Raw genomic sequence first — 115,343 nt, 5'->3', positions numbered from 1 at the left:
AATAGCCTGTCGATAGTCAGCTGCCAGTGAAAGAGAATATAGTTCTCCTTCCGCTCCACTGCCATAAGAAAACATTGCGATTCTATCGTTATTTTTGAGAATGTTATTTTTGAGTAAAGATATTAAGCTCAAATAAAGCGACCCAGTGTATAAATTACCAACTTTTCGATTATAGATCTGCCCGGCCAAACGATTTTTTTCCAATTGGTCTTTTTTGGATTCGTCAATTTGATCATTAATTTGATCAAGCGCTTTTTTCCCCATTTTCGTAAAGGGTAAATGAAAAACAAAAGCCGCAAAGTCGGAAACTTTCTTTAAATTTTTCTGAGAATAAGTCTGCCATATTTCATAAAAAAATTTTTCGTATATTTCCTGACTCATTTTCCCAAAAACCAACGCTTCGCTTTGATCAAGCGGACGCCAAAAGTCCATCAGATCTTCGGACTGAAAAACAGAATCCCAGTTATAACTCGCCAGTCTTGGTTGAGTGCTAACAAGCATTGCAACTGCTCCAGCCCCTTGTGTCACTTCGCCTGCACTTTTCAAACCATACCTTGCTATATCCGAAGCCACAACCAGAATACGTTTATTGGGGTGAAGCTTGACATAATCGAATGCAGTCATCAAGGCAAACGTGCCCCCATAACAGGCCTGTTTGATCTCAATAGCTCGCATATTTTTCTTTAAATTAAGTAGCTTTTGCAAATAAACCGCTCCTGATTTGGAATTATCTATTCCCGATTCACTCGCAAATAAAATCTCATCAATCGAATTCAAAAACTCAGTCGACTTTTGCTCAAGCAGAATCGAAGCCGCATTGGCGGCCATTGAAACCGAATCCTGAGTGGGTGGAACAATACTTTGCTTTTCTTGGCCAATACCTACCAAATACTTATTTGGATCCACGCCACGTTTTTCAGCAAGTTCGGTTAAGTCTAAATAAAGATTTGGTGTAAAAAAAGATATTTGATCAATTCCGATTTCCATGGTTTTAATTATAATCTAAATTCAGTGATGTATTTTTGATCGTGAAGAATATTTGGAAAATTATACCTAATTACCATTTTTTTCATTAGTTTGATTTAATAAAAACATTTTGTCGAATTTATGTAGGAAAAAAACCTAATTTTTGCTAGAATTGTTCTGTAGCTCGGAGACATGGCAGAGTGGTAATGCAGCGGACTCGAAATCCGCCGAACCGATGTAGAATCGGCGCCGGGGTTCGAATCCCCGTGTCTCCTTCATGAAAGATCGTAGGGAAATATTATTTGAATCGTTATTAATTCTTTTATCGACGATTTTTTCATTAGTTTGCGGTTCGATCCTCGCAATGTTGATTCTCTTATCTGTGTATATCGGTCCAAATTTTCTTTTAGGCCTTTCGGCAACTAAATATCAATCATTAATAGAAAATCATTCGTTTCTGAGTTGGCTCACAATTCTCGGAGAAGGATTAGCTTTACTATTTATATGGTTATTCAACCATTTTCTTTTCAAAGTGAAGGTATTTTTTTTAAACAAAAAATTCTTTCGGGCTCTTGCGATTGGGTCGCCGGTCATCATTTTTATAGGAATAAACCTCTATGTCTATTTATCAAAAAAAAGCGCAATCTCTTTCTTTGATTTTTTTACGGCAGCGAGTGTTTCGCTTTTAGTAGGAATTTTCGAAGAATATGCGGCGCGCGGAATGATCATCGGAAAATTAGAAGAAAGTACTGCTAAAAACTTTAGTTTTTTTGTAACTGTAATTATTTCCGCAATTTTTTTCTCTGCATTGCATTTAATCAACCTCTTCTCGGCAAGTTTGGAAATTACAAGCGTCCAAATTATTTATACAAGTGCCTTGGGAATTCTTTTCGGACTGGTGTACCTGGTAACTAAAAATCTTACTGTAACGATTATTTCTCACACATTAATTGATTTTATTGCCTTTATGGCCGATCCAAAAGCAATTTTTGGCCTAGGTCATCCTACTGTTAATTTAATCGACTTCGTTTTCAATCTGACGATATTAATTATTTTCTTTGCATATGCAAAATTGTTTCTCAAAAAAATCAATTTAAAGAAACTGCAAAAAAATTGGAATTAAGTATTTTTAGATAAAAATATTTCAAAAAGCATTTTTGGATCAAGTCTTGTTGATTTAAGTTTTAATTCAATATCAGATAAATTTAAAAAACTGTTGCTTAACTCGCCGAAAGTTTTCAGACTTGCCAACTGATTGGCTAATTTGGCTCGATAAGGATGAATATGGAGAAGACGAGACAAATTTTGGTCATTTAACTTCAAAGATTTAGCTTGGATAAGTAAACGATATTGTGATAGCAATAAAGCATTGATCCTAATTGGAGCTTCACCCCGGTCAATTAGTTCTTCATAAATTTTGAGAACTTTTCCCGGTTTTTTTTGATTGATTGCCTCAATTAAATCAAAAGCCGATTCAGTTGATTCCGGAGCGATTAGAAAATCGATCACATGATTATCAATTATGTGATTTTGGCCATATAACAGAAGTTTGTCAAGATTATTAATAATTAGACGTAAATTGAAGGCTAATCTTCGAAAATAATAATTCAATACTGCATCTTCGATCGAAATATCGGCAACCAAAAAACGTTTCTTGACAATTTGCAATATTTGTCGTTCATCAAGCGGTTTAAAATCAACATTTTCAGCTGTTTTGATTAAGCTTTTAACCGTTTTTTTTCTTTTATCTAGACTGAAATTAACAGCATTGATAATTAAGCTATTCTCGCCCTCCGGATTGTTTAAATATTTCAGTAATAAATTCTCTTCACTTTTTTCCAAACTATTTTTAGCTGTCAAAAATAATGGATTTTCGACTATCACAATCCGCCTACTGGCATTAAATGAAAGTGTTGAAACATCAGCCAGTACTTCTTTGATACCGGTATCATTGACGTCTGCTCTAACAAAATCCCAAGCTCGAAAATTTTCATCAATTGAATTCTCAAGTAAATTAGAAAATTGTTCCGTCAAAAAATCCTCAGTTCCTGTAAAAAAAATCAAAGCTGGTAATCGTTTATTCTTAATTTGTTTTTTAAAATCAGTCGGAGTCATTGAAATCCTTAGTAAAGGTCTGAAAATAACTTTTATCGTTATTATAAACGAAACGAATCATTCCATTTGTTTGAGTGTTAAAAGCACGGATTTTGAGTCTTGATATTGTTTCAAGAGTTTCTTTTTTTGGATGCCCATAACGATTATGCCTACCAGCTGAAATAATTCCATATTTAACCTGCCAATGATTCAAAACGTTGATGTTGCTGGAAGTTTTTGACCCATGATGACCAAATTTAAGTAAATCAATTTTAAGATCTGGATATCGAGATGCAATTTCTCTTTCTCCCTCTTGAGGTAAATCACCAGCGGTCAAGACATTTAGGTTGCCCACTTTTGCAAATAATGCAATTGAATCTTCGTTAACGGCAGATCCACTTTTGAAAGGATGGAGAATTCGGAATGGAAAATTTCGAATTTGGACTTGATTCGTAACTTCGATAACGTCTGTCTTTCCTAAATAAGGTTTAATTTCTCTTCGGAAAGAATTTGTTTTTGTCATTCCTAATGGAACTATAAGATGTTTAATCTTAATTGAAGAGAACAGATATTTAGCATTTCCGACATGATCCATATCGCCATGAGTCAAGAGTAAAAAATCCAAGAGGTTGATTCCTTTGGATTGAAGATAATTTATAATGATCGATTTTGCCTGATTCGAGCTTGTTTTGGAAATTTGCCATTCTTCCTGTGGCAAAGCCACTTTCCCACCAGTATCGATCAATATTGTTTTTTGATTCAAAGGAGTTCTTAATAACAGGGAATCTCCTTGACCGATATCAAATGCCGAAAACTCTCCATTCATTGGAAAATGAATAAAACAGAAACTAGCTGTAAAGGCAGTGGCAATAGCCATCAAAGAGAAATTGCGAATTTTTTTTCGTTGATCAAAAGACAATAAAATAAGGCAAACCAAAGGAATGACTAAATAATCTTCCATTTTTCCAAAAACAATTTTACCGGGTATTTTTGAAATCATTTCTATTAAATCCGCAAATAAAGCAACCAAATAATTAATAAAACAAACTGCTTGAGTCCAAAAGGGATGCAGAACAACTGCCAGGCCAATTAACGGCATGATAACTATTCCGAAAATAGGAATCGAAAAAAATTAGCCGGCATACTTAAAAAATGCCAGGTAAATTTGCTATTTAAAATAATCGGAATCGTCACAGAACTCATCAAAAGGCCTTGCTTAAAGGGCTTTAAATGCGCAATAAACATCAAAGAAAAACTCAGTAGATAAGATAACTGTCCTCCAAGATTAAGCAAAAGCATTGGTGAAAGCAAAAGTCCAGTTGCTAAAGAAAAGGACCAAATCTTTTCTTTTTCTACTCTTAAATTGAAATAACTCGCAAAAAGCGATAATTCAGCAGCTATGATTGGCCTTATCAGTGATTGCACGCTATCGGAAAAAACAAAAAAAGAGGTATTGCAAGAGCAATCAATGTGAGAGAAAGTTCCTTGGGAAAATACATTTTTTTGAAACTTTTCCTTAAAAAAAACAAAGAAATAAGTTACTTGAAAACCCGAAATACTAAAAAGATGAATTAATCCTAAATCGCTAATACCGGGATATTGATCGTAGAAACAGCTCTCCACATCACCAATTATTAAAGCTTTAGCATATTCAGCCAATGGGCTCGGCATCGAATCGAAATAGTCGATTGCAGATTTTCTAAAAAAATGAATTCGATCAGAAATTTTTTCAAAAAAAATCTGTGGCTCCCATTTACCGATTTTTTCGAAGCTACTCAAATTCAACTGATTCGTTATTGATTGTGTCAAAAAATATTTTCTAACATTGAATTGATTAAAATTGGTTGGTCTTTGTGGCTTTCCGAGATCCCCATTTACGACGCAGAGAAGATTGTCTCGATTATTTTCCCAGAATTTTTTCTCCTGTAAATTCTTGATTTTGGAATAGATGATAATCTTTTGTCGATCTGTTTCATCATATGCTTTGGCCTTTAGCCGATCTCCATCAACGGTGATTTTTCATCAGCGTAAATATGCACTTTTAATCGATGATTTTCCCGATTTGGAAGTGTTTGGTCCGATAAATTTTCTTGAAAACACCAAAATCTAATCAAAAAAAATGGGCTGGACACAAGAACTATAAAAAAGCTATTTTTAATTTGCTGAAATAAATTCTTATCAACAACAAAAAGACGAAAACAGTTGTTAAAAGAGAATTACGAAAATAAAATCCACTCAAGGAAGCAAGAAAAATGCTTATCAACAGACAATCGTTTCGATCAAGTTTATTTAATAAAGACATAATCGTTCAATTTTTCAACCGTTTTATCTCCAAAACCGGAGATATTTTTTAAATCATCAATTGATTTAAATTTTCCATGTTCTTCGCGATATTTTACTATCTCTTCAGCTTTTTTCTCCCCAATGCCATTAATTGTCTGTAGAGCAGACAAATCGGCCGTATTGATATCAATTTGAGCCTGAGAAGCGTTTGTATTCGTTGAAGAGCTGTTGCTGACGGAATTACAAAATTGTTCTGGAATTTTCTCACCTTTTTTTGGCACATATATAACCTGTCCGGAAATTATTTCCGCCGCCAAATTTATTTGGCTCAAATCGGCATTGGATTTTGCTCACCAGATTTATTAATTGCTGAGATAATTATTTCGCCGCTTTTAACCTTAACGACCTTCTCTTGAGCGACCGCACCTTTTACATCAACATAAAAGTCAACTTTTTCATCCTTAGATGACAAATTGTCGCTACTGGAAACACTTAAATTGGAATCATTTTTTAAACTTGTTGCCGATGAGAATAAAATATTTTCTTCTTTGTCGGTTCTTTTGATCGAACTCATAATAAAAAATGAGATCGCCAAAAAAGAAATACCACCAAAGATAAATATAATTTTTAAATTCATTTTTATTAATAAAAAAACTTTTGCTGTTAAATCCCGCATACTAATTATTACGCGAAATTAGCAAAAGTTTTAAAAAATATCTTCAATTTTTAATTGGCAAATCTTCCTTTTGAATAAGGCAAATCATCCGGTACATTTGTTGGGGCTTCCGGATCGAAGCTTCTCAAATAATTAACGAAACTGTCAAAACGATCAGGATAGGCGTTAACGCCATAAATCAGCTGTTCGCCCTTAAGATTCGGAGAATGGAAACGAATTCCCCATTCAACATTCTGATCAGAATTTGGATCGACAGGAGCGCGATAATCATCCGCCCAATCTTCGATAAATCCTAAGGCAACGTCGGAATAATGATCCCATATTCTCGTCAGGTCGGTAAATTTTTCGTCATATTTCCAATTAAAAGGCGTATGCAAGTCTTCAGAAAAATGCGGGTTATAAAAATCGAAATTCTCATCTGCCACATCAGTGATTTCCGATTGAGGCAATCGCCTTAAATAAAAAGCGTGACCATTGATCCGTTTAGTGTAAACATAGTCGAACCCGTAACTTAAATTTCCAATATAAAATACTAAATAGTCTAATCTAATCGCCATATTTATTTCTCAATCTTAATTAAATCTCTTGTAATACCATCTGTGAGATTCTCAAAACCATTTTTTGTAACCAGAACATCATCCTCAATTCGAACACCGCCAAGTCCGGAAATGTAAATACCGGGTTCGATTGTCAATATCTGGCTAGTAACAGCCTCATCGTCAGACCCCGGAGAAACAGCTGGACCTTCATGAATATCCAAGCCTACGCCATGGCCGCCGCCATGATTATATTCTTTTCCAAAACCTTTTGTTTCTATGTAAGAACGCGAAGCGCCATCGACTTCCTTTAAATCGACATCGGGTCTAACGGATTCAATCGATAATTCTTGAGCCTTTCTCACAATTTGATAAATATTGATCAAGCGCGGATCAATTTCTCCAATCGCAATAGTTCTCGTGATATCGGAAGTATAGTGGTTAAAGTAATAACCAAAATCAATTGTAACCAAATCACCACTCTCAATTTTACGATCAGAAGCTGTTCCATGAGGTTTGGAAGAATTCTCGCCCGAGGCAACAATTGTATCAAAACTAGCTTTTTCCAGCCCTTGGTGACGAGCAAAATAATCCAATTGATCAGCAATTTCTTTCTCTGTTAGACCTATTTTTATCCAATCGATTAATTGGTTAAAAGCCGTTACGGAACGTTTTGTGGCCTGACGCAGATTTTCTACTTCATCATCATCTTTAATCTCTCGTAAGGCTTCAATTGGAGCTGGCGTTGGTACAAATTCGGCTTCTAATTCACCATCCAGAAAATCAAAAACATAAAATGGCAGGTTTTCTTCAAAACCGACTTTCTTTACTTTCCACGAATTTAAAGTTTTAGCAGTTTCTCCATAATAATCACGACTAATTTTCAGGTCGACTCCATTTGGAAGATTATTTTGATACGCTTCCTGGTATCTACTGTCAGTCACTAATAAGGCATGATTGCGGCTCAAGACAAACATCCCTTCACCACTTCCACCGGAAAAACCGGTTAAATACTCGTTGTTATATCCCTGGTAGACAATCATTGAATCTATTTCTAAAACATCAAAAAGTTTTCTTAATTTAGAAATTCTTTTTTCAAAATTATACTTCATAATAGCCGCCTAAAAAAAATAGCGGTAAACCGCTATTTTGATTTTAAATTTTTAATGAACCGGTGTTTCCAGTTTAGCGTTATATTCCTCACGAGAATAAATTGATGCTTGGCGTTGAGTCTTTCCTTTACGCTCGAAACGGACAACTCCATCAACTAATGCATACAAAGTATCGTCATCGCCGCGACCAACATTATTGCCTGGATAAATGTGTGTACCCCGTTGACGATAAATAATCGTTCCGGCAAGAACATCTTGTCCATCGGCACGCTTTGCACCCAAACGACGACCGGCAGAGTCACGTCCGTTAGATGAAGATCCGCCTCCTTTATGGTGGGCCAACTTAATTAGGTTTTGTAATTTTTCTAACATTATGTGCCTCCTTAAACGCTCTCGATTAATACTTTTGTATATGGCTGACGATGGCCTTTTTTAACATGGCCATGCTTTTTAGCCTTATATTTGAAAGTAACGACTTTCTTTTCTTTGCCTTGCTTAGCGATTGTTCCAACAACAGATGCGCCGGAAACATATGGATCGCCAAACTTGCCATCAGCAAGTAAAACTTTATCAAAAGTTATTTTATCGCCTTCATTTGCTTCAAGTTTTTCAACGAAGATGGCATCTCCTGCCTCAACGCGATACTGCTTACCGCCGGTTTCAATAACTGCGTACTTATTAGCCATTTAGGCCTCCTCTTAGACTCACCGTGGCGGTGTGATAAATCACTTAAAAACCGCTTTAGAGTGGTTGAAGCATTGCAACAACTGAATTATTGTAACAAAAAAGCCCGAAATGGGCAATCACTAACTTCTGAGACCTAACTTATAAAGTCTTGAATCAATACTCAAATCCTTTTGAATTTGAGTAGCAATTTTTTCAGCTTGTGAATCCGAATCAACAGCGGACCTTGCCGATTCTTTGACAATCACGGAAAACTTGGAATGCAGAGTCGAAGCAATATCGCCGTCAATCAAATATTTTCCTTTTTGAGCTGCTTCGATCGTCGCTAACACTCCCCCGTTTTTGTCTCCTACAGCCTGTTCTAATTTATTGAATTCCTGTGTTGAAAGATTTTTGCCGTTTTGAGTTATTAACCGATCAACATCTTTTTTCATTTTAGTAACTGTCTTTGCATCGGTGGGTTTATAGGCATCCAAATCATTAATAACATTGTTAATATTCCGTTTTGATCGTTCAACCTGCCTATACTGTTTCTCAGACATTCTTACGCCACCAAAAGAAGCTCGCGGATACAGGAAAAAAGCTGCAACAAGCAAAGCGATAACGACTGATAATAAAATCCAAAAACTTTTCTTCATAATTAATTTTAAATGCGGAAGGTGGGACTCGAACCCACAACCTGCGGATTAGAACTCCGATGCTCTATCCAGTTGAGCCACTTCCGCGTACTTTCAGTATAGCTAAAAAATACTTTATTTTGTTATTAACCGGGAAAAAGATCATCCCGATAAGCAATTTTTAAATAATTAAGGTTATCAAGATACCACTTTAAAAACCAATTATATTTCGTTAAAACATCCAAAAAAGTCCATTGGTCATATGTATCGAAGACCTTAAAAAACCATTGGGAATGTCCAAGCGAATCAATTGCCTGAATTAAATATAAACTCATTTCCTCATTGAAGTCAATTTGAAAACCGTTATCCAGTGCAAAAATATCTTTTTGACGACTTTGAGCCAACACAAACAACTGGTCTGTCACAATGGCCGGAAGGTCGATTTTACTAAGCGGCAACATTTGATTATTGCCGGATTGCAACAAATTTAGGTCAACAGAAAAATCATCTTCGCCTAATATCTTCGCAAGAGTCTTGAAGATACCCGTTAAAGTTTTAACATCTACAGCGGTCAAATTTTTGCCAATACGGGAATTTATCAAATTAGCGAAACCGTCGGCATTTATGAACATATCTTTATTAAATATATCCAGATAAAGCAAATCTATTTGCAAATTTTTTTCCCGTAAATAAAAACCATCCTTTGTCAATTGGGAATTCGTCGAAAAATAAAATTCAAGGCTGGGGAAGCCAGATATTCGAAGACAATTGGCAATTTCTTGATTAGAATCCAAATTCGAAAAATAGTCAAGCTTTCTGAGTCGAAAAAGTTTGACAAAAAGTTGAGTTATCCAAAAAGAATTGTCATAGTGAAAAAGCGGGTTGAATTGTTCATAATGGCTTTGATTATTTTTAATTAATCGACCAACTGCATCGACCGTTTCGGATACCGTTTTTGATTTTAGAAAAATACTGTAAAAATTATCAAAATCCAGCAATTGTTTCGCATCGTGGTGAATTTCTTTTTGAAAATCATTTAAGTTCGATAATGTTTGTTTGCCTACAATTGTCATTTATTTTCTTTCTGGATTTCCGATAGATAATCGACATAAAGATTTCCTGCTTGATCGACAAAATGCTGAAAACTTCCCGAATACTTCTCGATTTGCTCCCGTTCCAACTGTAAAACGGCTCTGTCTTTCTCCAATTTAAGAATCGCGAGATTGTTTCTTTCGATGTCTGCCTCGAATCCGGATCGTTTTTTTGCAGCATAAAGTTGATTTGCTCGATGAAGCTCATTTAATTGTGCGTTTTGTTCTTCAACAGATTTCGGATTGTCCATGTAATTTTTTAATTCGTTGACAGCTACTTCGTCAAAAATGAATTCAATCCGAATAATATCAAGGATGCCAAAAGTCCTTGCAGACGGCCAACGTCCAAAGATTATTTCGTAAACGCCGGTTTTAATTTCCCTAAAATACAGGAATGGAAAGTGAACACGAATGAAGGACAATAATTTAGAGGCGAGAAATTCAGATAATTCCGGTTGAATCGTTTCCGTCATGTTGCTGAGAAAATAATTCGGATCAGCATGCGGCCACTGGCGTATTTTTTCGTTATAGCGTGCTGAATCAAGCAACTCATAAATCAGTAAATAATTATGTTCGTCAATTGCTTCTTTGATTGAATTTAAATAGTCAATTTTGCTATTGATTAAATTATTGAGAATAGGGATTTTATTGTCCCCTACGATATGCAAATTCATCTGATTTTCCATACTTCAATTTTTGCAAAGAAAAACGTCTATTGCTAGACGTTTATTAAATGTTATTTACTTTAATTAATTTAAAAGGTTTGAAGATATTGTTTAATTTCCCATTTAGAGACAGAAGCACGATAAGATTGATATTCAAGTTTTTTGGCTTCGACGAAGGTATCGGCAATTCGCTTGGAGATCGCGCTAATAACCACCTCGTCCTTTGACAGATTATCAACAGCTGTCAATAGAGTATCCGGAAGATCTTTAATACCGGCTTTTTTACGTTCATTAGCATCCATTAAGAAAATATTACGATCAACAGAATGCTCAGGAGTCGTTTCTTTTTCAACACCGTCCAATCCAGAATTCAAAACGACGGCGAAAGCCAGGTAAGGATTTGCTGTCGGATCAACCATTCTTAATTCCAAACGTGTCGAAGCACCGCGAGAAGCCGGGACACGAACCATTGGAGAACGGTTCGAAGCCGACCAGGCGATATAAACCGGCGCCTCAAAACCAGGAGTCAAGCGCTTGAATGAATTGACCGTTGGATTGGTAATAGCGACAAAATTCTGTGCGTGATCCAAAAGACCACCAAGGAAATGATAGGCCACTTTTGAGAGACCAAGTTTGTCGGTCGGATCATCAAAGGCGTTCTTGCCATCCTTTGAAAGACTCATATTTGTGTGCATGCCGTTTCCATTAATCCCGGCAATCGGTTTTGGCATAAAGGTGGCATAGTAGCCATATTTACGGGCAACGGTTTTAACAATAAGCTTAAATAGTTGAATATGGTCAGCTGCGGTCACGGCATCGGCATAACGAAAATCTACTTCATGTTGTCCAGGTGCAACTTCGTGATGAGCTGCTTCGACTTCAAAACCCATCTTTTCCAGAGTCAGAACGATTTCACGACGGACATGTTCTCCCAAATCCAATGGGGCCAAATCAAAATAGCCGCCATTATCATTAAGTTTCATAGTCGGTTTGCCATCTTCTCCAAGTTTAAACAAGAAGAATTCAGGTTCCGTCCCAACGTTGAAATCAGAAAAACCATCTTTTCTCATTTCTGCAAGAACGCGAATCAAATTGTTTCTCGGATCCCCTTCGAATGGCAAACGATCGCTTGTATAAACATTAGCCACGATCATCGCTACCTTGCCGTCATGTTCACCGGTCATTGAATCGGGTAAAATCCTGAAAGTGTCAAGATCAGGATACAGATACATATCGGATTCTTCAATTCTTACAAAACCATCGATTGATGATCCGTCAAACAGTAAATTATCGTCAAGAACTGTGTCAAGTTCGCTAACAGGTATTTCAACATTTTTTATCATGCCGAATACGTCGGTGAACATTACACGCAAAAAATCAACGCCTTCATCTTTAACTGACTTCTTAATTGCTTCTTTGGTTAATTTTGTCATTAATGTTTTTCCAGCCTTCCGATTTTCAAAAATTCATTTTCAAGTGAATGAACAAATTCCGTTTTCTCATTCCGCCGATTGCTAACGCGGTGAGTTTCATAAAGATTGTGAATATCTTTTAAGCTATCGCCAGATTCCATCATCATCCTTATCTCAATCAGCCGTTCAACATCGTTCAAAGAAAAGCGTCTTTGACCACCCTTACCCCGTTTCGTAGTAAGCAAATCTTGACTTTCATAATAGCGAATCTGCCTATCAGATAAGTTCGTTAAAGCCCGAACTGTACTAATCGGTAAAATAGCTAAATCTTTTTTTAATCGCTCATCAATCATTTCTTACTAAATCCATCTAACTAAAATTATAAAGACTTCCAAAAAAAAATGTTAGGAAAGCTAACATTGGTCTAGAATTGGTTAAATTTTTTTACTAAATCAATAATTAATTTGGGATTTTCGGTAATCTGTTTTGTATCGAACCACCGCATATCGGGAAATTGATTTTTAAAATAAGTCAATTGTCTTTTTGCATATCTTCGAGAATCGCGCTTAATTAAAGTTTCAACCTCCGACAAGTCATACTGATTAGCGAAGTATCCAGCAAATTCACGATATCCAATTGCTTTTTTTGATTGAAAATTACCTTGTTGACGAAAAAGATTTTCGGCTTCTTTCACAATTCCCTTTTCAAACATCCTTTCAACCCGTTGATTAATCCGATCATAAAGCTGTGAACGTTCTGTGTTCAAACCAATCAACAAAGCATTATAAAGACGATTCTCTATTCCGGCTTTTTTAGGAACAATTGGGTTATCCTTATCAGAAATTCTCCGATCGCCCAAAAGTGTCTGCAAAAAAAAGCCAGATCCACCGACAATCAAAGGAATCTTCTTTTTAGACGATATTTGATTGATAACTATTCGTGCGTCTCTTGCAAATTCATAGGCACTGTAGGATTCGTCGACTTCTTTGATATCGATAAAATGATGTTTAACCTTTGCTAAATCATCTTTACTCGGCTTTGCCGTTCCAATATCCAAACCACGATAAATTTGAAAGGCATCTTCGGAAATAATTTCACTGTCAATCATCTGGGCAATTTTAATTGCCAGATCACTTTTTCCACTAGCGGTCGGTCCAGCAATTACAACAACTTTTTCTTTCAAATGTGGATCACTCATTTATTAATTCCTTGAATTTGTTCTCTTAAAAACGTTGCCGAGTCAAGTTGATCAGTAATAATCGCCTTTAAATGAAATTTAAAAGCCTTCTTAAGATATGATTGTCGATTAACAACCCAAGGGGTCAATCGAGCTTTTTTAAAAGAATAGAAAATCAGGCGGTTCAAAAGAAAACGCGAGCTCAAATTAATTTGTTGGATTCTACCAAAAAAATACCCAAAAAGGCAACGCGGTCCAATCACAAAACTCAAGCGTGCAAGAGGGATTTCTGGATCCAAATTTCTCAAATTATGAATTGTTTTAGGATTAAAAGACTGTAGAACGATCTGCCATTTGGCAGCGGAAAATTTTTTAATTATCTGCAGAACCTTTTTTTCGATTCCAGGGTAATCAAAATGGTCGGTTTTTAGTTCAATCAAAAGCATCCGGTCATAATCGATTGAGTAAAGCCAATCCAAATATTCCTCAAAAGTCAGAATACGAACATTTTTAAATTTTTTCGAAAACCAGCTGCCAAAATCAAGTTTTTTTAATTCGGATAATGTTTTGTCTTTAACAAATCCACTTCCATTGGAAGTGCGATCGATTTTTTCATCATGAATAATTACCAGTTCTCCATCAGCAGTCATTTGCAAATCCATTTCCAGACCATTAACAGGATAATTTAAAGCAGCTTGAAAACTCGGTAAGGTATTTTCCGGTGCGACTAATTTGTAACCGCGATGAGCAAAAACATTCGTATACATAATAAATAGAATACTATCGAAAATAAACAATATCGAAAAAAAATACGCTGCTGGTTATTTTCGGATCTCCCCATGACCAAAAATTTCGTATTTGTAGCTCGTCAAAGCTGTTAGTCCCATTGGACCCCGGGCATGAAGTTTTTGTGTACTTATTCCGATTTCAGCTCCAAAACCAAATTCAAAACCATCAGTAAAACGAGTCGATGCATTCTCAGTCACGACAGCTGCGTCAATTCTTTGCATAAACTCGGAGGCATTTTCAGCAGAATTCGTTAGAATCGCTTCCGTATGATGTGTTGTGTGTTTTCCTATCCAATCAATGGCTTCTTTTAGATTGTTCACCAAATGAACAGCGATAATCAGATCGTTATACTCGGTGTCCCAATCAAAATCTTTTGCCAATTCAACTCGGTTGTCAATTAATTGAACTTCCTTGTCACCTCTTATTTCGACCCCCTCGTTAGACAATCGATCAAATAATTTTGGTAGAAATTCCTTTGCGATATCAGCATGAACCAAAAGTTTTTCAGCTGAATTGCAAACAGAAGGATTTTGAATCTTGGAATTAACAATCACTTTAATTGCCTCCTCCTGATCGGCCGACTTATCGACAAAAATATGGTCATTTCCGGCACCGGTTTCAATCACAGGAACAGTCGAATTATCAACGACATAATTAATAAACGAGCCTGATCCTCGGGGAATCAAAACATCAATGAATTTTCTTAAATGAAGTAATTCTTTGACAGAATCATGACTTGTATCTTCAATTAATTGAACAATATTTTCAGAATAGCCAAGTTTCTTCAAGCTTTGTTGCAGGATCGAAACCAACACTTGATTCGTTTTAATGGATTCTTTGCCGCCGCGTAAGATAACTGCGTTAGCTGATTTAATTGTCAAAGCTGCAGCATCAATTGTCACGTTCGGCCGTGCCTCGTAAATCATCGCAACAACCCCTAATGGAACCGTTTTTTTAACTACTTTGAAGCCCGCTTTTGCTTGCCAACTTGTATTTCCTTCTGACAAGGGATCAGCAAGTTTAACCAAAGCTTTTAAAGAGGAAGCAATAGTGGAAATTTTCTCTTTACTTAACTGGAGCCGTTTTTGCATTGGCAAGCTTAAATCATCTCGATGTTCTTTAAGTTCTTGAACATTAATTTCGACGATTTTGTCGGAGTTTTTCTCAATTTCCGAAACGAAGGACAAAAGAATTTTATTTCTTTCGTCAATCGAAAGCCCAGAAACTATTTGTGAAGCTGCTTGAGCCCTCTCACCGATTAAATTTATTTGCTTATGTAATTTATTTGTATTCATTGGCGAATAAAGTTCCAATCTCTTGACCCGAAAGAGCCTTCAAAATACCATCAGGTTCGGATCCAGGAAGTAATAGCATTTGCTTATCATTTTTTAAAAGATACTTAGCTGCTTTTAATTTTGTTAACATTCCACCTTTTCCGAGATTGCTTTTGCCGGAGGCCAAATTAATAACCTGCTTGGTGATCGAACCAACCCGCTTGATAGCTTTAGCATTGGCAAACTCATGAGGATTTCTATCATAAAGTGCATCAACATCTGATAAAATAATCAAACCATCGGCATCGATAATTTTTGTTACCATCGCCGCTAAGCAGTCGTTATCACCAAACGAATGTTGATGATCCATTTCGTCAACGGCAATTACGTCGTTCTCATTAATAATCGGAATTGCCTTCATTTTCAGCAATTCCCGCAAGGCATTTAACATATTTTCGAGCATTTTTGGATTATCGAATACATCATAAGTCAAAAGAATTTGACCGGTAATCTGGTGATAAAAAGAAAAGTTTTGATTGTAAATAGCCATTAAATCAGCTTGGCCAATCGCTGCTAAAGCCTGTTGTCGAGGAATTTCGTTTGGACGTTCTTTAAATCCAAGCTGATTTATCGCAACGCCAACCGCCCCGGAAGTTACAAAAACTACTTCCCGGTTTTGATTTCGCAAAGCACAAAGCGTCTGAACCAATTGACCGATTATCGGTAAATTAATCTGGCCATTTTCTTGAACAATCGTTGAAGTACCAACTTTAACAACGATTTTTTTCCAATTATCGAAACTTTTTTCTGCCATGGTTGATAGTTGCTAGAATAGCATTATTAACAGTTTCAATAAAGTGGTTCTCCTCAAGCGATTCGACTCCATCGGCAGTTGATCCACCTGGTGAAGCAACTTTTTTGACTAATTGATCAGCAGTTTTTCCGCTTTGAAGAATATTCTCGGTTGATCCTTTAATCGTATGTAAAGCAATCTGCAAAGATTCCTTGCTATCGATTCCCTGCTTTATTCCTGCTTCCTGCAAAGCTTTGATAAACAATGCGACAAAGGCGGGACCCGATCCGGCAATCGCCGAAAAAGCCGGAAAATCCCTTTCGGCCAGTTCAATAATCGTACCAAAAGCCTGCAAAAAGTTTTTTGTTAATTTAAGATCCTCATTGGACAAGTTCTGCCCGAAAGCAACCGAGGTCAATGAATTATTAAATTCTGCATTAACGTTTGGAAGAACGCGAACTATTTTTGCTGTTGGCAAAAATTCCGTTAGTTCTTTAAGGCTTGTTGATCCTAGAACCGAAACAATTAATTTGTTTGCAAACTTTTCCGAACCAACCTGCTGGACAATGCTATCTAACTGTTCAGGCAAAAAAGCCAAAACAATTAAATCGCAATCAGCAAGCAGCCGATCTTCGTCAACATTATTGATAGCCAGTCTTTTTGACAGAAGAGCGGCGCTATGTGGAGAACTGACAAAAATGTCTTCCGATCTAAAACCAGCTTTTAGTAAACCCATGATAATTGCCGATGATAAATTACCGGCACCTAGAAAACCATATTTCATTTTAACCTCTAATTCTTAAAAGAATGAATCGGAGCAGGTATATGACCGCCACGATTAATAAACGCTGTTGAAGATTTTTCGATAACCGGCATAATCGGCGCCCGTCCAAGCAAACCGCCAAAGTCAATCGAATCTCCAACACTTTTCCCTGGAACCGGAATCACGCGCACGGCTGTAGTTTTATTGTTTTGAACACCAATCGCCGCTTCGTCCGCTATCATCGCCGAAATTGTCGACGCCGGCGTATTCCCAGGAATGGCAATCATGTCCAGTCCAACCGAACAAACAGAGGTCATGGCTTCCAGCTTACTGATACTTAAGGTGCCGGCAACTGTTGCATCAATCATTCCAGCATCCTCGGAAACCGGAATGAACGCACCCGACAAGCCCCCAACGCGCTGACTAGCCATTACGCCGCCTTTTTTAATTGCATCGTTTAGAAGCATTAAGGCAGCCGTCGTTCCGTGCGTCCCAACCTGTTCCAGGCCGATTTCTTCCAAAACCTCGGCAACCGAATCTCCACGAGCAGGTGTTGGAGCCAAACTTAAATCAACAATTCCAAAAGGAAGACCAAGTTTTTTAGCTGTCAGTCCACCAATCAGTTGACCAATTCGGGTTATTTTAAAGGCTGTCGTCTTAATTTTTTCGGCAACGACATCAATTGACCGATCCCTAACTGTCTCCAATGCCCTTTTTACAACACCCGGTCCGGAAACACCAACATTGATAACCGCATCGTCTTCAGACACACCGTGAAAAGCCCCGGCCATAAAGGGATTGTCTTCAACGGCATTTGCAAAAACCACCAATTTTGCATTTCCTAAAGGATCGACTTCGGAAATCCGTTTGATCGTTCTACCCGTTTTTCCAACTGCATTTAAATTAATACCTGCTTTAGTCGAAGCAATGTTAATACTCGACATCAAAAGTTTAGTTGTACTCAGGACTTCCGGAAGACTATCAATCAACATTTTTTCAGTCGGCGTACTGCCCTTTTGAATCAAAGCCGAATAGCCACCTAAAAAATCAACACCAACATCGGCAGCTGCTTGATCAAGAGCGCGAGCTATTTTAATCAAGCCATCATAATCAGTGTTTCCGGCTAATAAAGAGACCGGTGTTACAGAAATTCGTTTATTAACAATTGGTACCCCGAAATCCCGTTCGAGTTGTTGGGCAGTTTCTACCAGTTTTCCGGCTTTATCAACAATTTTTCTGTGAACCTTTTCTGCTGTCCGCTGGCCATCCCCGCCAATACAGTCCAAAAGTGAAATTCCCATCGTCACAGTTCGAATATCGAAATGTTCTTCAGAAATCATCTGGATTGTTTCATTTATTTTATTAATATCCATAGCGGCTCCAATTAGATTTTAGACATTGAATTAAAAATTTCTTCTCTTTGTATTTGAATAGAGACGCCAAGTTTTTGTCCAACTTTGGTCAGTTCGACCTGCAAATTAGAAAATTTAGCATCAATTTCAGTAATGTCGATCAACATACTCATAGTAAAAATCTTATCCATTAAAGTCTGGGCTACATCAAGGATATTCGCCTGATTATCAGCTAATGTTTTTGAAACGCCCGCAATAATACCTGGACGGTCATTACCAATTACTGTCACAACTGCTCTTTTCATTATTTTTGCTCTCCTTGTTGAAATACTGCTAAATCGAATGTATGTTTAATCAACGTCGCAATCGTCATTGGTCCAACTCCTCCCGGGACCGGAGAAATTTGTGAAACATGTGGATAAACTTTTTCAAAATCAACATCGCCAGTTGCATGCCCATTAAGCTTGTTTGCACCTACATCGATAACAACGACATCTTTTTTTAAATCAGTAAATTGAAACCAATTAGCCTTGCCGATCGCAACGACAATCAAATCAGCCCTTTTCGCAAACTGCCGCAATTGATCGACCGGTGTCTTTGAATGGGCTAGCGTGACGGTCATGTCGCGATTCGTTAATAAAACACTCATTGGGCGGCCAAAAAGAACTGAACGGCCAACCACCAACGCGTTTTTAGCGGCAAATTGATAATGATATGCCTCCAGAAGAGATATTACTCCAGCCGGTGTAGCTGGAACAATATAATTCTCTTTAGCATTTTCAAATAATAATCCTTGATTAAAGGCAGAAAGACCATCAGCATCTTTTAATGGATCGATTGCATTGAAAATCTTTGATTCATCGATTCCATCTCCTAGTGGCGACTGAACCAAAATTCCACAAATACTCGAATCCATGTTTAATTTTGAAAGCAGCCTGAGAATATCATCTGTTTTCCAAGAATTATCAACTTTGTATTCCACCGAGATAAGCCCGGCAAAAGTTGCCCGGCGGATTTTCATACCGACGTACATTTTGCTTCCTTCGTTTTCCTCATTATAAATAGTCGCTAATTTAACCGGAAAACCGGCTTTCGCAACTTTATCTTTAACCTCTTGAAGAATTTTTTTCGAAACGCTTCTTCCATCTAGTATCTGAACCATGGATAAATTATCGCATATTGTAAAAAAACGATCGATAAAAAGTCAGCTTTTGTGTCAAAGGATTAAAAGCTTCTAAATTATGATTGTCGAATTTGATCTAAATAGTTTTATAAACTATAGTTTATAGTGTTTAAGACTACATAAAAAATAATGTATGCCATAGGAGATTAAAATGACCGAAAAAATTGCCATCTTAATTGATTCATGTTCTGATGCACCACAATATTTACAGGACAAAGATTATGTTAAAACCGTTTCGATGCAAATTCATTGGGATGGAAAAGTTCTTAGAGATAGAGTAGACATTAGTCCTGATCAGTTTTATCGGAAAATTAAACACGGCGCAAGTATTCCAACTACTTCAAGCCCGCAAAGCGGAGATATTCTTGAAAAATTCCAGGAACTGGAAAAAGAAGGTTATAGCGATGTTATTGCGATCTGTATTTCAAGTGGATTGTCAACAACTTATAATCAAATAAGTTTGTTGGCCAGTCAACAGAGCAACTTGAATATCAAAGTGATTGATACAAAAAATATCGGTATCAGCAGCGGACTATTTGCAGTTTATGCCGACGACTTAATAAAAAAAGAGCTTCCCTTTTCAAAAATTGTGCAATTAGTTGAAGAATCAGTCGACAGCGGTAAAATCTTCTTTTATATTCCAACGCTGAAATATTTGGCGGCCGGCGGCCGGATTGGTAAAGTCGCAAGTATTCTCGGATCGGCTCTGGATATTAAGCCAATTATTTCCTGCAACGACGAGGGTGTTTATTACACAGTAACCAAAGCACGCGGCGAAAAAAAGCAATCGAAAAAATGCTGGCATTAGTTGAAAAAACTGCTAATTTAGAAAAAAGAGTTAGAATTGCTGTTGCCGAAGGTGATAATATGACTCTTTTGAAATATGTCTGCCAGAAATTGGAAAAAATTTATCCAAATCAGCAAATCTATACAGGAAATATTTCACCTGCTCTAGGAGTCCACACCGGGCCAGGATTAATCGGTATCGCAGTTCACATCGAAAAATAGGACGGTAAAGGTAGATTATAAGAAATGAATTTGGAAAAAAAGTTGCCTCTTTGGAATGAACTACCAACTTTTGATATATATCTTGATCAATTGCTGGATATCACAAATGACTATGTTTCTCCGGTCACCGGGGAACTTTTAACGAAAACAATGATGCACAATTACACAAAAGCTCAAGTAATCGTGCGCCCGAAAAATAAACGTTATAGTCGAATACACTTGGCTGGAGCGATAATTGTTTCGTTATTAAAAAGTGTTTTTTCATTAGATGCAATTAAAAAAGGATTCCAAATCGAACTTAATCACGGTCCTTCCGAAGATGTTTACAATCGTTTTATCGAAATGTTCAATCAAGTATCCTCGCAAAATGATTTGTCAGAAGCACTAAACAAACTGCCGGAAATCGATTCAAAAGCGGCAATTATTCAGTATGAAGCGATCATGGCAGTTGTTTTCCGGCTAAAAGCCCTATCAACGATGGAAAAGATCGTGAAAAAATAAGGAGTAGCTCTCCAAAAAATTAAGAACTTTTTTCAATAAGCATTGCAATTCAGAAAAAAGCTTGTATAGTGAATATCAAGTTATAATGAAAAATGAAATTCAGACAACTTCATTTGTTTCCAGTATTGCTCGACGATAAACAGTTTTTTACATTTGTTCTGTAAAATAACTGTTTTTTTATACTCATTTTTAGGAGAAATACATAATGAAACTTTGGGGTGGACGTTTTACTAAAGGCGAAGATGCCGACATGACAAGCTTTGATAACTCTTTGCCAACCAGCAAATTGCTTTACAAAGAAGATATTCAGGGATCGATTGCCCATGCAAAAATGCTTGGTAAACAAAATATTATCAGTCAAAAAGAGTCGGCAGCAATTGTCGATGGACTAAAAGAAATCCTTACGGATGTTGAACAAGGAAGCCTCATAATTCCGGATTCTGGATACGAAGATATACATAGTTTTATCGAAACGACTCTGACTAAAAAAATTGGCGAAGACGGAAAAAAACTTCACACGGCCCGATCACGTAATGATCAAATTGCCGTTGATACAAAAATGTATTTTAAAAATCGTCTCCAAGGAATTTTAGAAGAAATAGATGATTTAGTCGATACTTTTATCGCAAAAGGGCAAGAAAATCCTTATCTTATGCCCGGTTATACTCATCTTCAAAAAGCCCAAACGATTACTTTTAAATATTATTTGGATGCTTATGCGCAAATGCTTTTGCGTGACAAGAAACGTTTATTAAACGCCATCAATATAATGGACGAAAATCCATTGGGTTCTGGGGCTTTAGCAGGTACAACCCATAATATCGATCGTCAATTAACAACGGAACTGTTGAATTTTAAAAAACCGGTCAAAAATTTTATCGACGGAGTTTCCGACCGAGATTACGTAATCGAAACCCTGTCTGATTTTTCAATCATTGGAGTACATCTATCGAGGTTGTCCGAAGAATTGATAATTTATGCCAGCCAAGAATTTCAATACGTCACTTTTGATGATTCCCTTTCAACTGGTTCTTCAATGATGCCACAAAAAAAGAATGCCGACTCAGCCGAACTTATTCGTGGAAATTCGGCTTTGTTGATCGGTGAATTGAATCAAATATTAGTTATTATGAAGGGCCTGCCATTAGCCTATGACAAGGATATGCAACTTGATAAAGAAACCTTTTTGCCGGCTTTTGATCATATAGAAAAAATGTTGCTGATTGCAAAAAAGATTGTTTCAACATTAAAAATTAATCGCGTCAAGCTACAAAAAGCAGTTAAAAATGGTTTTTTAAACGCAACTGATTTAGCAGATTACCTAGTTAAAAAAGGACGACCTTTCAGAGACGCCCACACGGTCGTCGGACGAGCTGTCCTATTTGCAGAAAAAACACCAAAAAGCACTTGAAGATTTGACAATCGAGGAATTAAAACAATTTGATCAAATTATCGACGAGGATGTTTATCATTATTTGAACATTCAAGAGTCTATTCACAAAGGGATCAAAAAGGAAATGCTATGAAGAAAGGAAAATTTATTAATTATCTAACCCGCCGACGACGATTTTTCAACTAGTTTTCAAGCAAAAATAAAAAATTGTTTAAGAAGGAGAAAAAATGGCAGATAAAATTGTTTTAGCTTATTCAGGTGGTCTGGACACGTCCGTAGCGATCCCTTGGTTAAAAGATAAAGGATATGAAGTAATTGCGGTCTCATTGGATGTTGGCCAGCATGGAAAGCAAATCGAGAATATTCAAAAAAAGGCTTTAAAGATCGGTGCAATTCAATCATTCATAATTGATGGTAAAGACGAATTCGCTGAGAACTATGTCAGCAAAGTAATTAAATCAAACGCTCTCTATGAAGGAGAATACCCACTCGTTTCAGCTCTCTCTCGACCGCTGATTATCGAAAAACTGGTTCAAACAACTCATGATAATAATGCCGTCGCCATAGCCCATGGATCAACTGGTAAAGGAAATGACCAGGTTCGCTTCGAAGCAGCAATTCACGCCCTTGATCCGGAAATGAAAATTGAAGCTCCAATCCGTGATTTCCAATGGTCTCGTGAAGAAGAAATCGAATATGCTCATCAACATAATGTTCCGGTACCGATTAATTTTGATTCTCCCTATTCAATTGACGAAAATTTATGGGGACGTTCCAACGAGGCCGGAATTCTGGAAAATCCCTGGAATCAGGCTCCGGCGGATGCCTATGCCTTGACATCGCCGGTTGAAGATACACCTGATGAAGCCGATTTTGTTGATATTGAATTTAAAAATGGTTTACCAATTTCAGTAAATGATCAAGAAATGAAAATGGCCGATCTAATTGTATATTTGAATAAATTGGCCGGAATTCACGGTATTGGCCGAATCGATCACGTAGAAAATCGTCTAATCGGTATTAAATCACGCGAAATTTATGAAACACCGGCAGCAGCCGTCATCATGACCGCCCATAAAGATCTAGAGGATATCACTTTAGAACACGATGTTGCCCACTTTAAACCGATTATCGAGCAAAAAATCACCAACTTAATTTACAACGCAATGTGGATTTCTCCCCTTTTCGATGCTCTGAATAAATTTATCGACGAAACGCAAAAAGTTGTCAACGGTACCGTTAAAATGAAACTTTATAAAGGCACAGCGACAGCCGTTGCCAGAAAATCAGAAAATAATTCACTCTACTCTGAAAAACTGGCAACTTATACTTCGGCAAATTCTTTCGATGAACAAGCAGCAGTTGGATTTATGAAACTTTATACTCTGCCAGCAACCGTATATGAGCAGGTAAACCATATCCATTCAAAGGAAAAAGAAGAAATCTAACAGTAGGAACACCTATTAAACACTTTTTTGTTAAAGTGTTTTTTTATTTTGTAGTAAAAAATCGTAATTTAAAAAGTCAATTTTTTAAAAATCGAGAATTCAGGTCATGCTAGACTGATCGTTAACAAAATAAAAATTGGAGAAAAAATGATAAATAATTTAAAAAAGAAAAAAATTTTAATCATTGGCGGTAGTTCTGGTTTTGGAAAAGAAATTGCAAAAGAAGCATCTCAGTCTGGTGCTCAAGTATCAATTGTTGGACATAGTTTGAAAAATTTGGAAAAGGCAAAAAAAGATTTCGAAAAAGAAAAAATAACTATTTCCAGCGAAAATATCGATGCAAGTGATAATAATCAACTAACCGATTACTTCAAAAAATCCGGTAACTTCGATCATATAATTTCAATGCTTGGAGGCGCAATGGCCGGAGGATTTTTGAATTCTTCAATTGCAATGATTAGAAAAACGATTGAAGACAAATTTTTCGCAGATATGGAACTTGCCAAAATTTCAACAAAATATCTTAATAAAAAAGGTTCTCTTATCTTAACCGCAGGATCGGGTGGCCATCCAAATGATTCATCCGGAGCTATTATCGGCAATCAAGCAATCAAAACAATGATTCAGGGTCTTGCACTTGAATTAGCGCCGGATTTTCGTGCGAACGCCATCGCTCCGACTTGGACTCCGACTGGTTTATGGAAAGAACTTTCAAAGAAACAACTTGAAGAGACAAGCAATCAAATGTCAAAGGCAATTCCTTTGCAACGAGTTGCAAACCTTGCAGAAGTCGCTTCTGCCTATCTCTTTTTAATGAGCAATAATTTAATAACCGGACAGACAATCAATATAGATGGCGGCTATTCATTGGTTTGATATGCTTTGATTATTTTTTTTAATAAGATGTTGACAGAAAATTGTCAAAGACAAACTCAAAATTGCCAGTATGAAAAGAATCGCAAAGTCAAGACGTCCACCAATTAGCGTAGCTTTGGATGACGATATATTGGAAAAGATAATGCTTTGAAAAGCAATCATTGCAGACATTACTGCTGTCCCGATCGAACCCGCATATTGTTGGGCCATATTAAAGAGAGAACTTTGATCGGCTCTTTTTTTGTTATCAACATATTTACTGGCATCAGACATAGTATTACCAAAACCAAGGTTGAAACCAAGACGTAATATCAAGTAGAAAAACATAATCAACCAAATTGTTAGATGGTCAGTAAAAATCCATAAAAGAAACGCTCCGAAAACGATCAGAGAATTACTTAAAATCAACGGAAATTTAGCACCGACCTTATCGTACCAACTCCCGGCGATTGGGGCAGTTGCTGCACCAAGCAGAGATCCGGGAAGCAATATCAAACCAGCTAAAAGAGAATTTGTTTTCAAAAAATTCTCTGCAAAAATCGGGATCAAAAATGATAAACCGATATTAATGGCCTGCAAAGAAAAATAATTGAAAAGGCGTAAGTTTACGATTGGTTTTAAAATTGAAAAATCAAACAAATGACGCGAACTAAAATGATCATAAACAAGATAAACAAATAAAATAACAAGCGTAGAGAATAACGAAAATTGAAAACGATAGTTCAAACCATATTTACTGAATTGTGTCAAAGTGAACTCTAGACCGATTAAAATCAAAGCCAACAAAAATAATCCAATAAAATCAAAGGATAAATCCTCTTTTTTTGTTTCTAATGAAATATTGCGTGAACCAATCCAAAGAACAATAAACAGTATTGGGATGATTATCCAAAAAATAATCCGCCAAGAAAAATAATTGTTTAAAATTCCTCCATAAGTTGGTCCCAGAGCGGGTGCTAAGGAGATCAGCATAGCAGCAAAACCATTATATTGACCCAACTTTTGCATTGGTATTGTTCTGAAAATAATATAAAAAAGTGTCGGCGTTGCTAAACCAATTGAAGCCGATTGAAAAAGACGTCCAATCAGCAGTATGAGAAAGTCGGGCGCCATAGCGCACAAGAAACTTCCAGCGATATTAATCGCAACAGCAAATAAAAATACTTTTTTAACATTAATTCGTTCCAGCAGATAAGCTGTTGTTGCCATAAAGATCGTGACCAATAACAAGTAGCCGGTTGTCAGCCACTGGACTGTATTTAAACTGACATTCATTTGCTGCATCAAAGTTGGGAAAGTCACATTCATCGATGTCTCGATTAAAATCCCCAAAAATGATAATAATCCAATTGCTAAAATAGATAATTTTGTTCTTATATTAATCTCTTCTGTGCTTTTCAATGAAAAATGTTTGCTCCTTTTTATAAATTATTTTGGACCCTAAATAAATTTTGATAACTATAGAAGGCAATAAAAAAGCGATCGAATAATACTCATTCGGTCACTCCCGGTGATCAATCGATAAATATCTTAGAACCGTCTAATACTGGATCGGGACAAATCACAGTAAATCAAGAAAGACAAAGTTCCAACAATTATAGACGAAGAAATACAAAATGCAATTCAAGAGTCTCCCCTATTTTACACTTTGATAATAGATTTCTTCAAGCATCGACAAATTAATTATTTTTTGAAAATTAATTTAAGTGAAGTTCTCTATTTACAAAAATCTGTAACTAAATAAAAAGAACCATAATTTAAATACGATTCTTTTCACAAAAATTTTATTTTTGATTACAAATTATCACCTTGAGCTCGAAGTAATGCGCCCAATGATGGTTGTTTCTCTAAATCGAAATGATATTTCTCTGCATATTGATCAACAGCATCCTGTCCATACAGTTTTGGATCAAGTGGCATATAATCCGTTGGGAATGGATCGTCTTTTTTGATCACCGCGTTAACAACAATCGGTTTTTTATTACCACTTTCCTGCAATTTCTTAATTTTGGTGAAAACCTGATCGATATCAGCAATCGTTTTAACCGTAAAACTAATCGCGCCAAGCCCTTCACTAACTTTAGCCCAATCAGCTCCAGTTAAATCAACGCCATAAAAATGTTGTTTTGTCTGAACTTGTTCATGATATATAAAACCAAAGCGATCATTTGAAAAAACAATGTTAATAACAGGGAGGCCATAACGAACTTCTGTAATAAGGTCTTGAACAACCATCGAAAATCCGCCATCACCGGAAAGCGACCAAGCTTGGCCATCTGGAACACTTAAAGCACCGGCAAGGCCGCCTGGCAAACCAAAACCCATTGTGGCGAATAAGCCCGAAATGGCAAAACGCTGATTATGATTCATTGGTAATCCACGTGCTCCCCATTCAGAGACGTTGCCGGTGTCAACCGCATAAGTATCGTTTGGGCCAACCATGGAAGCGATTTTCGCAGTAACCGATTCTGGATTTAATCCGTCGCTTTCATCTTTAGCTAATTCAGCAAGCCAATTATCCCAATTACGTTTGTTCTCTTGGTTTGCTTTTAGCCAATTACCAGCTGGCAGTGTTTGCCCAGTGTTGATTAAAGCCTGAAGATAACTTTTAGCATCGGAAATAACCGCATAATCAACATCGACAGTTTTTCCAATATCGAACGGATTGTTATTAACTTCGATAACTTTAATATTCTTTGGCCAAAAACCTGCAAATGGAAATTCAGAAGCAAGAAACAGAATTAAATCAGTATGTTGAAGTGCCTCAAACCCAGACTTACTGCCAAGACGACCAAAAGTTCCAATAAAATTAGGATCGTCCGTACTAATCACTCCAGTTGCCGGGACCGTATTCATAACAGGAATATTAAACTGCTCGGAAAACTTGGTTAAAACATCTCGAGCTCCCAATAATCCACGGCCGGCATATATCAAAGGATGTTTAGCGGCTTTCAGCATTGCCAAAGTATCGGAAACGGCCTTTGAATCGACCTTCTGGGAAAAATTATTTGCAACGACCTTTGGTGTTTTTGTCTCTTTATAATCAATTTCTTTCGCGGCCAAATTTTCCGGTAAAACAACCGTGGCAACCCCCTTCTGCCGATAAGCTTCACGAATTGCTTGATTGATGACATAAGGAATTTGTTCAGCGGTTGTAACAGTGCGATTATAGACAGATACATCGCTAAAAAGCGGTACTTCGTCCATTTCTTGGAAGTAATTGGTATTCATCGTTTCCTGAGGTACCTGGCCGATTATTGCCAGCAATGGAACATGATCCATTTTAGCATCGTATAAACCGTTAAATAAATGGGTCGCACCGGGACCAGCCGATCCAAAAGCGACACCGATTTTACCAGTAAATTTTGCATCCGCCGAAGCGGCTAAAGCACCAACTTCTTCATGACGAACTTGAATATATTTAACTTTGTCCTGCTCTAAATAAAGACCTTCAACCGTATGATTGATCGAACCGCCGGGGATTCCATATACATGGTCAACGCCCCAATCCTCTAAAGCCTTGACTAAAGCCCGTCCAGCTATCATTTTTGTCATTTTGCGAGACCTCCTCAATGTCTGTCTGTACTGATCAAGTAAAGTATCGGTTAGAAGGAAGATACTTCACTATAAAACCAACAATAGTCCTAAAAAACTCGAAAACATATTTAACGGATAAACTGAAAATTAAAATTTTTAATTAAGCCGGTCGAGTTTTCCAGAAAATTGAAAAACGTGTTCTAAATACTTGCAAAAGTTCGTAAACAATTTGTTTCTTTGATTGATAATTCCGTAAATTGAATCGTAGTTAAAAATTTCAATATCAGGTCAGGCTTAGGCTTCCTCAATAATTGCTCATACAAATAATTCAATCTACTTGATCTAATCTTGGTTGTAACAATCAAACAAAATTACTTTTATTTAGTACTTACATTTATTTCACAAAGACAAATTATAATCTAACTGTAAGCGATGTCAATAGTTGTCCAATTAAAGGCTCGCAAAAACTACAGGTTTGTGAATAAAATATTATTTTTTATGTCCCCATTTAAGTACCGGTTTGTAAACATTAGTCAACATTCTTTAATCAAACAGGTGGTGCAGTTGATGGCAACAAAAATTAACAAGGTTTAAAATTAGTAATTATTAAAGAAATTTAAAAATTGAAGTTTAGATAATTAAACTTGGATGATAAAGGGTAAAAAAATAATGATTTTTTTTAGAAATAAACATATTTTAGTCGTCGTTACCGGCGGCATAGCCGCCTATAAGTCGGCAATTTTAGTTCGTTCCTTAATTAAAAAGGGAGGCAATGTCCGAGTTGCAATGACTAAATCGGCTGAGAATTTTGTTACCCCACTTACTTTTTCGACCTTAACCAAGCACACTGTACTGACTGATATCTTTAAAGCAAACGACGGTAGCGTTGATCATGTTGCCTGGGCCCGTTGGGCTGATTTTATTTTCGTAGTTCCAGCAACCGCAAATTTTGTTGCTAAAATGGCTCATGGGATCGCAGATGACACTGCATCGACACTTTTATTGGCCAGTCCAGCAGAAAAAGTCATTGCTCCGTCAATGAATGATCAAATGTGGAATAATCCGGCGACGGTCCGCAACATAAAGCAGTTAGATACAGACGGAATTTTAATAATCGAACCAACTACCGGTTTTTTGGCTGAAGGTTATGACGGCAAAGGTCGTCTTCCGGAAAGCAATGATATTTTAGAACAAGCCCAAATTCGACTACTGGCCAAAAACGGAAAACTTAAAAATAAAAATGTCTTAATAACTGCCGGAGGAACAAAAGAAGCACTTGATCCTTTACGTTATATAACTAATCGTTCGTCAGGCAAAATGGGTTACGCGCTGGCCCAGGCGGCTGTCGAAGCTGGAGCTGTCGTAACCTTGATTTCGACAGTAGAACGTCGATTGCCCTTTGGCAGTAAATTAATAAAAGTGACCGATGCTCGGGAAATGCTGGACACCGTGTTGGAACATTTTGATAAGACAGATATCTTCATTTCAGCAGCAGCAGTTTCTGATTTTCGTCCAGCCAAACAATCAAATCAAAAAATAAAAAAAACCGGTAACCAAGGATTAAAAGTAGAGCTTGTTCAAAATCCAGATATTCTAGCAACTGTCGGAGCAAAAAAAACCGGACAATTCGTTGTTGGTTTTGCCGCTGAAACAGAAAATATAGTCGAGTATGCCAAAAACAAATTGGTTAAAAAGCATGCCGATATGATCGTTGCAAACGAGGTTGGACACCCTGATAGTGGATTTAATGTCGACAATAATCGTGTGATTATTTTCCGTCCAAAACAAGCGCAGAAGGAATTCCCTTTACAAAGTAAAATCGATACTGCCCGTTCAATCATAGAAGAAATTATCAAAAGCGTATTTGAATAAATTTGTATTTTTCAAAGTCTTTGGTCACTGCCAAAGACTTTTATTCTTCCTATAACTGTTTCTTCGATTGCTTCCACACCAGAAGCAAGAAACTTTCTTGGATCGTAATTTTTTCCTTCCAAATCTTTATTGGCAACTACGAAATCTCTGACAGACTGATGAAAAGCCAATTGAGCTTCGGTATTGATATTAATCTTTGAAATTCCATACTTAATCGCCATTTTAACCTGATCATCGGGAATGCCGGAGGCTCCATGCAAAACCAAAGGAAAATCCTTGCCAGTCACTCGGTTAACTGCTTGGGCGAGTTTTTTTAAATGTTCTAATTTAAGTCCTTGCCAGTTATCTGGATAACGCCCATGAATGTTTCCAATCCCGGCCGCCAGATAATCGATTCCCGTTCTCGCCATTGCAACTGCCTGATCAATCGAAGCGATTTCGCCATTTCCAATTATTCCATCTTCTTCGCCGCCAATAGAACCAACTTCAGCTTCAAGTGGAATCATTCGGTCGTGGGCGAAATTAACCAATTCTTTTGTTTTTGATAAATTGTCCTCAAAAGCGAGCTCCGAACCATCGAACATGGCGGAAGTGAAACCGGATTCTATCGCGTCTTTAACCGCTTGATAGTTTCCATGATCAAGATGGATAGCGACAGGAACAGAAATATTAAGAGATTTATCCAAATCAGTTATCATATCCTTGGCCATTTTGTAACCACCGATATACTTTGCAGCGCCCATTGAAACGGCGATTAAAATTGGGGAATGTTCTTTTTGGGCGGCTCGTAGAATTGCTTGCGTCCATTCCAGGTTGTTCGTATTAAAAGCGCCGATTGCATAGCCTTGCGTACGAGCGTTTTCAATGATTCTTTTACCGTTTACTATTGTCATAAAGACTCCTTATTTACTTATTTTTCTCCCAATCCCGTAAATTATTATCTTTGAAAGATCCATGCAGACGGTATTTGCCATCAAAGCCATCGTTAGCCAATAAGAGAGCTTCCCTTTCGTTTACCTGGGCCTCCAAAAAAATTTGACTGGCTTGAATCATAAGACCAATTAATTCTTTTTCCCAAGTGAGTCGTGGATCGAAAGCATATTGAAGCCAAAAAGATCCAAAATTAGAATCATCCCAAGCACTTGCTCCGTGATAAGGACGATCGTCGATTAAAATTCTGCCAGAACAGCGCACAAAAGACTTGTCATGAGTCAAAATAACTTTTTTATAAAAAATATCGTCAAAGCCTTTCCCAAAGTAATCAAAAATCCACAATAATTTGTCCTGCCATGCACTTGAATTTTCCCAAGGCGCTGTCGACAAAATATAAGTATCGTAATGTTCAGATAACTTTTTCACGGCCCCTATAGCGCCGGTAATTGGTGAAAGTCGCCGATATATACCAGGTATTTGATCCGGTTTTTTAACTTGATAAGAAATTGGATTCAAACGATCAAATACTGTCAAAGTATCTACAAGGACGTTGTCCATATCAAAGAATAGTTTAGGTTGCATGAGGTCTCCTAAGATTTTTAAAAGAAAAAAAATAAAGGACAATCATATGCCCCTTGATAATCTAAACCTTCAAAATAGTAAGCTTAATAAAAAAATGAACAATGGGCAAGTGGAATAGACCAGTGACGAACAAGCGAGTAAATCTATTTGAATGAATTGATAGAATTAAGTTTAAAAACAAAAATTCAGTTAAACAAAACGAAAAATTAATATAGGTTTTAAAAACAATTGCTAAGGTTAGCAAGTTGATAATTTCAACGATCTCATTTCTCTTAAGGAGGAAAAAGCAATGGATAACAACAAAGAAAAAACCGCTTCAGCCAAAATACTTGAGAAAGTAAAAAACAGATTATGCAAAGAAGCAAAAAACAACAAAAATAAAAAACACAAAAAAATTGACTAAAATTATTTAAACCAAACTAGTTTTAAATCAAAAAAAATTTAACTAAATAATCTATCACTATCTTCGTTTGTGAAAATCAACATAGATACCAATTCTACGACCGAAGTAATCAGAACAAATGGCGGAAAATAGAATATTAAAATAGCGATAACAAATCCCGAAAAATAAAAAATTGGATTTTTTGTAAATTGATAAATCGACATATGTTCGATTTTAGTCTTGATTTCCTTGTTTTCCCGAGCTGATTTTATTTCGTAGCTAAGCCATTGATAGGCAAATGTCCAAAATAGGAAAACAAAATAATAAAAGAAAGCCGGCGGAAGACGATCGATATATTTTCCCAACCAAGCTGTGCTGACAGGATAAAAACTCATAACAAACAACCAGATATTGTTAGCCCAAAATATCTTTTTAGATATAACCCTAGCCAAAGAAAACATGTAATGATGGTTGTACCAGGCAACCAAAATAAAGAAAAAACTGATCGTATAAGCGATGAATGCAGATAAATTATCTAACAAATCAGACCATTGATAGCCACCGGGTGCTTTAATTTCTAAAACCATAATCGTTAGGATTATCGCGACAATTGCGTCGGTAAAAGACTCAACTCTTCCTTTATTCATTGTTTTATTCCTTTCAGCCAATGAATTTTATACACTATTTAAAAGCGTCAATTTAAATTAATTCTTGACCCTTAACCAATATTTTTCTAATACCACCAGCCGGTTTTGGATCATCCCCAATGTAACGAGGAATTAAGTGAAAATGACAATGCCTAACGGTCTGACCGCCATATTTGCCAACATTAGTTCCAATATTGTAGCCATCTGCTTTAAAATTTTTGTCAGTCAATTCTTTTCCCTTGAAAATAAGTTCTTTGATTGCCAATAATTCATCATCACTTAAATCAAAAAAATCTTCTTTATGATCTTTAGGGATTACTAAAAGATGCCCTTTATTAACCGGATGAATATCCCAAAAAGCGACTGCTAAATCATTTTCAAAAACAATCTTAATAGCATCCCTCTGACAGAAAATACAATGCTCTTTTTTCATAGTTCCTCCCTTTTTTGATTTGAACTTTATATATTAATCTATCATCTACCCTTTGGATGATATACTATCATCAAAATTTATTTTTTTAGAAATGGCAGTTATGTTGATGAATAATATAGAAGCGTATTGGAGCGCATTTAAAAATAAAAATAATATCACGACGGATAAATATTCCGCGTTCGCTTTCGGCTGGCCTGAAAGTATGCAAAACGAACTGGCAGAATTAGTCAAAAGTGGAATCAAGACCGCCACGACCTCTGCTTTTGAATTATATGAGCCAAACGAAGAAATACCTCTTATTGGCGAATATAATATAATTTTGGATGGCCGGGGCAATCCTGTGTGTATCACACAAACCAAAGTCGTTGAAACGGTGCCTTTCAACCTGATTTCTCAGGAACACGCCTTTCATGAAGGCGAAGGTGATCGCAGCTACGATTATTGGCGAAAAGTTCATGAAGATTTCTTTAATAAAGAATTCAAAGAAAATAAAAAAACTTTCAAATTAGACGCTCCCTGCATTTGCGAGGTGTTTGAACTTGTCTTTAAATAGACAACCCTTAAAAACTTTCAACCGCCTTTTGAGTTTCTCTTCGATTAGAAAAATAATTATGTTAAATATAAAAATTTTATGGTTCATTTTTAGTTTGGATAAGTCCAATAATTAATCAAACGTTTTATGAAAGAAAAAAATCTTTTACAATATGCAAAAAAATAGAAAAATTGAATCGGAATCCATTTAATTACTGTGAATATGTTAGTGATCAAGTGGAAGACGTTGTCAACGATCTAGCCGATTCCGACGTGACAATAATCGATGAAACTGACGTACTTCTAGTATTAGACCAATACAGCGATGGAAAAAGTTGGGTAGTTGAAGTATGGGGGACCCTATACAAACGATCAATTTCAATTCGAGCAATTGCTCCCATTGATTAAATCCCATATCAAACATTTTCCTGCCAAACTTGTTTTCTTTTATAACGGCAAGAATTTAAAACTAACGAATTGACTTAAAGAACAAGACGCTCTTTTTAGTCAACAAACAATTTGGCAGATGTGCCCTTTTCAAGCAATGAATTCTAACATACGAATTGAAATCCATACATTCTCTATTGAAAACAAAAAAAGAAGAGAATTATTGGCATTGCATCAACGAATGTTTAGCGGAAATAAAATAAACATCGTAAGAAAAAATCATCCATTATTTCTAGAATATTTAAATGAACAATTGTGTGCTTATGCTTCAGCACAATTAAGCCAAAAGGAAGGCCGATTATTATATCTTGGTGTGGATGAGAAATATCGTCAGCAAGGCATTGCAACTGCTTTAATGGCACAGGTGTGGAACTTTTTACATGATAGTTGCCAGGATAAAATTACACTGGTTCAATCTGACAAAGCCCAAGCAGCTGGAAAGTTATACAAAAAATTAGGATTTAAAACAATCAGACGACTTTTATCTGCCCAATTGATCGTTAATTGACTATTTATTTTCAAAAAAGTTTTTTAATTCAAATTAAAGAGAAAACTTATTAAGCGCGGATCTGTAAAAAATCTCCAAATTTTTCTTTCCCTTTGTATGTCAAAGCCAAGGCCCGCGTCCGATTAGGTCGATAAAGCCATTCTTTGTCTAACATCGCCCCCAAGATCTTTTTACCAACAATTCCTTTTAAATGAAGTTGTCGTTCACTCCAATCCATACAAGGCAAGATAAAATCCCACGACTTCTGTTCTTGAAAAGAAAATTTGATCTCTAAAGCATTATTTAGATTGCTTTGACCTTTATCCGTCAATTGGAAGGCTGATCCATCCTGTCTGATCCAATTCAAAGTCTTCATTGAACACAACAATTGAACTCCCAATTGCCCCGCCAAATGGTTATAACAACTTCTGCCTGTATGCAATAACTTTTCTTCTTCATTTAAATTGAAGTAAGTAATCTTTTTCTTCGGCGATAAAACTAATATCTTTTCAATCAAAGATGCTACTTCAGAATTGGCTAAACGATAGTAGTGCCATCTTCCTTGAAAATAGTCATCCAACCAAGAGATTTTCTCAAAATGGCCGAGATACAAAGACACTGTATTAGGCTTTAAATTCGTAGCCTTGGTAACTTCGTTTACGGTACGAAAACGTCCATCCATCAAAAAGACCAACATGCCCAATCTTTGAGGGTTACCTATGATTTCAGACACCATCGAATAATCAGCTGTTTGCATATCGTTTATATTGCCTCTAATGCATTCGATATATTTCTCTTTTATCCTAATAAAGAAATGCATTACAAGAGGAGAAAAATGTCTCATCAACAAATTAAATTAAATAGTCTTTATTATGGGTTCCCAGTGGCTTTGATCAGCAGTTGGAATCAAACTGAAAAGAGTACTAATATCACACCAATTTCATCTGTTTGGTCTTTAAATGACCAAGTTGTGATCGGTTTAGGGACCAACAGCCAAGCCTTTCAAAATCTGTTTGAAACTAGAGAAGCAATTTTAAATATTCCTGATAAAAGCCTGTGGCGGCAAATAGAAAAAATATCAAATACCACTGGAAAAGAAAAAGTTCCAAATTACAAAAAAGAAAAAGGATATTCTTATTGTCCTAACAAATTTCAATTAGGATCCTTCACAAAAGAAACTGCAAAATATGTCAGACCCGACAAAATCAAAGAATGTCCTATTCAAATAGAACTAAAAATCGAGAAAATCAATTCCAGAAAAGATTTTGCCATAATCGAGGCCAAAATTTTGGCTAGTTTCGTCGAACGAAAAATCTTAAAAACGAATCAAAAAATAGATAATCAAAAATGGCATCCACTACTTTATAAATTCAGAGAATATCGAAGTGACGACCTTTCCCTGGGCTTCAATTTTCGTTATCAAGAAGATTAATCGAAGATGTGATCAAATGCGCTTTGCTAGAAAGCTTAATCCCTTATCATCCATCTTTTCAATTGAATATATATATATATTGCAGGAGTCTACTCTAGCCAACCCTTATTAGGTAGAGAAATTTAAAATATTCGCTCGGTCCGAAATTAATTGTAATCAGCGATTTGTTCCACATTAGCAATTGGAGAATTAAAATAGCATGTGCTGCTAAGAAGTGAGTGATAAAGAAGATTATGCAATGTTCGATGGAGCATAAAAATTTTTAATTGAAAATAAAAAAACACCAATAAATGATGCCTTTTTTTGAATCAATTTTATTATCTTAAGATCAGTGCTGATCATCGTTTCCAAAGAAGAAAACGTCAGTACCGAAAAATCATACGCTTCCCCAATCCTTTAACATTTGGCTAGATTTATATTTAACTTGTTCACGTGAGTCAACTAACCCTCTAAGTATAACACTGGGGAAAAGGACACTTTTAGATCAAGTTTTTTTAATTTGACAAATAATAGTCTACTTTATGTCTCTTAACTAATCGACCTCACGAATATACGAGTTGTTTGAACTCTATTCATTTCAACAAATTCGCGAACCTGGAACATAATTAAAAATTTGATTTGGTTTTCAGATAGTTTTCGAAAAAAAGCACCAGCTTAACGCTAGTGCTTTTCAACTATTGGTAACCAGGATAATTTACTAATGGTTTAAAGTGAGTGATCAAATTATTTGATGTTTAAAAATCTAAAAAACTAAGTACTCAATAAAAGTTAACTAATAAAACGGGAATGTTTCATAAAACTTTATATACTGAAAACTTTGTTGCAGGCACCAGTGCTTCTGGTGCCCAAATAAATTATATATCCGAGTAGCATTAATACGCAATAGTTATTATTACTATTTGACTTTAAATAAAAAACGCCAGCCAAAACACGACTAGTGCAAGTGTTATGCCACAATCGAATAAATAAATTAAATTTATTAGTGTTCATAATGGCCAGAAAAAAATAGACTAGTATCAGTAGTTTATAAAAGTTGAACTAAAGATCCGCCAAATAAAAATAAAATCCTCTATTAAGAATTTCATAATCCCCAAGACAATTATCGCAACATGAAATGTCTACTTATTTTCATAAGATTACATAATTCCCTACTAGCCATAATAAAATAAGGAATTTTGGCTGCCATTTTAAATTGATTTGAGCAGTCAACTAAAATCAAAAATTGTAGTCCACTTTAATAAAAAGACTCAATTATCAAAATAAAATTCTTAATTGATTATTTAATCAAATCACAAAAATGCGCTTTATACTAGGCTATAAGCTAAGAAGGAAAAATATGCGTTTATGGCATCAAGAATTGATATCAAAATTGCCTCGTCAGCAATTATTAGGACAGCACCGTGAAATTGCCGCTTTACGCGGCAACGGGTGGGGGAAAAGCATGCTACAGTCAACTATGTTTTCGACCATTCTCCCTACAAATTGTTTCAATTTCATTATCTTGTTTTGAAAGAAATGGAGAAACGGGGATATCATCCTGATCAACGTTGGTACGATCCCTGTTATCGAGGCAAATATTGTCCGAACTATCAGAGACTGGATTCTGTCGAATTAACCAATCCAATCTATCCAGAACACAACCAAAAATACCTGACAGTTTGTTTACTTAACCTACAAAACAAAGGAATAATACTTGACATGTAAATGTCAAATTTTTTCAGTACTTGTGGCTTTGCAAGACTCAAATTAAGTCCAAGGGGTTACGTCGGATCAGATTAGGACAGGTTTCCGCATATAAACTACAATTTTTAGAAGTTTTGTGACATCGATCTAAAATATTTCATCAACAATTATTATTTAAGGAAGGTCCATAACAAATAAAATTATTTGATCTGCAGCACAAGAGATATTATTTCGTGATTTAGAAAGTGGATAAATATAGGATGAAAAGCAAAAAAATCAGTAAAATAACCGGTTTATCGGTTTTAAAATTAGGTGTTACTGAACTGGAATATTGTCAAAAGAAATAAAGTTGGAAATCGTTTTTTCAATCACTAAATATGCGGTTATTGCTCGTTATTAGCCAAATAAATAATCAAGACTGTAATTTCAATCAGACTAACGAAGTACTAACTTTCCATGTTTTATTAGCATAATTGCGCTACCAAAAGCATAGCTTAGTTAAAGAAAAAAGACTTAAATTAAAATTATAAAAGCCCATTCAAGCTATTAAACATTCAAAAAAATGAGATAGGAAAAACAACTTAACAATATTGAAAATCAGCATGGCTTTAGCAAGGTTTTCCTTAAATATCGATATAGCCACTTGGCATTTCCTAAAATCATAGATAATCTATCTTTCACAGCATCTTATTTTTGCATTCTACCTGTAATTTGTGCTTTTTTGTGCATCGTGTGCTAACTTACAAATTTACTGTAAGTTATCGTCAGGGCTTTTAGGAGATTTTAGCTAGCTGTAAAGCCCAATATAAAAGGCTTAAGCAAACAAAAAGCTCTATATCAACTTTCGTCAATATAGAGCCTAAATGCCGTCGGTGGGAGTCGAACCCACACGGTGTTGCCACCACTGGATTTTGAGTCCAGCGCGTCTGCCAATTCCGCCACAACGGCATTAAAAAAACGAGCAAGAATCACCTGAAACTTGCAAGGGCGGTACGTGGGACTCGAACCCGCGCGTGCCGGTACCACAAACCGGTGTGTTAACCAACTTCACCAGTACCGCCATGGCAGGGATAGAGGGAATCGAACCCCCATTAACGGTTTTGGAGACCGCTGTACTACCGTTATACTATATCCCTATAATCAGCCTGCCTAGCCAAGACGCAGCGAAGCCAACTGAATCATTTTAACAAAAAACAACACGAATTTGAAGCAAAAAAACTTATTTTTTTATAAATTCGCGTGCCAAGCTGGCTGCACCAATAACACCGGCGTCATTTCCCAAAACGGCCAGCTTCAATTTAGTAGAAGAACGCACTGGTGAAAACGCATACTTAGTCCAATGTTTCTGAACTTTATTCAGCAAAAAACTGCCAGCAGCAGAAACGCCACCGCCTATAACCACATATGCCGGGTTCAGGATATTCGATAACGAAGCCGTAGCATAGCCAAGATAGTAGGCCATTTTATCAACAATCTCAGTCGCCAAAAAGTCACCATTCTTTGCTAAATCAAAAACAGTTTTCGAAGTTACATCTTCTCCATTATCAAGCATTTGTTTGAGTTGGGAATTTCCTTCATACTCGTCGGCAAAATCATGAGCTAAATGAACGACTCCGGGTGCGGAACAATATTGTTCCAAACAGCCGCGATTACCACAAGTGCAAAGATAACCGTTTGGCTCAACAACAACATGCCCAAATTCTCCTCCAGCTCCAAAAACTCCGCGAACCATGTGGCCGTTAGCGATGATACCACCGCCAACACCGGTTCCAAGAGTAACAAAGGCAACGTTTGGATTATTTTCGCCGGCACCTTTCCATTGTTCGCCGATTGCCGCTGAATTAGCATCATTATCAATCGTAAAATCTAAGCCGGTTCCCTTTTGAACCGCTTCGCGAACATGCTGAATATTTTTCCAATTTAAATTGTAAGCAGCTTCAACGGTTCCGTTTTGGCGGTCAACGGTACCAGGCGTTCCCATTCCAATCCCAACAATTCTTTCTCGATCAAGTTTTAAAAGACCAAGTCTTTTATTAATAGAATTAACAATATCAGGAACAATATGAGAACCATCATCGAGAATATTAGTTGGTACAGCCCATTTCTCTTGGATTTCACCTTCAATTGTTAGAATTGCAAATTTAATTGTCGTTCCGCCAAGATCGACACCAATTAATTTATCTTTAGTCATTTCTACCTCATTAACAGATTAAAAGTTTTTTTAAATAAAAACAAGCGCTTCCAAGGACAGAAGGTATTTTTATTGAATTTTAAGCAATAAAAATCCAAATGGCAGCAAAAAAATACAAAATACGATAACTCGAATTATCGTTTTAACCTTTCCGTATTGAGCACTAGGGAAATTACAAACCAGCGATGTCAGAATTCCGGAAATTAATCCACCTATATGAGCCCAAATATCAACACTTTGATCGCCAATGTTACTAATTAGATTGAAGAGCGCCAGAGCTGCGAAAACAACCAATTGACGCTTAAAAATCGGATTATTTCGATTAAACCAGGCAATTGATATCATTGCTCCAAAAAGACCAAAAAGAGCTCCTGAGGCTCCTACAGAAACTATATTTGGATTCGGATCAAAGATTAAAGTTAATAAATTTCCCCAAAGTCCAGATAATAGATAAATAAGTAAATATTTAGTCTTACCAAAAAGTTTTTCAACAAAAGGACCGAAAATAATTAAAGTGAACATATTCGAAAAAATATGCATTAGAGAACTATGAAGAAAAATCGGTGTAAAAAGGCGATACCATTGACCTTTAAGAATTAAACTGCTGACTTGGCCACCCAAAAGAATCAATGATTGGATCGAGGGGCCGTTGATAAAACGGTTGATCAAAGAGAACAGTCCAAAAGAATGAAAAAGATAGGCATCGAAAAATACCTGAAAGAAATAAATAAAAACTGTAATCGAAAAAATCGATAAAGTAACCGGTGGAATAAATCTCAAAAAAGATTTTCTCATAATTATAAGCTTAGCAAAATTATCTAACCATAATCGATAGTTGTTTTGTTAGTTCCCCTTCTATTCTTTTGATTGATTGATTAACTTGAGCATCAGTTATAGTCGCTTGAGTGTTAACAAAATCAAGTCGATAAGAAATTGATTTTTTATCTTCACCAAGTTCTTTCCCTTGATAAAGATCAATGACCTGAAGTTTGCGAAGATAATTACCCGCATTCGCTTTGATTACTCGCTCTATTTCTGCCGATTCTATTTTTTTGTCAACCAACAAAGAGAGATCGCGTTCAGTTCCTGGAAACTTATCCAAGGGTGTATAATCCTGATTCATTTTATAAAGCTCATGGACTAAATCTGAATCGATTTGAAAAACGAAAACCGAATTCATCTTGTATTTCTTTGATATTTTTGGATTTATCTGCCCAACAAAACCAAGATAATGATCGCCTACATATACATCAGCTGTTCTCCCCGGATGCATTTCTTTGTGCTGGTCACTAGCTTGATAAGAAATTATCGATTTTAAAGCAAGGCTACTTAAAAAACTTTCCAAAATGCCCTTGATGTAATAGAAATCATATTTCTTTTGATTATGCTGCCAGTTGCTATTCGGAACGCCGGAAATTAATCCAGCAACTTGATGATCCTCTTTTGGCAATTGGACGCCATTTTGTTTGAAAAAAACCGTTCCACTTTCAAATAAACGAATATCGTCAGCTTCGCGTACCGCATTGTAAGAAGCTGCCTGCAACAAAGTCGATAGGATCGATTGGCGCATTACCGAATGTTCCTGACTCATTGGATGAGATAAAGAAACTTCATCGCCCTTTCCAAGAGTGAAGGTACCAGCGGCCTCAGTATCAGTCAGCGAATAAGAAATTGCCTGATTCAGGCCGAGACCAAGAAGCACATTTTTAATCGCTCGATCAAGTTTTTCGTCGACAGTCAGACCGGATTGTTTGTTAACTGTTTGTGGTAAACGGGCAGGAACTTTTTCATATCCATAAATTCGCACAAATTCCTCAATCAAATCGGCTTTAATAGTAATATCCGGTCGGCGTTTTGGGATCGAAACAACAAATTCTTCACCAGAAAGATCATACTCGAAGTTCAGACGTTGCCAGATATTTTCAACTTCGGCAAGCTTGACATCAGTTCCTAAATAATTATTAATATCTGAAAGAGAAATTTTAATTTTCTTATCGGATGATTGATCATCCAAGCCGGCAATTATCCCCTTGGCAATTTCCCCTCCAGCAACTTCTTGAAGCAAAGCAGCGGCAAAATTCAAGGCATTTTTGCAATTGCTGATATCAATTCCCCGTTCGAAACGTTGGCTGGCTTGCGAATGCAAATTAAAACGCCGAGCTGTTTTACGAACTAAAATTGGATTAAAAACAGCCGATTCCAAAACAACGTCTCTGGTTTTTTCAGTAACTTCCGACTTGGTGCCACCCATGACACCGGCCAACATTTGTGGTTCCTCATCATCATAGACAACGATATCCTCGCCATCCTTTAACTGATGAGTCTTCCCGTCCAAGGTCTTGAATTTTTCATCTTTTGATAAAGCAACCCTAATATTTTTGTGTTCCAGTTTATTTAAATCAAAAGCATGCATTGGTTGTCCAAATAAAAGCATGACATAATTAGTAACATCGACCAAGTTGTTTATCGGACGAAGACCTGAATTCCAAAGGCGGCGTTGAAGCCATAGGGGGCTTTCTTCAACTTTTACGTTGTTAATAATTCTAAGATAATAACGATCAGCTAATTTTGGATCGACATTAACCGAAATTTGCGATTTAGATAGTTTACTACTTTCTTGAAGGTCTAAACTGGGAAGTTTAAACTCTTTCTCTAAAAGTGCAGAAAATTCATATAAATTGCCTCTGATTGAAAGCATATCACCGCGATTAGCAGTTAATTCTGTATCAATCATCAAATCATCGATTCCGAGTGCCTTGACGGCATCATCACCAACTTTAACGTCATTGTCTTTAGGAAAGACATAAATTCCCGCTTCATGTTTTTTTGGTGCGATTGAATCGTCAAAACCGATTTCCTGTAACGAAACCAACATTCCCTGACTGATTTCTCCATCAAGAGTTGTCGCCTCAATTTTTTTGCCGTTTGGTAAAAGAGCCCCCGGCAAGGCCAGAACAACCAATTGATTTTTTTCGATGTTTGGTGCTCCGGTAACGATTTGGTAATCTTTTTTGCCGGCGTTTACAATCGCAATTTTTAAATGGCTCGAATTTTCAATTGTTCTGATTTCCAAAACTTTACCAACGACCAAATTACTCGATTGCGGAATCTGATAGCCATTTTCAGCAACTTCAGTCGAAGTTAAAGCCAATCGATCAGCTACTTTTTGAGCATCAACTTGATCATTAACCGGAAAGTCCGGCATATATTCTTTAATCCAATTAACAGAAACCTTCATTATTCACCCACCTGACAAAATTGTTTCAAAAAACGCAAATCATCCAGATAAAAATTACGAATGTCATCAATACCATATTTGATCATTGCAAAACGATCCGGACCCAAACCAAAAGCAAAACCGGAATACTCTTCAGGATCGATATTAGCCATTTTTAAGACATTTGGGTGAACCATTCCAGCACCAAGTACCTCAATCCACTCTATGTCTTGCGAAGCAGTATTTTTATCCACTGTATTCCAGCTTATATCCACTTCCAAGCTGGGTTCGGTAAAAGGAAAATAACTTTGACGAAAGCGCATCGCATGACCCTTGCCAAATAGTTCATCTGTCAAAGCCTGCAAAGTACCCTTTAGATCGGCTAAAGTAATCTTTTTGCCGACTACTAATCCTTCAATCTGATGAAATTGATGAGAATGGGTTGCATCATCATTATCTCGACGATAAACTTTTCCTGGACTAATCATCTTTAAAGGTCCGGTCGAGAAATCATGCTTATCCATCGCTCGAGCCTGCATAGCTGAAGTCTGTGTTCTCAAAAGCACATTCGGCGTAAGGTAAAAGGTATCTTGCATATCACGAGCAGGATGGTCCTTTGGCAAATTCATTCTTTCAAAATTATACTCATCTGTTTCAATCTCTCGGCCATACATTACCTGATATCCCTGGCTTAAAAAATGATCTTCAATTTGATCTTGGATTTGTTGCAAAACATGTTTCGTACCAATTTGAAAAGTTTCACCAGGCAAAGTTACATCGATTTTCTCAGAAGCAAGCTGAGCATCCAGCTTATTTTCCTCAAGAATATGTTTTTTTTGAGAAATCATTGTTTCCAATTGAGTCCGGATTTTATTAGCCATTTGACCAACGACCGGTTTTTCACGAGGGTCCAAATCTTTCAGTCCTTTAAGGATCTTCGTCAAATCGCCCTTCTTGCCAAGCAGGTGTACGCGAATGTTTTCAATCAGATCAACACTGCTCGACTTATCGATCTCAACGGAAACTTTCTTTTTTAATTCTTCTAATTCTTCCTTAATATCCATCTTTTTTCCTGACTAATAAAAAAAATCCCTCGTGCAAACGCACCAGGGACGAATTTATCGTGTTACCACCCAAATTTATAGAAAACAAAAAACTTTTCTAACTCTTAAAGCTTATAACGGAGCCATCCGCCAGCTATTAACTAGAATAATTGGAAGTGAAATTCAGCTTTTACTGTTATCGGCTTCCACCAATCCCGATTCGCTTGCAACATCACAGCCTACTAATCTTCCACAAATTTTTAAATATTTTCAGCAGCCCAACGAGAAATTTCCGACATCAACGGTCGCATTGAACTACCCTTCTCTGTTAAACGGTAGCCCAGTTTCCCATTATCGGGGCAACAGACACGTTTAATAATACCAGCGTCTTCCAACTCTTTCAACCTAACTGTCAGAACCCGATCACTGCAGGCATGCACGCTTCTCGATAATTCGGCAAAATGAAGAGAGCCTCGATCACTATCCAATAAGGACTGGATAATTAATCCATTCCACTTTCTTCCTAGAATTTCAAACGCCGACTCTGTGAACTCTAATCTCTCGGTCATACTTACATATTATTAGGAAAATCAATTTAATGCAAACATTAAAATTCCACCCGCAACGGCGACGTTTAATGATTCGGCTTTGCCTAAGAAATTAATATGCAAATTTTCACTAGTTTTAGCTTGAATTTCCGGATCGATCCCCTGTCCCTCATTACCAAGAATCAAAGCGAAATTCTTTTCCGGAACCACTGTTTTATAGTCAACTGAATTTTCTGACAAAGTACTACCGTAAACGTTATAATCATTAGCTTCAAGTTTATCGACCCAATCATTCAAATCGACTTCTTTAACCAACTTCAAATGAAACTGACTGCCCTGCATTGCCCGAACGACTTTTGGATTAAAAGGATCAGCAGATTCTTTTGATAGTGCAACGCCAGAAAAACCAGCGGCATCCGCCGTTCTAATCAAAGTACCAACATTTCCCGGATCCTGTATTCTGTCCAAAAGAAGCCAGGAACCATTATGCACATATTTAGGATCAAAAGAATTGTTTGGAAGGCTTGTTTGAGCGAAAATCCCCTGTGGAGTATTGGTTTTAGCAATATGGCGGGCAACCTCCTCGCTTACTTGAAAAGCCGGTACACCCTGAGGAACGTCAATCAAATGCTGATCCATCTGCTCTTCAGTAGCAATTACAGCCTGAATTGGTGCCGCTTGATTCAAAGCCTCTTGAACCAGGTGCCAACCGTCAAGCATATAAGTTCCGGATTTTTCGCGGCCCTTTAAAGTTTGTAGACTAGTCCAAATTTTAACTCTTGAATTTTGATTCGAAGTAATAATTTCCATTATATTTTTGGTTTCCTTTGCTGTTTACCAGCATTGCGCTTATGAGCGTTATTTTTTTTGTTATTTTTTTTAGGTGAAACTTCTGTTTCCGTTGAAACTTCATTCGTAATATCCTTGACGAGTTCTCCTTGACTGGAATTATTGGTTGCCTTGGCCAACAAATCATCAACGACATTTTTCACTTTAAATTCTTTGCGAATCTTTTCCTGCAATTTTGGACGAATTTTGAGCAATATCAAGGTTTGAATCAAAACGAAAAATCCACCAACAACAAAGTAAAGTCCTAAGGCTGCTGATTGAAAAATTGCAAAGAAGAACATCATAATCGGTGTAAACCATATCATTGTTTGCATTTGCTTTCTCTGAGCTTCAGGAGTTGTTTTCAACATAAACCAAGACTGGGCAAGATAAAAAATTCCGGCAATAACAGCAATCGTTATCGAAGGTTTATATAATGCAATACCAAAAAAATGAGACCCATTCAACAAAAAGGAGGAACTATAAGTTGCCGGGTTAATGTGATCAGTTTTTAAAACACTTGTTGACAATCGGATAGCTGTATACAAACTGGAAATAATCGGTAATTGAATCAGCATTGATAGAAAATTAACACCACCAATCATCGATACATTGTTTTCTCGATATACAGACATCATGGCTGTATTCACTGCAACTTTTTCTTCTTGAGTCTGAGCCGTTTTCATAGCAGCTTGGACTTTTGATAGCTGCGGCTGAAGCATTGCCATTTTTTCCGATTGAATGGTAGCCTTGCGCTGTTGATCAAACATAATCGGAAACAGAACAATTCGAATAACAGCTGTTATCGCAATGATTGCAAAACCAATACCATTGGTTGATTTGAAAACATCATTTGCCATCCAATGCATAAAAGCAACCATATATTGACCAATCCACAACCAGGTTCGACCGGTCTTCGTATACCCGCCAGTCATTAATAAAATTTCCAAAGCAATCAAGAGCAGTATGATTAATCGTCTAACTGATTGCCATGCACTCGTTTTTTCTTTACTCATAAGATAATATTCTACCTGTCTTCATCGTTGTCTGGAAAGAAATCACCAAGATTCTGTGTTGTTTCTTTATGATCTCCGCTTTCAGGTTCAACGTAATCCTCTTCATCGATCAATTTCCAACCCTTGCCGGAAATAGGTTTCTCCTTTAATTCTTCATCAGTATAAACAGCAATCGGCAATTCGGTAACAATATTTTCCAAAATAGCCGCATCCAAATCCAACTGGTTTCTTTCGATTAAAAATACCTGTTCGGTTTGCGCAAACGCATCAAGAGTTTCCTGGTCCTGAACGTAAAGTTCATCCATTGGTATTTCAAAAGAATATTGAACCGGATAAAAACTGCGTGCCGAAGGTAAAACAGCCACCCCTTCGATCTTCAAAGACACAGATATCTGGTCATTTTTCTCGTAACTAATTTCGCCTGTGACATGTAAAGGTTTTAAGTCTAACAAACGATCGGAAAAATTCTCGCGAGCCGGAGCAGACAAATCAATTGTTTCATCAACAAGCAGCGGTGTTCTTTCATATTTCCGTAATTGTTGAATTAAATATTTCATGATTGAATGGGCGTCCTTTTAATATCCTGCGTACTTTTATAGTCCATAATCTGGTTATAAACCAAACCAGCCTTATAGTCGATCGCTAATGATTTATTAGCCGTTTTTTGATCAACATGACTAATCGTTGGAAAATTAAATCGGCCTTTTTTTTCATGCAAATACTGTCTCCCTTTTTCTGTAAATCCCAACAAACGGTGGTATGGATTCTGCATTGCCAAGTTCATTTGATCAACTTTAATATTCAACAATATATACACCAATACTCTATGCAAACGCGCAAAAGTATATCGCTTTGACTTAATTAAAGCAAGTAATTCGCCAAAATCGGACGGATTTTTTTCAATCGCTTGTTTGATTAAATACTCCATTCCTTCATTCACTTGATAGATTGACCTTATTTGACCCAAACCGTCCGTTGATAAACGATATTTTAATAGTTGAAAGAGCCTTGCTTCATAATCAGTATATTGTAAATCACTCATCGGTGTGTAAGAGTCAACATTTTGCCCTTCCGATAAAGCTTTTCGAATGGCAGTTGCCGAAGCAATTTCACCATCATTTAGAAATTGATCATGGTAATCCGCGGAAACTCGCGAAATCGTTCGCAGTTTTATTTTTTCTGTTAAATTCTGGTTCAAAATTGCTTTTGCATAACTAAAAGCCAGAATGTCATTGGCGTTTTCGAGATAGAAGCCCGTTTTTTCCTCCAATGCTGCTGCATAATTACTGGCAAAAGTTCGATTTTTTTTATCGAAATTCGAATTTCCCGAAATATCAGGTTCATGTGCTGCTAAATTAATAAAATCAATATCAGCATGTTCCGATCCGCATATGATCGAGGAAACCTGCAAATCAGAAAGTAAGCGAACAGCTCCCTGCGCAAAAATCTCACCCGCTTGAACAGCATAATAAAAAGGAAGCTCAAAAACCAAATCTGCTCCAGCATCAATCGCGGCCTGAGCCCTTTTCCATTTATCGGTGATTGCCGGTAAACCCCGTTGAACCCAATTTCCTGACATCAAAACGATCGTCACATCGGCCTTCGTCAATTCCTGAGCTTTTTTTAAGTGATATAAATGGCCGTTATGAAAAGGATTGTATTCAGTTATTAAACCAGTTGCTTCCATTACTTCTCCGCAACAAAAAATGCCCGCGTAGTATCCCTGGTGATTTTTCCACGACCAAAATCAGAAGTCAAATGAATATTTCTAAAGCCAATCTCTTTCAGTAAAGAAAGATACTTTTCAGGTGGATAGGTTTGTTCATGATGAACCTCGCGAACCATTTTAAAGGCATCGATCCCTTCTTGATAAACAAAAAACTTTAAATCGTGATCAACAGAATTTTTTATATCTCCAGGAAAACTCGTCCACATAAAAATTTTCTCAGGATCATCGTCATTATTATACATATAATTCCTGTAAACAACATTGACCTGATAAGGTGTAATAACATCAAAAAGAAATTTGCCGTTTTTTTCAAGATGATTGAATACCTCGAAAAATGTTCTTTTCGTTTCTCCAATATTTGATAAATAATTTAAAGAATCGGCAAAACAACTAATCAAAGGAAAACGCTTATTTAAATGCCAATTTTGAGCCATATTGGCTTGAAATAAATCAAAACTAAAATTATTGTTCTCAGCACGTTGCTTTGCCAGAGATAACATTTGACTCGACAAATCTAAAATCGATACCTGATAGCCGGACTTAGTCAATAAAACAGCCAGTTTGCCAGAACCACCCGCTAAATCCAATATCCGATTATTGCGACTATTATCCTGAACAAAGCCGTTCCAACTAAGATACATATTCGGGTCAAAAAGTTCATCATATAATTCCGCGAAAATTGAATAATTAGGATTCATTAATCAAAATTCCGCAGTAATCCAGTCAGAAAGATCAACCGTCTTTGCTTCACTCCACAAATGTTCAAGCTTGTAATAATCGCGTTTTTCCGTTGTAAACAAATGGACCACCACATCGCCATAATCAAGCAGAACCCAATCATCTTCGCCCAAACCTTCAACATGAGACGCCGAAATACCTTTTTTATGTAGCTGATCAATAATTTCTTCGGCAATTGCCTGAACCTGACGACCAGTATCAGCACTGGCAATCAGAAAGTAATCAGAGATAATTGATAAGTCACGAATATCCAAAGCAATTAGATTCTCGGCTTTTTTGCCATCGGCAATTTGAACAATTTTTTCTAACAATTCTTTGCTTTCCACTTATTTATTTTCCTCCAACCCAGTGATTATATGCATAAATCGTTTTTGGATAAATTGCCCAGTGATTTCGTACCAAACGTGTAACCGAAAATTGCAGCTGCCAGGCCACACCATCATTTAAAGATTGGTCAGTCACTTCACGAGCAACATCTGTATCGGAAAAATTACGACCAAGTTCCAAAAAATCAGACATATAAACTATTTTATCAAGAGTAGTCATTTCGATGTCGGCAGTCGTATGACGACGAATTGAGTTTAATAATTCTTCATCATCAATTCCTAATTCGTCTTTAGCAAATTCAGCGCCGACAATGCCATGCCAAATAGAACTATCCCATTTCTTTAAATCAGGATCTAAATTTTTTTTGTCGATCTCGGCCAAAAAATCAGCCCTGCTGCGTTCTTTGGCATAATCATGAATCAAACCTCCGATTTGGGCCTTGTCCTGATCATAGTTGTTTAATTCCGCAAGATGAACCGCGTATTCGCCTGTTCGAACAACGTGTTCAAAACGTTCACGAGAAAGTGCCGCTTTCACTCGAGGATATAAATAATCATATTTTGGATAAGCCATTAGGAAAACCTCCCTTGGTATAAACCATACTCAGCTATATCAGCTATATATGCAGCAACAGCATCCGGGATTAAATAGCGAACAGATTGACGAGTTCTTAAATGAGAACGAATGTCGGAAGAAGAAATATTCAACCAATTAACATATGTCCAAATCGCCTCAAAATCAGAGACACGCCTTACTCCAGGCTCTTCAATCGCAACCAAATGAACTAACTTGTTCAGAGCGGAAACATTATCCCAACTGCTTATTTGGCGAATTAAGTGAGCTCCCAAAATCAGGTAATATTCGTTTTCCGGATGCTTCGATGATATTTTCTTTAAAACATTATAGGTCGACTGCTGGCCACCATCGTGAATTGGCGTTAATTCAATACCAAACTTTGAATTACCACGAATTGCCAGCCTGATCATCTCGGCTCTGGCAGATGGTTCAACAGCGTTTTTATGGGTTCCGCCAAAAAGAATTGCGTCAGGCATAAAATAAATCTTATCAAGCCCTAATTGGTTGCAAACCTGTTCGGCAGCTATCAACTGCCCGTTATGAATCGGATTAAAAGTTCCACCAAAGATACCGATTCGATGTTTTTCCTTTTGACCATCCAATGCTGCCTTCGGATGAACAAAGGTTTTTGTAGAAGCAAGACTAGTGAGCAAGTTCATTTACCTCAACTGAAATTTTTTGATAATCAGGATTTGAAGAAGGCAAATATAGAAGAAGCGTATGACCGATTTTTTGTGCAATCGTAATCTGAGAATTTTTTTGTATGAATTTAATCGCTGCATCGATGTCGACAACTGCACTTTGTTGTAAACTAATTTTAATTAATTCGTGAACTCTTAGAGCATCCAATACCTGGCCCAACCAAATTTTTGTTAAACCGTTTTTCCCTACACTAAAAATAGCCGGTAGCTGATTACCCTGCGATCGCAAATATCTTTTTTGTTTACCTGATAAAATTTCCATTGCTTTTATTCTATCTAAATTTCAGCCTGGCGTACGGAAAAGGCCAAACCTTTTGGCAAATGAAAACAAATTGGAGCCGAATCGTGAAAAGTAAACCATCCAAGTCCGGCAATCGCAAAATCCTGATTAGATTTTAATTTAATTTCTTTCTTTTCAAGCTCCCGATATTCTTTCAAGACGGTTGGTTTAAGTAACCTTCCGGCTTGGGAACTGAATAATTTTTCAGCATTTTCAATTTTTCCACGATGCAATTCAATATTGTTCTCAAAATAAGCCGTTACAGAAATTTTCGACTTATTCAAGAAATCGATCCATCCAAGGCCAGCAAGAAAAATAGCCTGGCCTTTCGATAGTTGAAGAGTTCCTGCTTTCACTTCCTTATTTGGAAGCAAATATTTAAAATCTTTAGAATCAATAAAATGGGCCATTTGAGAATCGTGAATAATTCCCGGAGTGTCAATTACTCTCGTTTTTTCTGTCAAAGGTATTTCAATTTTATCGAGTGTCGTTCCAGGGAAACGAGAAGTGGTAATAACCGATCCGCGACCGGATATTTGTTTGATAATTTGATTAATTAATGTCGACTTGCCAACATTGGTCACCCCAACAACAAAAATTTCTTCATATTCATCGATATAATCGGAAATTTCTTCAAGTAAATACTGACCCGAATCACCCTTGTCAGCGGATAAAACAACCGTTTTTAAAACTTTAATTCCTTCGTTCTTAGCCTCTTTTGTCAACCAATTAGCGATTTTGTTTTTTTTCACGGATTTAGGCAGAATATCGAATTTGTTCCCTACTAGAACAACCGGATTATTACCAATGAAACGAGTCAATCCATTAATCATCGATCCACCAACATCAAAAAGATCCACAAGATACAAAACGAGGGCCTTTTTATCAGATATAGAAGTTAATATCTTTTGAAAATGATCCGAATCAAAAGCAACTGGTTCTATTTGATTATAGTTTTTTAATTTAAAACACCGCTCACAAAGTAAATTGATCGGATCATCGACTGAATTTAAGGAACTCAAATAACTGCGCAATTTGTGTTCATTTAAATAACCGGGAACACCTCTTTTTGTGGATTGAAATCTTGCGCCGCAACCGATACAAACAATTCCATCATTTAATAATTGTGTAACTTGGTCTTCACTCAGGGTCAACTATGTCGTCCTCCCAATTTTCCTTTTTATTTTTTGTGACCAGTTTTGCAAAATAACGATTAATTCTAGTTGGAAAGCCATCCGTTTCGATCAGAGGTTTAACCAATACACTCCTGACTCCGGCTAAGTTCGCTGCAACAATGTCAGTCATAATTTGATCGCCAACCATGATAACCTCTTCCTTTGACAAATTAAAATCCCTAAGAGTTTTTTTAATCCCTCTTGGTAGTGGCTTTAAAGACCAAGACTCAAAGGGTACCCCCAAGGCTTTAACAGCTTTCTTGACTCTACCGGTAGAGTTATTCGAAACAACGATTAAATTTATTTTAGCATCCAATAATTTTTCATGCCACACAAAAAAATCATCTCCACCTTCTGGTTTGTTCCAAGCAACCAATGTATTATCCAGATCGGCCAGTACAGTTGTAATTCCATGTGATTTAAGCGCCCGAGGACTGATACCCCAAGCTTTTTTAACTCGATAAGTTGGTTCGTAAATCCCTTGCATTGAGTTTTATTGTAACAATCAACTCAGACAATTTGTCCGTCAATCATCATTTTGATCGCTTTTTTCCGATAAATCGGTTTTTGGACGATAATAAGCCTGATTATCAGCAGCAAAAATCTTTTCCGAAAAATTACCAGCCGAAGTCTTGTTAACGGCGGTTGTGATTAATTGAATATGTGAGTCAAGATCGTCTAATTTAGATAAAACAAAGGCTTCTAATTCTCTTGGCTGAATTGGAGAACCAAATTCCAGTTTATTGTGATGACTCAAAATCAAGTGTCTCAACAAAAGCATATCCTCGGAATTCAAATCAAAGCCAAGTTCTTCTGCAGCCTGAACGATAATTTCATCGCCAATTACAATGTGTCCGAGCAACTGTCCTTCAGTTGTATATTCTGTCCCAACAGGTCCAGAAAGCTCTTTTGTCTTGCCAATATCATGCAATAAAGCACCAGCCAATAATAAAGAACGATTAATTTGAGGATATAAATCAGAAACAGCCAAGGCTAGCTTGGCAATTGAAAGTGAATGAAACGCCAGTCCACCGCGATAAGCATGGTGAATTTTTTCAGCAGCCGGGTATTCATAATATTTGTCAGCATATTTATTTAAAATATTGCGAACAACCCGATTCCAAGTCGGATTGGTAATTTGAAACAAAAGATCGTTAATTTGCGATTGAAGTTCTTTTTTCGAAACTGGCGAACTAATTTCATACAAAGAAGGGTCACTGGGTTCAGTTTCATTGGCCAATCTGATTTCTTGAATCTTCAACTGTGGCTTGGATTGATACTCATCTTGTAGAACATTTAAATAAACAACTTTTCCAGGCACGTAATTGGCAACGTCTTCCTCACTTGCGTCCCAGAGATTAGCTTGAATCTCACCAGATCGGTCCGTTAAAGTCAAACGAATATATGGGGAACTTTTGCTAGTCATTCGTTTTTCAGCCGATTTGATCAAAAGATAAATACTATAATTTTCACCTTTTTTATGTTCGTTAAGCATTGGCAGCCTCCCCTAGATTAATAATATTGCTTTGCGAGAAATTTTGGTCCGGATTAGCTGTAAAGTAGATGATCTGATATTTTTCAGCCAAACGGTGCAAGATATTGTCCATGATACTTTTTCGTTCAACGTCAAAATTGACAAAACTATCATCTATCAAAAAAGGCAAGGAGTTTTTTTCGGCAACTGATTCGGCAAAGGCCAAACGCAAAGAAACATACAGTTGCTCGGAACTGCCCTTGGAAAGTTCATAAGAATAAAACTTTTCGTTCTGTTGATTTGCCACTAGCAAAGAATTATCGCCAAAAATAATACTTACATATTTATTTTCGGTTAATTCGGCAAAATATTGTTCTGCTCTGGATCTGATCTCCGGCATACGTTTATGGCTAATCTGATAAAGACTTTCATTAATCCAGCTGAAAGCTAACTTATTAGCAAAATACTCAGTTAAATCGTTATTTATGTCTGTTTCCAAATCCGATTGCTGTTGCAATTTAGTCTGATAGTCTGTATCGGAGCTGGCATTCAACAAAGTCGCATTCAAATTCAATAACTGCTGATTTTCCTGTTTGATTTCCCCTTCAATACTATCGATCCGAACTTTTAGGGCCTGTTTCTTTTTAGTGATTTCTTCAACTCCACCAAGTTCTTTAATTTGATTTTCTTTTTCCGGCGTTAAAAGCTGGTTAATACTCTCAAGCTGATTGAGTCTCTGTTTATTTTTAATCTTCTCAGCTTGAAGGTACTGGAAATTTTGATAATTATCGACCTTGAGATAATTAAAAATCTGTTGTTGCTCACTTTTTAAATTCTGCAAATGGCCAATTTGCTGCTGACGATTTTCGTCAACGAGTTTTTTTTGCTCTTTTGATAATATGGCCGACTGCCTTTCATCTCTAATTTCATTCAAAATTACCTGAATTTGATCAATTAAAGCATCATGGTCCTGTTTAGCAGATGGTAAAAATTCGCGAAGCGAGTTTGCTAACTTGAGAATCGAATTAATTTTAGAAAGATGCGACTGCTTTTCATTTTGTAGCTGTTGGAATTGATCGATTTTCTGGTGATATTCCTGCAAATGATTTTGCGAATCAATAATAGTATCCAAGCTCACTTGATTGGAGTAACCATATTGGGAAAGATTTATCGACTGTTTTTTTGGCCTTTCAAAAAATGACAACAAGCCGCCAATGAACAAAACTCCAGCACCGCAAATCCAAAAAGGATAAGGGAATGCAGGGGTCTGAAATCCTTTAACAATTCCAAAAACACCTAAAAGCATCAAAATAATTCCGATAATAAAAAATACAGTAATTGATCTGCTTGGCTGAATCGAAACTCCCTGCGGCAATGCTCTTGGAATTCGATCGCCGAATTTAGTTTTTAGATCATTTTGCAACTCGCTTAAGCGGCTTGAAATGTTCTTAATTTGATTATCATTCTGATCGAATAAATTATTTTCGGCAATCAAATTAGGAATCGACTTATCAAGTAAGTCAATATCGGTACGATTATTTTTATAAATCGTTAATAGTGGATTTTCAGCAATAATAGTCGATTTGTTTTCGCTTTTATCTAGATTTATTCCTTTAATTTGGCTTTGAAGTTTTTCAACCCGCTGCTCAATTTCTTCGGTTAAATTGCTGATTTGCTGATCAGAAAAGCGATCATTGGTCTTCGGCATCGAAATTCTTTCTTTTCGATTGAAAAGGCCCGATAATTCGATCAGTTTGGAGAATTCATCCATTTGTTTCTTTAAATTATGTAATTGAGAATCTAATTCGGCAATTCGTTTCAAAGTCGATTTTTTTTGTTGGGAGCTCTTGCGATAGTCACTTAACTGCCCACCCATTGAATTCAATTGGTTGGAGATCTGCTGGTGTTCGGCCAGCAACTGATTAATCGGCCGTTTAGAGGTTTTCGTGAGACCAAACATTACGCTGGCATTTTTATCCAATTCTTTACTAAGGGACTGCCACTGATCGGCATTGACTACAGAAAAACTAAGTAATCGATCAGAAAGTTCTTTGCCGGACAAACTTCTGATTTCATTTAACTGCTCTTGATCAAAGGAAAAAATATCTTCAAAACTGTCCTGACTAAAAGGTGACAATAATTTAGTTAGGAAGATTTCGGGATTATTGACGTGATTACCATTTTGATCGGTAATTTCAAGCTTTGACTGTGTTCGGCCGAGACGGGACACATCCCAAAGACTACCGTCCTGTTCAAAAACAAGGTCTCCACCGTATTGAGATCTATTCCGCGGCTCGTATAAATTACTACTTTGCCGTTTATTTTGAGCAAAACCAAATAAAATCCCCGTAATAAATTGACGAAGTGTTGATTTACCGGCTTCGTTTTGACCATAAATAACCTGCAAATCATTTTTGAAATCCAAGTTAAAGTCTGAAAATTTACCAAAACCGGAAATATGAATTCTCTTAATTTCCATCAACTTATCCTTTCTGAAATTATTTGTTCTGCTTTGGACATCAGTTTTGCCTGAACATTTGGATCAGTAAAATGCCGAATCACAAACTGCTGATTAGAATTGAAGGTTCTCAACAAAGCCTGATTAAAACTTTGTTCATCAAAAACATCATTTTTGGCTGCCTGCCAGTATCGTTCTTCCAACTGATTAAAATTATCTTTTTTTTGATCAACATTTAAATCCATTTTGATCAAAAACTGCTTTTCTCTAATGGTTTTTGAATTAACCAGATCCAAAAAACTTGTATCAGTAAGCTGATCAAGAATTTTTTCCGGAAGCGAAGCCGATAAATTAACTCGAATCGCATTTAGACTCATTTTTTTATGATTAAAACTTAATAATTCTTGAACAATTAAATCGGAAATATTTGAAATCGCGCTCTGGTCGTTAATTGATAACTCAAAACTATCAAATACAAAACTGCTGCAAGGAACAAATTCCGCTGTCAAACCGCCCTGATCATTTTCATCACTGACAAAATAAACACCTTTTTCACCCGTTTCAGTCAGATCAAGGCCCTGGGGATCGCCAGAATAAACAATTGCTGGATTTTTTGAAAGTACTTGCCGAACATGAATGTGCCCTAAAGCCCAGTAATCGTAATTTAAAGCCTGCAAATCACCAACCGAAAAAGGCGCGTAATTATTTGCCGATGAATTTCCTTGGCTCCCGTGATACATGCCGATTTGGTATGTGGCAGATTGATCGCGGCTTGGATATAAAGGTACAAGACTTTCCCGTGGGTTGCGAACAACAAAACTTGTACCGGTTATCGCAACTCGCTTGCCATCCCATGAATCATGAAAAAAAGTTTTTGCTTTAGATTTTGGAAAAGCATGGACATTTTCAGGCCAGATAAAATCATTTTCGACATCCGATTGAAAATCATGATTACCAAAAGATATGAAGGCTTCAATTCCGGCTTCTTTTAAATTTTGAAATTGTTGATTCAAAAAATTATAAAGATAAGCGCTTTGTTGACTAGAATCGAAAAGATCACCCGGAAAAAGAACGAAATCAACATGTCGATCTACGGCTAATTTGATAACGTTGGAAAAAGCTGTAAAAGTTGCTAAAGCAATTTGTTTTTTTACTTCCTCCGGAAGATTTATTTTACGATCAATTCCACTGATCGGATTGCCTAAATGAATATCTGCTGCGTGAATAAATTTCATTTTTCCTCGATTATAAAAACCGGACATGCCGGATTTGAATTTCTTTTAATTATTCAAATAAAGCTCATTAAGCGGCGCAGTGATAATTTCATTAACTTCGCCAAGCATATTATTTAAATTTTGTTCAACAACACTTAAATCTTTAATTGGTTTAAGTTGCTGAGCTTTTTGAGCGGTGGTTTGCCAACGCTGAATTTGTTCCGGCTTTGGTTCCTCACCCTTAGATTGAAGTTCTTGAATTTCTTTTTGAGCCACTTGAAAATCATGAAAAGCACTGTTGGCCTCCTGATCGGCTCTCACTTTTGCCAAAGCTGTCGAAAGCTGTTTAAACTCATCTGAATCCTGTAATTCTCTTGCCATTAATTTAGCTTGATCAAATAATGTTGCCATATTATCTCCTGTCTCATCAATTTTATCAAAGCATCGACACGATTACTGTTTTAAATGTTCCTGAATGAAATTAGACAAGCTATTCCAAGCATCAGAAATCTTATCTTTGATCCCGGCGAATTGGTTGCTGATATTTTTGCCTGTTTTCCCAGAGTTATTAAATAAATTTTTCAATTTATCAAGCCAACTTGAACTACTTTCTTTTGTACTTGATTGACTGCCGAAGGCTGTCTGTGGAGAATTGGAAATTAATTGTTCGGTTTGAACCTTAAATAACGGGCCTAACGATTCGCTCAGATAGGTTGGCAATGTTTTACCAGTCGTTGAAACATCATAACCCTGCCAGGAAGCAACTACCAGATCAGGTGTATAAGCAATTGCCCATAAATCTTTTGAGGCATACTGGATACTTGTATTATCGACATCTTGTGTTGTTCCGGTTTTGCCGGCAACTTTGTAACCGCTTGGTGCTGCCGCGGCTCCCGTTCCGTCTTTATAAACGCCGAACATCATAGTAGTCATTTCATTTGCGACTTTTTTTGAAATAACTTGTTTTTGTGTAACGTCGGGACGATTGACAATCACGCTACCAGTCGCATCAACAATTTTCGTAATGTAATGGGCAGCCGACATCTTCCCATTATTTGCAAAAGCTGTATAAGCCTGTGCCATTTCCTGGGGTGAAACGCCTTCTTTCATCCCACCAAGTGCCAATGCAAGATTTTCATCGGATTTTTCTACTGGGAGACCAAATTTTTTTGCATAATCGTAGCCTGTCTTAACACCAATCTTATCCAACAAATAGACAGCCGGAATATTATACGAATCCGCAATAGCGGTCGCCATATCAACTTTGCCTGATTCATATCCCAAAGCATTTGTTGGACGATAGTTTCCGGAAAAAGTTATCGGCGTATTCGGAAAAGTACTTGTACTACTATATCCTCGGCTTAAAGCAGGTGCATAAACGACCAGAGGCTTGATTAAAGAACCAGGAGAACGTCTAGCCTGAATTGCTCGATTGAAGCCTCGGAAAACATGTTTCCCACGGCCGCCGATTACAGCCAATACGCCACCGGTTCTGGCGTTTAAAGCAATTGAAGCGGATTGGTCATCTTCGACTGGAAAAAGATATTTATTGCTGTAATCTTCCTGCAAATCTTTTTGGTCTTCCTGATCAAGTGTGGTGTAGATTTTATAGCCACGGTTCATAATTTCTGTTTCGGTCAAATGATACTTGCTGATTGCCTCATCGATTACGGCATCAAAAAACCAAGGATATTGATAATTTGTTTTTTGACTTACATTGGGTGTCTTCGCGACTACTTTCGTTTTCTCGATAGCGGTGGCTTTTTTTTGACTAAGCTTATCGTTTGAAACCATGTTCTGCAAGACTGTATTTCGTCTCGAGGTTGCATACTTCAAATACTTTGTTGGATCGTAAAGAGTTGGATTAGCCAGCATTCCGGCAATCGAAGCTGCCTGAGAAACAGAAAGGTTAGCGGCCGAAACACCAAAATATCCCTCGGCAGCATCTTCGACACCATAAATATTATGGCCAAAATATGATGAATTAAGATACATTGAAAGAATTTTATTTTTAGAATAATTTTTTTCGATTTCAATCGATAAATAAAGTTCCTTAAACTTTCGCGTAAAAGTCTGTTCCTGACCAAGATAAGCATTTTTGGCTAGCTGTTGGGTTATCGTTGATCCACCACCGGAAATATAATTCCGACCGGTTATTTTGTTACGAACAAATAACCACAAAGCCCGGGCATATCCGCTAAAAGAAAAACCAAATTCATGATAAAAATTACGATCTTCAGTCGAAAGAACGGCCTTCCTCAAATTTGGAGAAATTTCTTTCAAACTGACCTGAGTTCCTTTTTGGTCAGCTAATTCACCGGCTTTTTTTCCACTTTTGTCATAAATAGTTGTTGGCTTGGCCAACTGCTGAGACAATTTGTCCACATCAGCCATTTGAGCCTGAACAATCAGATAAAATGATCCAACAAAAAAGACCACAAGGAAAAACAAAATAACCCAGCGGACTAGTTGGAATTTTTTAATGAAGAACTTAAATTTTTGATTCTTTTTAAACAAAATTACATTTGGTTAGGTGCAGAAACTCCTAATAAATTTAAACCACTCTTCAAAACGGAACATACGCCCTGGACTAAAGACAAACGCGATTGCATTTTTTCATTGTTAACAAGAATCTTGGTGTGTGCGTAATAAGAATTGAAATCACGAGCCAGACTCAATAAATATTTAGCAACAATACTTGGTTCCCGAAGCTGCCAAGCACGTTTAATCATTTCCGGATAAGCCGATAGTCTTGAAACAATCGGCCAGGCTTCTTCATCAACAAAAGTTACCCCAGTATTCAAAATGGCTTGCTGCCCGGATTTCCTCAAAATGCTCATTGCCCGAGCATGTGTATACTGCACATAAGGCCCAGTATCTCCCTCAAACTGAACGATTTTTTCTAAATTGAAATCGATCGATAGATTTCGATCCTTCTGTAAATCATTAAAAACAACCGCACCTGCACCAACTTCTTCGGCAACATGATCCGCATTTTCAAGTCCCGGATTTTTTTCAGAAATTTGTTCGGCAGCCAATTGACGAGCTGTATCCAAAACATCAACCAAAGGAACAATATTTCCTTTTCGAGTCGACATTTTTTTTCCGTTCATTGTAATCATTCCAAAACCAATATGTTCGATATCATCAGCCCAATCATCTCCGGCTAACTTCAGAATTGCTTTCATCTGATCGAAATGGTCCTTTTGTTCAGCGCCAACAACATACAGGGACTTAGCAAAGTCATACGCATCGTGACGATAAATAGCAGAGGCCAAATCTCGAGTAATGTATTGAGTCGCCCCGTCAGAACGTTTTATCATTGCTATTGGATAATTATCTTTTGGCAATAAATTAGGCAAATCAACTATTTCCGCCCCTTGAGACTCAGTTAACAAACCTTTGGAAGCAAGCATTTTCACAACCGGCTCCATCTTATCGTTATAAAAAGCTTCACCATTCATCGAGTCGAAACTAACTCCCAAACGATCGTAAACTTCCTGAAATTCCTTTAAAGAAACGCTTTTAAACCAATTCCACAGCTTAACAGCCTCTGGATCGCCGTCTTCTAATTTCTTAAACCAAGCCCGTCCAGAATCCTTTAAAGATTTATCTGTCTCCGATTCTTTGTTAATTTTGACATAAAGTTTAACTAATTCATCGACCGGATTTTTGTTGATTAGCTTATCATCGCCCCATAGTTTGTAAGCGGCAATCATTAAGCCAAATTGAGTTCCCCAGTCACCAAGAAAGTTTATTTTTATTGTTTGGTAACCATTTGCTTTGGCAATCTTGGAAATTGCTTCGCCAATTACGGTCGAACGTAAATGTCCCATACTCATAGGTTTGGCAATGTTGGGAGAAGACATATCAATAACAATTTTTTTACCGGCACCTTGGTTATTCCTGCCAAAATCATCATTCAGTAGAATTTCTTTCAATAATTGATTAGTAAACTCAACTCTTTGGATAAAAAAATTAACATAAGGCCCAACAGCTTTTACATTGGCAAAATTGGTTCGATCAATTTCATCGGCAATTTTCAAAGCAATTTTTTGAGGTGCCTCATGAAATTTAGCGGCTAAAGAAAAAGTCGGAAAGGCATAATCGCCCCTATTAAGATCCTTGGGTTTTTCAACCAATTTCTCAAGTTTGTCTAAATCAAAAGTATTTTCTAAAGTTTGATTAATTTTTTCTGCAATAATATGCGTAAAATTCATAAATCTAATTATACAGACCCTTCCGAATTAAAAAACCGCAATCGCGGTTGAAGTATTATTATTCATTATTTTCGATTACTTTTTATTGCCATCGCCATCTGCCGGCTTTGGTTTCGGTCCATGTTTGATAATTTCAACTGAATCCATCGGCACAACAGCTCGATGATTCATCTCCGTAACGGTTATCTGATCATCTTTTTGGTTATCGGTAATTTCGATTAAAAGCGAATTTTCATAAATTCTTTCAACCTGCCCGGTAATAGGGTGTTGCAAACCGCCGTAAGGCTCAGCCAACAAAACATCACCGATTCGAAACTTCGAATTTTGTTCAGCTAATTCATTTGGTTTAAGTGGCATATTTTCTCCTTAACCGTGCTATTCTATCAGACTTTCTCAATTTCGGCTAAAAACTCTTCAGCAACCTTTTTATCTCCAAGATAAGGAACATCGACGTGATTTGTTTTTTGAAAGGCATCTTCCCCTTTGGCTGCCAGAACAACCAGGTCATTTATATTTGCTTTTTTAATTGCCTCCTGAATTGCTTTGCTGCGATCGAGTTCTTCGTGAAGTTCGACATTCGGATTGCTGATTGCTTTTCTAATCTGATTATTTATTTGATGTGGATCCTCGGTACCCGGATCATCAGTCGTTAGATATGCAACATCGACAAATTTACTTATAACTTCACCGAATTGAGAACGACGATCTTTGCCTTTATCTCCTGGAGATCCGAGAACAATGATAATTTTGCCTCCTTGATGCTGAGATTTCAAGAAAGTTAATAAAGTTGTGACAGCTTGACCGTTATGGGCGTAATCAACAATGATCAAACCATGCGATTTGGTCTTTATTTTCACCATTCGACCAGGGATTTGCAATTCTGCCAGTGCTTTTTTAGCTTTTTCCGGTTTAAAACCCATTTCGCGAACCATTGCAATTGCAACCGAAGCATTATAGATATTAAAAACACCAGGAATGTCCAATAAGAATTCTTGACTATTCCCTTTTTCTGTTAAATAGAAAATCGATTCGTCAAGGTCCGCTTTTTTAATATGGAAATTGACATCAGCTTTTTTATTTTCGGAAACAGAAACTGTTTTTGCTCCAAAAGATTTTGCATGATCAATAAATTCCTGTCCATGAGCATCATCGATATTCGAGACAAAAACGTCGGAATTCTCCGCAAGCATTTTTTTATGAGCCAAATAATCAGCAAAGGTTGGATGCTCATTAATACCAATATGGTCAGGACTAATATTTAAAAAGGCACCCACTTTAAAATGAATTCCAAAAACGCGATTTTTTAAATAGGACTGGGAACTGACTTCCATCACTAAGTACTTATTACCGTTATCGAGTGCTTTTTTCATATTGGAGAAAAGTTCATAAGACTCTGGGGTTGTCAATTCGCTTTTAAATTTAATTCCCCGACCTAAAAAGGTATCGATCGTTGAGAACATAGCAGTTTGATGGTTGGTCAGCCGATCTAAAAGACTATAGGCCATGTAAGTAGAACTCGTTTTTCCTTTTGTGCCCGTGATTCCGAGAATTTTCAACTTCTTTTCCGGATGGCCAAAAAATTCTGCAGACAGAACCGCCAAAGCAATTTGTGAATTAGAAACAATCCAATGCGGCAAATTCGGAATATTTATTTTTTCTTTCCGACTCGTCACAATGCCGGAAATTTTATCAAGTAAAGAAGCTGTTAAATATTCTATTTTAAAAGCGCCTTTTACGACGAAAAGTGTGTTCTTCTTTGTGACTTTACGAGAATCAAATTGTAAATCATCAAAGTGCCGCCTTATTTCGGAAGGTTTCTCCACTAGAATACCCGCTTCATTCAGCGATTCAGTAACAATTTCATTTGTAAAATCTTCTCTCATACCTTAAATATTGTAGCGGTTTTAATAAGTGAGAAACTAATAATTAACAATGCGTAAAATATGGAAACGAAGAAAAATACCGTCCAAAAGATTATCGATGATGTTCAATATCGAAACTGGTGTATTTTTCAATTGCATCAAGAGCCTGCAAGTAACGCGCATAATATCCGGCCGGATCGTCAGTCTGGTTCTTTGCATTTAAAACAACCATTTTATCGGAAAAACCATAAAAATCGATTAAACGGATTAATTCCTGATAATAAGCAACTGGATCAATTGCTGCTCCGGTGAAACGAATAACCTTTCTTCTCGGATCGCTGAAAGGTGGAATCACAAGAATTAAATCGAATTCCTCAGCCGAAATAATTGTATTATACAAATGTTTTAGCTGCAGCCGCTCATCCTGATTTAATAATAAATTCGAATAAGCTTGAAGGCTGATGGCATCCCCATTAAAAATTGCCAAACCATTATTTGCTGGTGAATTGATTTCCAATGAATTAGCCTGATACTGACCTTGAATGATATTCGAATAGTCCTTAATGTCCATTTCCGAATCAGCAACATTCGATTCTTCCTGATAAATCGCCGCAAAGTCATCTGAAAAAGGCGAATTGGCAGAACGGGCCAATCGTCTAATCAAGGTTGATTTCCCAGAATTGGAAGATCCCATTACAACAACTTTTTGGACAAAATGGCGACGAAAAACACGATTGATATAATCCCAGTATTTTAAAGGCTCTTTTCTTATTTTAGTTGCCGAAATATTTAAAATTGTGCGATCCATTAAAGAAACGCGAAATTGAGGGTTATCCCCTAGTCGCTTTTCTATCTCCTTTTTATAATCCGGTTCACCGGTATAAAAAGTAATTTTCGCATTTTTGTTAACGATATTCCGTTTAATAATTCCTAATAATTTATCCAGCCAAACGTCCCAGCCGTCAGGCATCTTTGGAATCCCATCTTCATTTAAATAATCAACTTTAATCTGCCATTCGTCGGCAAAAGCCTGTCGTAAATAACGGAAACGTTTCCGCAACGGCAGGCCAATTTGTTCGCCCCGATCGCCGGTGTATCCCGAAGTTACAACGAGTACGCCATCATTTAAAGCAGCCGCTTTGTATATTTCAGCTTGATGACCAACGTGTAAGGGCGCGAATGTACCGAAAAAGACGCCTATTCGCTCCCCGGCAAGATTTTCTTTTGTCAAATTTGTCACATAATTCATCACAAATATATTAACATTCGATTTTTGTCGATTTTTCCTTTCGTATAATGTAAACATGTCTAATTTTATACTTCCATTAAATAAAACCGTTGATAATCTAAGAAGAGACCCGATTCTTGATTTTCAAGCCAAAATTAGGAATATCGACGATTTGATTCAGTTGACATTCGGTGAACCTGGATTTACCGTAGATGATCGAATCAAGGCGGTCGCTAAAGTTTCAATCGACCATGATCGAAGTCATTATGCAAATTCACAGGGAGAAATCAATCTACGTCGTGCTGCTGTCTCCTATTTCAATCGCCATTTTCAGTTGAATCTTAAAGGGGTTAATGACGTCTTGGTAACTCAAGGCGTCAGTGAAGCAATCAATGTTGTTTTCATGACAATTCTGGAACGTGGAGACGGAGTAATAATTCCCGAACCAAGTTACTCACCGTATTCAACCAGTCTAGCTTTGGCGGGAGGAGTAAAAGTGCCACTTGATACTTGCGAACACAATTTCAAAATTACTCCTGAATTGATCGAGAAAACAATTGATAACGCAAATATACCAGTCAAAGCAATTTTAATAAATTATCCAGCCAATCCAACGGGGGTGACCTATTCAAAAGAAGAACTACTGGCGATTGCAGATACCTTGAAAAAACATAAAATCTGGGTTATTTCCGACGAAATATATGCTGCATTGACATATTCAGGTGAACATACTTCGTTATATAAAATCATTCCGGAACAATCGATCTTATTGACTGGATTATCGAAGTCTCATGCAATGACCGGTTACAGAATCGGTTTTATCTTTGCAAGCAGCGAATTGATCGAGAAAATGCTAACAGTACACGAAGCTCTGGCCTTTGCCGTTTCAACTCTCAGCCAGGACGCTGCTTTTGCCGCCTTGACAGTTGGCGAAGATGTGCCAGAATACGCTTTAAAAGCATATCGTAAACGACGTGATCGTCTGCTAAAAAAATTGACTGAACTGGGTTTTGAATCAGTTAATCCGCAAGGTGCTTTTTATGTTTTTACCAAAATTCCGAAAAGTTTCGGCAACAATGGTTATAAATTTGCCGTTGATTTGGCGAACAATGCCAAAGTTGCTGTCCTGCCGGGAGAAGCCTTTAGCAAAAATGCAAAAAATTATATCAGAATTTCCTACGCAAGTTCCGATTCGGATTTAGATGAAGCTTTAAGGAGAATGACAAACTATATAGAAAAGGGAACAAAATATGAATAAAGCGACCCATCCTTTAAGTGACAGAATTAAAAACATTCCCCATGATCCAATGCTCGACTTTTTGGATAAAGTTGAACAAAGCGATGATTTAGTGGACCTTGGTTTTGGCGATCCGGATTTCGCTGTCAGCAAAAAAACAAAAGAAGCTTTTAAAACAGCAATTGACGCGGATCGTTCACACTATGCCGATGGTCAGGGAATCCTTGAATTAAGAGAAGCCGCTAAAGGTTTTTATAATAAAAAATACGATTGCCGAATTGAGAGTGCTAATGATGTTCTCGTAACCGTCGGTGCTGCCGAAGGAATTAATCTGGCCTTATTAGCTCTTGCGAATCCCGGTGACGGAGTGATGATTGTTGAACCTGAATATTCGCAATATTCAACAGCTTCGTGCTTGGCAAGAGCCGCTAAAATTCCGATCGATACCAAGCAAACCGCTTTTAAACTGACACCTGAATTGATCAAAAATGCTTATAACGATGCCATAAGTAAGGGAATCAATCCAATTGCAATTGTTATTAATTATCCAAATAATCCCACTGGGATAACCTATAACCGGTCTGAATTAAATGCTCTGGCAAATGTTTTTAGAGAATTGAAAATCTGGGTTCTCAGCGATGAAATTTATGCCGAACAAACCTATATCGGAAATCACGTGTCCCTCTATTCGATTTTACCCGAACAAACCATCCTAATTACCGGTTTATCAAAATCCCATTCAATGACTGGATATCGATTTGGTTTCGTAATCTCTCATGGGCAAGTAATGAAAGCTATGCGCAAAATACATGATACCCTTCTAACCTGCGTTGCAACTCCAATACAGGATGCAGCGGCTTTTGCATTAAAAAATGATCCAGATGCCGGCGTAAAAACACGCTCTACATATCTTGAGCGTGTTACAAAAGTTACCAATGCTTTAAATGCACTTGGATTTCAAGTAAAACTTCCTCAGGGTGCTTTTTATGTTTGGGCAAAAATTCCAGATAAATTTGGTGATGATGCCGACAATTTTTGTCTTGATTTAGCCCAAAGAGCCCGGGTGCAAATTTTCCCTGGTTCGATTTTTTCAGATACGGCAAAAAACTACGTCAGAATTTCTTGCGCAGGAAGTGATGCTCGTCTGGATTCAGCCCTAAGAAGAATAACCGACTATTTACAGAATTGCTGAGCGTCAATGTTAAAATTGACTTAGTGGAGGAATTTATGTCGATCTGGTTAATTATTATTTTGCTCCTAATAATTCTGCTGGCTCTTTACACAGCTGTAACCTATAACGGACTCGTCAAAGGAAAAAGCAGCGTATTAGAGGCAGGCTCGGCAATCGATGCGCAGTTAAAACATAGAAACGACTTAATTCCTAATTTAGTTGAAACGGTTAATAAATTTGCATCAAATGAAAAAGATGTTTTAGGAGATGTTGTTAAAAGTCGAGATATTAGCCAAGCCACTTTAGACAGTAATGCTGATCTGAATGAAAAGATGGCGGCCTCGGATAATTTGACAAGTGCATTAAACCGTTTAATTACTGCTACCGAAGCTTATCCGGATTTAAAGGGCAACGTTGATTTCGACAAATTGATGAAAGACCTATCAAATACCGAAGATAAAATCTCTTATACTCGCCAAATGTTCAAATCGACTTCTAATAATTTTAATAACAGCCTCCGGCAATTTCCAGCAAGTATAGTCGCACAAAGTTTTAAATTCAGCCCTTTTGAATCGTTAAAAACCGAAGAAGAGAAAAAAACTGCTCCGAAAGCTAATTTTAAGGCCTGAATAAAAACGTGAAAAATGCCCTTTGATTTTTAATCGTTTTTATAAAGGCTTTTTATTTCTCGATAAATATCAATATTATCGACTTTTTATACATACAATTAGACTTGTGAAAAAGATAGAATTTTTCAAACATTTTCTCCCATTTTTACAAATATGATTCTTATTCAAACAGCCTATTTTTTTGAGATATAATGAAAATGTAATTGTGAAAAATCTATCAGATATAATTTCACAATTCTCAATTTGAAAGGAAATTTATGACTCAAGCAGATTTTGGTGTTGTTGGGATGGCCGTTATGGGCCGAAACATAGCATTAAATGTTGAAAGCCGCGGATATACTGTGGCAATCTTTAATCGTTCTCGTTCAAAGACGGACGATGTTATGGCAAAACATTCCGATAAGAAGTTAATCCCTTCTTTTACGATTGAAGACTTCGTTAAGTCGATCGCTAAACCACGTCGGATTATGTTGATGGTTAAAGCTGGTGCCGGTACCGACGCTGTTATTAACGAATTGATCCCACTTTTGGATAAGGGTGATATCCTGATCGATGGTGGAAATACCTTCTTTAAAGATACAATTGCCAGAAATGCACGTTTGGCAGATTCCGGCATCAATTTTATCGGAACAGGTGTTTCCGGTGGAGAACTAGGTGCCCTAAAAGGACCATCACTGATGCCTGGTGGCCAAAAAGAAGCTTACGAACTTGTTCGTCCAATTTTTGAACAAATTGCCGCTAAGGCTACTCAAGATGGTAAGCCATGTGTTACCTTCTGTGGTGAAAACGGTGCTGGCCACTACGTAAAAATGGTTCACAATGGTATCGAATACGGTGACGAAGAATTAATTGATGAAACCTATAACATTATGAGAAACGTGCTCGGACTTTCGGTTGACGAAATGGCCGACATCTTTAAAGAATGGAATAAAGGCGAACTTGATTCATATTTGATTGAAATCACGGCTGATATTTTGACTCGTAAAGATGATCTTGGATCTGATAAACCAATTGTCGACATGATCTTGGATCGTGGAAACAATAAAGGAACCGGCCGTTGGTCTTCCGGAGATGCTCTAGAAGTTCAGGTTCCTCAATCAGTTATTACTGAAGCCGTATACGCTCGCTATATTTCTATGATGAAAGACGAACGTGTTGCCGCCTCTAAAGTTTTGAACGGACCGGCGAAAAAAGTTGAACTTCCCGAAGATAAAAAAGAACTAGTTGAAAAAATTCGTCAAGCTCTTTACTTCGCCAAGATCATGTCATATGCCCAAGGATTTGAGCAACTGCGTTTCGCAGCTAAACAGTATAATTGGGACTTTGATTATGGCAAGTTGGCTCAAATTTGGCGTGCTGGTTGCATCATTCGTGCTGGTTTCTTGCAAAATATTACCGATGCTTATGATAAAAAGCCTGATTTAACTAATTTGTTGATGGATGACTACTTCAAAGATATTGCTAATAAGTATCAAGAAGCCGTTCGTGATGTTGTTGCTCTAGCTGTTAAAGCCGGTGTTCCGGTCCCAGCTCTCTCAGCAGCGGTTATTTACTTTGATTCTTATCGTTCTGAAGTTTTGCCTGCTAATTTGCTGCAAGCACAACGTGATTACTTTGGTGCTCACACTTATCAACGTGTTGACAAGCCATTTGACCAAGCTTTCCATTACCCATGGTATGCTGAAGCTTAATTGAAATTGTCTAATTAAAAATCGGTTTTTAACGGCCGGTTTTTTGTTTGCAAAAAATTAAATTAAAGCGCCAATCGACCTATTTGATAAAAAAGCCGGTAGTATAATAAATCGTGCAACTCTAAACGAAAGGTTAATTTACATGAATAAAGTTTATTTTGCTTGTTCTTGGTTTAGCGATTCTCAGACCAATTATATGAATCAAGGAATCGAACTGATCAAACAGAACAAGACAGTCGACTGGAAATACGCTTTTTATCCCCTCGATCACCAATATAAAGGTTTTTCAATCCCTGATCATCCGGAACTTTTAGAGGACACCGAATGGCAACTGGGAACTTTTAATGGTGATATGAATGGCATTAATAGCAGCGATTTAATCGTGGCTATGTACTTACCTAACGAACCGGATGAAGGCATAGCTTGGGAATTGGGATATGCCTATGCGATCCACAAGCCGATGGTTTTAGTGGTTCCAAACGAAAAGAACAAGCCGGTGAATCTAATGCCGGCCATGGGCGCAACAAAAGTCATCACAATTGACGAATTAAAGGACTTTGACTTTAACAACGTTGTTTATACGCCTTATACCGGTCAAGTCTATTAGAATAGTAAGGCATCGCGATTAAAGCGGTGTTTTTTTATGGGTAAATATATTTTCATTGACCGAAAACAGTCTAGATATTATACTAATTCACGATAAGAATTAGCGTCAGGATTTTTAATTTAAAAATCCGAAACGAATTTGTGCCCGAAAGAAGAAAAAATGAATTTATCAATGGTTACCGATCTTTACGAATTATCAATGGCCAACGGTTATCAGCAGGCCCTCGAAAAAGAAGATGGTGTTTTCGATGTGTTTTTCCGCCACGTTCCCGATGACGGTAGTTTTGTGATCACGGCTGGACTGGCTCAAGCCATTCAAGCAGTTTCAGACTTTCATTTCGACGAAAAAGATTTAGCTTATTTAAAGAACCTTGATTTATTTACGGATAATTTTCTGAATTTTCTAAAAAAATTCAAATTCAGTGGAAATATTTCGGCAATTCCGGAAGGAACACCGGTTTTTCCAAGGGAACCACTATTAACTATCAGCGGTCCCTTAATTGAAACTCAACTTTTTGAAACAATTTTGCTAAATATAGTGAACCACCAGTCTCTAATAGCTACCAAGGCTCGGAGAATCTGTTATGCAGCCCAAGGAATGCCGATTATGGAATTCGGCGCCCGAAGGGCTCAAGGACCCTCAGCAGCAACCTTAGGGGCTCGTGCGGCAATTATTGGCGGATGCGCAAGCACCTCTAATTTATTGGCAGCTGAAAAATTTGGTTTAACCGTCGCCGGAACAATGGCTCATAGTTGGATTGAAGCTTTTCCCAATGAACTAAGCGCCTTTGAAAAATGGGCCGAATTATATCCCGATAATTCTTCCCTGCTTGTCGACACATATGATGTCGTCAGTTCGGGCGTGCCAAACGCAATTAAAGTATTTCAAAAACTTGAAGAAAAGGGCCACAAACCAATTGGTATCAGAATCGATTCAGGTGATATTGCCCATTTATCAAAACTAGCAAGAAAAATGCTCGACGATGCCGGTTTTTCCGAAGCTAAAATTACTGCTTCGAATGCCTTGGATGAAACAACGATCCAGTCATTATTGTTCAGCCAAGGGGCTCCAATTGATAACTTTGGAGTTGGAGAAGAACTAATAACCAGTGCCAGCGATCCTGTTTTGAGCGGTGTTTATAAATTAGTAGCAATTAAAAAAGAAGGTAAAATTATCCCGAAAATAAAAATAAGCGACAGTCGTGAGAAGGTCACTCTACCAGGAATCAAGCAACTTTATCGATTGTATAAAAAAGGAACCCGACAAGCGTTTGCCGACGTAATTGCTTTGAAAGAAGAACGCTTGTCAAAAAGAATGTTGGTTAAATCGGCAGATCCATTAGACACAAAACAAAATATTAATCTAATGGATTTTGATTTAGAAACATTGCAAACGAATATCTTTGAAAAAGGAAAAATTGTTTACAGCTCACCCACTGTACAGCAAATCAAAAAAGTATCTCAGCAGTCCCTTAGCGAACTGCCAGAAGAAACAAAAAGACTAAAGAATCCTAATAAATATCCTGTTTACATTACCGAGAAGCTTGCTAAATTACAGGATGAATTATTGAACGATCAAGAATATTGATCCTAGTCCATTGCTTTTAATAAAGCCTTTCCGGTCAAAGAGTTTGAGCAATCGATGATCCCTGCTGGAACACCACTATAAATAACTTGGCCGCCAAAAACTCCCGCTCCAGGTCCAATATCAATCAACCAATCGGCTTGGCTTATTACCGTTTGATTATGTTCGATAACGATGACACCGTTGTGAGCATCAACAAGTTGATTGATCAATTTAATTTGTTCGGCGATATCTTGCATATGTAGGCCGCTGGTTGGTTCGTCAAGTAAAAATACAGTTCCCTTTTCATTAATTCGAGATGCCAACTTGATCCGCTGCAATTCACCACCGGAAAGAGTGGTTAGAGTTTGATTCAAATGAATATAACCCAAACCGACACGTTTTAAACTAGATAATTTTTCTTTTAACATTTGATTCTTTTCTTCTCCAGAAGAAAAGAAATTTAAAGCCTGATCAACGGAAAAATCAAGAATTTCAGCAATGTCCTTGCCCTGATAGTGATATTGAAGGGCTTTTTTGCTATAACGTTTTCCATGACACGCCTCGCAAACTTCCACAACCGGATCCATAAAGGCCATATTCGTGATCGTGACTCCCTTGCCTTTGCAAATCGGACAGGCACCCTGGCCGTTATAACTGAACAACCCTAAACTAGTTTGATTACTTTGAGCAAATAATTTGCGAATCGGATCAAGGATATCCAAATATGTTGCTGGAGTTGAACGAAGATTTGTTGAAATATCTTTCTGAGCCAGATCTATATAAGGAACGTCCAAAGAATTTTTCAACTCTTTAACCAGAGAACTTTTCCCTGAGCCCGCAACGCCAGTTAAAACCGTCACTACATCAATCGGAATTCTAATATTAATATTTTTCAAGTTATTCGAATTTAGATTAGTTAATTGAACAGAATTAGAGCTCTTTCTAACTTTCGTTTTAAAAGCAATTTTTTCCCTGAGCCATTTTCCTGTCAAAGAACTGGAATTTAGAAGTTCTTCATAAGTTCCTTGAAAAGTTAATTGGCCGCCGGATGCGCCGGCAACCGGTCCCAATTCGACGACATAATCGGCAAAGGACATCATTAAGGGATTATGCTCGACAAGTAGGATTGTGTTCCCTTTATTCCGCAATCTTGTCAGACCTTTCTTAACCAGATCGATATCATGAGGATGAAGACCAACACTTGGTTCATCCAAAATATAAACCATATCCGATAAAGAACTATTTAAGTATTTGGAAATTTTAATCCGTTGAGCTTCCCCACCGGAAAGGCTGTTGGTTCCCCGCGCCAAAGATAAATATCCCAAACCAATATCAATCATTGAATGAAGTTTTACCTGCAATTCCCTAATAAGATCGGTGGTTAGTGTTGCATTAATAGTGTCCAAAAACTCGCTTAAATCCTTCAGACTCATTGAACAAACTTCAGCAATGTTTTTGCCATTAATACGGTTTCCAAGAACAGTCGAATTCAAGCGGGTTCCATGGCAAATCGGGCATGCATGATGAGTGACGATTTTTGAGATCGCTGCCTGATGATGCTTAGCTTCCTTTTTATGGAGAATCGAACGTCTAATTCTCGGGACGACCCCTTCATATAAAGCTGATTTTGGAAACTTAGGGCCGGGATGCTTTAATTGTTGTTGAGGTGCATACATTAGGAGTTGCCATTCCCGGTCGGTAAAATTTTTGACAGGTTTGTCGTTATCGAATAAACCACTATTGACATAACGACGCCAACGCCAAGTATCAGGTCCAAAACTGACAAATTTAATTGCTCCTTGGTTAAGCGATTCGTTTTTGTCAATCAACAAATCTTCGTCAATATCGTCGACATACCCAAGTCCTTGACAATTAGGGCACATCCCTTTTGGCATATTAAACGAAAAAGTGTCAGAATAACCGATAAAAGGACGGCCAATTCGCGAAAAAAGTAGACGGAGTAATGAATAGGCCCCTGTATATGTCCCAACGGTTGAACGAGCATTTTCACCAATTTTCTTTTGTTCAATTACAATCGCGACTGGTAAATGATCAATTTCGTCAACGTGTGGTTGACCGTATTTAGGAAGATACTGCTGGGTAAAACTGGCAAAAGTCTCGTTCAACTCTCTTCTTGATAAAGCCGCGATGGTATCAAAGACCAGAGAAGATTTGCCTGCTCCTGATAAACCGACAAAAACGGTCGTTTTATATTTTGGAATTTTAAGGCTAAGATTTTTTAAATTATTTTCTCTGGCACCTTTAACATCGATAAAACCATCAGCAAAGATATTATTTCGATTCATTAAAATTCAGTTTCTCCTCATAATTATTCTTAATTTTTGATAAAAAATTTTCGACAATCACAAATAAATTCACAAACTATTTATTGAAAAATCCTCATAACGCCCACTATAACTCAATCTGGTCATTAAACCAGTTGTGAATTTAAAAAAATCAAAAGAGTAGAATTAGATTAAAGAACGATGCGTTTACAATTTTTTTAGCAATCAACTGCATTTTTCTGACGAAGTTTTAAAAGTCTGATTTTCAAGACCAACTTTTTCATGAGTCATCAGATTGAACGGAGGAATTAACGATGTCGATTTACGATTACAAAGCAACTTTAGAGAATGGCGAAAGCTACAAATTGGACAAATATAAAGGAAAGATCATGGTGATTGTTAATACGGCCACCAAATGCGGATTCGCTCCACAATTCGAAGAACTTGAAAAAATTTATAAGCAATTCAAAGATTCCGGATTAGTTGTTCTCGGTTTCCTTCAAATCAATTTAAGCAGGAACTTGATTCGAGTCAAGCTGCTGCCGAAGCTTGTCGAACAACTTACGGGGTAACTTTCCTAATGCATGAAATCAATGACGTTAACGGAAAAGACGAATTACCCCTATTTAGTTATTTAAAAGATAATGCTCCAGGAGCGATTGGAAAATCTATTAAATGGAACTTTACAAAATTCTTGGTTAAACAGGATGGTGAAGTTGCCAAGCGTTATGCGCCAAAGACCGATCCAGAAAAAATGATTCCCGATATCGAAGAACTATTACAATTGCAAAAGTGAAAAGGCGCTTCCGACAAGAATATCGGGGGCGTTTTTCAATTCCATGATTTTATTGATCAAAATTAATTGATTTTCTTTTCGCTAATTCGTCGATGATGTTGATAATACAATAATCCGGCGAGCAAAAACAGAGCGCTTATAATCATCCCAAAAGCGAAGATATAAGCAAAATGCATCCCAAAAACAAACCAATCCGGATGTTTATCGGGATAGGTTGTAATTCGGTAACCGGAGCGAAGGCTGATACCAAAATACAACAAAGAAGTTGCCAAAGCCAAGCCAATTGACATACCCATATTTCGGCTTAAAGAGGCAATCGAACCTGCAATTCCTTGAAATTCGGGTGCTGCATTCCCCATAATCATCGGATTATTTTGAAACGCGCCATTAGCAATTCCGAAAGTTGCCAAAGCAATAATCAGCCAAGCCAGGGACCAAACCGGTCGAACAGAAATAAAAATTAGCTCAGGAATGATAAATATGAATAAAGCATAAAAAGAAACTCGTTCAGCGCCAATATGATCGGAAATATAGCCGCCAATCGGAGCACTGATTATATTTAGTATTGGAACGAACATAAGAATCAATCCGGCAACCGCTGAAGAAAGCAACAAAGTATCCTCTAAATAAAATGGAATAATCATGTTATTGAAATAGCCGACAGTGAAGACAAGCATTGTTGAAAAAATTCCAAAACTAAAACTTAAATTGTGAAAAATACGTAAATTGATCAGTGGATTTTTTGTATGGTTCTCAACTAAAACGAATCCTATCAATAGAATCAAAGTCAAAAATATTAACGCAATGATTTTCAGATTCCCAAAACCAATTACCTGGCCCCAGAAAATCATGATGAAAAAGCTTGAAATAGTTCCTGCATAAGTGATAAATCCAAAAATATCTATTTTAATATTATTAGGAGCTATTTTAGAATGTGGAAAAAAATGATGACCAAGAAAATAGGCAATTATACCAATTGGAACATTAACAAAAAAATATAATGCCAATTAAAATAAGCCAAGATCAAACCGCCTAAGCCGGGACCCGCCAGATTGCCGACCTGAACAAAAGAACTGTTTACCCCTAAAGCCAAACCATGTTTATTTGAAGGAAAAATTTGAGTAATGATGCCGAAATTTGTCGACATCGTCATTGAAGCGCCAAAGGCCTGAACAATTCTTGCAGTAATTAAGAGCGGTAAATTAAGACTCAATCCACAGGCCAGCGACCCAATTATAAAAATCAGCGTACCAACTTGGAAAATTGGTATTCGACCAATTTGGTCTGACAATTTACCAAAAAAGATCAGCAGCACGCAAATTAAAACTAAATAAACAGAAACGACCCATTCGGCCTGATTAGTTGGTACATTCAAGTCGCGAGACATTTTTGGGACAGCGATGTTAACAATGCTGGCATCTAGTGTTGACATAAAAGACACGATCGAAGTTGATATAAGTAAAATCCATTGACTTTGTTGTTTCATTCCGATTGACCTTTCTCACTAAATAAATTGATCAAATCATCTTAGACTAAGATTAATTAAAAACTTTCTGCTCTAACAGCAAATGTAGGCTTTCGATAAAGCACTATATAATAGTAAGAATAATCCTTTTATTAGTCAGATTCTTAACTAAATTCGATGATTTGTTCTTTATTTAAATAGAGAAAAAAACAAGCATCAAACTAACCTAAAATAAAAAACATTTTCTAAAAAAAGAAAATGTTTTAAAAAAATAAAAATACTTATACAAAAGTCTAAACCACTTTAATTTTTTATATTGGAATTCTTCTTAACGGGCTTTTTGATAAGTACAAAAATTACTAGTGAAATAATCACCATAATTAACAATACCCAGTAAGTCAAATTAAAGTTCTGAGTCAGAACAGCACCGTTTGAAAGCGTAATATTTTTTGGATTCAAGGGATTTCCTGAAGCCATTAAAAAGCCCACGATAATGGCACCAATTCCAAATCCTTGATAGATTATCGAATAATTACGCGATGTGTTTTTCAAACCAAAATAATCAGACACACAAGTTGGAAATACGGTAATGTTACCGCCAAAACAAAATGCCATCGCAATAACGATGATATACATCATGCCAATACTCATGGCACCAGGTTTTGTCGATAACAATATAATTAATGCTAATAATTGAACGATGTAAGTAATAAAAAAGACTGTTTTTCGACCTGTAATGTCGGATAGCCACCCCATGATAAAGCGACCCAAAGTATTGGCAATAGCAACAATGGCAACGAATGTTGCAGCTGCGCTGGTTCCTCCCCAAACAGCCACTTTGTTAGGAGTCTGCGTACCCGCCGCTGCCATATTAGTAACCGCGGAACCCAAGAGCCCCATAAACATAACGGCCGTTATCAAGCAAAAAAAGATTAAATAAGCTTGAGATGTATGCAGCATTTCAGAGGTTGTAAAATTTGTTTTGTCTATGAAAATCGAATTATTGGAATTATTATTCGTATCAAGCGAAGAAGCTGAATCTTCCGGAGCATTTTTAAGAAAAAACGAACCAACAACTGACAAAAGTAATGCTAGAGTTCCCCACCAAAAGAGAACTCTATCAAGATTTTGAGCCGTAATAGCTCCGGCGCCACCGGCAATTGCCATATCGATATATTTAAAAATAAATGACCCGAGGCCATAACTAGCAACACACACACCTGAAATTAAACCTTTCCTTTTTGGAAACCACTTAATAGCGTTCGTAAGTGTCGTCAAATAAAGAATCCCATTCATTGCACCCAAAATAACTCCTCCAAATAACCAAAGCAGCCAAATAGATGAATTCTTACCAACCAACATTAGCCCAAGTATCGAGAGACCGTAAATAATCGACGCAAAGATACTAATTATTTTAATTCCATACTTCTTTGCGAGTGGAATTCCCGCCAAAGTAGCAAGCGATAGAAAAAGCATCCCCACAGTAAAGGTAAAACTAACAGATCCAGCCGGTAATCCACCAACAATCTTTTTGACACCATTGACTGCTTGAACAGTACCACCGGATTTTAACATGAAGCCATTATTAAAGATTGACCAAGCATAAAATGAACCAGCAGAAATCTGAATCAAAACCGTTCCCAAAATAATAAGCCAAGGATTTGATAATTTCCGACTATTTTTTTCCATAATATGATATCCCCTTCCTAATTAATTAAGTTTTTAAGAAACACTTTCTTCCAACCTTCTCAGTACTATCAACTTTAAAGAAATTCAAACAAAACAAATAAATATAAAGTTACTAGTATCGAAATTTAAAAATTTACCAAGAATGAAGGTATTCGTCGAAAGATCCGCTGTTTGAATCCTCTTAAGAAATTGTTCCTGTATATAGATCAGTCTTTGCAAACCCATCAACAGCCTAATTGTAAGAAAAAAAATTTGGAAAAAAACTTTTTTGTGCAAGAGGTATCAAACTCGGGCCGAAGTGCCTTTTACCTAACTTTAAATACCCAAATAATCAGCAAAATTAATCGTTATGATCACATCATCAATCTTTTTTTAACTGCCTTTATAAAAGAACGACTAACCGGAACCTTCATACCATTCGTTAATTTTAATTGGTAGGTATGATTAAACCAAGGTTCAAGCTCCGAGATAGAATTTATATTTACAATGATACTTCTGTGGACCTGCAGAAAATCATTTTTGTTAAGACGACTAAGCAACCAACCAAGAGATTGACGGGTACTGTATGATTGACCGTTTGTAATTAAAGTCAAAGCCCCATCCTTAATAGTCGCCATAATTAAATCGTGTTGTTTGATAATTTTCGTTTTATCATCACTGGTAATCGATATAATTTTCGTTTTCTCCGACCCGAAATGGGAATTTACAGTCAACGAATTGTCTTTTTTTGCTTGAAGCTTAAAAATTGCCTGAACTTTCTCCAAAGCCTGATTAACTCGAGACTGTTCAAAGGGTTTGAGAACGTAATCGACTGCATCGACATCAAAAGCTTTGACAGCATAGCTATCAAAAGCAGTTGCAAAAACAATCAATGGTGGATGAATAAGTTTTTTTAATTCATTTGCTAATTGAAAACCATTTTCATCATTTAATGATATATCGATAAAAATGACATCGATTTTTTCCTGCAGCAATTTATCAACTGCCGTTCCGATGGAATCAGCCTGATAAACAGAATCGGTTAATCGATTCTGTTTTAGCAAATAACTTAATTCGTCACGAGCCAAAGGTTCATCATCCACGACTAAAATTTTCATATCGTTTTCACCTTTCTTGGAATGACAATTTTTACGTCGGTTCCCTTAGAGCTACTATTAATTTTCAAAGCAGATTTCGGTCCATAAAGACCGGTTAAGCGGCGATTCAAATTTTCAAGCGCCGTTCCGCTACCCTGAATAGAATCCACTACCCGTTGGCCCAGATGTGGTAATAGTTTCTGAGGAATTCCGTTTCCGTTATCACTAACCAGAATATGTAAACAATTTCTCTTTTCAGTGACGACAACATTGACACAATTATTCTTCTTGCGGCCGCTGAAAGCATGACGAATGGCGTTTTCGACCAAAATTTGAATTGTGAAAGGCGGTAATAAATTTAATTCATTGCTTTTTACCGAAAAGTTAACACTGTACTTATTCGGAAAACGACTTTGTTCCAGAGACAAGTATGCTTGAACGTGTGCCTCTTCTTGTTTAAGGGTAATTTCCGTTTCACGGGCTCCTTGCAGGTTCGTCCGAAAATAAGTACTAAGCTCTAATAATAAATCATGAGCTTGAGTGGCATCAGTCCTCATTAAAGCCGAAATAGTGTTGATCGCATTGAAAAAGAAGTGGGGATTAACCTGTGCCTGTAAAGATTTAATTTCGGCATCGCGAACGAGTTTCGATTGCTCTTCAGCCAATCCAAGAGCCAATTGACTAGAAAAAATTGATGCAAGACCGGTTGCCAATTGTTCTTCGACCGGTGTCAATTTTCTTGCATCGGTAAAATACATTTTTAAGGTCCCAACCACTTGTTTATCTACGATTAAAGGAATTACAATCGCAGCTGCCAGTGGACAACCAGGGATCGGACAGCCAATCATTTCTTTGGAATTGGCAACTTCCATCTTTCCGGAAGCCAAGACTCTTTTTGAAAGATCTGTAACCACATGACGCTCAGGGACGTGATGATCAGAACCTGGACCGACATGTGCCAAAACATTTTGCGAATCAGTGATTCCGATTGCATCAAAATTCGTATAATGCTGAATAATCGTTGCTGCCTGCATTGCCGAACTTTCAGTCAAACCGGAACTGAAATAAGGCAGGGTTTTGTTCGCCAATTCGAGAATATCATGTGTCTGAACTGACCTTAATTGTTCTTCTTGATGGAGGTAAGCACTAATAATCGACATAAAAACCCAGGTTCCAAAACTGTTCAAAATCATCATCGGCAGAAAAATTAATTTCACAAGTTGTAGACCGGAAACACTGAAAACAAGAATAAACAGCATTTGGATAAATTCCATGCCAAGTCCGGTTATCGCTGCGACCCCAGCTGTCGGATAGGTTCGTCTCTTTGAATAGCTGTGGCCGATCATGCCAGAGATCCAACCGATAATAATTGAACTGAAAATATAAAAACTATCAGCTCCATTCCCTTGAAAAACACGATGAACACCAGCAATTAAACCAGTTATTGTCCCAACAACCGGTCCACCAACTAAACCGGCAACTGTAATTACCAGAGTTCGCGTATTCGCTATTGAATCGCTCGACGGCAAACCGGTAAGAAAAGTTGTTGAAACAAGGTTATTGTTTTTTGTAATTTCAACGCCGGTCAAGTTGGAGAACAGGGCAAAACCCGCAAAAATAAGAATTAAATAAAATTTCGTACTGATTTGATCGAGTTTTGGTAAAAGACGACGAAAGAAAGGAACATTAACCAATAAAAAAGCCAAAATCAAAATAGTTCCGACCCGCTGCATTAACAATAAAAATAAGGTAATCATGAGTTTTCTCCAAAAAAATCAGGTTGTTTTACTTTTGTTCGATATGGATTCTTAAGAATGTCAAAAAATTCTGATTATCCAATCCCGTTGATCATTATAATCTCTGATAACAATAGTATATAAAGACAGACAGGACGAAGAAATAATTCGAAATAATCTGAAAACCAGCATTACAGGCAAATGAGCATTAGAATGAGGTGGAATAAGTCTGAACGATAACTGTGAGGAAACAAAATGAAAAGAAATATATCCAGTAACTCCAAAATGTCTCTGTTTGGTTTCTTTACTTTAACCGCTGCCATGCTGATGTCAGCTGACGAATATCCGGCTTTCGCTCAATCTGGACTCTTGGCTGTTCTGTACCTTGTTTTAGCCGGATTATTGTGGTTCCTTCCAATTGCTCTCTGTTCAGCGGAAATGGCGACAGTTTCCGGATGGGAAGAAGGCGGCGTCTATGCCTGGGTCAAAAACACTCTTGGGAAACGGGCTGGTTTCATTGCTGTTTTCTTCCAGTGGCTGCAAATTACTGTTAATTTTATTACGATGATTTACTTCATCATCGGGGTATTGTCATTTACGCTCGATCTTTCGATTTTAAATACCAATCACTGGCTAAAATGGATCCTCTTTTTGATAATTTATTGGGCAATGACCTTTTTTCAAATGCGTGGTATCAATGGTACGGATAAATTGGTTAAAAATACTTTCATTTGGGGAATACTATTACCCGCATTTATTCTGTTAGCGGTTTGTGGTATTTATTTATCCCTAGGTAACCCACTTCAATTCAACAGCAGTTTGACCGAAAATTTCAAAACACTGACAAATACCTTTTCAATTTCAACTATCGTCCCTTTTATTCTCGCTTTTACAGGGATCGAGGCATCCGCCTCATATATAAATAATTTAAGGAACCCAAAAGTAAATTATCCATTAACGCTGATTATATTAGTACTCTTTGCAATTATTATAGATTCCTTTGGCGGCTTATCGGTTGCATCGGTCGTTCCATTGAATAAATTGTCCTTGAATCAAGGAATGATCGATGCCATCAGTATCATGTTTACAAAAATCAGCAAGACTGTCTGGGCAACATGGATGATTAAAATAGTTGGTCTGTTGATGGCTTTTGGAATGCTTGGCGAAATTAGTTCTTGGATTATCGGTCCGGTTAAATCCCTATTGGCTACAGCTGAAGACAGAATTCTGCCTGCCTACTTCGACCATGTAAACGAACAACAAGTCCCAGCACGGTTAGTTATCTTTCAAGGGATAATCGTCAGCGTCATCAGTGGCGTTCTTACGGTTGGTTTCGGTGGCAATAATGATGCTTATAAAATGTCGATGAGTATGACCGTGATGCTGTATCTCGTGACCTATATTCTAATTTTCATTGGTTATTTAGCATTAACAGCAAGTAAGAAAACAATATCCCGTAAATTCAAAATTCCCGGAGGGAAAATTACCCGTTTCGCCGTTGCTGTCCTCGGATTAATCAGTTCACTGGCCGTGTTTGCTTCAACATTTGTTCCCAGCGGAATTAAAGGAATAAGTTTGGTGGCTTACGTGACAATTATGCTGACTTTCTTTATCTTGATCTTTGCCCTGACTCTTTTGATCTATTCAAGAAGAGCCCGAATTTCAAAGCGAAACTACAAGCTGCGTCATAAAAAAGTGGAAGAAGTTTTGCCTTTCACTTATCTACGTGGACGAGCAGAAACTGTTATTGAAGACATTGAAAAAGACATCTCAGAAGATAAACATCCCTAATTTGTTTTAAAATCGGTTTTTCTAACGCCTTCTGATAATTTTCTTAATAGTTTGTAAAAATTGATAACGAAACTTGTTAATCGGAAGTATGAAAGCACCCATATTGTCGACCATATATCCCTGGAAACCTTTTTTAAATTCGTAAACGCCATCATGCCCGGAACGATCGCCGGAAACGCCATAAAAATTATAAACAGGCACCTTTTCCTTCAAAGCAAATTCAAGCATATCTGCTTGAGTCCGATAGGGACCGTAGAAGTTTTTAAATTCGGCATTAGTATAACTAAACATATACGACACTTCCTGCGGCTGAATAAAAAATAAAGCACCAGCTAGATTGATTTTTTTTCCATATTGTTCAATTAATTTTTTTGCTTGAACAATTCTTTTTTCATGCTGTTCGACTTGACTTCTTAATTCTTTAATCTGTCTGGTCTTTGTTGGCTTCTCCCTTTTAGAATCAATCAAAATCATCTGATCAATTTTATCCTTCAGATTTCTGATAATTTCCTGGAAATGACCAATATAATCGGATAAATTAATTTCAGCAATCATAAATTTGGCATTATCGCCGAACGTCCTATAAACAGATTGATAATATGAAAGCTCTTTGTCATAAAATCCGAGCCTCTTGGCTGTTTTTGTCGTATTTTCATGAAACATTTCCAATTCGTCATAAGAAATATTTCGTGTCGTGATACCGAATTCATATGTTTTTTTAATCGAATATTGAGTCTTCTTACTGTAAGACTGAAACAAAGTTTTTTTATTCAGTCCCTCAATTCGTTTTTGGTATTCATAATGGGGAGTAGCAAAACCGTAACCAACCTGTTCAAATGAACGATAAATAAATCCCTCCGCAAAATAAAGTGAGCTATAATTTTTTAAATCGTAATTAACAACTTTGCCATTGTTCTCAACCCGCTGGGTCTTTTCATTAGGAACAATTCGCAAATAATAGGCATGCTGTTTTTTTAAATACTTATGTAATTCTTTCAAAAAAAAGGCAATAATTTGATTATTATTTTCATTTTCAAAATCAACCAAAGGGCCACCCGTGATCTCATAAACATCCCCGGTATGATTTTTAATTTTTCTCATAAGAGCTGTCAAAAGAACTTCATCTTTTTCTTTGACTCCCAGCAAATAAGAATCCTGATGACTATCTTCATAATATTTTTTTTGCAAAACACTCTGATAGAAAGAACCCTTCGGGTTTTTTTGCTCGAAACGGTTATACTCATCTTCATTTAAATTAACTAATTCCACATCTTTATTATCAACTATATTTGTCCTAAATTATTAGAAATATTTTATTTTCGTCTAATTGAAATTTCGGTTTGTTTTGTTTTAAACTTAGTTGTTACAAAAAATAATACAAGATAAGGAAAACTTCATGAATAAAGTTTTAGTTGTTAAAGCCCATCCAAAAAGTATTGATTCATCAAAGTCTTTATAAATAGGTAAAGTTTTCATCGAATCATATAAGAAATCCCATCCGGATGATCAAGTCACAATCAGGGACGTTTACGCTGATAAAGTACCTTTGATTAATAACGAAAATTTTGATATTTGGAAAAAATTTAAATTCGGCAAAGATTTTTTTGATCTCCCGAAGGATCAACAGCAATTAATGAAGGGTCACGTCGAATGGCTGGATGAATTTTTGGAAAATGACAAATACGTCTTTATTAATCCCATGTACAATCTTTTTCTTCCGGCAGAACTAAAACAATATTTCGATGTCGTCGCTATCGTTGGAAAAACTTTTAAATACACCGAAAAGGGTCCGATTGGTTTGTTGAAAAATAAAAAAGCCTTTCATATTCAATCAACCGGTGGCATTTATCAAGGCAAAGATAATGAGGACCAAGATATAGGTGATCTTTATCTCCGAGCAATTATGAAGTTATTCGGGATAAATGATTATCAATCGGTTCTACTTGAAGGAGTTGACAATTTCCCTGATCAAGCAGAAAAGATGTTGAATGAAGCATCTCTTAAAGCTATGGAAAGTGCCAAAGTTTTCTAATTTTATATTGCAACTTCTAAACTTATAACAGGATAATCATCCAGCAAAAAAGCGAAGTAGAAGCAGTCAGAAACAAATCCAATAATCTTAAAAGAAAATGATTTAAAAACAAAAGCCGTTCGCTAGGAACGGCTTTTTGATTAAGCTATCTAATTAACATAATTAATTTGTTTGGCCTAAAACCAGACCAATTTTCTCGATCGGTTACAACCTAAGGAGTTTGTTGAGCACCTTTTGCTTTTAGATAGTCAATATATTTTTTGTCTCGACTAATATTGATTTCCGTGTATTCAAGTTGATGATTATCTAGCCATTTTTTTGTCATATAACATTGAGGGCAATCATCTCTTGTATATATTTTTATCATTTCAATTCTCCCCTCTATCCGATAAATAACACGAATCCGGTAAATTGATACTTTTTAAAAACTAATCATGAGTAGAAGAATTTATTTGACTTATAAATTCCTCTGCTAAAGAACGATAACCATGTTTTTTGTTTTCGATAATTAAGGACTGATCGTCGTGGGTGAATCCCTTACCAGTTTTAATCAATCGTTCATAAAGGTTAGCATATGGTAAATCGCGCGAGTAAGCCAAATCAATTTCCTTTTCCAGATTATATCCAATATGCTTAAATTCGAGGTTGGATATTCCGCCATTATCGACATCCATTAAGAGATAATTTGCTCGTCGATTAAGCAATAAATTAGATGAAACGGCCCATGGTTCTCCAACAGATCCAGGATTTAAAATCATCTGTCCGCTATCCGTATATCTAAGCAACTGCTGATGAACATGAGCATAAATGATTATGTCTGCATTTGTATCTTTAGAAAAAAGATCGAAGTTTTCCTGTCGATTGGTCGGAAGCATTTGATGGCCGTGATCAGAATCGGGACTATTATGATATAAAGCAAATTTAATTCCTTCAAACGAAAATTCTTGTTTAAAAGGAAGACCGGCAATTTGTTTTCTAATATCTGCTGAAAAATGCAATTCATCGAACCTAACCTGCATCACAGCAGCAATATCTTCCGGGTCTTCAAGATTAACAAGATCTTTTTCTCTAACCTGTCCATAAATATCTTCCCAGTTGCCCCTGAGAAAGTGTGTTGTATTTATTTGGTCTAAGAGCCTATAACAAGCTTCGGAACCAGGTCCAGTCAAAGCAATATCACCAAGAGACCAAAACTGGTCGGCGTGATTCTTTTGTGCGTCTTTAATCACGCTAGTCAAAGCAGTAGCGTTTCCATGGCTGTCGGAAACAATCGCAACTTTCATATTTTAACCCCCTAAAACAAATATCTCATAATACCAACAAAATATTTGCAATAATTCGCAAAGTAATAAAAACATTCTTAACTTTCTTTAAAAAAATCAATATATTTCGATATGCCATATCAATCGTCTTTACAAGGTTCGCAAGAAAACAAGGCAAATAAAAAAGACGATTATAAGAATAATTATCCTTTCTTAATGCAGCTCAAATTTAGTACCGTTTTCGGTAACGCTGGCAAATAAATGTTTATTTTCCTGAGGATCAAAAACACCAAGATCAATCAAAGTAGACTTTTCTTCCTCTTGAACGTTCTCCAATCGGTCAAAGACCATTTTTTTGATAGCTTTAATCATCGTTGAATGCCTTTTTGTGTGTTCAACAGCTGATGCTAAGGTAAAGCCCTCATCTTGGTATTTTTTAATCATTCGAACAAAAAAGACCGTGCCATAAATGAATTTCTTCTTCTTTGCAGTTCCACGGCTTTTCAAATAAACTTTTTCCAGCCAATATCGTAATTGCGTTTGAGAAACTCCTGTAGCATCGGAAAGATCCGATATACCGATCAAGACATTATCGTCTTTTACCATCGAATGAATAATATGTTGAAAATCAACTAATTCGTTAACTTTTCGGGATTTTAATTCTTCATCCATTCTCATATTTACCTATTTTTTATATAATAACACGCAACCATTATTACTTTTTCTAGAATTATTATATTTTTAATAACTATACTATTAAAAAAAGTTTACAATAATAAGTCAAAGAGTTATATTGGATAAGTTCGTTTTTTGACGCAAATTTAAAATTATTGAAAGAAGGTAAAAAATATGTCAGAAGCTATTGACAGTAATGGCAAAAAATACAATCGAATAATGTTGATTGTTGTTTTGCTTATTGGTACTTTTTGTACCGTCTTGAACCAGACGATCTTAGCGACCGCCTATCCAACTCTAATGAAGGCATTCGATATTTCAACTTCAACCGTTCAGTGGCTGACAACTGGTTTTTTAATGGTCAACGGAATTATGATCCCGGTTTCTGCTTGGCTATCAAGCCGTTTTAACTCAAAATGGCTTTATATTAGCGCAATGGGAATTTTTGAAATCGGCACAATTATGGCTTGGGCTGCACCAAATTATGGTGTGCTTCTAGCCGGTCGTTTGACGCAGGCGCTTGGTGTGGGTGTTGCAATGCCCCTTATGCAAACCATTATGCTATCTATATTTCCAGTCGACAAGCGTGGAACAGCCATGGGTCTCGCCGGCGTCGTCGTTGGCGTTGCACCTGCGATTGGTCCAACTCTTTCAGGATGGATTATCGACACATGGCAATGGCGCGATTTGTTTGGAATGATTATTCCAATTATGGCTGTCGTTCTCGTATTAGCCTTGTTCTTTATGAAACCTGTTATTGAAACCGGCAAGCCAAAATTGGATTGGCTCTCACTTGCTTTATCAACAGCTGGTTTCGGTTCCCTGCTTTATGGATTTTCATCGGTTGGAGATGATGGTTGGGGATCAAAAACTGTGATCTTTACTTTAGTTATTGGAACCATTTTAATCGCCTTCTTTGTCTGGCGACAATTAAAAATGGAAAAACCATTTTTGCAATTACGCGTTTTCACCTCCAAAGAATTTACAATTGCAACTATTTTAAGTTCAGTTGTGATGATTGCATTGGTTGGCGTTGAGATGGTAGTGCCTCTTTACTTGCAAATTGTGCATGGCATGAGTGCTTTAAATTCAGGATTAACTCTGCTTCCAGGTGCTTTAATGATGGCTGTTATGAGCCCGATTACTGGCCGCGCTTTTGATCGAATCGGCGCTAAACGCCTGTCGATCGCCGGTTTATTCTTATTAACCGCTGGAACATTGTCTTTTGTCATGATCACAAAGCAGACACCAGTTATCTATATTACTTTCCTATACGGTGTTCGTATGTTTGGAATATCGATGGTTATGATGCCCGCAACAACTGCTGGCATGAACGCCCTGCCAACCAATTTAATCTCGCATGGTACAGCCGTTAACAATACGGTTCGACAGGTTGCCAGTTCAATCGGAACGGCAATTTTGATTTCCGTTCTATCAAACGTGACTAAAAATCAAATGCCCGGTAAAGCTCTTTTATCATCTTCCCCGTTAGAATACAAAGTTAAAGCATTCGATGCGACGATATCCGGTTATCATGCGGCATTTTGGATTGCAGTTATCTTTTGTTTAGCCGGTTTTGTAATCTCCTTCTTTATGAAAAACAAAATTGACAATTCGCAGGTTGTCAACAATGAAAAAGAAAATATTCAAGGAGGCAAAGCATAATGATTCTTGTATTATTAGTTATTTCCGCAGTCGCCTTCTTCGTTAGCTTCATCTATACCGATAACCCGATTTCCCGAAGAATGCTGACACTTATTTCCGGAGCCGTTGTCCTGCTTTCCCTGCTTGCAATTGTGGCAAATTATTATGACCATTATGGTTTACACAAGGTATCAGTCACGAGTACAAAGAAAATTTACTCGGCCGACCAAAGCAGTTCAATGAACTTGATTTTGTATCAAAAAATTGGTACAAGCGGTAAAGAAAATGTTTATATCTATTCTACAAAGTTAAAACAAAAGACACCCCAGCATACTCAGGCCGATGAATATACAACAAATAAAGTAAAAAATATCAGCAGCAATACAGCAAAATTGAAAACCACAAAAACTTATTGGGAATATAAATCCAACGCATCGAAATTTTGGTTCGGAATAGCCGAAAACGGTCATGAATTGGTAAAACGAGTCAACAATTTTGAAATACCAAAAACATGGATACGTTTATCGACCAGTCAAGCAAAAGAATTAAAAAAAGAATTAGCTGATTCCAAATTTCAGCAACAGGTCAAAAAAGAAGCTGCCGCCTATGTGGAAGAAAAAATGAAAGCGGCAGTTATTAAAGATCCTAGCTTGGCAACAAATAAAGTCGAACAGGAAAAAATGGAAAAGCAACTAGCCGCCAAATTCCAGTCCGAAATGATTAAGAAACTTATTTCAAAATTAAAATAGAATTTTGAAACTATTAGAGTTATCAGCTCCGATAGTTTTTTTATGCAAAAATGTTCGGAATTTTTGCATAAAAAAAGAACGAAATACGCAAATATTCCGTTCGTTTACAAAGAAATTAATCATTAAAACGATTAACTAAATCATCAAAAGTATCCATGGCAGATTGCAAAAAATGGAGTGTGCCGGGATTAGTGATTTTCAAATTATCATCAAGAACACTCGTAACATTGCCAATATAAACTTCCGGTTGAGAAACAACAGGCATATTTAAGAATACCAACGACTGACGTAAATGATGATTGGCACCAAAGCCACTGATTGAACCGGGAGAAACACTTAAAATTATGGCTGGTTTTTTATCCCAGATACTTTTACCGTATGGTCGCGAGCCGACATCGATTGCATTTTTTAAGGCTCCCGGAACTGACCGATTATACTCAGGGGTTGCAAAGATAACTGCATCTACTTTGCTCATCTGTTGACGAAAATTTTTCCAGCTCTGAGGAACACGATCCTCATCATCCAAATCCTGATTATATAGATCAAGATTTCCAATGTTAATGTCGATTACTTGATAGTTATCGGGCAATAATTCAGAGGCTTGTTTAGCAATCGCTCTTGTATACGAATCCTTTCTTAAACTACCAACGACCAATCCAACTTTTATTGTCATTTACTTCTCCTTACTTTTAATAAGTAAACTATAAAGCATTTTAAAAATATTGGCAAGCGAAATAATTGATCGCTTTAAGCTATTTAAGAAATATATTTATTTTTTTATCATGATAAGTACTTTTCAATTTAGCCTGGAATCGGTTCCCTCTCGTCATCATTGTGAGTATCTGTAACAAGAATATTAATCATCAGAATTTTTTCAAAAATATAATGGAAAGAAAAACAATTAAAACTCGAAATTAACAAAGATGCAACATAGAAGACGTATGATTGAAACATGAAGCAAGAAACTACATTTACTTTAGAGGACAACCTAGTTCAAAAATTGAATACAATTTCAAAAGAGACTTCCATTCCAAGATCTGAATTGGTAGAAAAAATGTTGGAAAATCTAACCAAAGAATACGAAAAAAAGACTAATTAAGTCTTTTAGTAGTTCATATATTCAATTTATTATTTATATTTAAGGCTTTTGAGACACTGCCATAAAACAAATACAAGACAAGTTGATAAAAAGACTAAGGCTGCTATTATGGTAACTTTTGTAAACATTAAAAAGAAAAAATATAAAGGTAATGCGATTTCCATTTCTGCCACCTTTCGGTATCAAGTTCTGTTGTATTGATAATATGTTGTGTTAATTAAACCAATATATAAAGTAGCCTAAAAAAAGATTAAATTCGTTTATGAATTGATAATAATTCAGTAATTCGCCTATTCGTTTGTCAAATTATTGGTCGTTTTTTTATACTGTAAATCTGATCTTATCAATATTAAAGTACAATAATTGAAAGGAGGATTTTTAATGTTTGATGTCATAAAGAGTTTATTAAAAACAAATGATCATGTTGTTATTAACTTTTCCGATTCAAGTTCCCGGGAAATAAAGAAAATCGAACGTTACCCCAAGAACTTGGATATTTTAGTCGGAACAGATACAGCAAATTTTTTGATTTATTTCAGTACCGATAAAATTGTAACGGTTATCCCCGATGCACATACAACGCATATCAATCCGCTTAATATTTAATAAGAATTACCATTCCAGAGATTTTTAAAGCTTTCTTTGTTTATCTTGAATTATCCGACTTATTAAATTCAATATATTGCTTTTTCTTAGCATAATTTAATCTTCGTTTTACTTAAGAACAATATGATATTGCCATCAGCAATTAACTGATGATAGGAGATAGAAAATGAAATTAACAAATACAATCAAATTGCTAAATAGGTTTCATAAAGAAAGTAGTTCGAAAGTTAATCTATCAAAAAAAGAAATCGTTAATCACCAGTATGTTAAAAAAATAGAGCTGTTCATTGAGGTTATCAAAAATAAAATTTATATTGTGCCAATTAATACTATCTATGCATATAAGCCAGTTAGAATAGAAGTTAGAAATACTAATAACTGTAATGACCGTGCTTAACAGTAATAAAAAACCAGCCTTTTCGCTGGTTTTTTATTACTGTTATTTTTTTATTAGTCACTATAACGCCACTTCTTGTCCATGAGAAAACGAGCCACAAAAAGTCCCATTGGGAGAAACATAATTATAAGGGCAGCTTTGGTTAACCACAACATGCCGGCATTAATTGAATCAAGACCAATATAATAAACAGCTCGATAGATATATAATCCAGGAACCATAATAACTATTGAAGGAACGGTCAAACTAATACGGGGATAACCAGTTTTCCGGTTAATAAAAGAAGCGAGAATACCGGCCACTAAAGATCCGAAAAAGGCCGCCGCCGCAGCTGGTATATTCGTTAGATCGACCAATTCCAGTCTTAAAGTATTTGCAACAGCTCCGATACATCCGGATAAAGCAGCCATTTTCCAAGGACTATTAAACATCATGGAGAATCCATAGACGCCACAAAAACTTGCCGGTATTCGAAGAAGCATTAAAGTTAAAACACTTAATCCAAGTGGCAAAAAATTCCCCGGTTTAAAATCAACCAGCAAAGCGACTAACCATCCGACTAGGGTCGCCACAATTGTAATCATTAGAGCGTAGGATAATCTTTCCAAGCCAGAACGCATATCCGATTTGGATAAATCAAGCATGCTTGTTATAAAAGGAAAACCAGGAACAACGAAAAGCATCGCTCCAATATAACCGACTTCATGCTGAGATGATATAGCAAAAGATAATTCAAGCAATTTGAAAATAAAAAGATAAGATAAACATGCAACAGCGACTCCGGATGCCGTACATACCAATGTCGTTATCTGATGGTCGATCATCTTTCTACGGGTTAAATTACCAATACCGGCCCCAATAAAAGAACAAATCATTTCCACTAAACCACCGCCCAACAGAAAAATAAAGGCGCTACATGCCAAGGCAGCTCCAAATGCTGCTGAAAAAGTTGAATAAATAACCGCTTTTCTCTGCACTGTGTCCAATTTATTGTGTATTTGGCGAATAGTCAATGAAGAACAATCGTTTCCGAATTCTTTGACAAAACGTTCCATCTGATCGAGTTTATCCGTATTGACACCAGTTTTTGGAAGCGAGAGAACCTGAGTGTAACTTAAATTATTACTGAAACACGTATACTCGATCGAAATCAAACCAATATCCGCGGAACAGGTTATGCCAAGATTCCTGGCAATTGTGTTCATGCCCTCTCTTACCCTCCAAGCACCGGTTCCGCATGAAAGCATCAAGATACCAACTCGCCCAACAATCGAAGCTTTTTCTTCCAGACTTGCCCCCAAGGATAATATATCCCGCTTTTGAATGAATTTACCCCAATGTATCGTCATATGGTGGTTATATAATTGCTTGACTTTACTTTGTGGTTTTATATTTTTTTTGATAATCCCTCCCCTTTGAAAAAATAATGATTTGAAACTTATCCCTGAAATTTATGAAAAATGAAATGAAATTTTTTTTCATCCAAAGCTAAAAATAATTACGTATTAAAACGTCATTAGACAAAACTTAAATCCTAACCGGATAGAATATCTCATTTATGGAAAACGGTAATTATTTCTGAGAAAATAAATTTAACAAACATGCTTTAATTTACAAAAAAATAGTTGAGATATCAAGTAGTAATTGCCGATTCAACAGTAATCCTAGTATATTTCCCGTTAAAACAAATAAAAACCGTCAGTATTTTGACTGACGGTTACGCAATGTGAATTAGTTACAACTCAAATGTTCAATTTAAAGTTATTTTATGTTTTCTGTAGTCGACTATCGGCTACACAAAATAATATATTTCAAAATTATTAAGCGAACATAAAAGAAAAATTAAAAGAAAATAAAAATGCAAATTATCCTAGTTTTTGATCAGCTGATACAATTATCAAGGCTCACTTTTTTTAATAGAATTTTATATAAAGCACATTTTAAAAAGTTTTGTTTTTAAATCAGGAAAGGAAAATATATGTTATTCAGATTTTTGGCCATGCTTATTTTTACCCATATCAAATGTAATTGATTGATATGGGTCATTAAAATTAAATTGCATTTGGAAACACTCATATTATCTCAATATAAGGAGCAGCTAAATGCAAAAACAGAATTATAATTTTTTTATTTTAATATGGTCGACACAAACGTTATCAACTCTCGGTAATCTGATTATCTCTTATGGAATCGGCATCTGGATCTTCCTGCAAACACACCGCGCCTTGGATGTCGCTTTAGGAATTACGGCCTTCTACTTACCTGCCTGGATATTTTCCAGAATGGTGGAAAAATATATAAAACTGTATTCACCGGAAAAAATCCTTTTATACACTAGTTTATGTGGTTTATTTCTCTGGGCGCTAATAGAAATAATAAGAAACTATCAGCAATCTTTAATAACAATTTACTTTGCACTAATCATTAGTGGCTTCCTAAAATCCTTTCAAGTACCAGCACTTGCTATTTTCATTAGAAAATATAGTGAAAATAACGATTATCAAAAAAATATCAGTCTTTTTTCACTAGGAAATGCTACAACAGCATTAATTAGTCCTGAGATAGCGACCGTATTATTAAAAGTTGGAAATGGAAATATAAATAGTTTATTAATTACTAATATAATCAGTTATTTTGGAATAATTTATGTATTGCTAAGAACCTTGAAAATCAAAAATATTTATTCAAAAGAAGAAAACAAAGAACAAATCAATCCGACAAAAATAAATATTAAAAAGAAATATCCTACAATATGCATATTAATAGTATTTACTTCAGTTATGAGTTTCTGTTCCAATAGGACTTACGAGAGTATACTATCGCCGATGATTCTATCTCGTAGTAATGAGAATCAAACCGTGTTGGCTATCGTCAACAGTTTTTTCGGCTTAGGAAGTATCTGTGGTGGAATATTGCTTACCAAAAAAATTTTCACGATAAAAAATCCTTACACAGTATTTTACTTATCAGCGTTAATATCATTTTTATTTGGCGACAGCCTAATGGCTCTTGGACAGAATTGCCTTATTTGGTGTTTAGCGGCTATCGCGGCAACGATTCCAATGCCCTTTGTAACGGCAGCAAGCAATATGATAGTGTATCAAAATGCGAGTGTAAATGATCATCCCAAACTATTTACACAGATAAATTCTTGGGAAAGCCTGATGATACCAATTGGCGCTTTTCTAGGAGGATATCTGGCCGATAATTTTTTTACTCCCTTAATAAGCAGAACAAATAATTTAAGTTTTTTACTAGAAAAAGTCGTCGGAAAGACCGAAGGAAGTGGTATGGCTCTCATGTTTTTGGGTACGAGCATAATTGGCAGCTTTTTGAGTATCAGCGGATTTTTTATTAACAAAATGATATCAATAAACAAAAAATAGTTTTGGTCAAATAATAATTATTTTGCTTTTATTAAAAACGGAAAAAATAAAAGTTCTATGAATCAAAAACATTAATTTAACGAGTGATACCCAAACTCATTTCATATTTTAAAATTCGAGACTTCATTTCCTCTGAATATAAACTTCCAATAAAGATGCCTTTATTTTTCTCAATGATTTTTTTGAAGCAATATTATCTACTTCACAAGTTACGATAGCTTTTTGTAAATTCATTTCACGAGCTTTGATCAAAGCAAGTTTTAGTATTAGTGATCCGTAACCCTTTTTTCTATATGCAGGTGCAATATCATAGCCTATATTCCCGCCGAATTCTAGTGCTTGTTTACGAATTCTTGTAACGCCCAAAACGTGAAAGTTATCATCAACCGACCAAAAAGTCGCCTGAGCTACACGATCTTTGGGCAAATCGGTTCCTTGGCCTTCTTTCTCTAAAAGCTTTATGTATTCATGAAAATTATCTAAAGCCATTTTATATTTGTCGTAATAAGATGTCTCGCCTTCGGCCAAATAAGACTCAATGTATTTATAAAAACTTTGTTTATATTCAGCTTTTGCTTTATCCAAGAATATTTTTGCCATCAGAATCTCCTTAAAGTTAATTAATTGATGAATAAAAAATTATTTACTCTCAATTTTAGAAAATTTGACTGTTTTATTCTTTAAAGATATTTTGCTAACAGAATATCCATAATCAGGTAATTCCTTTTTATAATTTAAAAAAGAATGATCAATCTCAAACCCGAGAATTTGTTTGATTTGCTCAAAAGACAAAAAGAAATCTTCTTGATCTAATTTTCCTATGTAATTCCAAAGGGGTGCGTATTTGCTTGTCATCTATAATATCCATTTCATGTTAATAATTATTAAAAGTTTTCAATTGTTAAAAATTTTCGCCATATAAAATTCGCTAACATAATTCTGTTTTTGAAAAATAGAATCTTGGCGCAATCCTTCAACAACAAAACCATGCTTTTTATAGAGGCTTTGAGCGATTAAATTATTCTGCATAACGGTTAATTCTAAACGGTGAATATGATTATCAAGTGCCCATTGATCCATTGAATTAAATAATTGATCACCAATTCCCCGATGTCTGACCGCTTTTAAGACACCAACAACAACATAACCGAGATGCTCAATTTTTTTAAAAATGGATCTATCAACGGTCAAATTACCGATAATTGTGCCCTTTTGGTCTTCGGCTAAGAGCCATAATCCATGCTTTCGATTTAACTGGCTAATTTTATTTTCAATATCCAAACAACAATCTTGCCGTTCTTCAGGATATAAAAGCATTAAGTCAGTTTGTTGATCTAATTCTTTTTGAAATTTCAATATCTTCTGTGCATCTGAAATAACTGCCTGTCTGATTAACAAAATTCGCTCCAAATTCAATTCAAAAAACTTCAATTGCTAAAAATTATAACAAATCATTTCTTTGAAACATAAGCTATCTTATAAAAATAGTAAGTAAACTGCTTTCAAAAATAATTTGTTTTTCCAGAAAATAGGATTTTAATCGAGTTGTTTCAGATGGAAAATTTTATTATAATATCTCGTGTAAGCGTATACAATGGTATATCGCTTACAGTTTTAGTTTTCATATGTTTTAAGATTTGAATTGTATTGGTTGTAAGTGTTTGTTTGAATAACTGTTGTTGATGATAAAGGCGGTAGTTGTAAATACTCAAATTGTACTATTTGAAATAATCAAAATAATCTAATGAAAATAAAATTGCTCCTGATTTAATATCAGGAGTTTTTTTACATTAATTATTAAAAAAACAGCCATTTAATGGCTGTTAATCATAGGAAAAACGGATTTTAAATAAAGGAGAATCTCTGCGAGGGCGTTGTTTCAAGCGCCAAGTTCTATTATAATACATTAATGTAAGCGCATACAAAATATGTCTTACAAAATTACTTTTTTATTAAATTATCAAATTAAAACCGCCACCAATAAAGGTAGCGGCTGTAGCAAAAAATGCCTTCTCAGGATTTTTTGTGTGCCTTACGGCACAAATCAATTATACAAAAACTCTTGGTTTTCGTTTGCCAAGAGTTTTTGTTTCCAAATTTTGTAATTGACTTTAAATTCAATCACTATCAAATTAAATTTAAAATCAAAAAAATAAGATATTTCATAAAATTATTCTTAAAGTCGAAAATTAAAAAACCGCTACTAATTTAATAGTGGCGGTCCCAATATCGATCTTTTCATCAATCGATATCACATGAAAACTGAATTAGTTAATAAAAATAATTTAGTTCTAGGCATCAAAGATACCCGTGGTTAATTTTACCAAATCGATTAATTAAAAGACAATCATAAAAATAATTTCCATTCAGCTAAAAATTTTAATTGTCAGTCTTACTTATTAAGCAATTGGCAAACTGAATATTTTTTAAATAAAAAAATCCAGTCAAACTTGAAAAATTTTATAGAGTCGCCAGAACTATCTTTCAAAGGTCGATGATCTAAATAAACGCTCATTAACAATCCGAAAAGGATGCCAGTTCGGTCGCCCAACCAAAAATCCAAAAGGTGGCACTTTATAACAAAACCAGGCAATCATAAATGAAATAGCAATTACAAGTACCCAGCCAAATGGAATTAACATCATCATAATCCAGTCCGGGAGCGAAAATACAGATAGCAACCAACTCAACATTAGTAAACCGAGTGTTTGATTAAGATACATACCAAAACTTACTTTCACTGCTAGATTGATAAAGTTTTCAAGCCATTTGGGAAAACCGCGTTGACGAAAGGTAGCATACTTCTTACCAAGCCAAAAAATAAGATTCAACATCACAATATCGTAACAGGCAATATACGGTTGATGGAGAGATAAGGAACTATCGCCATCCATCCCAAGAATTTTTTGATCCCAAATACGATAGTAAAACAACATGCCAATAGCCATGATAATCGCAAGAGTTGCAATCGCATGTATATTTCTCTGCAAAAAGGAATAAATCTCTCGATAATGCAAGCAGGTATAAACACCATAGAGCATGTAGAATTGATAGGCAAAAATGTTGATGCTCGTTGCCTTAAACCAGTAAGGCCAGCTGGAAACATCCATTTGTGGCATGATAAATTTAACGAAGAAAACTAAGGTTAATTGACAAACAAAACTAATAAACAAGATTTTATTATGAGAATTCGGTCATTTTTTGAAAATCCAAACTACTAGAGGAAACAGCAAGTACAGTTGCATTACCAAAAGCATGTAGTACATATAAAAACTGCTTCCATGCATAACTAATGTTAAATATTTGTTTCCAAAATTGCTAAAATTATAATCGGTACTTCCCAAAGCAATCATCAATAACATTAATAATCCATTCCATGTTAAATATGGCCATAAGCTGCCATTGAATCTTTTTTTAAAAAAAGCCGGCCAATCATTGCGATTAAAATAAGTTAAGGTTAAAACAACACCGCTGATAAATATGAATCCCATGCGAGTGTAGTGAAACATAACCCGCAAAGTCCGTACAGTATAATATGTTTCGCTTTGTGACATTGCAAGAGTAAATTTATTAACCGTGTGATTAAATAAAACTCCAAAAGTAAAAAAGATACGCATAAAATCGATTTCATGTAAATGAGTTCGCTGGGATTGTTTCGGTGGATTAATTTGTTTCAAAGAATCATTTTCTTTCATGGCTCGTTTCAATAGCCACAATTTTAGGCAATTACAATGGATTTTAATTTAAATATAGATTAACTTTAAATAAAAAAACTGGCTAAAATATTTGAGTGATTCTCCGCTTTTATTAACAAAAATCTTCAATCTTAAGATTGAAGACTAGGACAAAATTAAAAATATAGATTAAAAAATACCAGGAAAATTGTTTTTAATATACCCGATCGCAAATGACTTTCCCGACTCGAAAATAATTTGAGTTATTGTATTGATACCATTTATTAAATTCGGATGTTGGTCAAAAAAATCATTTAGTTTCTCCTGATCGAAATCCCCATTTTCAGAAATCGAATTCAGAAAGTTGCGAAGCTTTAAAATATCGCCATCAGAAAGATGCTTTAAATTTCGACTGAATTCGTTGAGAACTCTATTTCTTTGCATTTTTATTTCAGTCTTTTTATCAATTTGACCAAAAATAATTCGATTGTTTTTACTGTCAATTTGACCATTTTCAACTATAACCGAGTTAGTGATATTAGGATTAGAAAGATTTTCTTTATTTTTATTAAGGTAATCATTTATATCGGTTAAATCGGTTGCAGATAAAAGATTGTAGCCCCTATCCCTAATTAAGATTTTTTCGGGTTTATAAATAATTATTCCCTTCGCAGTAATTTTTGTTTTCCGATTGAAATTTATTAAATCATTATCACTCAAATAATTTAGTAAATTTAATTTTGCTTGAGTAATGAGGGAAAAATTACTAAATTCTCGATTAAAGATCTCCTCTAGAACTTCAAGTGATTCAAAGAGTATCAAAAAATCTTTCCCTTTTTGTGTCAATCTCGGATTTAACCAATAAGAATACCAATTTCCACCAAAATTAGGTTTTCCAACAAATAGCTGTTCACCGGAAAGTTTATCGATATTATCTTTATATCGATTTAGAAAATTAGCTTCAATTTGTGTTTTTCCAGAATCGAACTCTCTCAATATTTTCAGATCATTGATCAATTCATTAGTCATTTAAATGACATCCCCTGTATTTTTCAACCAGATGAACCCAACAACTAAATTTTATTATTTTTGCTTATCAAATGAAACAAAAAAACAGTCCTATAACTGTTCAAGTAATTCTTTGTTCAGTTTTGCCTGCAGTCTTTTGATTGTTTTATGATCCTTGTCATAGACCGTATAGATTGCAAACAAATGTGTTTGTCCATCAGTTAAAGCAGCAATACTGTCGCTGTCTGCAATCGATAGCTGCTGATTGTTGAAATCCATATCGACAATTGCCTTGTCGTTTTCTTTGGCATTTGAGATTATCTCTTTAACGGCCGTTTGTGCTGCAGGAGTCAATTGGTTAATACTTGCTCTTAAATTATTCACAATCATCAATTGTAGGACAGACAGTTCCACTCTTTAAAATAGTAAAGGTTATTTAATAATTAAAACTGGATCAAAAAGTTTACCAAAAAGCATGAAACAAGTTTAAAGACAGTATCGCTATTATCTAAATAAATAATATGTTTTATTTTGTTCTCTGGTCTTTCGTTAAAATAGACTGAGGATGAAATTTAATCGTATCGAGTTTATGACTAAAAAAGGAGAATTATCTTAGATGAAATATGAGATTGTAGCCATCAAACTTTCTAAAAACGAGCAACGAATTATTGGAGTGAAAATTAAACAAAGCAGATTTAAACAAACCTTCGGAGTACCGGATATAGTTGAAGCTTTTGATATTACCAACAGAATTAAAAAAAATGATAAATATTTTTATATAGATCAGCAAGGTCACAAAGCTGAAGTAGAATTTGTAAATAAACACGATATATTAAAGGCCTATATAAAAACTGCCGGTCAATCGAAAAAAAATGATAGTCTAAGAAGCTTACCCACTTTTTAAAAATTAATTTTTAATCGAAAGCAAACAAAAACTGTTGAATTGCTCAACAGCTGAAGCTCACTTTTTAGATTTGAGCTTTATTGGTTTTGAAGACCAATAAATATTATACAAAAAACACCAAGTAACATTTAAATATTGATTTATGATTTTTAAGTTATCGCAATAAGCTAACACTCCCTAAAAATACATAATCAATGAAACGATCGCAAGAATCACAGTAAAAATACTAATGCCCCAAAATCCAGTTATTCTAGTGATTAATATCCCGCCTGCTAGACCGCCCAAGGTCTCCCCTAAATACATCGCTGCATTTGAAATGGACGATACTGTACTTCTGGCAGTATCGGTAGTTTCCTGTAAGCTCTTTAATGCACATATTAACTGATACGTTTTCAGTGACAATTAAAATTCAGTCACTCGATTAAATATATTCATAGCGAAAACACATTTTTCAAACATCCGATCAACGAATCAAATATCTTTCGCAACCGGATAAAAGCTTTCGAACCGGTATTTTTGGCTAACAAAGCAAAAACAACTTGCGCAAAGATAGGTTAATTGATGCGAGATATCATGGTTTGGTTGCTAGACAGAGGTATGTTTTCAGAACATACTTTATTGTGTAAGAGATTAATTCATGGATTCGAAAATCTAAGAAAAGAGATAATTAAAAATGGCTAAATTCCCAGAACAGTTGAAAAAATATCGTAATAAGAAAAATTTGTCCCAAGAAGATTTAGCGGGAAAATTATTTATCTCCCGCCAGGCCATCTCCAAATGGGAAAGTGGCGAAACAACTCCCGACTTAAATAATCTAATTAAATTATCCGAGCTTCTGGACGTTAGCTTGGATACTCTGGTGTTGGGCAGCGAGTAACAGAATTCCAGAATCGATAACAAACAATTCTCGTTTGATCCAAACAGCGGTAATTATAAAAGAAAATATGGTCAAATGAACGTTTGGGATTTTCTGGCTCGTTTTTGGTGGCTAATATTTGCAATCGGTGGTTTTATTGCCTGGATAATAAGAGGTGGAAACTAGATTTCAAGTTATCCCCTTTAAGTAGTGGATTTAATTTAACTTTCATCTCAATCTCGTATAATGAAGTTATCGGTAAGCGTTTAATCTTGCTGAAATAACCTTAAGGAGAGTAATATGTCATCAAAAGATAAAGCTGATTCACTGAAGGACAAAACCGCTGGTACTGCCAAAGAAGTCGAAGGCAAAGTTACCGGTGACAAAACTCGCGAAGGCGAAGGTAAGATGCAAAAAACAGTAGGAAAAGCAAAAGATATTTTGTCAGATGCTAAAGACGCCGTTAAAGAAAAAGTCGACGAAGCAAAAAAGAACATGAACAAAGAAAAGAAATAAATCACAGTAAAGGAATATGACCAATAAAAAGAAAGTTCAAGAAGAAATCGAAAAAGATAAGATTAAGCTTCAAAATAAGACTCTTCCTCCAAAAATAAAGAAGGAAGTCAATAAAAAAATTAATAATAAGAAGACCGATTGAGGTCTTTTTTTATATATTTTTTAATGTTTTTTGGGAAATTAATTTCCTGCCCCTTTAAGAGAATAAAATACAATAATTAATACAGTAAATATATGCATGTTTACTCCAATAAAACTTTGTAAAATTAGAGTATGGCAAAGAAGAAAGCAAAATTTAAAAGAGAAATAGTGGCAGTTAAATTGTTTGTGGATCCTAAAGGAAACAAAAGAGTTGTTGCAGTGAAACTTGCCAGTCCAAGAGTAACAAAGGATTATAGAATAAGTTATCGCGCAAGTGCCCATGATATGGACCAGGAAATAAAGAGTGATATTAGTTATTTTTATATCAATCCTTCCAACCGAAAGAAGGCAAATAAAGTTAAGGTCGTTAGCAAGAAAAATCCGAAGAAAAGTTATGTATTAACCAAAGATAGTGATTCGGAGATCGATAATCTTTTAAAACTACCACATTTCCAATAATAGAAGCAATTTTGATCGGTGATTTTGAAACGTTAATTTCCCAGTCAGGCCACGATATAAATTATTTAAACTCAATGATTCTCATATAAAAAAGAAATCGTTGTTTAGTTTTATTTTTGTGCGTTTTTGTCATAAATATTGAAAATATCAGCAACAGATTCGATAACTTAAAAATTTTTTTAAAAATATTTTCGATACTTTCAACTATTAATACTGTTTCCTTAATTGCATAACCTTTTTCTAATTTATTGATAGATAATTATTATATGAATGTTGATGAAAGCGAATATAAGATTCTAATGGCCCTCTATCGTTCCAACAACCCGATGGCAATTGACAAATCTGAAGCTTTAAATTTCTTGATCGAAGAAAGATACGTTAAAGAAGTACGAAACCACGGCGATTATGATGAAAATTATACCAATGGCTATGAGGATCAATACACTCTAACAAATCGGGGAAGAAACTTTTTATTAACACAGTTGGATCCACAAGCCTATGCCCGCAAGAAAGTTCAAAAAGCCTATTTACTCAGCTACTTTGCGATCGGAATTTCGATAATCGCATTAGTTCGTTCCCTCTTCTTCTAAAAGAGAACGATAAATTGTTATATCGTATTTGAATTATCAAACTAGATATTATTCTAGATTGTGAGTTCTCTGTTTCAGCGAATTTGGGTAGTTAAACAGTTTTTATTTCACTTCTTGGTTAAATAATGTGTAAGCGCTACCTTTTTGTACTAAAATAAAATTAAATTTATTTTTCAAGGAAAGAGACAGGGGTTAATGTTTAAGAGTGGTGATAAACCGGGTGCTGGACGTTATAAGTGTCTGACTTGCGGGGAAATAATTTATTTGTTTAAAAATTCGGATGTTCTGCCATCTTGCCCAGAATGTAAGGCTGCAAACTGGGTTAAATTCAAGCATGCTTTAAGTCAAAATTCAATTCTTCATTTGTAAATATTTATCAATATTTCTGATTGCTAATAATTACACTCACAATTTTGTTGAGCAATTTATAAATGAATTTTTTTGGTCTTTTTTAAGATTTCTCCCAATACCGATATTGGTTCGCTTTGGGAAAAAATATTATTAGACGAGGAACTCCTGCTTAATGCTTCAAGAAGGAACATAACGATTTTAAAAAGCCAAGATTAAAGCATTTCTTTCATAGTTTCCTGCAAGTAAACCCATCTGCCTATTTTTTACTAAATCAATTTGTCTCTTCGATTTAAACGGAATACAGTTGCATAAGAAAACTCGCAGTATCTTTATTCAATTTAAAGTAGGTATAATAAAGATTTTATATATACCGTGGAAAATAAAAACCGACGAAAATGACGAATATTTATGTTCATTTATTGAATTCAAGTTTTGTGTGGAATTTTTATAGTAAAACGTTTCTCTAATAAAAAACTATTTTATAAAAATACGTTCGCCGTCACGTTAATCCGTTTGGAAGAGATAGAGAATCTGGTTATTATTTTTGTTAATTTTAATAGTATTGTGTGCAAATTTTTTTATTAAAGCGCTTCCCTACTTGCTGATTATTATCGCTTTGACTTATGCTTTTATTTATTGGCGGCTATTGTTAATCGTTGCAATATTTATAGGAATTTATTTTTTTAACAAGCGCACCAAGAAAGAATAATTATAGCCAGTTAATCCTGGTGTATATAAATACTACGGAGGGGATAAATGGAAGATTCAAACAAGGCTGAATATTTTGCTAACAAATTGTGTTTAGCAATAGGCCAATCAAATCTATCAATCAGTGAAATAGCAAAAAGATCAGGATTACCTACAAACATAATCATCAATTGGCAGCAGGGAAAAGTTTTTCCAAAATTATCCAGCTTGGTTAAACTAGCCAAAGTGTTTAATAAAAACGTGAGTTGGTTTATAAACGAATAAAGTTTACGTGCAACAACCTTATTCACGTTAAAAGATGGGATACATTATAGAGAAATGAGAGTTAATTTAAAAAATCCCGTAACGAAGCAACTTAAACGGACTAAAGTAGGTTTTTCATGGACAGTATTCTTCTTTGGGTTCTTTCCAGCTTTGTTTAGAGGAGATTGGCTATGGTTTCTAATCATTATTATTGCTGATAGTGTTATCTTCGGAGTAGCTAGTATTGTATTTGCATTCATTTATAATCGTCTTTTTATAAATGAATTACTTTCTAAAGGTTATGAAGGTGCAGATCAATCATCTAAAGATATCCTTATTTCAAAAAATTTTACCATTTAAAAAAATTCAGTAGTGTAATTATGTTTTTAGTCACCCGATCGTGGCGTACATAAGTAACCAAATTATGTTAAGTTTTCATCAACGCAGAAAAGCTTGGGTCGCTGACGTTTCCTAATAAAAAAAAACACACCTAATGCAATGCTTACCAGCTTTACAAGAAAAAACTTTCAGAATTTTATCAATTCCTTTGAAAAAACAGGTCTAAGCAGACAGTAGTTAAAAGAAAAGTAGATATCCATCAGGCACATTAAGAGAAGCTCATGCCAATTATTTGATTAATAAAAGTCCAACCCAACGTTTAAATATTGTATATACAAAAGTAGCAAAAGATTCTGATCTCAAATTATTAGAAAAAAAGAAGATATAACTTAAATACTAGCTGAAACATCAAAAAAATCTAACTCTGACCAATTTTTTATCACAACTATTCTAAAATTTATGGCCCATTCGTGGCCATAACGTTGAAAAACATGTAAAAACAGGTGGAACAAATAAATGTGTGTAATGCCCACCCCCTTGTGGGAGTATGAAAAATCCCGATATATCAACTATGACGATATATCGGGAAATCTATTAAATAATGCCCCAAACAGGAGTCGAACCTGCACGAGATTGCTCTCACAGCGACCTGAACGCTGCGCGTCTGCCAATTCCGCCATTGGGGCTTAAATAAATACGACTAGTCTATTATCGCAAAAAAGTAGTCATTTTTTCAAATTTTTTGCTATCATTTTCAAGAAAGTTTTTTTATTTAGAGGAAGAAAATTAAATGTTAAATGAATTTAAGCAGTTTATTATGCGTGGAAACGCAATAGATTTAGCTGTTGGAGTTGTTATGGGGGCTGCCTTTACAAGCATTGTTAAATCTATTGTTACAAACTTGATCGGTCCAATAATTGGCATATTCGCCGGTGCAGTGGATTTATCGTCGCTTAAATTCTCGATTGGTCCAGCTGTTTTTAAATATGGGGCCGTTTTAAATCAGGTAATCAACTTTATTATCGTTGGTTTTATAATATTCTTGATTATAAAGGCTATCAATAAATTCTTTAAAAAGAATGAGAAAAAAGAAGATGCCGAAGCCGAATCAGAAGTTAAATTATTAACTGATATTAGAGCGGAACTAAAGAAATCCAATCAATCCACGAACAAAGCCTAAAGATCGTATAATTCTTATAATATTTTAAAGCGCCGTAAAGACGCTTTTTGTATACAACAAGTTTATTTTAATTGAAAATCCACAGACTTATCCACCCATTTTTGTTCGCCTAGATGCTAAATTATCTAAAGACAAACTGTGAAAGCGGGGAAATATGGTGATAATAACAGCAGGAATGATCGGTGTAGGAAAAACAACATTAACAAAATTAATTTCCGAGCACTTGGGCACAGAGCCATTTTATGAGCCGGTGGCGGATAATCCAGTTTTGCCTCTATATTATTCGAATCCCAAACAATATGGCTTCTTACTCCAAATTTATTTCCTAAATCGACGTTTTAGCATGATCAAGGCAGCTTTGGCCGACGATAACAATGTTTTAGACCGCTCAATATACGAAGATGCCCTTTTTACAGAGCAAAATCACTTAGATGGGAACATTTCCGATCAAGAAATGAATGTTTACAATGAGCTTTTAAATAATATGATGTCCGAATTAAAAGGCCTAAAGAAAAAGGCCCCTGACCTAATGATTTATGCAGATACCGATTTCGAGACAATTTTGTATCGGATAAAAAAACGAGCGCGTCCTTATGAGCAATTTGATAATAATCCGAGTCTTCGCGATTACTATCATAAAATGTGGGCTGCTTACAAACAATGGTACGAAGAATACGACAAATCTCCTAAAATAAAAATTGATTTACAACATTGGAATTTGGAGGATCCAGAAAACCAAAAAGTCGTTCTTTCGATGATTGACGATAAACTTGCTGATCTGCGTGGAAAATCTTTTAGGATGAGAATTGCCTAATCAGTTTAAGAGATAAAAAAAGAGCTTGTCGACCAAACTCTTTTTAATTTAATCAATTATGCCAATCGCACCTAAAGCAATAACTAGAACACCAAGAATGATACGGTACCAGCCAAAAGCTTTGAAATCATGGGTCTGAATGAATCTTAGCAACCATTTAATAACCACATAAGCAACTACGAAGGAAACAAACATGCCGACTAACAATATAACGATCTGTTCTCCACTGAACATTCCATGAGAGTGAAGATAACTCCCAATTTTTAGAACCGAGACACCGAGCATCGTAGGAATCGATAGAAAGAAAGAAAATTCAGCTGCGGCTTCACGACTAACGCCAATTGAGATTCCGCCAAGAATAGTTGCACCAGAACGGGAAGTCCCTGGGACGATACTTAAAACTTGAAAAAAACCAATTTTTAAAACATCAGCAAGAGTCAAATGATTAATTGTTCTAACTCTTGGCCGCCTATTCTTTTGATAATTTTCAATGAAAATAAAAGCAATTCCATAAACAATCAAAGCAATCGAAACAACCAACCAATTCATTAAATGCTTGTCCATCCAGTCGTTGAGAAGAAATCCTATGATAACCGAAGGTATAACCCCAACTACAACTTTTACCCAAGTTGCCCAAATATTAAAACGTTGTTTTTCTGTTTTGCCGCCTCCAAAGGGCCACAATCTTTTCCAATAAAGCAGGACAACGGCAATTATCGCTCCTAATTGGATAACATATTCAAAAGTTGTCGTGAAAGCTTTATTGGAAGATATTTTGACAAACTGATCGACAATAATTAAATGACCAGTCGAAGAAATCGGTAGAAATTCGGTAATTCCTTCAACGATTCCTAAAATAATTGCTTTTAAAATTCCAAAAAACATAATTTCCCCTTTAGTCTAAGTTTGCTATTTCGTAAATCGCTTGAGCATAAATCGAGGTCGCTCGTTCCAAGTCGGCAATACGGAAATTTTCATTCGCTTGATGCATTGTCGCTTCGGCATCAGGAAATAAAGCTCCATAGCCAACTCCCCTTTTCATTAAACGACCAAAGGTGCCGCCACCAATTACTTTATCATAGGCCGCTTCACCAGTCTGCTTTTGATAAATATCCAAGAGTGTCCTAATAAGAGCATCATCTGGAGCGACATAATGTGGTTCTTGTACAAGCCCTTTATTAACAAAGGGTTCTTTCATGGCTTTTGGCTTGCTCGAATTGAGCCCTTCTAAAATTTGCTTATTATTCGTACTTTTTGGAAAACGAATATTGAGATTTATAAAACTGTCTTCCTGATCGATAAAATGCATAATACCAACATTCATCGATAAGTTGCCCATAACTTTATCAGTTGAAGCAATGCCGAGTTTTTCGCCCTTTGGATCTTGATGAGCAACCGTACCTAAGTAATTCAAAAAATCCTTGGCATTCTCAGAAAAAGCAAAATCCTTCAAAAACTCAGCAAGATAAGTGCCGGCATTTTTTCCCTGTTCCGGCCATGCTCCATGAGCTTGTTTGCCCTCAAGAGTGATTGTTAATCGATCTTTTTCTAAAGATGCAGTTCCGGATAATACAGTCTTACCAGAAAGATAATTTTTGAATTCACCAATGAAGGTATCAAGATCATTACCCTGAATAATAGCGACAGCTTTGCCAGGAACCATATTGGTCCGATAGCCAGATTGAAAGTTCAATAATTTCAGGCGGCCACTATTACGACCGGCAAAATGAAGCTCATACTGTGCCAGACCCTTTTCGCCATTAATGATCGGAAAATCGGCATCCGGCGAAAATCCTAATAGCGGTTGGGGCTGATTTTTAAAATAATAATTAACTCCCGTCCAATCATTTTCTTCATCACTTCCGAGAATAAAGCGGACCCGATGTTTTAATGGCAAATTAAGATCTCTAACAATTTTGAGACCATAATAAGCAGCTAAGCCCGGTCCCTTGTCGTCAGCTGTTCCTCTACCGAATATCTTGCCGGAACGTTCAACAGCCTTAAAAGGGTCCGTTTCCCAACCATCGCCGGCCGGCATGACATCAACATGTGCAAGAATTGCCACATATTGATCATCGGCGCCTTTCGGTGCATACTCCAAGTAGCCAACAACATTTTTTAAAATTTTTAACTGAAATTTATCACGTCCAGTCATCTCGGAAAATTTATATAATCCATCGCGTGGTCCCGGTCCCAAGGGCGCATCGTCGCTGCTGTTAAGATCATCACGAACAGACTTTACAGCAACAAGTGATTTTAAATCTTTTAATAATTGTTTTTGAACCTTACTTGATTCACTTTTCCAATCAATTGTCATTTTCGTTGAACTCCCTTAAAAAATCTTGCCGGTATAAAACGTCTAAGAAGCTCATCGGCAACATTAAATCTAATCAGTAGCAATATACCAACGATTCCACCAAAGAATACTGCTACAAGAAGAACGATAATTTGTGCAAAACGCGTTAACGGAAAGACTAATTCAAGCAGTTTAACAACTATCGAAGCAGATATCAAAACAGAAATTCCAATTACAATAGTTTTGAATAAATCGGCACTAGTATCAAGAATACTGACTTGATAATTCTTTTTAATCTCATTTAACAAATAACAGCTGCTAAAAACGAAACCAATTAGAGTGCTTAGCATCGCACCAGTTGCCTGTAACATATAAATCATCGGCACCTGGAAAACCATTTTCAAAAGAATTCCATAAATCAGAGCCTTCATCGCGGTCCGAGCGTGACCGAGTCCTTGAATGATAAAAGATAAAATAGTGAAGTAACCAAAAAAAATGGCAACAATCGCACTAACTTTTAGCAGCTGAACTCCAGCAAGCAAATCCGGATCGCTGGTTCCGTAAAAGACCGTGTACATCGGCAAGGCCACAGCATAAAGGCCAAACGCACTCAAAAGCATAGCAACATAAAAAAGACGATAAATATTCTTGATCTGTTTTTTAATACTTTCCCAATTATGATTGGAATAGGCATTGGAAAGCATCGGCAAACTCGTCTCTGCAATTGCAATTGCAAACGGGACAATAATCAACACCAATTTATTTGCATTGGCATTGAAACGAGCAAATTGAATGATCAACTGTTGATCAGAAAAATCAAAAAAACGGTTCATCGAAGCAAAGTAAGTAAATTGATCAATTAATTGATAAAAAGTCACAGCAGAAGCGACAACAACAAAAGGAACTGCTTGTTTTAGAATTCCAAAAATCAGTTCCTTGGCATCGACACGTTCTTTTCTATATGAATTTCTAGCTGCATCGACAAAACGCTCGCGGTGATTTGCAAAGGCATAAAGCAGGTAAAACATTCCCAACAAAGCGCCAATAAAGGCAGCAAAAGTCGACTGGACAACCGCTCCCTGCCAATTTAAAGGGTTTGATCTCATCACAATAAAAGTCCCGGCAAGCATGTAAATGACACGGGCAACCTGTTCGAAAATCTGACTAATAGCGGACTCTTTCATCATTTGGTTACCTTGAAATAAACCCCGAAACATCGACATAAAAGGAAAAATAAACACAGACGGCGCCAAAGACCAAAGCACTGGCGTTAAAAAGCGGTGTCCGGCTGCCAGAATAGGCGCTGACAATCCTAAAATCAAGGCTGAAGCCAAACCGGTCAATAAAGCAATTTTTAAACCCTGCCAAAATAATTTCATTGAAGTCTGGGCTTCGTTAATTGCGTTATAGTGGGCAACCAAGTTACTTATCGCCGTGGGAATTCCAGCTGTCGCAATCATTAAAAACAGAGCATATATGGAATATCCCATATTAAAAAGGCCATTCGCTTCAGTCGAATATCTGCCGATAATGATTGTCCAAGGAATGATATAAAGTGCACCAAGAATTCGGGAAAAAAAGTTTCCAAAAGTAAGCCAAACTGAGCCACTAACTAACTGGTTTTCAATGCTTTCTGTTTTCTGGACATAGCTATCCTCGGATTGTTTATGAATATTCGTCAAAAGAAATACTGTTTACATTCTACTAAATTAAAGCAATAAAAAAAGCAGTTAGCCTCTTGCGAATTCTGCTGCTTCTTCATCGGTCGAAAAAACAAAATGACCGGGTGTAATTTCATGCATCTCGCGTTTTTTGCCATCAGTTTCGCTGGTAGGATCATACTCAATTGGTTTTCGGGAAAGTTCTTCTTGAGGATCCGGGATCGGAATGGCGCTTAAAAGGCTCTTAGTATAAGGGTGGATTGGATTTCCATAAACCTCGTCGGAGGTTCCGATTTCCAATATTTTGCCCCAATGCATCACTCCAATCCGGTCGGAAATGTACTTAACCATCGACAAATCATGAGCAATGAACAAATAAGTTAACTTTTCCTGTTTTTGAAGCTGCTTCATCAAATTAACGACTTGGGCCTGGATAGAAACATCCAAAGCCGAGATCGGCTCATCGGCAATAATAAATTTTGGCCGAACAGCCAGTGCTCGGGCAATACCAATACGTTGTCTTTGACCACCTGAAAACTCGTAAGGATAACGACTGGAATGATCTTTATTCAAACCAACCAATTCGAGTAAATGCTCAACTTGATTATCTCGATCTTCCTTATTTTTTGCCAAATGGTGGATATCGATTCCTTCAGCAATAATATCCTTAACTTTCATTCGACCATTAAGACTTGCTTGGGGATCCTGAAAAATCATTTGAGCATCTTTACGAAAAGATCTTAATTCTACAGATTTCATTTTCAAAACATCTTTGCCTTCGAAATGAATTTCCCCTGATTGTGGTTCATAAAGTTTCAGAATTGTACGACCAATCGTTGTTTTTCCAGAACCGGATTCACCAACTAATCCAAAAACCTCACCTTCGTAAATATCGAAGCTGACATTATCGATAGCCTTGACTTCGTTTGCATTTCCGGGATTAAAAGCCAGATTAAGATTTTTAACCTCAAGTAATTTCTTATCTGTCATATATTGTCCTTTCCAGTTACTTCAGCTCCGCTTTTTGGAACAGCAGTTTCTTTGGCCGTCTTCTTTTTTTCGGCAACACCAAACTTTGAAATTTTTGGCAGAGCACTTTTGCTCCCAAATTTCTTCCATTTGTCCCAACGCTTCAAGATTTCTTTTGGAGGAGTTATTTTAGGTGCGCGTTTATCTAAAAGCCAGGTAGCTGCATAATGCGTATCACTCAATTGGAAAAATGGTGGCTCTTCTTCATAGTCAATATCCAAAGCATAGCGATTTCTGGGAGCAAAAGGGTCGCCTTTTGGCAAATTAAGTAAATCCGGTGGCGTACCGGGGATCGAAGAAAGTTCATCCGTATCAATATCGGTAGTCGGCATTGAATTTAAAAGACCCCAAGTGTAAGGATGTTGAGGATTATAAAAAATTTCTTCCGTCGTGCCGTACTCGACAATTTGACCAGCATACATAACAGCCACTTTATCAGCCATGCCGGCGACAACACCAAGATCATGAGTAATAAAAATAATCGAAGAATCAATTTCGGATTGAATTTCTTTCATTAAATGAAGAATTTGAGCTTGAATAGTAACATCTAGAGCAGTCGTTGGCTCATCGGCAATCAAAATATCCGGATTTCCTGCCAAGGCAACAGCGATAACAGCACGTTGGCGCATACCACCGGACCATTGGTGCGGATAATCCTGAAAATGTTCTTCGGCATTTGGAATACCAACTTGTTTCATTAATTCCAATGCCTTTGCAGCAGCCTGCTCTTTTTCAATATCTTCATCATGAAGGAGAATGACTTCCATAATCTGTTTTCCGATCTTCATGGTCGGATCAAGACTCGTCATTGGATCCTGAAAAATCATCGCAACTTCGCCGCCGCGAAGTTCCTCGAATTCTTCTTCGCTGAACTTCAGTAAATCTTTTCCTTTATAGAAAATGTGGCCGGCGGAAATTGTCGCATTACTTGCATTTAAGCCCATTAAAGTATGTGTTGTAACGGATTTGCCGGAGCCTGATTCGCCAACAATTGCCAAGGTCTCGCCTTTGTTAAGTTCAAAGGAAACGTTTCTAATTGCTTTGATTGTACCGGCGTAGGTATGAAATTCTACTGATAAATTTTTAACTTGTAAAACTGGTTTTTCCGTCATGATTAGTCTCCACTATCGCCGCTTTTTGGATCAAATGCATCTCTAAGGCCATCGCCAAATAGGTAGAAAGCCAAAGAAATCAATACCAGAAAAGTACCTGGAATCAAAACCAAATATGGATAGTATTGTATCTCGTCACGTGCATCATTGATCATTGAACCTAGAGAAGAGGTTGGTGGCTGAACACCTAAACCAAGAGCAGAAAGAATAGCTTCAGAAGTGATTGCTTGTGGAATTGTCATCATTAACTGAACAATAATAGTTGAACTTATGTTAGGAATGATGTGTTTCATAGCAATTTTTAAAGGTCTTTCCCCTAAAACAGTTGCCGCCAAAACATAATCCTGCTCTTTAACCGAAAGTGTTTGTGCACGAATCTGTCGGGCCATGTTAATCCAACCGGTTAGAATCAAAGAGATTATAACCGACCAAATTCCGGCTCCAAGCAACAAAGTAAATAAAGTAACGATGACAATAAAGGGAACTGAACTTAAAATTTCAATAAAACGTTGGAGAATCAAATCGATCCAGCCACCCTTCCAGGCGGAGAAAACACCGAAACTAACACCAATAATCAAATCTCCAAGAGAAGCGACAATCGCAATTGTCAAAGAAATTCTTATTCCGACAATAACTCTTTTAGCAACTGAACGACCGGTATCATCGGTTCCTAAAATAAAATTCTTGCCAGCCGGGACATTCTGATCTGAATAAAGATCATCGCCATCATGCTTACCTTCCCAACCAGGAATTGGCAGGCCAGACTTTGGTGGCAAATCTTTATAAGTCGCTATCTCGTTTGGATTAAACTTATTTGCCTGCTGTTGACTCAAAAATGGGACCATAACAATTGTGAAAACAGATATTGCAATTAAAAACCACATTGAAACTACGGCAACTTTATTTAATTTTAAACGGCGCCATGCATCCTGCCAGAAAGTTAACGATGGTTTTTGAATTTTTTCATTATCGGAACTTGACTCGATTCCAACAACTTGAAAGGTCTTTTCAGCCATTAGTCTTTACCCCCTAAACGAATTCTTGGATCCGCTATCGCTGTGGCAATATCGCCAAGTAGAATCATAACCTGTAATAAAATCGTATACACGATTGTTGTTCCCATGATAACTGGATAGTCTTTTGAAGAAATCGAGGAGACAAATTGGTTCCCTATTCCAGGAATTGAAAAAATCGTTTCAATCAGCGCAGAACCTGTCAATAACCCGGCCGTCAAAGGTCCAAGCAAAGTCAAAACAGGAATCAAAGAATTTCGAACGGCATGTTTCATAATAACTTGGCCTTCATCAAGGCCCTTAGCGTAAGCTAATTGAATCTGATCAGAGTCCAAAGTTTCCAAAGTCTGCGACCTTGTAAAACGAGCAACAAAGGCAATGACACCCATTCCCAAAGCCAAAGTTGGCAATACACTGGACATCCAGGAATTCCAACCAGTTATCGGAAAAATCGGCATATCAATCGCAAAGAAAAGCATTAACAACATTCCCAACAAAAAGTCCGGCAAGGCAGTGAAGAAGAGAGTGATAATACTCAAACTATAATCGCGCGCCGTGTTCTTTCTCATCGCTTGGTAAGTACCGATATACATTCCTAAAGGAACACCGAGTATCAGAGCCTGAATACCTAATTCCATCGAAACAGGCAAGCGTTGGCTTATCATCAAGCTGACACTTTGACCGGTGTTAATGTATGAAGTCCCAAAATTAAAGTGAGCTGCATTGACCAAATAATTAAGAAACTGTTGCCAAATCGGTTTGCTCAAACCATATTGCTTACTCAATTGAGCAATTTGCGATGCGGAGAGTTTCGGGTTATTGAAGGGTGAACCCGGCATCCATTGCATCATCACGAATGTAAGTGCGGTAACAATAAAGACCGTAAGAACCATCATGAGTATTCTTTTTAAGATGTATTTTGCCATATTCCTTCACTTTTCTATAAGTTTCATATGTACGAGAAAACCGGAATTAACCGGATTTCCTAAAAAATATTTATTTACTTCTTTGAACGATAAGCGTTCCAGAAGTAATAAGGAGCACCAGATGAGAAGTATTGAACACCCTTAACTTTTGAATTCGAAAGTGTCGCTGCATTTACCCAGAAAACAGGATTAACACCTGCATTTTGATAAAGAACTTTTTCGGCTTTGATTTCGTCAGCAGTACGCTTGGTATCACTCAAAGCATTTTTATCGGAAGCGCTCTTAATAAGTGCATCGTATTCCTTGTTCGACCAGCTTCCATCATTGTTAGAACCACCAGTAACGAACATATTCAAGAATGTTAATGGTTCAGAATAATCAGCACTCCAAGCTGCTAGAACAACGTCGAAATTATGATTTTCCTGATCAAGCAAACGTTGTTTGAATGGAACCAACTTCTCTTTAACTGTCAAACCAGGTAATTCTGACCATGACTGTTGCAGGGTATCAAGCGTCGACTTAGTTACTGTCGAATCCGATGATCCTTCAATTGTCAAAGTCAACTTCTTCAAGCCAACTTCTTTCATGCCTTCGGCAAACAGTTTCTTCGCTTTTTTAATGTTGTAGGCATAAGCGGTTGCTTTGGCTGCGGCTTTAGCAAAGTCGCCACCAGTGGCAGTTTTAGCCAAACCGGCTGGAGTAATCCCAGTAGCCGCTGAATCAAGACCTTCGGAAACCGAATTAGCAATGGTCTTTCGATCAGTTGCCAAGTTTAAAGCCTCACGAATCTTAGCATTGGTTAGGCCTTTGACCTTGCCAGTCTGGTTGTACTCAAGATAATCTGTTTGAGATTGATTATAAATCTTAAAATTCTTAGAATTCTTATATTTCTTGATCTGCTGTGGCGTAGACAAAGTTACCTGATCAAGTTCGCCCTTGTTGTAAAGAGCCAGAGCAGCCGTTGTATCAGTCACAACTTGGAAATTAACACCTTTGTTTTTAACTGCCTTGGCATCCCAATAGTTCTTGTTTGGAACCAACTTAAATTTCTTATTGGAACCGTTCCAACCGACAAATTTATAAGGACCACTGTAAACCTGTTTGGAAGAACTTGTACCAACCTTGCTTCCCAAACTCGACTCAAACTTCTTGTCTTGTGCGAAGAAGACTGGAAAGGCCATTAAGTTCTGGAACTGAGGCATTGGGTGTTCTAGGGTGACAACCAAAGTTGTTTTGTTCTTTGCTTTGATTCCCAAAGAACTCAAGTCCTTATTCTTGCCGGAATTAATNGCNTCNGCNTTTTTAATTCCNGANTANATNTAAGCATACTGACTTGCCGTCTTTGGATTAACCGTTCTTTGCCAGGCATACACGAAATCCGATGCAGTTAGTGGATCTCCGTTTGACCATTTCAAGCCCTTGCGCAAATGGAAAGTCCAAGTTAAACCAT

At 36.3% G+C, this 115,343-nt stretch carries 113 protein-coding genes, 6 tRNA genes, 6 pseudogenes and 2 other annotated features (1 of these 127 running past the window's edge); of the genes and pseudogenes, 39 read left to right on the top strand and 86 right to left on the bottom strand.

The genetic code is table 11. From position 1 onward, the window contains the following. Positions 1 to 987 carry the 5' portion of a hydroxymethylglutaryl-CoA synthase gene (locus tag A3G9_RS0103315; RefSeq protein ID WP_002817091.1) on the bottom strand. 183 nt of this gene lie to the left of the window's left edge, so the window shows 987 of its 1,170 coding nt (coding positions 1-987); it begins with the start codon at positions 985 to 987; its stop codon lies off the left edge, out of view. A gap of 165 nt (positions 988 to 1,152) precedes the next feature. Between A3G9_RS0103315 and A3G9_RS0103310 the strand changes: the two genes are divergently transcribed. Both A3G9_RS0103310 and A3G9_RS0103305 read left to right on the top strand, forming a co-directional pair. Further along, a tRNA-Ser gene (locus tag A3G9_RS0103310) sits at positions 1,153 to 1,241 on the top strand. Positions 1,242 to 1,243: 2 nt separating this feature from the next. After that, a complete protein-coding gene (locus tag A3G9_RS0103305) occupies positions 1,244 to 2,089 on the top strand; it encodes a CPBP family intramembrane glutamic endopeptidase (protein ID WP_002820497.1) in 846 nt (281 codons plus the stop codon). On the opposite strand, the gene holA is transcribed toward A3G9_RS0103305, so the two are convergent. From holA to A3G9_RS0103190, 23 genes are all read right to left on the bottom strand, one after another. After that, positions 2,086 to 3,081, bottom strand: coding sequence for a DNA polymerase III subunit delta (holA, locus tag A3G9_RS0103300; protein ID WP_002820498.1), 996 nt, complete (start codon positions 3,079 to 3,081; stop codon positions 2,086 to 2,088). The genes A3G9_RS0103305 and holA overlap by 4 nt on opposite strands. Continuing rightward, positions 3,068 to 4,159 carry a ComEC/Rec2 family competence protein gene (locus tag A3G9_RS1000000110370; protein ID WP_002821788.1) on the bottom strand — a complete coding sequence of 364 codons (1,092 nt, stop codon included), beginning with the start codon at positions 4,157 to 4,159 and terminating at the stop codon, positions 3,068 to 3,070. The genes holA and A3G9_RS1000000110370 overlap by 14 nt, the downstream gene beginning before the upstream one ends. 5 nt (positions 4,160 to 4,164) lie before the next feature. Further along, complete coding sequence (locus A3G9_RS1000000110365) at positions 4,165 to 4,869, bottom strand: ComEC/Rec2 family competence protein (protein ID WP_235043707.1); 705 nt, start codon at positions 4,867 to 4,869, stop codon at positions 4,165 to 4,167. 476 nt (positions 4,870 to 5,345) lie between these two features. After that, entirely contained in the window at positions 5,346 to 5,675 is a 330-nt protein-coding gene (locus A3G9_RS01000000109445) for a ComEA family DNA-binding protein (protein WP_002821113.1), read from the bottom strand. Next, positions 5,672 to 5,980 carry a hypothetical protein gene (locus A3G9_RS0103280; protein WP_226489920.1) on the bottom strand — a complete coding sequence of 103 codons (309 nt, stop codon included), beginning with the start codon at positions 5,978 to 5,980 and terminating at the stop codon, positions 5,672 to 5,674. The genes A3G9_RS01000000109445 and A3G9_RS0103280 overlap by 4 nt, the downstream gene beginning before the upstream one ends. Positions 5,981 to 6,069: 89 nt before the next feature. Further along, positions 6,070 to 6,576 (bottom strand): phosphoesterase, encoded by a 507-nt coding sequence (locus tag A3G9_RS0103275; protein WP_002817088.1) that lies wholly within the window; start codon positions 6,574 to 6,576, stop codon positions 6,070 to 6,072. A 2-nt stretch (positions 6,577 to 6,578) separates the two neighbouring features. Beyond that, on the bottom strand, positions 6,579 to 7,667 hold the full coding sequence (locus A3G9_RS0103270) for an aminopeptidase P family protein (protein WP_002821114.1): 1,089 nt from the start codon (positions 7,665 to 7,667) through the stop codon (positions 6,579 to 6,581). A gap of 51 nt (positions 7,668 to 7,718) precedes the next feature. Next, positions 7,719 to 8,039, bottom strand: a complete 321-nt coding sequence (gene rpmA / locus A3G9_RS0103265) for a 50S ribosomal protein L27 (RefSeq protein ID WP_002820505.1) — start codon at positions 8,037 to 8,039, stop codon at positions 7,719 to 7,721. A gap of 11 nt (positions 8,040 to 8,050) precedes the next feature. Continuing rightward, positions 8,051 to 8,353, bottom strand: coding sequence for a 50S ribosomal protein L21 (gene rplU / locus A3G9_RS0103260; RefSeq protein ID WP_002820507.1), 303 nt, complete (start codon positions 8,351 to 8,353; stop codon positions 8,051 to 8,053). 4 nt (positions 8,354 to 8,357) lie between these two features. After that, positions 8,358 to 8,429 (bottom strand) — a sequence feature (ribosomal protein L21 leader region). Between the two features lie 44 nt (positions 8,430 to 8,473). Further along, on the bottom strand, positions 8,474 to 8,989 hold the full coding sequence (locus tag A3G9_RS0103255; protein WP_002816328.1) for a TMEM106 family protein: 516 nt from the start codon (positions 8,987 to 8,989) through the stop codon (positions 8,474 to 8,476). 13 nt (positions 8,990 to 9,002) lie between these two features. Then, positions 9,003 to 9,076: transfer RNA gene (locus tag A3G9_RS0103250), tRNA-Arg, on the bottom strand. A gap of 38 nt (positions 9,077 to 9,114) precedes the next feature. Continuing rightward, positions 9,115 to 10,041: a hypothetical protein gene (locus tag A3G9_RS0103245; protein WP_002820509.1), complete on the bottom strand. Its 927-nt coding sequence runs from the start codon at positions 10,039 to 10,041 to the stop codon at positions 9,115 to 9,117. Continuing rightward, a complete protein-coding gene (locus tag A3G9_RS0103240) occupies positions 10,038 to 10,733 on the bottom strand; it encodes a hypothetical protein (RefSeq protein ID WP_002820511.1) in 696 nt (231 codons plus the stop codon). Before A3G9_RS0103240 ends, A3G9_RS0103245 begins: the two co-directional genes overlap by 4 nt. An 80-nt stretch (positions 10,734 to 10,813) precedes the next feature. Beyond that, positions 10,814 to 12,157, bottom strand: coding sequence for a type I glutamate--ammonia ligase (glnA, locus tag A3G9_RS0103235; RefSeq protein WP_002820512.1), 1,344 nt, complete (start codon positions 12,155 to 12,157; stop codon positions 10,814 to 10,816). Continuing rightward, on the bottom strand, positions 12,157 to 12,489 hold the full coding sequence (locus tag A3G9_RS0103230) for a MerR family transcriptional regulator (RefSeq protein WP_002816637.1): 333 nt from the start codon (positions 12,487 to 12,489) through the stop codon (positions 12,157 to 12,159). Before A3G9_RS0103230 ends, glnA begins: the two co-directional genes overlap by 1 nt. A gap of 71 nt (positions 12,490 to 12,560) precedes the next feature. Continuing rightward, positions 12,561 to 13,334, bottom strand: coding sequence for a tRNA (adenosine(37)-N6)-dimethylallyltransferase (locus A3G9_RS0103225; RefSeq protein WP_002816636.1), 774 nt, complete (start codon positions 13,332 to 13,334; stop codon positions 12,561 to 12,563). After that, positions 13,331 to 14,080, bottom strand: a complete 750-nt coding sequence (locus A3G9_RS0103220; RefSeq protein ID WP_002820513.1) for a glycerophosphodiester phosphodiesterase family protein — start codon at positions 14,078 to 14,080, stop codon at positions 13,331 to 13,333. The genes A3G9_RS0103225 and A3G9_RS0103220 overlap by 4 nt, the downstream gene beginning before the upstream one ends. Before the next feature lie 54 nt (positions 14,081 to 14,134). Further along, positions 14,135 to 15,397: a glutamate-5-semialdehyde dehydrogenase gene (locus tag A3G9_RS0103215; protein ID WP_002821791.1), complete on the bottom strand. Its 1,263-nt coding sequence runs from the start codon at positions 15,395 to 15,397 to the stop codon at positions 14,135 to 14,137. Continuing rightward, positions 15,384 to 16,190, bottom strand: coding sequence for a glutamate 5-kinase (gene proB / locus A3G9_RS0103210; RefSeq protein WP_002820515.1), 807 nt, complete (start codon positions 16,188 to 16,190; stop codon positions 15,384 to 15,386). The genes A3G9_RS0103215 and proB overlap by 14 nt, the downstream gene beginning before the upstream one ends. Next, a complete protein-coding gene (gene proC / locus A3G9_RS0103205; protein WP_002820516.1) occupies positions 16,168 to 16,953 on the bottom strand; it encodes a pyrroline-5-carboxylate reductase in 786 nt (261 codons plus the stop codon). Before proC ends, proB begins: the two co-directional genes overlap by 23 nt. An 8-nt stretch (positions 16,954 to 16,961) precedes the next feature. Next, complete coding sequence (locus tag A3G9_RS0103200; RefSeq protein WP_002821792.1) at positions 16,962 to 18,305, bottom strand: PFL family protein; 1,344 nt, start codon at positions 18,303 to 18,305, stop codon at positions 16,962 to 16,964. Between the two features lie 11 nt (positions 18,306 to 18,316). Further along, positions 18,317 to 18,589, bottom strand: coding sequence for an ACT domain-containing protein (locus A3G9_RS0103195; RefSeq protein ID WP_002816630.1), 273 nt, complete (start codon positions 18,587 to 18,589; stop codon positions 18,317 to 18,319). Continuing rightward, positions 18,589 to 19,446 carry a bifunctional 5,10-methylenetetrahydrofolate dehydrogenase/5,10-methenyltetrahydrofolate cyclohydrolase gene (locus tag A3G9_RS0103190; RefSeq protein ID WP_002821793.1) on the bottom strand — a complete coding sequence of 286 codons (858 nt, stop codon included), beginning with the start codon at positions 19,444 to 19,446 and terminating at the stop codon, positions 18,589 to 18,591. The genes A3G9_RS0103195 and A3G9_RS0103190 overlap by 1 nt, the downstream gene beginning before the upstream one ends. Positions 19,447 to 19,618: 172 nt before the next feature. Between A3G9_RS0103190 and A3G9_RS01000000109440 the strand changes: the two are divergent. The 6 genes and pseudogenes from A3G9_RS01000000109440 to A3G9_RS0103160 all read left to right on the top strand — a co-directional run bounded on the left by A3G9_RS01000000109440 (position 19,619) and on the right by A3G9_RS0103160 (position 24,693). Further along, a pseudogene (locus A3G9_RS01000000109440) lies at positions 19,619 to 20,475 on the top strand (DegV family protein). Between the two features lie 24 nt (positions 20,476 to 20,499). After that, positions 20,500 to 20,976 (top strand): DUF1836 domain-containing protein, encoded by a 477-nt coding sequence (locus A3G9_RS0103180; RefSeq protein WP_002821794.1) that lies wholly within the window; start codon positions 20,500 to 20,502, stop codon positions 20,974 to 20,976. 205 nt (positions 20,977 to 21,181) lie between these two features. Beyond that, positions 21,182 to 22,387: an argininosuccinate lyase gene (argH, locus tag A3G9_RS0103175; protein WP_002821795.1), complete on the top strand. Its 1,206-nt coding sequence runs from the start codon at positions 21,182 to 21,184 to the stop codon at positions 22,385 to 22,387. Next, a complete protein-coding gene (locus tag A3G9_RS1000000110285) occupies positions 22,359 to 22,502 on the top strand; it encodes a hypothetical protein (protein WP_200858333.1) in 144 nt (47 codons plus the stop codon). The genes argH and A3G9_RS1000000110285 overlap by 29 nt, the downstream gene beginning before the upstream one ends. A 94-nt stretch (positions 22,503 to 22,596) precedes the next feature. Further along, positions 22,597 to 23,817, top strand: a complete 1,221-nt coding sequence (locus A3G9_RS0103165; RefSeq protein ID WP_002821796.1) for an argininosuccinate synthase — start codon at positions 22,597 to 22,599, stop codon at positions 23,815 to 23,817. A 147-nt stretch (positions 23,818 to 23,964) separates the two neighbouring features. Next, positions 23,965 to 24,693 carry an SDR family oxidoreductase gene (locus A3G9_RS0103160; RefSeq protein WP_002821797.1) on the top strand — a complete coding sequence of 243 codons (729 nt, stop codon included), beginning with the start codon at positions 23,965 to 23,967 and terminating at the stop codon, positions 24,691 to 24,693. On the opposite strand, the gene A3G9_RS0103155 is transcribed toward A3G9_RS0103160, so the two are convergent. Beyond that, positions 24,682 to 26,094 carry an MFS transporter gene (locus A3G9_RS0103155; protein WP_002821798.1) on the bottom strand — a complete coding sequence of 471 codons (1,413 nt, stop codon included), beginning with the start codon at positions 26,092 to 26,094 and terminating at the stop codon, positions 24,682 to 24,684. The two genes, A3G9_RS0103160 and A3G9_RS0103155, sit on opposite strands and share 12 nt — an antisense overlap. A gap of 393 nt (positions 26,095 to 26,487) precedes the next feature. Continuing rightward, positions 26,488 to 28,248 carry a thiamine pyrophosphate-binding protein gene (locus tag A3G9_RS0103150; protein WP_002821800.1) on the bottom strand — a complete coding sequence of 587 codons (1,761 nt, stop codon included), beginning with the start codon at positions 28,246 to 28,248 and terminating at the stop codon, positions 26,488 to 26,490. 651 nt (positions 28,249 to 28,899) lie between these two features. Between A3G9_RS0103150 and coaBC the strand changes: the two genes are divergently transcribed. Continuing rightward, a complete protein-coding gene (gene coaBC, locus A3G9_RS0103145; protein WP_002821801.1) occupies positions 28,900 to 30,102 on the top strand; it encodes a bifunctional phosphopantothenoylcysteine decarboxylase/phosphopantothenate--cysteine ligase CoaBC in 1,203 nt (400 codons plus the stop codon). An 11-nt stretch (positions 30,103 to 30,113) separates the two neighbouring features. On the opposite strand, the gene fba is transcribed toward coaBC, so the two are convergent. The 4 genes from fba to A3G9_RS0103115 all read right to left on the bottom strand — a co-directional run bounded on the left by fba (position 30,114) and on the right by A3G9_RS0103115 (position 33,079). Further along, positions 30,114 to 30,995 (bottom strand): class II fructose-1,6-bisphosphate aldolase, encoded by an 882-nt coding sequence (gene fba, locus A3G9_RS0103140; protein WP_002820528.1) that lies wholly within the window; start codon positions 30,993 to 30,995, stop codon positions 30,114 to 30,116. Between the two features lie 13 nt (positions 30,996 to 31,008). Beyond that, entirely contained in the window at positions 31,009 to 31,617 is a 609-nt protein-coding gene (locus A3G9_RS0103135; RefSeq protein ID WP_002821804.1) for a 5' nucleotidase, NT5C type, read from the bottom strand. A 441-nt stretch (positions 31,618 to 32,058) separates the two neighbouring features. Continuing rightward, a complete protein-coding gene (locus A3G9_RS0103120; protein WP_002821805.1) occupies positions 32,059 to 32,646 on the bottom strand; it encodes a TMEM175 family protein in 588 nt (195 codons plus the stop codon). A gap of 52 nt (positions 32,647 to 32,698) precedes the next feature. Then, positions 32,699 to 33,079, bottom strand: a complete 381-nt coding sequence (locus tag A3G9_RS0103115; RefSeq protein ID WP_002821122.1) for an HIT family protein — start codon at positions 33,077 to 33,079, stop codon at positions 32,699 to 32,701. 106 nt (positions 33,080 to 33,185) lie between these two features. Here A3G9_RS0103115 and A3G9_RS0103110 point away from each other — a divergent pair, with 106 nt between their 5' ends. The 3 genes from A3G9_RS0103110 to A3G9_RS0103100 all read left to right on the top strand — a co-directional run bounded on the left by A3G9_RS0103110 (position 33,186) and on the right by A3G9_RS0103100 (position 34,565). Further along, the gene (locus A3G9_RS0103110) at positions 33,186 to 33,632 is read left to right on the top strand and encodes an ASCH domain-containing protein (protein WP_002821806.1); all 447 of its coding nucleotides are present in this window, start codon (positions 33,186 to 33,188) and stop codon (positions 33,630 to 33,632) included. Positions 33,633 to 33,802: 170 nt separating this feature from the next. Next, the gene (locus A3G9_RS0103105) at positions 33,803 to 34,018 is read left to right on the top strand and encodes a hypothetical protein (RefSeq protein WP_018025227.1); all 216 of its coding nucleotides are present in this window, start codon (positions 33,803 to 33,805) and stop codon (positions 34,016 to 34,018) included. 208 nt (positions 34,019 to 34,226) lie between these two features. Continuing rightward, positions 34,227 to 34,565, top strand: coding sequence for a GNAT family N-acetyltransferase (locus A3G9_RS0103100; RefSeq protein ID WP_002820533.1), 339 nt, complete (start codon positions 34,227 to 34,229; stop codon positions 34,563 to 34,565). 49 nt (positions 34,566 to 34,614) lie between these two features. Here A3G9_RS0103100 and A3G9_RS0103095 read toward each other — a convergent pair whose 3' ends face one another. After that, entirely contained in the window at positions 34,615 to 35,388 is a 774-nt protein-coding gene (locus A3G9_RS0103095) for an ArsR/SmtB family transcription factor (protein WP_002820535.1), read from the bottom strand. Here A3G9_RS0103095 and A3G9_RS0103090 point away from each other — a divergent pair. Then, the gene (locus A3G9_RS0103090) at positions 35,380 to 35,976 is read left to right on the top strand and encodes a flavin reductase family protein (protein WP_002820536.1); all 597 of its coding nucleotides are present in this window, start codon (positions 35,380 to 35,382) and stop codon (positions 35,974 to 35,976) included. The two genes, A3G9_RS0103095 and A3G9_RS0103090, sit on opposite strands and share 9 nt — an antisense overlap. Positions 35,977 to 37,312: 1,336 nt before the next feature. Further along, positions 37,313 to 37,680 (top strand): annotated as a pseudogene (locus A3G9_RS1000000109805) (TIGR02328 family protein). Between the two features lie 843 nt (positions 37,681 to 38,523). Here the strand turns inward: A3G9_RS1000000109805 and A3G9_RS0103080 are convergent. From A3G9_RS0103080 to A3G9_RS0102945, 28 genes are all read right to left on the bottom strand, one after another. Continuing rightward, positions 38,524 to 38,607: transfer RNA gene (locus A3G9_RS0103080), tRNA-Leu, on the bottom strand. Between the two features lie 38 nt (positions 38,608 to 38,645). Next, positions 38,646 to 38,719, bottom strand: a tRNA-His gene (locus A3G9_RS0103075). 2 nt (positions 38,720 to 38,721) lie between these two features. Beyond that, a tRNA-Trp gene (locus tag A3G9_RS0103070) sits at positions 38,722 to 38,795 on the bottom strand. 83 nt (positions 38,796 to 38,878) lie between these two features. Beyond that, positions 38,879 to 39,850 carry an ROK family glucokinase gene (locus tag A3G9_RS0103065; protein WP_002816377.1) on the bottom strand — a complete coding sequence of 324 codons (972 nt, stop codon included), beginning with the start codon at positions 39,848 to 39,850 and terminating at the stop codon, positions 38,879 to 38,881. A gap of 69 nt (positions 39,851 to 39,919) precedes the next feature. Continuing rightward, positions 39,920 to 40,645, bottom strand: coding sequence for a rhomboid family intramembrane serine protease (locus tag A3G9_RS0103060; protein ID WP_002820539.1), 726 nt, complete (start codon positions 40,643 to 40,645; stop codon positions 39,920 to 39,922). 19 nt (positions 40,646 to 40,664) lie between these two features. Next, on the bottom strand, positions 40,665 to 43,088 hold the full coding sequence (gene pheT / locus A3G9_RS0103055) for a phenylalanine--tRNA ligase subunit beta (RefSeq protein WP_002820540.1): 2,424 nt from the start codon (positions 43,086 to 43,088) through the stop codon (positions 40,665 to 40,667). Next, positions 43,088 to 44,131 (bottom strand): phenylalanine--tRNA ligase subunit alpha, encoded by a 1,044-nt coding sequence (pheS, locus tag A3G9_RS0103050; RefSeq protein WP_002820541.1) that lies wholly within the window; start codon positions 44,129 to 44,131, stop codon positions 43,088 to 43,090. The genes pheT and pheS overlap by 1 nt, the downstream gene beginning before the upstream one ends. Before the next feature lie 41 nt (positions 44,132 to 44,172). After that, positions 44,173 to 44,375: a binding site (T-box leader), on the bottom strand. After that, positions 44,371 to 44,679 (bottom strand): winged helix-turn-helix transcriptional regulator, encoded by a 309-nt coding sequence (locus tag A3G9_RS1000000109800; protein ID WP_002816374.1) that lies wholly within the window; start codon positions 44,677 to 44,679, stop codon positions 44,371 to 44,373. It overlaps the preceding feature by 5 nt. Positions 44,680 to 44,700: 21 nt before the next feature. After that, a complete protein-coding gene (locus A3G9_RS0103040) occupies positions 44,701 to 45,468 on the bottom strand; it encodes a TrmH family RNA methyltransferase (RefSeq protein ID WP_002820543.1) in 768 nt (255 codons plus the stop codon). After that, positions 45,468 to 46,502 (bottom strand): membrane protein insertase YidC, encoded by a 1,035-nt coding sequence (gene yidC, locus A3G9_RS0103035; RefSeq protein ID WP_002816372.1) that lies wholly within the window; start codon positions 46,500 to 46,502, stop codon positions 45,468 to 45,470. Before yidC ends, A3G9_RS0103040 begins: the two co-directional genes overlap by 1 nt. Before the next feature lie 11 nt (positions 46,503 to 46,513). Further along, entirely contained in the window at positions 46,514 to 47,059 is a 546-nt protein-coding gene (locus tag A3G9_RS0103030) for a DUF177 domain-containing protein (protein ID WP_002820545.1), read from the bottom strand. Beyond that, positions 47,056 to 48,189 carry a nucleotidyltransferase gene (locus A3G9_RS0103025; protein WP_002820546.1) on the bottom strand — a complete coding sequence of 378 codons (1,134 nt, stop codon included), beginning with the start codon at positions 48,187 to 48,189 and terminating at the stop codon, positions 47,056 to 47,058. Before A3G9_RS0103025 ends, A3G9_RS0103030 begins: the two co-directional genes overlap by 4 nt. Beyond that, positions 48,189 to 48,929, bottom strand: a complete 741-nt coding sequence (locus A3G9_RS0103020; RefSeq protein ID WP_002820548.1) for a class I SAM-dependent DNA methyltransferase — start codon at positions 48,927 to 48,929, stop codon at positions 48,189 to 48,191. The genes A3G9_RS0103025 and A3G9_RS0103020 overlap by 1 nt, the downstream gene beginning before the upstream one ends. 3 nt (positions 48,930 to 48,932) lie before the next feature. Further along, entirely contained in the window at positions 48,933 to 49,295 is a 363-nt protein-coding gene (gene rsfS / locus A3G9_RS0103015) for a ribosome silencing factor (RefSeq protein WP_002820549.1), read from the bottom strand. A 4-nt stretch (positions 49,296 to 49,299) separates the two neighbouring features. After that, positions 49,300 to 49,869 carry a bis(5'-nucleosyl)-tetraphosphatase (symmetrical) YqeK gene (gene yqeK / locus A3G9_RS0103010; protein ID WP_002820550.1) on the bottom strand — a complete coding sequence of 190 codons (570 nt, stop codon included), beginning with the start codon at positions 49,867 to 49,869 and terminating at the stop codon, positions 49,300 to 49,302. After that, complete coding sequence (gene nadD / locus A3G9_RS0103005) at positions 49,869 to 50,531, bottom strand: nicotinate (nicotinamide) nucleotide adenylyltransferase (RefSeq protein WP_002821125.1); 663 nt, start codon at positions 50,529 to 50,531, stop codon at positions 49,869 to 49,871. The genes yqeK and nadD overlap by 1 nt, the downstream gene beginning before the upstream one ends. Further along, the gene (locus A3G9_RS0103000; protein ID WP_002821126.1) at positions 50,515 to 50,835 is read right to left on the bottom strand and encodes a YhbY family RNA-binding protein; all 321 of its coding nucleotides are present in this window, start codon (positions 50,833 to 50,835) and stop codon (positions 50,515 to 50,517) included. The genes nadD and A3G9_RS0103000 overlap by 17 nt, the downstream gene beginning before the upstream one ends. Before the next feature lie 14 nt (positions 50,836 to 50,849). Then, entirely contained in the window at positions 50,850 to 52,007 is a 1,158-nt protein-coding gene (gene yqeH, locus A3G9_RS0102995) for a ribosome biogenesis GTPase YqeH (RefSeq protein ID WP_002821808.1), read from the bottom strand. Further along, complete coding sequence (locus tag A3G9_RS0102990) at positions 51,994 to 52,515, bottom strand: YqeG family HAD IIIA-type phosphatase (protein ID WP_002820554.1); 522 nt, start codon at positions 52,513 to 52,515, stop codon at positions 51,994 to 51,996. The genes yqeH and A3G9_RS0102990 overlap by 14 nt, the downstream gene beginning before the upstream one ends. A 39-nt stretch (positions 52,516 to 52,554) precedes the next feature. Further along, entirely contained in the window at positions 52,555 to 53,523 is a 969-nt protein-coding gene (locus A3G9_RS0102985) for a 3'-5' exoribonuclease YhaM family protein (protein ID WP_002820556.1), read from the bottom strand. Then, on the bottom strand, positions 53,516 to 55,981 hold the full coding sequence (locus A3G9_RS0102980) for an ATP-binding protein (RefSeq protein WP_002821809.1): 2,466 nt from the start codon (positions 55,979 to 55,981) through the stop codon (positions 53,516 to 53,518). The genes A3G9_RS0102985 and A3G9_RS0102980 overlap by 8 nt, the downstream gene beginning before the upstream one ends. Next, entirely contained in the window at positions 55,981 to 57,222 is a 1,242-nt protein-coding gene (locus A3G9_RS0102975) for a metallophosphoesterase family protein (RefSeq protein WP_002820558.1), read from the bottom strand. Before A3G9_RS0102975 ends, A3G9_RS0102980 begins: the two co-directional genes overlap by 1 nt. Positions 57,223 to 57,240: 18 nt before the next feature. Next, positions 57,241 to 57,585: a YlbF family regulator gene (locus tag A3G9_RS0102970; protein WP_002820559.1), complete on the bottom strand. Its 345-nt coding sequence runs from the start codon at positions 57,583 to 57,585 to the stop codon at positions 57,241 to 57,243. Between the two features lie 42 nt (positions 57,586 to 57,627). After that, positions 57,628 to 59,691: a transglycosylase domain-containing protein gene (locus A3G9_RS0102965; RefSeq protein ID WP_002820560.1), complete on the bottom strand. Its 2,064-nt coding sequence runs from the start codon at positions 59,689 to 59,691 to the stop codon at positions 57,628 to 57,630. Positions 59,692 to 59,693: 2 nt separating this feature from the next. Further along, the gene (gene argS / locus A3G9_RS0102960) at positions 59,694 to 61,394 is read right to left on the bottom strand and encodes an arginine--tRNA ligase (protein ID WP_002820561.1); all 1,701 of its coding nucleotides are present in this window, start codon (positions 61,392 to 61,394) and stop codon (positions 59,694 to 59,696) included. Positions 61,395 to 61,469: 75 nt separating this feature from the next. Further along, positions 61,470 to 61,751 carry a hypothetical protein gene (locus A3G9_RS0102955; RefSeq protein WP_002816692.1) on the bottom strand — a complete coding sequence of 94 codons (282 nt, stop codon included), beginning with the start codon at positions 61,749 to 61,751 and terminating at the stop codon, positions 61,470 to 61,472. A 26-nt stretch (positions 61,752 to 61,777) separates the two neighbouring features. Further along, complete coding sequence (locus A3G9_RS0102950; RefSeq protein ID WP_002821127.1) at positions 61,778 to 63,277, bottom strand: Mur ligase family protein; 1,500 nt, start codon at positions 63,275 to 63,277, stop codon at positions 61,778 to 61,780. Positions 63,278 to 63,368: 91 nt separating this feature from the next. Next, a complete protein-coding gene (locus tag A3G9_RS0102945) occupies positions 63,369 to 64,562 on the bottom strand; it encodes an AAA family ATPase (protein ID WP_002820564.1) in 1,194 nt (397 codons plus the stop codon). Between A3G9_RS0102945 and A3G9_RS0102940 the strand changes: the two genes are divergently transcribed. The 6 genes from A3G9_RS0102940 to A3G9_RS0102915 all read left to right on the top strand — a co-directional run bounded on the left by A3G9_RS0102940 (position 64,561) and on the right by A3G9_RS0102915 (position 71,406). After that, a complete protein-coding gene (locus A3G9_RS0102940) occupies positions 64,561 to 65,742 on the top strand; it encodes an aminotransferase class I/II-fold pyridoxal phosphate-dependent enzyme (protein ID WP_002820565.1) in 1,182 nt (393 codons plus the stop codon). The genes A3G9_RS0102945 and A3G9_RS0102940 overlap by 2 nt on opposite strands. Continuing rightward, complete coding sequence (locus tag A3G9_RS0102935) at positions 65,735 to 66,913, top strand: pyridoxal phosphate-dependent aminotransferase (RefSeq protein WP_002821811.1); 1,179 nt, start codon at positions 65,735 to 65,737, stop codon at positions 66,911 to 66,913. Before A3G9_RS0102940 ends, A3G9_RS0102935 begins: the two co-directional genes overlap by 8 nt. A 35-nt stretch (positions 66,914 to 66,948) precedes the next feature. After that, a complete protein-coding gene (locus A3G9_RS0102930; protein ID WP_002820568.1) occupies positions 66,949 to 67,521 on the top strand; it encodes a LemA family protein in 573 nt (190 codons plus the stop codon). Between the two features lie 257 nt (positions 67,522 to 67,778). Further along, a complete protein-coding gene (gndA, locus tag A3G9_RS0102925; protein ID WP_002821812.1) occupies positions 67,779 to 69,212 on the top strand; it encodes an NADP-dependent phosphogluconate dehydrogenase in 1,434 nt (477 codons plus the stop codon). Positions 69,213 to 69,354: 142 nt separating this feature from the next. Further along, positions 69,355 to 69,819: a nucleoside 2-deoxyribosyltransferase gene (locus A3G9_RS0102920; protein WP_002816702.1), complete on the top strand. Its 465-nt coding sequence runs from the start codon at positions 69,355 to 69,357 to the stop codon at positions 69,817 to 69,819. Positions 69,820 to 69,978: 159 nt separating this feature from the next. Next, complete coding sequence (locus A3G9_RS0102915) at positions 69,979 to 71,406, top strand: nicotinate phosphoribosyltransferase (RefSeq protein WP_002820569.1); 1,428 nt, start codon at positions 69,979 to 69,981, stop codon at positions 71,404 to 71,406. A gap of 2 nt (positions 71,407 to 71,408) precedes the next feature. Here the strand turns inward: A3G9_RS0102915 and A3G9_RS0102910 are convergent, their stop codons facing one another. Further along, complete coding sequence (locus A3G9_RS0102910; RefSeq protein ID WP_002820570.1) at positions 71,409 to 73,691, bottom strand: ATP-binding cassette domain-containing protein; 2,283 nt, start codon at positions 73,689 to 73,691, stop codon at positions 71,409 to 71,411. A 293-nt stretch (positions 73,692 to 73,984) separates the two neighbouring features. Between A3G9_RS0102910 and A3G9_RS01000000109435 the strand changes: the two are divergent. Beyond that, positions 73,985 to 74,466, top strand: a pseudogene (locus A3G9_RS01000000109435) (glutathione peroxidase). Between the two features lie 62 nt (positions 74,467 to 74,528). Here the strand turns inward: A3G9_RS01000000109435 and A3G9_RS01000000109430 are convergent. The 4 genes and pseudogenes from A3G9_RS01000000109430 to A3G9_RS0102885 form a co-directional block, all read right to left on the bottom strand. Next, positions 74,529 to 75,952 (bottom strand): annotated as a pseudogene (locus tag A3G9_RS01000000109430) (MFS transporter). Positions 75,953 to 76,234: 282 nt separating this feature from the next. After that, a complete protein-coding gene (locus A3G9_RS0102895) occupies positions 76,235 to 77,620 on the bottom strand; it encodes an MFS transporter (RefSeq protein WP_002820572.1) in 1,386 nt (461 codons plus the stop codon). Positions 77,621 to 77,973: 353 nt separating this feature from the next. Next, positions 77,974 to 78,717 carry a LytTR family transcriptional regulator DNA-binding domain-containing protein gene (locus A3G9_RS0102890; RefSeq protein ID WP_002818822.1) on the bottom strand — a complete coding sequence of 248 codons (744 nt, stop codon included), beginning with the start codon at positions 78,715 to 78,717 and terminating at the stop codon, positions 77,974 to 77,976. Next, a complete protein-coding gene (locus tag A3G9_RS0102885) occupies positions 78,714 to 80,453 on the bottom strand; it encodes a sensor histidine kinase (RefSeq protein ID WP_002818821.1) in 1,740 nt (579 codons plus the stop codon). The genes A3G9_RS0102890 and A3G9_RS0102885 overlap by 4 nt, the downstream gene beginning before the upstream one ends. Positions 80,454 to 80,687: 234 nt before the next feature. Between A3G9_RS0102885 and A3G9_RS0102880 the strand changes: the two genes are divergently transcribed. Continuing rightward, a complete protein-coding gene (locus A3G9_RS0102880) occupies positions 80,688 to 82,223 on the top strand; it encodes an amino acid permease (protein ID WP_002818818.1) in 1,536 nt (511 codons plus the stop codon). Between the two features lie 21 nt (positions 82,224 to 82,244). On the opposite strand, the gene A3G9_RS0102875 is transcribed toward A3G9_RS0102880, so the two are convergent. Continuing rightward, a complete protein-coding gene (locus A3G9_RS0102875; protein ID WP_002818817.1) occupies positions 82,245 to 83,492 on the bottom strand; it encodes a peptidoglycan bridge formation glycyltransferase FemA/FemB family protein in 1,248 nt (415 codons plus the stop codon). A gap of 190 nt (positions 83,493 to 83,682) precedes the next feature. Between A3G9_RS0102875 and A3G9_RS0102870 the strand changes: the two genes are divergently transcribed. Beyond that, positions 83,683 to 84,255, top strand: a complete 573-nt coding sequence (locus A3G9_RS0102870) for an NAD(P)H-dependent oxidoreductase (protein WP_308213351.1) — start codon at positions 83,683 to 83,685, stop codon at positions 84,253 to 84,255. Between the two features lie 214 nt (positions 84,256 to 84,469). Here the strand turns inward: A3G9_RS0102870 and A3G9_RS1000000110355 are convergent. From A3G9_RS1000000110355 to A3G9_RS0102855, 3 genes and pseudogenes are all read right to left on the bottom strand, one after another. After that, positions 84,470 to 84,622 (bottom strand): annotated as a pseudogene (locus A3G9_RS1000000110355) (glutaredoxin domain-containing protein); the annotation flags it as partial. Between the two features lie 61 nt (positions 84,623 to 84,683). After that, the gene (locus A3G9_RS0102860) at positions 84,684 to 85,538 is read right to left on the bottom strand and encodes a metallophosphoesterase family protein (RefSeq protein ID WP_002818810.1); all 855 of its coding nucleotides are present in this window, start codon (positions 85,536 to 85,538) and stop codon (positions 84,684 to 84,686) included. A gap of 192 nt (positions 85,539 to 85,730) precedes the next feature. Further along, positions 85,731 to 86,195 carry a MerR family transcriptional regulator gene (locus A3G9_RS0102855; protein WP_002821814.1) on the bottom strand — a complete coding sequence of 155 codons (465 nt, stop codon included), beginning with the start codon at positions 86,193 to 86,195 and terminating at the stop codon, positions 85,731 to 85,733. A 171-nt stretch (positions 86,196 to 86,366) separates the two neighbouring features. Here A3G9_RS0102855 and A3G9_RS0102850 point away from each other — a divergent pair, with 171 nt between their 5' ends. Together A3G9_RS0102850 and A3G9_RS0102845 are read left to right on the top strand one after the other, a co-directional pair. Next, positions 86,367 to 87,857, top strand: coding sequence for an MDR family MFS transporter (locus A3G9_RS0102850; RefSeq protein WP_002821817.1), 1,491 nt, complete (start codon positions 86,367 to 86,369; stop codon positions 87,855 to 87,857). After that, positions 87,857 to 88,585 (top strand): DUF4811 domain-containing protein, encoded by a 729-nt coding sequence (locus tag A3G9_RS0102845; RefSeq protein ID WP_002818806.1) that lies wholly within the window; start codon positions 87,857 to 87,859, stop codon positions 88,583 to 88,585. The genes A3G9_RS0102850 and A3G9_RS0102845 overlap by 1 nt, the downstream gene beginning before the upstream one ends. A gap of 115 nt (positions 88,586 to 88,700) precedes the next feature. On the opposite strand, the gene A3G9_RS0102840 is transcribed toward A3G9_RS0102845, so the two are convergent. Then, a complete protein-coding gene (locus tag A3G9_RS0102840; protein ID WP_002818803.1) occupies positions 88,701 to 89,258 on the bottom strand; it encodes an NADPH-dependent FMN reductase in 558 nt (185 codons plus the stop codon). Between the two features lie 279 nt (positions 89,259 to 89,537). Between A3G9_RS0102840 and A3G9_RS1000000109795 the strand changes: the two genes are divergently transcribed. The 3 genes from A3G9_RS1000000109795 (at position 89,538) to A3G9_RS0102820 (ending at position 90,687) form a co-directional block, all read left to right on the top strand. After that, a complete protein-coding gene (locus A3G9_RS1000000109795; RefSeq protein ID WP_002818801.1) occupies positions 89,538 to 89,684 on the top strand; it encodes a ribbon-helix-helix domain-containing protein in 147 nt (48 codons plus the stop codon). 381 nt (positions 89,685 to 90,065) lie between these two features. Beyond that, positions 90,066 to 90,290 (top strand): hypothetical protein, encoded by a 225-nt coding sequence (locus A3G9_RS0102825; RefSeq protein ID WP_002816438.1) that lies wholly within the window; start codon positions 90,066 to 90,068, stop codon positions 90,288 to 90,290. 166 nt (positions 90,291 to 90,456) lie between these two features. Further along, positions 90,457 to 90,687, top strand: coding sequence for a hypothetical protein (locus A3G9_RS0102820; RefSeq protein ID WP_002816439.1), 231 nt, complete (start codon positions 90,457 to 90,459; stop codon positions 90,685 to 90,687). Positions 90,688 to 90,740: 53 nt separating this feature from the next. Here the strand turns inward: A3G9_RS0102820 and A3G9_RS0102815 are convergent, their stop codons facing one another. After that, on the bottom strand, positions 90,741 to 91,988 hold the full coding sequence (locus A3G9_RS0102815) for a threonine/serine exporter family protein (RefSeq protein WP_002821818.1): 1,248 nt from the start codon (positions 91,986 to 91,988) through the stop codon (positions 90,741 to 90,743). Positions 91,989 to 92,789: 801 nt separating this feature from the next. On the opposite strand from A3G9_RS0102815, the gene A3G9_RS0102810 reads away from it, so the two are divergent. Then, positions 92,790 to 94,073: an MFS transporter gene (locus A3G9_RS0102810; protein WP_002818797.1), complete on the top strand. Its 1,284-nt coding sequence runs from the start codon at positions 92,790 to 92,792 to the stop codon at positions 94,071 to 94,073. Between the two features lie 123 nt (positions 94,074 to 94,196). On the opposite strand, the gene A3G9_RS0102805 is transcribed toward A3G9_RS0102810, so the two are convergent. The 7 genes from A3G9_RS0102805 to A3G9_RS0102775 form a co-directional block, all read right to left on the bottom strand. Then, complete coding sequence (locus A3G9_RS0102805; RefSeq protein WP_002821819.1) at positions 94,197 to 94,673, bottom strand: GNAT family N-acetyltransferase; 477 nt, start codon at positions 94,671 to 94,673, stop codon at positions 94,197 to 94,199. A 39-nt stretch (positions 94,674 to 94,712) separates the two neighbouring features. Then, positions 94,713 to 94,928: a hypothetical protein gene (locus A3G9_RS1000000110350; RefSeq protein WP_002816443.1), complete on the bottom strand. Its 216-nt coding sequence runs from the start codon at positions 94,926 to 94,928 to the stop codon at positions 94,713 to 94,715. Positions 94,929 to 94,967: 39 nt separating this feature from the next. Next, complete coding sequence (locus A3G9_RS0102795; RefSeq protein WP_002818795.1) at positions 94,968 to 95,471, bottom strand: GNAT family N-acetyltransferase; 504 nt, start codon at positions 95,469 to 95,471, stop codon at positions 94,968 to 94,970. 1,079 nt (positions 95,472 to 96,550) lie between these two features. Further along, complete coding sequence (locus A3G9_RS0102790) at positions 96,551 to 97,192, bottom strand: hypothetical protein (RefSeq protein ID WP_002818792.1); 642 nt, start codon at positions 97,190 to 97,192, stop codon at positions 96,551 to 96,553. Positions 97,193 to 97,267: 75 nt separating this feature from the next. Next, a complete protein-coding gene (locus A3G9_RS0102785) occupies positions 97,268 to 97,768 on the bottom strand; it encodes an acyltransferase family protein (RefSeq protein WP_002818791.1) in 501 nt (166 codons plus the stop codon). Between the two features lie 168 nt (positions 97,769 to 97,936). Beyond that, positions 97,937 to 98,776, bottom strand: a complete 840-nt coding sequence (locus tag A3G9_RS0102780) for a hypothetical protein (RefSeq protein WP_002818790.1) — start codon at positions 98,774 to 98,776, stop codon at positions 97,937 to 97,939. A gap of 90 nt (positions 98,777 to 98,866) precedes the next feature. Next, complete coding sequence (locus A3G9_RS0102775) at positions 98,867 to 99,145, bottom strand: hypothetical protein (protein WP_002818788.1); 279 nt, start codon at positions 99,143 to 99,145, stop codon at positions 98,867 to 98,869. A 226-nt stretch (positions 99,146 to 99,371) separates the two neighbouring features. On the opposite strand from A3G9_RS0102775, the gene A3G9_RS0102770 reads away from it, so the two are divergent. From A3G9_RS0102770 to A3G9_RS0102725, 8 genes and pseudogenes are all read left to right on the top strand, one after another. After that, complete coding sequence (locus A3G9_RS0102770) at positions 99,372 to 99,659, top strand: DUF3892 domain-containing protein (protein WP_002818787.1); 288 nt, start codon at positions 99,372 to 99,374, stop codon at positions 99,657 to 99,659. A 673-nt stretch (positions 99,660 to 100,332) separates the two neighbouring features. After that, positions 100,333 to 100,701, top strand: a pseudogene (locus A3G9_RS1000000110345) (helix-turn-helix domain-containing protein). A gap of 114 nt (positions 100,702 to 100,815) precedes the next feature. Continuing rightward, on the top strand, positions 100,816 to 101,031 hold the full coding sequence (locus tag A3G9_RS0102755) for a CsbD family protein (RefSeq protein WP_002816448.1): 216 nt from the start codon (positions 100,816 to 100,818) through the stop codon (positions 101,029 to 101,031). A 273-nt stretch (positions 101,032 to 101,304) separates the two neighbouring features. Continuing rightward, a complete protein-coding gene (locus A3G9_RS0102745; protein WP_002823723.1) occupies positions 101,305 to 101,631 on the top strand; it encodes a DUF3892 domain-containing protein in 327 nt (108 codons plus the stop codon). 266 nt (positions 101,632 to 101,897) lie between these two features. Beyond that, positions 101,898 to 102,221 (top strand): hypothetical protein, encoded by a 324-nt coding sequence (locus A3G9_RS0102740; RefSeq protein ID WP_002818780.1) that lies wholly within the window; start codon positions 101,898 to 101,900, stop codon positions 102,219 to 102,221. Positions 102,222 to 102,416: 195 nt separating this feature from the next. Beyond that, on the top strand, positions 102,417 to 102,590 hold the full coding sequence (locus A3G9_RS1000000109785; protein ID WP_002818778.1) for a zinc ribbon-containing protein: 174 nt from the start codon (positions 102,417 to 102,419) through the stop codon (positions 102,588 to 102,590). 738 nt (positions 102,591 to 103,328) lie between these two features. Beyond that, positions 103,329 to 103,544 (top strand): helix-turn-helix domain-containing protein, encoded by a 216-nt coding sequence (locus A3G9_RS0102730; RefSeq protein WP_002818776.1) that lies wholly within the window; start codon positions 103,329 to 103,331, stop codon positions 103,542 to 103,544. 54 nt (positions 103,545 to 103,598) lie between these two features. Beyond that, positions 103,599 to 103,883 carry a hypothetical protein gene (locus tag A3G9_RS0102725; protein WP_002818775.1) on the top strand — a complete coding sequence of 95 codons (285 nt, stop codon included), beginning with the start codon at positions 103,599 to 103,601 and terminating at the stop codon, positions 103,881 to 103,883. A gap of 581 nt (positions 103,884 to 104,464) precedes the next feature. On the opposite strand, the gene A3G9_RS0102720 is transcribed toward A3G9_RS0102725, so the two are convergent. Next, a tRNA-Leu gene (locus A3G9_RS0102720) sits at positions 104,465 to 104,548 on the bottom strand. A 104-nt stretch (positions 104,549 to 104,652) separates the two neighbouring features. On the opposite strand from A3G9_RS0102720, the gene mscL reads away from it, so the two are divergent. Beyond that, positions 104,653 to 105,042 carry a large-conductance mechanosensitive channel protein MscL gene (mscL, locus tag A3G9_RS0102715; RefSeq protein WP_002816455.1) on the top strand — a complete coding sequence of 130 codons (390 nt, stop codon included), beginning with the start codon at positions 104,653 to 104,655 and terminating at the stop codon, positions 105,040 to 105,042. A gap of 154 nt (positions 105,043 to 105,196) precedes the next feature. Then, positions 105,197 to 105,856: a deoxynucleoside kinase gene (locus A3G9_RS0102710; RefSeq protein WP_002826451.1), complete on the top strand. Its 660-nt coding sequence runs from the start codon at positions 105,197 to 105,199 to the stop codon at positions 105,854 to 105,856. A 48-nt stretch (positions 105,857 to 105,904) separates the two neighbouring features. Here the strand turns inward: A3G9_RS0102710 and A3G9_RS0102705 are convergent, their stop codons facing one another. The 8 genes from A3G9_RS0102705 to A3G9_RS01000000109425 form a co-directional block, all read right to left on the bottom strand. Beyond that, on the bottom strand, positions 105,905 to 106,741 hold the full coding sequence (locus A3G9_RS0102705; protein ID WP_002818771.1) for an undecaprenyl-diphosphate phosphatase: 837 nt from the start codon (positions 106,739 to 106,741) through the stop codon (positions 105,905 to 105,907). A gap of 10 nt (positions 106,742 to 106,751) precedes the next feature. Then, on the bottom strand, positions 106,752 to 108,173 hold the full coding sequence (gene pepV / locus A3G9_RS0102700) for a dipeptidase PepV (RefSeq protein WP_002821820.1): 1,422 nt from the start codon (positions 108,171 to 108,173) through the stop codon (positions 106,752 to 106,754). Beyond that, positions 108,170 to 109,834: a putative polysaccharide biosynthesis protein gene (locus A3G9_RS0102695; RefSeq protein ID WP_002818766.1), complete on the bottom strand. Its 1,665-nt coding sequence runs from the start codon at positions 109,832 to 109,834 to the stop codon at positions 108,170 to 108,172. Before A3G9_RS0102695 ends, pepV begins: the two co-directional genes overlap by 4 nt. 48 nt (positions 109,835 to 109,882) lie before the next feature. Further along, a complete protein-coding gene (locus A3G9_RS0102690; RefSeq protein WP_002818764.1) occupies positions 109,883 to 110,803 on the bottom strand; it encodes an ABC transporter ATP-binding protein in 921 nt (306 codons plus the stop codon). After that, entirely contained in the window at positions 110,800 to 111,954 is a 1,155-nt protein-coding gene (locus A3G9_RS0102685; RefSeq protein ID WP_002818762.1) for an ABC transporter ATP-binding protein, read from the bottom strand. The genes A3G9_RS0102690 and A3G9_RS0102685 overlap by 4 nt, the downstream gene beginning before the upstream one ends. A 2-nt stretch (positions 111,955 to 111,956) precedes the next feature. Continuing rightward, entirely contained in the window at positions 111,957 to 112,970 is a 1,014-nt protein-coding gene (locus A3G9_RS0102680) for an ABC transporter permease (RefSeq protein WP_002818760.1), read from the bottom strand. Then, positions 112,970 to 113,893: an ABC transporter permease gene (locus A3G9_RS0102675; RefSeq protein WP_002816403.1), complete on the bottom strand. Its 924-nt coding sequence runs from the start codon at positions 113,891 to 113,893 to the stop codon at positions 112,970 to 112,972. Before A3G9_RS0102675 ends, A3G9_RS0102680 begins: the two co-directional genes overlap by 1 nt. Positions 113,894 to 113,967: 74 nt before the next feature. Continuing rightward, positions 113,968 to 115,343, bottom strand: a 1,376-nt coding sequence (locus tag A3G9_RS01000000109425) for a peptide ABC transporter substrate-binding protein (protein WP_018025221.1), incomplete at its 5' end; no start/stop codon positions are given.

The sequence above is a fragment of the Oenococcus oeni DSM 20252 = AWRIB129 genome (genome assembly GCF_000372485.1).
Classification (GTDB): domain Bacteria; phylum Bacillota; class Bacilli; order Lactobacillales; family Lactobacillaceae; genus Oenococcus; species Oenococcus oeni.
The sequence above is the reverse complement of the archived record's forward strand: the minus strand, read 5'-3'. Positions and strand labels throughout refer to the sequence as shown.

Excerpts from the sequence above, each read along its gene's own strand:
- A3G9_RS0103305 (WP_002820497.1), top strand. The coding sequence starts at position 1,244 with ATGAAAGATCGTAGGGAAATATTATTTGAATCGTTATTAATTCTTTTA.
- holA (WP_002820498.1), bottom strand. The coding sequence starts at position 3,081 with ATGACTCCGACTGATTTTAAAAAACAAATTAAGAATAAACGATTACCA.
- A3G9_RS1000000110370 (WP_002821788.1), bottom strand. The coding sequence starts at position 4,159 with ATGCCGTTAATTGGCCTGGCAGTTGTTCTGCATCCCTTTTGGACTCAA.
- A3G9_RS0103280 (WP_226489920.1), bottom strand. The coding sequence starts at position 5,980 with ATGAATTTAAAAATTATATTTATCTTTGGTGGTATTTCTTTTTTGGCG.
- A3G9_RS0103275 (WP_002817088.1), bottom strand. The coding sequence starts at position 6,576 with ATGGCGATTAGATTAGACTATTTAGTATTTTATATTGGAAATTTAAGT.
- A3G9_RS0103270 (WP_002821114.1), bottom strand. The coding sequence starts at position 7,667 with ATGAAGTATAATTTTGAAAAAAGAATTTCTAAATTAAGAAAACTTTTT.
- rpmA (WP_002820505.1), bottom strand. The coding sequence starts at position 8,039 with ATGTTAGAAAAATTACAAAACCTAATTAAGTTGGCCCACCATAAAGGA.
- rplU (WP_002820507.1), bottom strand. The coding sequence starts at position 8,353 with ATGGCTAATAAGTACGCAGTTATTGAAACCGGCGGTAAGCAGTATCGC.
- A3G9_RS0103255 (WP_002816328.1), bottom strand. The coding sequence starts at position 8,989 with ATGAAGAAAAGTTTTTGGATTTTATTATCAGTCGTTATCGCTTTGCTT.
- A3G9_RS0103245 (WP_002820509.1), bottom strand. The coding sequence starts at position 10,041 with ATGACAATTGTAGGCAAACAAACATTATCGAACTTAAATGATTTTCAA.
- A3G9_RS0103240 (WP_002820511.1), bottom strand. The coding sequence starts at position 10,733 with ATGAATTTGCATATCGTAGGGGACAATAAAATCCCTATTCTCAATAAT.
- glnA (WP_002820512.1), bottom strand. The coding sequence starts at position 12,157 with ATGACAAAATTAACCAAAGAAGCAATTAAGAAGTCAGTTAAAGATGAA.
- A3G9_RS0103230 (WP_002816637.1), bottom strand. The coding sequence starts at position 12,489 with ATGATTGATGAGCGATTAAAAAAAGATTTAGCTATTTTACCGATTAGT.
- A3G9_RS0103225 (WP_002816636.1), bottom strand. The coding sequence starts at position 13,334 with ATGAGTGATCCACATTTGAAAGAAAAAGTTGTTGTAATTGCTGGACCG.
- A3G9_RS0103220 (WP_002820513.1), bottom strand. The coding sequence starts at position 14,080 with ATGTATACGAATGTTTTTGCTCATCGCGGTTACAAATTAGTCGCACCG.
- A3G9_RS0103215 (WP_002821791.1), bottom strand. The coding sequence starts at position 15,397 with ATGAATACAAATAAATTACATAAGCAAATAAATTTAATCGGTGAGAGG.
- proB (WP_002820515.1), bottom strand. The coding sequence starts at position 16,190 with ATGGCAGAAAAAAGTTTCGATAATTGGAAAAAAATCGTTGTTAAAGTT.
- proC (WP_002820516.1), bottom strand. The coding sequence starts at position 16,953 with ATGAAATATGGTTTTCTAGGTGCCGGTAATTTATCATCGGCAATTATC.
- A3G9_RS0103200 (WP_002821792.1), bottom strand. The coding sequence starts at position 18,305 with ATGGATATTAATAAAATAAATGAAACAATCCAGATGATTTCTGAAGAA.
- A3G9_RS0103195 (WP_002816630.1), bottom strand. The coding sequence starts at position 18,589 with ATGAAAAGAGCAGTTGTGACAGTAATTGGTAATGACCGTCCAGGTATT.
- A3G9_RS0103190 (WP_002821793.1), bottom strand. The coding sequence starts at position 19,446 with ATGGTTCAGATACTAGATGGAAGAAGCGTTTCGAAAAAAATTCTTCAA.
- A3G9_RS0103180 (WP_002821794.1), top strand. The coding sequence starts at position 20,500 with ATGAATTTGGAAAAAAAGTTGCCTCTTTGGAATGAACTACCAACTTTT.
- argH (WP_002821795.1), top strand. The coding sequence starts at position 21,182 with ATGAAACTTTGGGGTGGACGTTTTACTAAAGGCGAAGATGCCGACATG.
- A3G9_RS0103165 (WP_002821796.1), top strand. The coding sequence starts at position 22,597 with ATGGCAGATAAAATTGTTTTAGCTTATTCAGGTGGTCTGGACACGTCC.
- A3G9_RS0103160 (WP_002821797.1), top strand. The coding sequence starts at position 23,965 with ATGATAAATAATTTAAAAAAGAAAAAAATTTTAATCATTGGCGGTAGT.
- A3G9_RS0103150 (WP_002821800.1), bottom strand. The coding sequence starts at position 28,248 with ATGACAAAAATGATAGCTGGACGGGCTTTAGTCAAGGCTTTAGAGGAT.
- coaBC (WP_002821801.1), top strand. The coding sequence starts at position 28,900 with ATGATTTTTTTTAGAAATAAACATATTTTAGTCGTCGTTACCGGCGGC.
- fba (WP_002820528.1), bottom strand. The coding sequence starts at position 30,995 with ATGACAATAGTAAACGGTAAAAGAATCATTGAAAACGCTCGTACGCAA.
- A3G9_RS0103135 (WP_002821804.1), bottom strand. The coding sequence starts at position 31,617 with ATGCAACCTAAACTATTCTTTGATATGGACAACGTCCTTGTAGATACT.
- A3G9_RS0103120 (WP_002821805.1), bottom strand. The coding sequence starts at position 32,646 with ATGAATAAAGGAAGAGTTGAGTCTTTTACCGACGCAATTGTCGCGATA.
- A3G9_RS0103115 (WP_002821122.1), bottom strand. The coding sequence starts at position 33,079 with ATGAAAAAAGAGCATTGTATTTTCTGTCAGAGGGATGCTATTAAGATT.
- A3G9_RS0103110 (WP_002821806.1), top strand. The coding sequence starts at position 33,186 with ATGAATAATATAGAAGCGTATTGGAGCGCATTTAAAAATAAAAATAAT.
- A3G9_RS0103090 (WP_002820536.1), top strand. The coding sequence starts at position 35,380 with ATGTCTCATCAACAAATTAAATTAAATAGTCTTTATTATGGGTTCCCA.
- A3G9_RS0103095 (WP_002820535.1), bottom strand. The coding sequence starts at position 35,388 with ATGAGACATTTTTCTCCTCTTGTAATGCATTTCTTTATTAGGATAAAA.
- A3G9_RS0103065 (WP_002816377.1), bottom strand. The coding sequence starts at position 39,850 with ATGACTAAAGATAAATTAATTGGTGTCGATCTTGGCGGAACGACAATT.
- A3G9_RS0103060 (WP_002820539.1), bottom strand. The coding sequence starts at position 40,645 with ATGAGAAAATCTTTTTTGAGATTTATTCCACCGGTTACTTTATCGATT.
- pheT (WP_002820540.1), bottom strand. The coding sequence starts at position 43,088 with ATGAAGGTTTCTGTTAATTGGATTAAAGAATATATGCCGGACTTTCCG.
- pheS (WP_002820541.1), bottom strand. The coding sequence starts at position 44,131 with ATGGATATTAAGGAAGAATTAGAAGAATTAAAAAAGAAAGTTTCCGTT.
- A3G9_RS1000000109800 (WP_002816374.1), bottom strand. The coding sequence starts at position 44,679 with ATGACCGAGAGATTAGAGTTCACAGAGTCGGCGTTTGAAATTCTAGGA.
- A3G9_RS0103040 (WP_002820543.1), bottom strand. The coding sequence starts at position 45,468 with ATGGAAATTATTACTTCGAATCAAAATTCAAGAGTTAAAATTTGGACT.
- yidC (WP_002816372.1), bottom strand. The coding sequence starts at position 46,502 with ATGAGTAAAGAAAAAACGAGTGCATGGCAATCAGTTAGACGATTAATC.
- A3G9_RS0103030 (WP_002820545.1), bottom strand. The coding sequence starts at position 47,059 with ATGAAATATTTAATTCAACAATTACGGAAATATGAAAGAACACCGCTG.
- A3G9_RS0103025 (WP_002820546.1), bottom strand. The coding sequence starts at position 48,189 with ATGGAAGCAACTGGTTTAATAACTGAATACAATCCTTTTCATAACGGC.
- A3G9_RS0103020 (WP_002820548.1), bottom strand. The coding sequence starts at position 48,929 with ATGAATCCTAATTATTCAATTTTCGCGGAATTATATGATGAACTTTTT.
- yqeK (WP_002820550.1), bottom strand. The coding sequence starts at position 49,869 with ATGGCTTATCCAAAATATGATTATTTATATCCTCGAGTGAAAGCGGCA.
- nadD (WP_002821125.1), bottom strand. The coding sequence starts at position 50,531 with ATGAACTTGCTCACTAGTCTTGCTTCTACAAAAACCTTTGTTCATCCG.
- A3G9_RS0103000 (WP_002821126.1), bottom strand. The coding sequence starts at position 50,835 with ATGGAAATTTTATCAGGTAAACAAAAAAGATATTTGCGATCGCAGGGT.
- A3G9_RS0102990 (WP_002820554.1), bottom strand. The coding sequence starts at position 52,515 with ATGCAAGGGATTTACGAACCAACTTATCGAGTTAAAAAAGCTTGGGGT.
- A3G9_RS0102985 (WP_002820556.1), bottom strand. The coding sequence starts at position 53,523 with ATGCTTAACGAACATAAAAAAGGTGAAAATTATAGTATTTATCTTTTG.
- A3G9_RS0102980 (WP_002821809.1), bottom strand. The coding sequence starts at position 55,981 with ATGGAAATTAAGAGAATTCATATTTCCGGTTTTGGTAAATTTTCAGAC.
- A3G9_RS0102975 (WP_002820558.1), bottom strand. The coding sequence starts at position 57,222 with ATGTCCGGTTTTTATAATCGAGGAAAAATGAAATTTATTCACGCAGCA.
- A3G9_RS0102970 (WP_002820559.1), bottom strand. The coding sequence starts at position 57,585 with ATGGCAACATTATTTGATCAAGCTAAATTAATGGCAAGAGAATTACAG.
- argS (WP_002820561.1), bottom strand. The coding sequence starts at position 61,394 with ATGAATTTTACGCATATTATTGCAGAAAAAATTAATCAAACTTTAGAA.
- A3G9_RS0102955 (WP_002816692.1), bottom strand. The coding sequence starts at position 61,751 with ATGCCACTTAAACCAAATGAATTAGCTGAACAAAATTCGAAGTTTCGA.
- A3G9_RS0102950 (WP_002821127.1), bottom strand. The coding sequence starts at position 63,277 with ATGAGAGAAGATTTTACAAATGAAATTGTTACTGAATCGCTGAATGAA.
- A3G9_RS0102940 (WP_002820565.1), top strand. The coding sequence starts at position 64,561 with ATGTCTAATTTTATACTTCCATTAAATAAAACCGTTGATAATCTAAGA.
- A3G9_RS0102945 (WP_002820564.1), bottom strand. The coding sequence starts at position 64,562 with ATGTTTACATTATACGAAAGGAAAAATCGACAAAAATCGAATGTTAAT.
- A3G9_RS0102935 (WP_002821811.1), top strand. The coding sequence starts at position 65,735 with ATGAATAAAGCGACCCATCCTTTAAGTGACAGAATTAAAAACATTCCC.
- A3G9_RS0102930 (WP_002820568.1), top strand. The coding sequence starts at position 66,949 with ATGTCGATCTGGTTAATTATTATTTTGCTCCTAATAATTCTGCTGGCT.
- gndA (WP_002821812.1), top strand. The coding sequence starts at position 67,779 with ATGACTCAAGCAGATTTTGGTGTTGTTGGGATGGCCGTTATGGGCCGA.
- A3G9_RS0102920 (WP_002816702.1), top strand. The coding sequence starts at position 69,355 with ATGAATAAAGTTTATTTTGCTTGTTCTTGGTTTAGCGATTCTCAGACC.
- A3G9_RS0102915 (WP_002820569.1), top strand. The coding sequence starts at position 69,979 with ATGAATTTATCAATGGTTACCGATCTTTACGAATTATCAATGGCCAAC.
- A3G9_RS0102910 (WP_002820570.1), bottom strand. The coding sequence starts at position 73,691 with ATGAATCGAAATAATATCTTTGCTGATGGTTTTATCGATGTTAAAGGT.
- A3G9_RS0102895 (WP_002820572.1), bottom strand. The coding sequence starts at position 77,620 with ATGGAAAAAAATAGTCGGAAATTATCAAATCCTTGGCTTATTATTTTG.
- A3G9_RS0102890 (WP_002818822.1), bottom strand. The coding sequence starts at position 78,717 with ATGAAAATTTTAGTCGTGGATGATGAACCTTTGGCTCGTGACGAATTA.
- A3G9_RS0102885 (WP_002818821.1), bottom strand. The coding sequence starts at position 80,453 with ATGATTACCTTATTTTTATTGTTAATGCAGCGGGTCGGAACTATTTTG.
- A3G9_RS0102880 (WP_002818818.1), top strand. The coding sequence starts at position 80,688 with ATGAAAAGAAATATATCCAGTAACTCCAAAATGTCTCTGTTTGGTTTC.
- A3G9_RS0102860 (WP_002818810.1), bottom strand. The coding sequence starts at position 85,538 with ATGAAAGTTGCGATTGTTTCCGACAGCCATGGAAACGCTACTGCTTTG.
- A3G9_RS0102855 (WP_002821814.1), bottom strand. The coding sequence starts at position 86,195 with ATGAGAATGGATGAAGAATTAAAATCCCGAAAAGTTAACGAATTAGTT.
- A3G9_RS0102850 (WP_002821817.1), top strand. The coding sequence starts at position 86,367 with ATGTCAGAAGCTATTGACAGTAATGGCAAAAAATACAATCGAATAATG.
- A3G9_RS0102845 (WP_002818806.1), top strand. The coding sequence starts at position 87,857 with ATGATTCTTGTATTATTAGTTATTTCCGCAGTCGCCTTCTTCGTTAGC.
- A3G9_RS0102840 (WP_002818803.1), bottom strand. The coding sequence starts at position 89,258 with ATGACAATAAAAGTTGGATTGGTCGTTGGTAGTTTAAGAAAGGATTCG.
- A3G9_RS1000000109795 (WP_002818801.1), top strand. The coding sequence starts at position 89,538 with ATGAAGCAAGAAACTACATTTACTTTAGAGGACAACCTAGTTCAAAAA.
- A3G9_RS0102825 (WP_002816438.1), top strand. The coding sequence starts at position 90,066 with ATGTTTGATGTCATAAAGAGTTTATTAAAAACAAATGATCATGTTGTT.
- A3G9_RS0102820 (WP_002816439.1), top strand. The coding sequence starts at position 90,457 with ATGAAATTAACAAATACAATCAAATTGCTAAATAGGTTTCATAAAGAA.
- A3G9_RS0102810 (WP_002818797.1), top strand. The coding sequence starts at position 92,790 with ATGCAAAAACAGAATTATAATTTTTTTATTTTAATATGGTCGACACAA.
- A3G9_RS0102805 (WP_002821819.1), bottom strand. The coding sequence starts at position 94,673 with ATGGCAAAAATATTCTTGGATAAAGCAAAAGCTGAATATAAACAAAGT.
- A3G9_RS1000000110350 (WP_002816443.1), bottom strand. The coding sequence starts at position 94,928 with ATGACAAGCAAATACGCACCCCTTTGGAATTACATAGGAAAATTAGAT.
- A3G9_RS0102790 (WP_002818792.1), bottom strand. The coding sequence starts at position 97,192 with ATGCCACAAATGGATGTTTCCAGCTGGCCTTACTGGTTTAAGGCAACG.
- A3G9_RS0102785 (WP_002818791.1), bottom strand. The coding sequence starts at position 97,768 with ATGAAAGAAAATGATTCTTTGAAACAAATTAATCCACCGAAACAATCC.
- A3G9_RS0102780 (WP_002818790.1), bottom strand. The coding sequence starts at position 98,776 with ATGACTAATGAATTGATCAATGATCTGAAAATATTGAGAGAGTTCGAT.
- A3G9_RS0102775 (WP_002818788.1), bottom strand. The coding sequence starts at position 99,145 with ATGATTGTGAATAATTTAAGAGCAAGTATTAACCAATTGACTCCTGCA.
- A3G9_RS0102770 (WP_002818787.1), top strand. The coding sequence starts at position 99,372 with ATGAAATATGAGATTGTAGCCATCAAACTTTCTAAAAACGAGCAACGA.
- A3G9_RS0102755 (WP_002816448.1), top strand. The coding sequence starts at position 100,816 with ATGTCATCAAAAGATAAAGCTGATTCACTGAAGGACAAAACCGCTGGT.
- A3G9_RS0102745 (WP_002823723.1), top strand. The coding sequence starts at position 101,305 with ATGGCAAAGAAGAAAGCAAAATTTAAAAGAGAAATAGTGGCAGTTAAA.
- A3G9_RS0102740 (WP_002818780.1), top strand. The coding sequence starts at position 101,898 with ATGAATGTTGATGAAAGCGAATATAAGATTCTAATGGCCCTCTATCGT.
- A3G9_RS1000000109785 (WP_002818778.1), top strand. The coding sequence starts at position 102,417 with ATGTTTAAGAGTGGTGATAAACCGGGTGCTGGACGTTATAAGTGTCTG.
- A3G9_RS0102730 (WP_002818776.1), top strand. The coding sequence starts at position 103,329 with ATGGAAGATTCAAACAAGGCTGAATATTTTGCTAACAAATTGTGTTTA.
- A3G9_RS0102725 (WP_002818775.1), top strand. The coding sequence starts at position 103,599 with ATGAGAGTTAATTTAAAAAATCCCGTAACGAAGCAACTTAAACGGACT.
- mscL (WP_002816455.1), top strand. The coding sequence starts at position 104,653 with ATGTTAAATGAATTTAAGCAGTTTATTATGCGTGGAAACGCAATAGAT.
- A3G9_RS0102710 (WP_002826451.1), top strand. The coding sequence starts at position 105,197 with ATGGTGATAATAACAGCAGGAATGATCGGTGTAGGAAAAACAACATTA.
- A3G9_RS0102705 (WP_002818771.1), bottom strand. The coding sequence starts at position 106,741 with ATGTTTTTTGGAATTTTAAAAGCAATTATTTTAGGAATCGTTGAAGGA.
- pepV (WP_002821820.1), bottom strand. The coding sequence starts at position 108,173 with ATGACAATTGATTGGAAAAGTGAATCAAGTAAGGTTCAAAAACAATTA.
- A3G9_RS0102690 (WP_002818764.1), bottom strand. The coding sequence starts at position 110,803 with ATGACAGATAAGAAATTACTTGAGGTTAAAAATCTTAATCTGGCTTTT.
- A3G9_RS0102685 (WP_002818762.1), bottom strand. The coding sequence starts at position 111,954 with ATGACGGAAAAACCAGTTTTACAAGTTAAAAATTTATCAGTAGAATTT.
- A3G9_RS0102680 (WP_002818760.1), bottom strand. The coding sequence starts at position 112,970 with ATGGCTGAAAAGACCTTTCAAGTTGTTGGAATCGAGTCAAGTTCCGAT.
- A3G9_RS0102675 (WP_002816403.1), bottom strand. The coding sequence starts at position 113,893 with ATGGCAAAATACATCTTAAAAAGAATACTCATGATGGTTCTTACGGTC.